At 43.0% G+C, this 115,343-nt stretch carries 110 protein-coding genes, 3 pseudogenes and 1 riboswitch (1 of these 114 running past the window's edge); of the genes and pseudogenes, 14 read left to right on the top strand and 99 right to left on the bottom strand.

Going from position 1 to position 115,343, the window contains the following annotated elements; all coding sequences use genetic code 11:
- Positions 1-1,109, bottom strand: partial view of a putative polysaccharide biosynthesis protein gene (locus tag I2E70_RS06640; protein WP_195424118.1) — the 5' portion only. Its footprint begins 520 nt before the window's first position; only the first 1,109 of its 1,629 coding nucleotides appear in the window; its start codon is at positions 1,107-1,109; the stop codon falls past the left edge of the window.
- Between the two features lie 87 nt (positions 1,110-1,196).
- On the opposite strand from I2E70_RS06640, the gene I2E70_RS06635 reads away from it, so the two are divergent.
- A complete protein-coding gene (locus tag I2E70_RS06635) occupies positions 1,197-2,642 on the top strand; it encodes a UDP-N-acetylmuramoyl-L-alanyl-D-glutamate--L-lysine ligase (RefSeq protein WP_195424115.1) in 1,446 nt (481 codons plus the stop codon).
- Between the two features lie 38 nt (positions 2,643-2,680).
- Here the strand turns inward: I2E70_RS06635 and I2E70_RS06630 are convergent, their stop codons facing one another.
- The 6 genes and pseudogenes from I2E70_RS06630 to I2E70_RS06605 all read right to left on the bottom strand — a co-directional run.
- Positions 2,681-3,331 carry a DUF1803 domain-containing protein gene (locus I2E70_RS06630; protein WP_195424113.1) on the bottom strand — a complete coding sequence of 217 codons (651 nt, stop codon included), beginning with the start codon at positions 3,329-3,331 and terminating at the stop codon, positions 2,681-2,683.
- Positions 3,315-3,827, bottom strand: a complete 513-nt coding sequence (locus tag I2E70_RS06625; RefSeq protein WP_195424111.1) for a YiiX/YebB-like N1pC/P60 family cysteine hydrolase — start codon at positions 3,825-3,827, stop codon at positions 3,315-3,317. Before I2E70_RS06625 ends, I2E70_RS06630 begins: the two co-directional genes overlap by 17 nt.
- Before the next feature lie 62 nt (positions 3,828-3,889).
- Positions 3,890-4,825, bottom strand: coding sequence for a manganese-dependent inorganic pyrophosphatase (locus tag I2E70_RS06620; protein ID WP_003005572.1), 936 nt, complete (start codon positions 4,823-4,825; stop codon positions 3,890-3,892).
- 124 nt (positions 4,826-4,949) lie between these two features.
- Complete coding sequence (gene pflA, locus I2E70_RS06615) at positions 4,950-5,744, bottom strand: pyruvate formate-lyase-activating protein (protein ID WP_003005017.1); 795 nt, start codon at positions 5,742-5,744, stop codon at positions 4,950-4,952.
- 213 nt (positions 5,745-5,957) lie between these two features.
- A complete protein-coding gene (locus tag I2E70_RS06610; protein WP_195424109.1) occupies positions 5,958-8,270 on the bottom strand; it encodes an endonuclease/exonuclease/phosphatase family protein in 2,313 nt (770 codons plus the stop codon).
- A 129-nt stretch (positions 8,271-8,399) separates the two neighbouring features.
- Positions 8,400-9,164, bottom strand: a pseudogene (locus I2E70_RS06605) (alpha-amylase family glycosyl hydrolase); the annotation flags it as partial.
- Between I2E70_RS06605 and treR the strand changes: the two are divergent.
- Positions 9,138-9,716, top strand: a pseudogene (gene treR / locus I2E70_RS06600) (trehalose operon repressor); the annotation flags it as partial. The pseudogenes I2E70_RS06605 and treR overlap by 27 nt on opposite strands.
- A gap of 186 nt (positions 9,717-9,902) precedes the next feature.
- Here the strand turns inward: treR and I2E70_RS06595 are convergent.
- The 6 genes from I2E70_RS06595 to I2E70_RS06570 form a co-directional block, all read right to left on the bottom strand.
- Positions 9,903-10,706, bottom strand: a complete 804-nt coding sequence (locus I2E70_RS06595; RefSeq protein ID WP_195424107.1) for an ABC transporter ATP-binding protein — start codon at positions 10,704-10,706, stop codon at positions 9,903-9,905.
- Positions 10,707-10,715: 9 nt separating this feature from the next.
- On the bottom strand, positions 10,716-11,609 hold the full coding sequence (locus tag I2E70_RS06590) for an ABC transporter permease (protein WP_195424105.1): 894 nt from the start codon (positions 11,607-11,609) through the stop codon (positions 10,716-10,718).
- A gap of 10 nt (positions 11,610-11,619) precedes the next feature.
- Positions 11,620-12,597 carry an ABC transporter substrate-binding protein gene (locus I2E70_RS06585; protein ID WP_195424103.1) on the bottom strand — a complete coding sequence of 326 codons (978 nt, stop codon included), beginning with the start codon at positions 12,595-12,597 and terminating at the stop codon, positions 11,620-11,622.
- A 408-nt stretch (positions 12,598-13,005) separates the two neighbouring features.
- Positions 13,006-14,355 (bottom strand): hemolysin family protein, encoded by a 1,350-nt coding sequence (locus tag I2E70_RS06580; protein WP_070449287.1) that lies wholly within the window; start codon positions 14,353-14,355, stop codon positions 13,006-13,008.
- Between the two features lie 115 nt (positions 14,356-14,470).
- Complete coding sequence (locus I2E70_RS06575; protein ID WP_195424101.1) at positions 14,471-15,952, bottom strand: M protein trans-acting positive regulator PRD domain-containing protein; 1,482 nt, start codon at positions 15,950-15,952, stop codon at positions 14,471-14,473.
- A 137-nt stretch (positions 15,953-16,089) separates the two neighbouring features.
- Complete coding sequence (locus tag I2E70_RS06570) at positions 16,090-17,217, bottom strand: AI-2E family transporter (protein ID WP_195424099.1); 1,128 nt, start codon at positions 17,215-17,217, stop codon at positions 16,090-16,092.
- A gap of 74 nt (positions 17,218-17,291) precedes the next feature.
- Here I2E70_RS06570 and I2E70_RS06565 point away from each other — a divergent pair, with 74 nt between their 5' ends.
- Positions 17,292-18,083, top strand: a complete 792-nt coding sequence (locus tag I2E70_RS06565; RefSeq protein WP_195424097.1) for an ABC transporter ATP-binding protein — start codon at positions 17,292-17,294, stop codon at positions 18,081-18,083.
- A 211-nt stretch (positions 18,084-18,294) separates the two neighbouring features.
- Here the strand turns inward: I2E70_RS06565 and I2E70_RS06560 are convergent, their stop codons facing one another.
- The 7 genes from I2E70_RS06560 to trmL form a co-directional block, all read right to left on the bottom strand.
- Positions 18,295-20,349, bottom strand: a complete 2,055-nt coding sequence (locus tag I2E70_RS06560) for a cation:proton antiporter (protein ID WP_195424095.1) — start codon at positions 20,347-20,349, stop codon at positions 18,295-18,297.
- Between the two features lie 12 nt (positions 20,350-20,361).
- Positions 20,362-20,616, bottom strand: coding sequence for a hypothetical protein (locus tag I2E70_RS06555; RefSeq protein WP_118227903.1), 255 nt, complete (start codon positions 20,614-20,616; stop codon positions 20,362-20,364).
- Complete coding sequence (locus tag I2E70_RS06550) at positions 20,609-21,166, bottom strand: tRNA (mnm(5)s(2)U34)-methyltransferase (protein WP_070675084.1); 558 nt, start codon at positions 21,164-21,166, stop codon at positions 20,609-20,611. Before I2E70_RS06550 ends, I2E70_RS06555 begins: the two co-directional genes overlap by 8 nt.
- Complete coding sequence (locus I2E70_RS06545; protein WP_023918876.1) at positions 21,150-22,109, bottom strand: TIGR01212 family radical SAM protein; 960 nt, start codon at positions 22,107-22,109, stop codon at positions 21,150-21,152. Before I2E70_RS06545 ends, I2E70_RS06550 begins: the two co-directional genes overlap by 17 nt.
- A gap of 53 nt (positions 22,110-22,162) precedes the next feature.
- Positions 22,163-22,813: a phosphatase PAP2 family protein gene (locus I2E70_RS06540; protein ID WP_195424092.1), complete on the bottom strand. Its 651-nt coding sequence runs from the start codon at positions 22,811-22,813 to the stop codon at positions 22,163-22,165.
- Positions 22,803-23,360, bottom strand: a complete 558-nt coding sequence (locus I2E70_RS06535; protein ID WP_195424089.1) for an ECF transporter S component — start codon at positions 23,358-23,360, stop codon at positions 22,803-22,805. Before I2E70_RS06535 ends, I2E70_RS06540 begins: the two co-directional genes overlap by 11 nt.
- Positions 23,361-23,576: 216 nt before the next feature.
- A riboswitch (FMN riboswitch) is annotated at positions 23,577-23,811 on the bottom strand.
- An 80-nt stretch (positions 23,812-23,891) separates the two neighbouring features.
- Positions 23,892-24,434, bottom strand: a complete 543-nt coding sequence (gene trmL, locus I2E70_RS06530; RefSeq protein ID WP_155198804.1) for a tRNA (uridine(34)/cytosine(34)/5-carboxymethylaminomethyluridine(34)-2'-O)-methyltransferase TrmL — start codon at positions 24,432-24,434, stop codon at positions 23,892-23,894.
- A gap of 333 nt (positions 24,435-24,767) precedes the next feature.
- Between trmL and trkA the strand changes: the two genes are divergently transcribed.
- A complete protein-coding gene (trkA, locus tag I2E70_RS06525; RefSeq protein ID WP_013904011.1) occupies positions 24,768-26,123 on the top strand; it encodes a Trk system potassium transporter TrkA in 1,356 nt (451 codons plus the stop codon).
- Positions 26,124-26,128: 5 nt separating this feature from the next.
- On the top strand, positions 26,129-27,568 hold the full coding sequence (locus I2E70_RS06520; RefSeq protein WP_195424086.1) for a TrkH family potassium uptake protein: 1,440 nt from the start codon (positions 26,129-26,131) through the stop codon (positions 27,566-27,568).
- 223 nt (positions 27,569-27,791) lie between these two features.
- Here I2E70_RS06520 and yidD read toward each other — a convergent pair whose 3' ends face one another.
- From yidD to I2E70_RS06450, 14 genes are all read right to left on the bottom strand, one after another.
- Positions 27,792-28,034: a membrane protein insertion efficiency factor YidD gene (gene yidD, locus I2E70_RS06515; RefSeq protein WP_195424084.1), complete on the bottom strand. Its 243-nt coding sequence runs from the start codon at positions 28,032-28,034 to the stop codon at positions 27,792-27,794.
- A complete protein-coding gene (locus I2E70_RS06510) occupies positions 28,031-28,762 on the bottom strand; it encodes a pseudouridine synthase (protein ID WP_013904014.1) in 732 nt (243 codons plus the stop codon). Before I2E70_RS06510 ends, yidD begins: the two co-directional genes overlap by 4 nt.
- The gene (scpB, locus tag I2E70_RS06505) at positions 28,752-29,321 is read right to left on the bottom strand and encodes an SMC-Scp complex subunit ScpB (RefSeq protein WP_003017403.1); all 570 of its coding nucleotides are present in this window, start codon (positions 29,319-29,321) and stop codon (positions 28,752-28,754) included. The genes I2E70_RS06510 and scpB overlap by 11 nt, the downstream gene beginning before the upstream one ends.
- The gene (locus tag I2E70_RS06500) at positions 29,305-30,024 is read right to left on the bottom strand and encodes a segregation/condensation protein A (protein ID WP_195424082.1); all 720 of its coding nucleotides are present in this window, start codon (positions 30,022-30,024) and stop codon (positions 29,305-29,307) included. The genes scpB and I2E70_RS06500 overlap by 17 nt, the downstream gene beginning before the upstream one ends.
- Positions 30,024-30,755 carry a site-specific tyrosine recombinase XerD gene (gene xerD, locus I2E70_RS06495; RefSeq protein WP_003017353.1) on the bottom strand — a complete coding sequence of 244 codons (732 nt, stop codon included), beginning with the start codon at positions 30,753-30,755 and terminating at the stop codon, positions 30,024-30,026. Before xerD ends, I2E70_RS06500 begins: the two co-directional genes overlap by 1 nt.
- Positions 30,752-31,213: a cyclic-di-AMP-binding protein CbpB gene (gene cbpB, locus I2E70_RS06490; protein WP_118396615.1), complete on the bottom strand. Its 462-nt coding sequence runs from the start codon at positions 31,211-31,213 to the stop codon at positions 30,752-30,754. Before cbpB ends, xerD begins: the two co-directional genes overlap by 4 nt.
- Positions 31,210-31,731, bottom strand: a complete 522-nt coding sequence (locus I2E70_RS06485) for a metallophosphoesterase (protein WP_003008356.1) — start codon at positions 31,729-31,731, stop codon at positions 31,210-31,212. The genes cbpB and I2E70_RS06485 overlap by 4 nt, the downstream gene beginning before the upstream one ends.
- Positions 31,704-32,684: a nucleoside-triphosphate diphosphatase gene (locus I2E70_RS06480; protein ID WP_003005496.1), complete on the bottom strand. Its 981-nt coding sequence runs from the start codon at positions 32,682-32,684 to the stop codon at positions 31,704-31,706. Before I2E70_RS06480 ends, I2E70_RS06485 begins: the two co-directional genes overlap by 28 nt.
- On the bottom strand, positions 32,681-33,475 hold the full coding sequence (gene racE, locus I2E70_RS06475; RefSeq protein WP_118396613.1) for a glutamate racemase: 795 nt from the start codon (positions 33,473-33,475) through the stop codon (positions 32,681-32,683). The genes I2E70_RS06480 and racE overlap by 4 nt, the downstream gene beginning before the upstream one ends.
- 77 nt (positions 33,476-33,552) lie before the next feature.
- A complete protein-coding gene (locus tag I2E70_RS06470) occupies positions 33,553-33,798 on the bottom strand; it encodes a YneF family protein (protein ID WP_049492475.1) in 246 nt (81 codons plus the stop codon).
- Positions 33,799-33,853: 55 nt separating this feature from the next.
- Positions 33,854-35,104, bottom strand: a complete 1,251-nt coding sequence (locus tag I2E70_RS06465; protein ID WP_195424079.1) for a diaminopimelate decarboxylase — start codon at positions 35,102-35,104, stop codon at positions 33,854-33,856.
- A 95-nt stretch (positions 35,105-35,199) separates the two neighbouring features.
- Positions 35,200-35,886 carry a Bax inhibitor-1/YccA family protein gene (locus I2E70_RS06460; protein WP_003008369.1) on the bottom strand — a complete coding sequence of 229 codons (687 nt, stop codon included), beginning with the start codon at positions 35,884-35,886 and terminating at the stop codon, positions 35,200-35,202.
- A gap of 28 nt (positions 35,887-35,914) precedes the next feature.
- Entirely contained in the window at positions 35,915-36,406 is a 492-nt protein-coding gene (locus I2E70_RS06455; protein WP_195424071.1) for an HDIG domain-containing metalloprotein, read from the bottom strand.
- A gap of 82 nt (positions 36,407-36,488) precedes the next feature.
- The gene (locus tag I2E70_RS06450) at positions 36,489-37,235 is read right to left on the bottom strand and encodes a TrmH family RNA methyltransferase (RefSeq protein ID WP_195424068.1); all 747 of its coding nucleotides are present in this window, start codon (positions 37,233-37,235) and stop codon (positions 36,489-36,491) included.
- Between the two features lie 73 nt (positions 37,236-37,308).
- Between I2E70_RS06450 and I2E70_RS06445 the strand changes: the two genes are divergently transcribed.
- Entirely contained in the window at positions 37,309-37,587 is a 279-nt protein-coding gene (locus I2E70_RS06445) for an acylphosphatase (RefSeq protein ID WP_023918900.1), read from the top strand.
- Between the two features lie 77 nt (positions 37,588-37,664).
- Entirely contained in the window at positions 37,665-38,582 is a 918-nt protein-coding gene (yidC, locus tag I2E70_RS06440) for a membrane protein insertase YidC (protein WP_003008377.1), read from the top strand.
- A 154-nt stretch (positions 38,583-38,736) separates the two neighbouring features.
- Here the strand turns inward: yidC and greA are convergent, their stop codons facing one another.
- The 18 genes from greA to I2E70_RS06350 form a co-directional block, all read right to left on the bottom strand.
- Positions 38,737-39,219, bottom strand: a complete 483-nt coding sequence (gene greA, locus I2E70_RS06435; RefSeq protein ID WP_003005389.1) for a transcription elongation factor GreA — start codon at positions 39,217-39,219, stop codon at positions 38,737-38,739.
- Positions 39,220-39,276: 57 nt separating this feature from the next.
- The gene (gene mltG / locus I2E70_RS06430) at positions 39,277-40,791 is read right to left on the bottom strand and encodes an endolytic transglycosylase MltG (RefSeq protein ID WP_195424065.1); all 1,515 of its coding nucleotides are present in this window, start codon (positions 40,789-40,791) and stop codon (positions 39,277-39,279) included.
- 71 nt (positions 40,792-40,862) lie between these two features.
- Positions 40,863-41,372 carry a GNAT family N-acetyltransferase gene (locus I2E70_RS06425; RefSeq protein ID WP_182448473.1) on the bottom strand — a complete coding sequence of 170 codons (510 nt, stop codon included), beginning with the start codon at positions 41,370-41,372 and terminating at the stop codon, positions 40,863-40,865.
- Between the two features lie 12 nt (positions 41,373-41,384).
- Positions 41,385-41,801, bottom strand: a complete 417-nt coding sequence (locus I2E70_RS06420) for a GNAT family N-acetyltransferase (protein ID WP_118396606.1) — start codon at positions 41,799-41,801, stop codon at positions 41,385-41,387.
- A gap of 82 nt (positions 41,802-41,883) precedes the next feature.
- Positions 41,884-43,218, bottom strand: a complete 1,335-nt coding sequence (gene murC, locus I2E70_RS06415) for a UDP-N-acetylmuramate--L-alanine ligase (protein ID WP_024054775.1) — start codon at positions 43,216-43,218, stop codon at positions 41,884-41,886.
- Between the two features lie 9 nt (positions 43,219-43,227).
- Positions 43,228-43,878 (bottom strand): hypothetical protein, encoded by a 651-nt coding sequence (locus tag I2E70_RS06410; protein WP_003017389.1) that lies wholly within the window; start codon positions 43,876-43,878, stop codon positions 43,228-43,230.
- 55 nt (positions 43,879-43,933) lie between these two features.
- Positions 43,934-47,032: a DEAD/DEAH box helicase gene (locus I2E70_RS06405; RefSeq protein WP_195424061.1), complete on the bottom strand. Its 3,099-nt coding sequence runs from the start codon at positions 47,030-47,032 to the stop codon at positions 43,934-43,936.
- A gap of 531 nt (positions 47,033-47,563) precedes the next feature.
- On the bottom strand, positions 47,564-48,874 hold the full coding sequence (gene der / locus I2E70_RS06400; RefSeq protein ID WP_031575509.1) for a ribosome biogenesis GTPase Der: 1,311 nt from the start codon (positions 48,872-48,874) through the stop codon (positions 47,564-47,566).
- 57 nt (positions 48,875-48,931) lie between these two features.
- Positions 48,932-49,645 carry a nitroreductase family protein gene (locus I2E70_RS06395; RefSeq protein WP_070466415.1) on the bottom strand — a complete coding sequence of 238 codons (714 nt, stop codon included), beginning with the start codon at positions 49,643-49,645 and terminating at the stop codon, positions 48,932-48,934.
- Positions 49,642-50,541, bottom strand: a complete 900-nt coding sequence (dnaI, locus tag I2E70_RS06390) for a primosomal protein DnaI (protein ID WP_195424058.1) — start codon at positions 50,539-50,541, stop codon at positions 49,642-49,644. The genes I2E70_RS06395 and dnaI overlap by 4 nt, the downstream gene beginning before the upstream one ends.
- Positions 50,542-51,720, bottom strand: a complete 1,179-nt coding sequence (locus I2E70_RS06385; RefSeq protein ID WP_195424055.1) for a DnaD domain protein — start codon at positions 51,718-51,720, stop codon at positions 50,542-50,544.
- Positions 51,721-52,194, bottom strand: coding sequence for a transcriptional regulator NrdR (nrdR, locus tag I2E70_RS06380; protein WP_003005476.1), 474 nt, complete (start codon positions 52,192-52,194; stop codon positions 51,721-51,723).
- Positions 52,195-52,361: 167 nt separating this feature from the next.
- Positions 52,362-53,174: an endonuclease/exonuclease/phosphatase family protein gene (locus tag I2E70_RS06375; protein ID WP_195424051.1), complete on the bottom strand. Its 813-nt coding sequence runs from the start codon at positions 53,172-53,174 to the stop codon at positions 52,362-52,364.
- Between the two features lie 85 nt (positions 53,175-53,259).
- Positions 53,260-55,452: a PTS transporter subunit IIBC gene (locus I2E70_RS06370; RefSeq protein ID WP_195424180.1), complete on the bottom strand. Its 2,193-nt coding sequence runs from the start codon at positions 55,450-55,452 to the stop codon at positions 53,260-53,262.
- A gap of 235 nt (positions 55,453-55,687) precedes the next feature.
- Positions 55,688-56,386 carry a response regulator transcription factor gene (locus I2E70_RS06365; protein WP_195424048.1) on the bottom strand — a complete coding sequence of 233 codons (699 nt, stop codon included), beginning with the start codon at positions 56,384-56,386 and terminating at the stop codon, positions 55,688-55,690.
- Between the two features lie 9 nt (positions 56,387-56,395).
- Positions 56,396-57,820: an NADP-dependent phosphogluconate dehydrogenase gene (gndA, locus tag I2E70_RS06360; RefSeq protein ID WP_195424046.1), complete on the bottom strand. Its 1,425-nt coding sequence runs from the start codon at positions 57,818-57,820 to the stop codon at positions 56,396-56,398.
- 169 nt (positions 57,821-57,989) lie between these two features.
- The gene (locus I2E70_RS06355; protein ID WP_003017392.1) at positions 57,990-59,468 is read right to left on the bottom strand and encodes a flotillin family protein; all 1,479 of its coding nucleotides are present in this window, start codon (positions 59,466-59,468) and stop codon (positions 57,990-57,992) included.
- Between the two features lie 124 nt (positions 59,469-59,592).
- The gene (locus I2E70_RS06350; RefSeq protein ID WP_195424043.1) at positions 59,593-60,132 is read right to left on the bottom strand and encodes a YceD family protein; all 540 of its coding nucleotides are present in this window, start codon (positions 60,130-60,132) and stop codon (positions 59,593-59,595) included.
- A 204-nt stretch (positions 60,133-60,336) separates the two neighbouring features.
- Between I2E70_RS06350 and I2E70_RS06345 the strand changes: the two genes are divergently transcribed.
- The 3 genes from I2E70_RS06345 (at position 60,337) to I2E70_RS06335 (ending at position 62,699) form a co-directional block, all read left to right on the top strand.
- Entirely contained in the window at positions 60,337-61,197 is an 861-nt protein-coding gene (locus I2E70_RS06345; RefSeq protein ID WP_195424040.1) for a helix-turn-helix domain-containing protein, read from the top strand.
- A gap of 111 nt (positions 61,198-61,308) precedes the next feature.
- Positions 61,309-61,485 carry a hypothetical protein gene (locus I2E70_RS06340; RefSeq protein ID WP_195424038.1) on the top strand — a complete coding sequence of 59 codons (177 nt, stop codon included), beginning with the start codon at positions 61,309-61,311 and terminating at the stop codon, positions 61,483-61,485.
- On the top strand, positions 61,482-62,699 hold the full coding sequence (locus tag I2E70_RS06335) for an MFS transporter (protein ID WP_195424036.1): 1,218 nt from the start codon (positions 61,482-61,484) through the stop codon (positions 62,697-62,699). Before I2E70_RS06340 ends, I2E70_RS06335 begins: the two co-directional genes overlap by 4 nt.
- A gap of 26 nt (positions 62,700-62,725) precedes the next feature.
- Here I2E70_RS06335 and htpX read toward each other — a convergent pair whose 3' ends face one another.
- Positions 62,726-63,622, bottom strand: coding sequence for a zinc metalloprotease HtpX (gene htpX / locus I2E70_RS06330; RefSeq protein ID WP_195424034.1), 897 nt, complete (start codon positions 63,620-63,622; stop codon positions 62,726-62,728).
- Between the two features lies 1 nt (position 63,623).
- Entirely contained in the window at positions 63,624-64,184 is a 561-nt protein-coding gene (locus I2E70_RS06325) for a LemA family protein (protein WP_061564262.1), read from the bottom strand.
- 70 nt (positions 64,185-64,254) lie between these two features.
- Between I2E70_RS06325 and rsmG the strand changes: the two genes are divergently transcribed.
- Positions 64,255-64,968 (top strand): 16S rRNA (guanine(527)-N(7))-methyltransferase RsmG, encoded by a 714-nt coding sequence (gene rsmG / locus I2E70_RS06320; protein WP_195424033.1) that lies wholly within the window; start codon positions 64,255-64,257, stop codon positions 64,966-64,968.
- 214 nt (positions 64,969-65,182) lie between these two features.
- Here rsmG and I2E70_RS06315 read toward each other — a convergent pair whose 3' ends face one another.
- The 33 genes and pseudogenes from I2E70_RS06315 to I2E70_RS06155 all read right to left on the bottom strand — a co-directional run bounded on the left by I2E70_RS06315 (position 65,183) and on the right by I2E70_RS06155 (position 97,198).
- Positions 65,183-66,085, bottom strand: a complete 903-nt coding sequence (locus I2E70_RS06315; protein WP_195424032.1) for a carbohydrate kinase family protein — start codon at positions 66,083-66,085, stop codon at positions 65,183-65,185.
- An 83-nt stretch (positions 66,086-66,168) separates the two neighbouring features.
- Complete coding sequence (locus I2E70_RS06310) at positions 66,169-66,921, bottom strand: SDR family oxidoreductase (RefSeq protein WP_195424031.1); 753 nt, start codon at positions 66,919-66,921, stop codon at positions 66,169-66,171.
- A gap of 4 nt (positions 66,922-66,925) precedes the next feature.
- Positions 66,926-67,756, bottom strand: a complete 831-nt coding sequence (locus tag I2E70_RS06305) for an energy-coupling factor transporter transmembrane component T family protein (protein ID WP_195424030.1) — start codon at positions 67,754-67,756, stop codon at positions 66,926-66,928.
- Positions 67,728-69,431 (bottom strand): ABC transporter ATP-binding protein, encoded by a 1,704-nt coding sequence (locus tag I2E70_RS06300; RefSeq protein ID WP_195424029.1) that lies wholly within the window; start codon positions 69,429-69,431, stop codon positions 67,728-67,730. Before I2E70_RS06300 ends, I2E70_RS06305 begins: the two co-directional genes overlap by 29 nt.
- The gene (locus I2E70_RS06295) at positions 69,432-70,205 is read right to left on the bottom strand and encodes a nucleoside phosphorylase (RefSeq protein ID WP_195424028.1); all 774 of its coding nucleotides are present in this window, start codon (positions 70,203-70,205) and stop codon (positions 69,432-69,434) included. It lies immediately after the preceding gene.
- Between the two features lie 157 nt (positions 70,206-70,362).
- On the bottom strand, positions 70,363-71,268 hold the full coding sequence (locus I2E70_RS06290; protein WP_021153739.1) for a DUF4299 family protein: 906 nt from the start codon (positions 71,266-71,268) through the stop codon (positions 70,363-70,365).
- 99 nt (positions 71,269-71,367) lie between these two features.
- The gene (locus I2E70_RS06285; protein WP_195424026.1) at positions 71,368-72,351 is read right to left on the bottom strand and encodes a rhodanese-related sulfurtransferase; all 984 of its coding nucleotides are present in this window, start codon (positions 72,349-72,351) and stop codon (positions 71,368-71,370) included.
- A gap of 151 nt (positions 72,352-72,502) precedes the next feature.
- On the bottom strand, positions 72,503-72,994 hold the full coding sequence (locus tag I2E70_RS06280) for a DUF6773 family protein (protein ID WP_195424024.1): 492 nt from the start codon (positions 72,992-72,994) through the stop codon (positions 72,503-72,505).
- A 10-nt stretch (positions 72,995-73,004) separates the two neighbouring features.
- Positions 73,005-73,487: a DUF6773 family protein gene (locus tag I2E70_RS06275; RefSeq protein ID WP_195424021.1), complete on the bottom strand. Its 483-nt coding sequence runs from the start codon at positions 73,485-73,487 to the stop codon at positions 73,005-73,007.
- 28 nt (positions 73,488-73,515) lie between these two features.
- Positions 73,516-73,710, bottom strand: coding sequence for a helix-turn-helix transcriptional regulator (locus I2E70_RS06270; protein ID WP_003005328.1), 195 nt, complete (start codon positions 73,708-73,710; stop codon positions 73,516-73,518).
- Positions 73,711-73,849: 139 nt separating this feature from the next.
- Positions 73,850-74,401 carry an ECF-type riboflavin transporter substrate-binding protein gene (locus I2E70_RS06265; protein ID WP_195424018.1) on the bottom strand — a complete coding sequence of 184 codons (552 nt, stop codon included), beginning with the start codon at positions 74,399-74,401 and terminating at the stop codon, positions 73,850-73,852.
- Positions 74,402-74,414: 13 nt separating this feature from the next.
- On the bottom strand, positions 74,415-75,263 hold the full coding sequence (locus I2E70_RS06260) for an SAM hydrolase/SAM-dependent halogenase family protein (protein ID WP_195424015.1): 849 nt from the start codon (positions 75,261-75,263) through the stop codon (positions 74,415-74,417).
- A 17-nt stretch (positions 75,264-75,280) separates the two neighbouring features.
- Positions 75,281-75,859, bottom strand: coding sequence for an MptD family putative ECF transporter S component (locus tag I2E70_RS06255; RefSeq protein WP_195424012.1), 579 nt, complete (start codon positions 75,857-75,859; stop codon positions 75,281-75,283).
- Positions 75,860-75,874: 15 nt separating this feature from the next.
- Positions 75,875-76,567, bottom strand: coding sequence for a methionine ABC transporter permease (locus tag I2E70_RS06250; protein ID WP_129299796.1), 693 nt, complete (start codon positions 76,565-76,567; stop codon positions 75,875-75,877).
- Positions 76,564-77,631, bottom strand: coding sequence for a methionine ABC transporter ATP-binding protein (locus I2E70_RS06245; protein WP_195424009.1), 1,068 nt, complete (start codon positions 77,629-77,631; stop codon positions 76,564-76,566). Before I2E70_RS06245 ends, I2E70_RS06250 begins: the two co-directional genes overlap by 4 nt.
- Positions 77,624-78,997, bottom strand: a complete 1,374-nt coding sequence (locus I2E70_RS06240; protein WP_009731554.1) for a M20/M25/M40 family metallo-hydrolase — start codon at positions 78,995-78,997, stop codon at positions 77,624-77,626. Before I2E70_RS06240 ends, I2E70_RS06245 begins: the two co-directional genes overlap by 8 nt.
- Positions 78,998-79,069: 72 nt before the next feature.
- On the bottom strand, positions 79,070-79,927 hold the full coding sequence (locus I2E70_RS06235; RefSeq protein WP_195424006.1) for a MetQ/NlpA family ABC transporter substrate-binding protein: 858 nt from the start codon (positions 79,925-79,927) through the stop codon (positions 79,070-79,072).
- Positions 79,928-79,951: 24 nt separating this feature from the next.
- Positions 79,952-80,779, bottom strand: coding sequence for an amino acid ABC transporter substrate-binding protein (locus I2E70_RS06230; protein ID WP_195424003.1), 828 nt, complete (start codon positions 80,777-80,779; stop codon positions 79,952-79,954).
- Between the two features lie 121 nt (positions 80,780-80,900).
- Positions 80,901-82,046: an amidohydrolase gene (locus tag I2E70_RS06225; RefSeq protein WP_195424000.1), complete on the bottom strand. Its 1,146-nt coding sequence runs from the start codon at positions 82,044-82,046 to the stop codon at positions 80,901-80,903.
- Positions 82,047-82,192: 146 nt separating this feature from the next.
- Positions 82,193-83,281 (bottom strand): DUF4352 domain-containing protein, encoded by a 1,089-nt coding sequence (locus I2E70_RS06220; RefSeq protein ID WP_195423999.1) that lies wholly within the window; start codon positions 83,279-83,281, stop codon positions 82,193-82,195.
- 143 nt (positions 83,282-83,424) lie between these two features.
- Positions 83,425-84,336, bottom strand: a complete 912-nt coding sequence (locus tag I2E70_RS06215) for a DMT family transporter (RefSeq protein WP_195423997.1) — start codon at positions 84,334-84,336, stop codon at positions 83,425-83,427.
- 94 nt (positions 84,337-84,430) lie between these two features.
- Complete coding sequence (locus I2E70_RS06210; RefSeq protein ID WP_195423995.1) at positions 84,431-85,474, bottom strand: 2,3-butanediol dehydrogenase; 1,044 nt, start codon at positions 85,472-85,474, stop codon at positions 84,431-84,433.
- A gap of 133 nt (positions 85,475-85,607) precedes the next feature.
- The gene (locus I2E70_RS06205; protein ID WP_003005450.1) at positions 85,608-85,991 is read right to left on the bottom strand and encodes a hypothetical protein; all 384 of its coding nucleotides are present in this window, start codon (positions 85,989-85,991) and stop codon (positions 85,608-85,610) included.
- A gap of 99 nt (positions 85,992-86,090) precedes the next feature.
- The gene (gene gatB / locus I2E70_RS06200) at positions 86,091-87,533 is read right to left on the bottom strand and encodes an Asp-tRNA(Asn)/Glu-tRNA(Gln) amidotransferase subunit GatB (RefSeq protein WP_003005611.1); all 1,443 of its coding nucleotides are present in this window, start codon (positions 87,531-87,533) and stop codon (positions 86,091-86,093) included.
- On the bottom strand, positions 87,533-88,999 hold the full coding sequence (gene gatA / locus I2E70_RS06195; protein WP_031572932.1) for an Asp-tRNA(Asn)/Glu-tRNA(Gln) amidotransferase subunit GatA: 1,467 nt from the start codon (positions 88,997-88,999) through the stop codon (positions 87,533-87,535). The genes gatB and gatA overlap by 1 nt, the downstream gene beginning before the upstream one ends.
- Positions 88,999-89,301, bottom strand: a complete 303-nt coding sequence (gatC, locus tag I2E70_RS06190; protein ID WP_002884769.1) for an Asp-tRNA(Asn)/Glu-tRNA(Gln) amidotransferase subunit GatC — start codon at positions 89,299-89,301, stop codon at positions 88,999-89,001. Before gatC ends, gatA begins: the two co-directional genes overlap by 1 nt.
- A gap of 119 nt (positions 89,302-89,420) precedes the next feature.
- Entirely contained in the window at positions 89,421-90,914 is a 1,494-nt protein-coding gene (locus tag I2E70_RS06185) for a glycosyltransferase (RefSeq protein WP_155124675.1), read from the bottom strand.
- Positions 90,911-92,194 carry an accessory Sec system glycosyltransferase GtfB gene (locus tag I2E70_RS06180; protein ID WP_195423993.1) on the bottom strand — a complete coding sequence of 428 codons (1,284 nt, stop codon included), beginning with the start codon at positions 92,192-92,194 and terminating at the stop codon, positions 90,911-90,913. Before I2E70_RS06180 ends, I2E70_RS06185 begins: the two co-directional genes overlap by 4 nt.
- A 26-nt stretch (positions 92,195-92,220) precedes the next feature.
- Positions 92,221-93,107 (bottom strand): annotated as a pseudogene (locus tag I2E70_RS06175) (glycosyltransferase family 2 protein).
- Entirely contained in the window at positions 93,094-94,317 is a 1,224-nt protein-coding gene (locus I2E70_RS06170; RefSeq protein ID WP_195423991.1) for a glycosyltransferase, read from the bottom strand. The pseudogene I2E70_RS06175 and the gene I2E70_RS06170 overlap by 14 nt, the downstream one beginning before the upstream one ends.
- Before the next feature lie 111 nt (positions 94,318-94,428).
- Positions 94,429-95,007 carry a cysteine hydrolase family protein gene (locus I2E70_RS06165; protein WP_155124671.1) on the bottom strand — a complete coding sequence of 193 codons (579 nt, stop codon included), beginning with the start codon at positions 95,005-95,007 and terminating at the stop codon, positions 94,429-94,431.
- Positions 95,007-95,795, bottom strand: coding sequence for a GTP-sensing pleiotropic transcriptional regulator CodY (gene codY, locus I2E70_RS06160; RefSeq protein WP_021153765.1), 789 nt, complete (start codon positions 95,793-95,795; stop codon positions 95,007-95,009). Before codY ends, I2E70_RS06165 begins: the two co-directional genes overlap by 1 nt.
- Before the next feature lie 188 nt (positions 95,796-95,983).
- A complete protein-coding gene (locus tag I2E70_RS06155) occupies positions 95,984-97,198 on the bottom strand; it encodes a pyridoxal phosphate-dependent aminotransferase (RefSeq protein ID WP_021153766.1) in 1,215 nt (404 codons plus the stop codon).
- 208 nt (positions 97,199-97,406) lie between these two features.
- Between I2E70_RS06155 and I2E70_RS06150 the strand changes: the two genes are divergently transcribed.
- Positions 97,407-97,859 carry a universal stress protein gene (locus I2E70_RS06150; protein WP_003008541.1) on the top strand — a complete coding sequence of 151 codons (453 nt, stop codon included), beginning with the start codon at positions 97,407-97,409 and terminating at the stop codon, positions 97,857-97,859.
- Positions 97,860-97,895: 36 nt separating this feature from the next.
- Here the strand turns inward: I2E70_RS06150 and I2E70_RS06145 are convergent, their stop codons facing one another.
- On the bottom strand, positions 97,896-99,296 hold the full coding sequence (locus I2E70_RS06145; protein WP_049473128.1) for a Cof-type HAD-IIB family hydrolase: 1,401 nt from the start codon (positions 99,294-99,296) through the stop codon (positions 97,896-97,898).
- A gap of 62 nt (positions 99,297-99,358) precedes the next feature.
- On the opposite strand from I2E70_RS06145, the gene I2E70_RS06140 reads away from it, so the two are divergent.
- On the top strand, positions 99,359-100,321 hold the full coding sequence (locus tag I2E70_RS06140; RefSeq protein WP_049473127.1) for an asparaginase: 963 nt from the start codon (positions 99,359-99,361) through the stop codon (positions 100,319-100,321).
- A 198-nt stretch (positions 100,322-100,519) separates the two neighbouring features.
- On the opposite strand, the gene recG is transcribed toward I2E70_RS06140, so the two are convergent.
- The 8 genes from recG to manA form a co-directional block, all read right to left on the bottom strand.
- Positions 100,520-102,535: an ATP-dependent DNA helicase RecG gene (gene recG / locus I2E70_RS06135; protein ID WP_195423988.1), complete on the bottom strand. Its 2,016-nt coding sequence runs from the start codon at positions 102,533-102,535 to the stop codon at positions 100,520-100,522.
- Between the two features lie 60 nt (positions 102,536-102,595).
- Positions 102,596-103,708, bottom strand: a complete 1,113-nt coding sequence (gene alr, locus I2E70_RS06130) for an alanine racemase (RefSeq protein WP_155170148.1) — start codon at positions 103,706-103,708, stop codon at positions 102,596-102,598.
- A complete protein-coding gene (gene acpS / locus I2E70_RS06125) occupies positions 103,695-104,060 on the bottom strand; it encodes a holo-ACP synthase (RefSeq protein WP_031572889.1) in 366 nt (121 codons plus the stop codon). Before acpS ends, alr begins: the two co-directional genes overlap by 14 nt.
- Before the next feature lie 86 nt (positions 104,061-104,146).
- Positions 104,147-105,175 (bottom strand): 3-deoxy-7-phosphoheptulonate synthase, encoded by a 1,029-nt coding sequence (locus I2E70_RS06120; protein ID WP_003014498.1) that lies wholly within the window; start codon positions 105,173-105,175, stop codon positions 104,147-104,149.
- 52 nt (positions 105,176-105,227) lie between these two features.
- Positions 105,228-107,747, bottom strand: a complete 2,520-nt coding sequence (gene secA, locus I2E70_RS06115) for a preprotein translocase subunit SecA (RefSeq protein WP_155170150.1) — start codon at positions 107,745-107,747, stop codon at positions 105,228-105,230.
- Between the two features lie 174 nt (positions 107,748-107,921).
- Positions 107,922-109,766, bottom strand: coding sequence for an APC family permease (locus I2E70_RS06110; RefSeq protein WP_155170152.1), 1,845 nt, complete (start codon positions 109,764-109,766; stop codon positions 107,922-107,924).
- 372 nt (positions 109,767-110,138) lie between these two features.
- Positions 110,139-110,879, bottom strand: a complete 741-nt coding sequence (locus I2E70_RS06105; RefSeq protein ID WP_195423985.1) for a MerR family transcriptional regulator — start codon at positions 110,877-110,879, stop codon at positions 110,139-110,141.
- A gap of 278 nt (positions 110,880-111,157) precedes the next feature.
- Positions 111,158-112,102 (bottom strand): mannose-6-phosphate isomerase, class I, encoded by a 945-nt coding sequence (gene manA, locus I2E70_RS06100; RefSeq protein ID WP_003005297.1) that lies wholly within the window; start codon positions 112,100-112,102, stop codon positions 111,158-111,160.
- Between the two features lie 115 nt (positions 112,103-112,217).
- Here manA and queG point away from each other — a divergent pair, with 115 nt between their 5' ends.
- Positions 112,218-113,357, top strand: a complete 1,140-nt coding sequence (queG, locus tag I2E70_RS06095; RefSeq protein ID WP_195423983.1) for a tRNA epoxyqueuosine(34) reductase QueG — start codon at positions 112,218-112,220, stop codon at positions 113,355-113,357.
- 21 nt (positions 113,358-113,378) lie between these two features.
- Here queG and I2E70_RS06090 read toward each other — a convergent pair whose 3' ends face one another.
- The 3 genes from I2E70_RS06090 to I2E70_RS06080 all read right to left on the bottom strand — a co-directional run bounded on the left by I2E70_RS06090 (position 113,379) and on the right by I2E70_RS06080 (position 115,234).
- A complete protein-coding gene (locus tag I2E70_RS06090; RefSeq protein ID WP_195423981.1) occupies positions 113,379-114,005 on the bottom strand; it encodes a GNAT family N-acetyltransferase in 627 nt (208 codons plus the stop codon).
- Between the two features lie 83 nt (positions 114,006-114,088).
- Complete coding sequence (locus I2E70_RS06085) at positions 114,089-114,604, bottom strand: phosphatase PAP2 family protein (protein ID WP_195423979.1); 516 nt, start codon at positions 114,602-114,604, stop codon at positions 114,089-114,091.
- 219 nt (positions 114,605-114,823) lie between these two features.
- Positions 114,824-115,234, bottom strand: coding sequence for a peptide deformylase (locus I2E70_RS06080; RefSeq protein ID WP_070505238.1), 411 nt, complete (start codon positions 115,232-115,234; stop codon positions 114,824-114,826).
- Positions 115,235-115,343: the final 109 nt, after the last annotated feature.

Below are 115,343 nucleotides of genomic sequence, written 5' to 3'. Positions count from 1 at the left end.
CCATCTGGTTGCCCATAGAAAACCGTATAAAGTGGTTTTGCGACTGCTACTGCACCAAAGGTGGCTGGAAGCAAGAAAGCTAGCAACATGGTCAAGTTATCCTGTACGAGCTTCCCAGCTGCTTTTAGGTCCCCCTTGACATAATTCTCTGTCAACAGAGGAATCCCAACTCCCCCAATCGAAGTCGCTACTGCAATCAAGATCATGGTGATTTTGTTTGGATTAGCAGAGAAATAACTAAACATGACCAATAGCTGCTTTTGACTATAATCTGTGAACCAAGACATGACATTGATAAAGGTCATCTGGTCAACAATTTGGAAGAGCTGAATGGCGGAACCTGTGATGATAAAAGGAATGGCCTCCCGAATCGTATCGATCAAGAGAGCCCGAGTGTCAATTCCTTCACTTCTCTCTTGCTTTCTAAAAATAGAAGAGAGCAAGCCTGTCTTTGCAAGGTAATAAAAGAGCACCAGAAGGCTCGCTCCCATACCGATAAAGGCCGCAAAGGTCGACTGCGTCACAGCTTGCACATAGTCTCCTGAGCCAATCTTCATAATGAAGAAGGTCGTGAGCAACATCCAGATGACCCGGATCACTTGTTCTGCAATCTGGCTTATAGCGTAAGGCTTCATGTTGTTAAAACCTTGGAAAAATCCCCGAATGACACTCATCGAAGGAAAGATCAAGACAGCCCAAGAAAGGCTCTGCATGATCGGAATCAACTCTTTTCCCCCACCTGAAAGACTCGCAAAGACAGGAGACAAAAGATACATGAGAATGGCAAATCCAAGGCCTAGAATTCCCATAAATTTCAAGAAGCCCCGAATCAAAGCAAAGCTATGATCCGCTTGGTCCCGGGTATTGTATTTGGCTACTTGCTTAGCAACAGCTACAGGTACTCCGGCTGTCGAAATCAAGAGAAACCAAGCATAGATATTGTAGCCCATTGTAAAAAGACCATTGGCTTGTGGCCCATATTTCCCCATCCAAATATACCAAGGAATAATATAAGCGGCTCCTAGCAAACGGCTGATAAAGTTGCTGGCTGTCATCCAGGCAGTCCCGCGTAGCATCTGGGCTTGCTGGTCATTTTGTTCGTGACTCATTGGTGTCCTCTTTCGTTTCTTCTTCTCTTCATTATAAACTTTTCCATGACACTTGTAAAATAGGGACTTTAGGTTTACAATAGTTTTATGATTACAATTGAACAAACCCTCAACATTTTAAAACATGACCAAAATTTCCGAGAAGTTCTAGTAAATGGTGAATACTACTACCATCTAGAAGGAACAAGTTTTGATGCCATTAGCTATGATAGCCGTAAGGTTTCTGCTAGTACCCTCTTTTTTGTCAAAGGGGCGAGTTTCAAAAAAGAATACCTGGAACAGGCTATTTCTAATGGACTCGGCTTTTATGTCTCTGAAAAAGATTATGAAGTTGGTATTCCTGCCATTCTTGTCAATGATATCAAGCAGGCCATGAGCTTAATTGCTATGGAGTTTTATGGGCACCCTGAGAAACAATTAAAACTATTGGCCTTCACAGGGACTAAGGGAAAGACAACCGCGGCCTATTTTGCTTACCATATTTTGGAACAAAGTCACCGACCAGCTATGCTGTCGACTATGAATACGACGCTGGATGGTAAAAACTTCTTTAAATCGACCCTGACAACGCCAGAGAGTTTGGATCTTTTTGCCATGATGGCTCAGGCAGTAGCCAATGATCGGACCCACCTTATTATGGAAGTCTCCAGTCAAGCTTATCTGGTGAAGCGGGTTTACGGTCTGACCTTTGACGTCGGTGTTTTTCTCAACATCAGTCCAGACCATATTGGACCGATTGAACACCCAACTTTTGAGGATTATTTCTACCACAAACGTCTCCTCATGAAGAATAGCCAAACCGTTGTCATCAATAGCGATATGGATCATTTCCAAGTTTTAGCGGATCAAGTAGCGAACCAAGACCACGATTTTTATGGAAGCCAGTCTGAGAATCAAATTGAAAACTCTAAGGCCTTCAGCTTCTCAGCCACTGGTAAGCTAGCAGGCGACTACGATATCCAACTGATTGGCCATTTTAACCAAGAAAATGCTGTAGCAGCAGGTCTTGCCTGTCTTCACCTAGGTGCGAGCCTCGAGGATATCCAAAAAGGGATTGCTAAGACGCGCGTTCCTGGCCGAATGGAAGTCTTGACTCAGCAAAATGGAGCCAAGGTTTTCATCGACTATGCCCATAATGGAGATAGCTTGAAAAAACTGCTATCAGTTGTTGAAACCCATCAAACGGGGACCATTTCACTAGTTCTCGGATCAACTGGGAATAAAGGAGAGAGCCGCCGAAAGGACTTTGGCTTACTCTTAGAAGAGCATCCTGAGATCCAAGTCTTCCTCACAGCTGATGATCCCAACTATGAAGATCCTTTGGCTATCGCTGAAGAGATTAGTAGTTTTATCACGCGCCCTGTCGAGAAAATCGCAGATCGCGAAGAAGCCATTCAAGTGGCTATGGCAACAACCAGCAAGCCTGAAGATGCCATCATTATCGCCGGAAAAGGAGCGGATTGCTACCAAATCGTCAATGGCGTAAAAGAAGAGTATCCAGGTGACGCCGCCATTGCTGAACGTTATCTATAATCAAACGAAACAAGGCTAGGAAATTTTCCTAGCCTTTTCTATTGCTTCATAAACATCAGTCTTTCCTTATCCAAGTCCACTGCTAATTCATATTTTCCTTCATCATTTTTGTGGATATAACCTAAGACTTCTAAACTATCGACAAAGATATCTCTGCGCTTTTGCTGGACTTCTTCTTTTTTGAGAAATTTGAGCAAAAAGCTGGTCATATACTTGAGAGCATACTCAGGATTGACATCTCCCAAGATAGCATAGAGCTTTTCTTGCTCCTCTGTCAATGGATATTGGTGAGCAACCTTGTAGAAGTAATTGGAAAGGGTCTGTGCATGTCGCGCAAAGTCCGTCTCCTCTCTGAGAATCGCTGCATTGGTCGTATTGCGGAGTTCCGTTTGGAAGACCTTGGCTTTTAATTCTTGATAAACTGCACTGTCCTCTCGGACAAAGACCTCTTGATCCAGGTCCACTCGATCAGCTGACTCCAAGAAGGGCAGGTTGAGGGTGTAGCGTTTATTTTCTCGAAGGATGAAGCCCACTTTGATATATTCCTCCATCAGCTTATCCACTGGTTGATCTGGAAATTGGGCCTTGATTTGCCGCAGGATCACATCGTCGTGCTGATCCAAAAAGTTGATCAAGTCCTTGAAAAATGGCTGACGTGTCAAACGTGTGGGATTAATGATTGTAATCATCCAAATACCTTTCTTTAAACTGTAGCTGTAGTGATTGGGCTAACTGACTAGGATTGGTCCCGGGCTGATCTAAAGGAACCGCTAGACCGAGCCCTCTGTAGTAATCTTCCCAAAACGGACTAATCTCCTGTTCCTCATCTCCGAACTTCATGGGAATGGTTTCAAAAATAGGGAGTAGTTCTGCGATGAACTGGGAACAGTAATAACCATCTCCATCCGGATAAAAGGAAGCATTGTAGGGAGCCCCTAAAAGGTTTTCTGCTCGCTTTTTGACTTCTTCGTGATCAATCTGCACATAGCGATAAAGGTCATATGCTTTCCCGTCTTCAAAGAAATCTTCGGGTGACTGGGAAAGAACACCACCTTCCACCGTGGCATGATAAATGGAGCCGTCCAAAAAGATGGCCACATGGCTATAATGACCAGTAGATGTCTGGATAGCCTGCCCCATTTCTGTATTTTCACTGACAAAAATCAAATCGCCCGTCTCTAACATGATCTTCTCCTAGCAAAAAAGGAGCCGAAACTCCTTTTAACGATGGTTTTCCCCATTTATCATTAAGCATTAAAGCTTTCTGTCAATTGTGGTACCACTTGTTTCTTACGTGAAACAGCACCTGGAAGGAAAGCGTGGTTGTTTTCAAGTTTGAAGTTGAAAGCTGCTTCTACCTTGTCCATGTTGGCACCAAGGGCCAAAATTTCTGAGTTTGAGTTGACGATGTCTGTAATCATCAAAACAAAGTCAGAGTATCCGTTAGCTGCATTTGCTGCTTGGATGGCTGCTTCGATTTCAGCTTGGCGTTCCAAGACTTCCGCAATATCAACTGTGTTCACTTGAGCCACACGAACATTGTTTCCGTTCAATTCAAAAGTCTTGGCATCGATGTCGATCAATTCTTCTGCTGATTTGCTTGCCAAGTTGGTACCAGCCTTGAGCATGGCAAGACCGTATTCTTCTAAGTTGACACCAGCCAATTCAGCCAATTCAGGCGCAATCACCTTATCAGATGGGTGTGTTGTTGGAGATTTCAAAAGAAGAGTATCTGAAATCAAACCTGAAAGCATCAAACCTGCCAATTCTTTTGGCACTGCTACACCGTGTTCTTTGAACATGCGGTAAACGATAGAAGATGCTGATCCAACTGGTTCCAAACGCATGTAAAGTGGGCTAGCAGTTTCGAAGTTAGCCACACGGTGGTGATCCACCACACCATATACTTCTACTTCAGCGATATCTGAAACAGATTGTTGGAATTCATTGTGGTCCGTCAAGATGACTTGCTCTGCACCTTCTGCTTTAGCAGATGTGATGACGCGTGGTGCTTCCACACCAAAATAGTCCAATACGAAAGCTGTTTCTTCATTTGGAGTTCCAAGAGCCACTGCTTCTGTATCCAAACCATAAGCTTCTTTTGCAAGATAAGCAAAAGCTACAGATGAGCCGATAGCATCTGAGTCAGGATTTTGGTGACCAAAAACGAGAATTTTTGACATGTTTCTACCTCTTTATTTCATTTATAGATTCACTCTATTTTAGCACGTTTTGCCATTTAAAGAAAGGGAATAGTTGTGCATTTCAATAGAAAAGACAGCTGGAGTGACCAACTGTCTATACGTTTTATCCTTTGACCCGTTTCAGGTAATCTTGGTAACTTTCTGTTTCCATCAAATCTTTTGCATTTTGGACCCGTTCTTTTGTCGGTGGTTTCACACCCTCCAATTTGTACGGAATTCCCAATTCACGCCATTTGAATTCCCCCATAGTATGGTAAGGAAGGATCTCAAATTTATCGACATTTTTAAGGGTTTTAACAAATTTTCCAAGCTCGATCAAATCATCATCTCGGTCTGTAAGCCCAGGCACCAAGACGTGGCGAATCCAAACGGGTTTTCCAATATCAGACAAGTACTTGGCACAGGCTAAAATCGTTTTATTGGTATGGCTGGTCACAATTTTGTGCCGTTCATCATTGATTTCCTTGATATCCAGAAGTACCAAGTCAGTCACTGCCATCAAGCGGTCAAATTTTTCCAAATAACGAGGCGTATTCCGGAAAGGAAGAGCACAGGTATCCAAAGTACAATGAATGCCCAACTCTTGAGCCTTGGTAAAAAGTGCAATCAAAAAGTCAATCTGCAAGAGGGCTTCTCCACCACTGACAGTGATTCCCCCTTTTTCGCCCCAAAATCCACGATAACGGAGGGCTTCTTCTAAGACATCATCCACCGTCCGCTCACGGGACTTGTTGGTTTCCATTGCCCAAGTATCTGGATTGTGGCAGTATTGACACCGCATTTGACAGCCTTGAAGGAAGACAATAAAGCGGATCCCAGGCCCGTCTACTGCACCAAAACTTTCTGTTGAGTGTACCATTCCTGTTACTTTTCCATAGTCAACTGTTTCATTTTCCATTGAGGAACCTCTTCTCTTGAAAACGTTTTATGATTTTATTATAACACGATTCCATCTATTTTAAAGAGTTTAAGCTTCTTTTTGAAAAGAAACTGTTCTTTTCAGTAGTTTTCATTGTCCTAGTACAGTTTCCAATATGGGACTATCTGTCCTGTATTTTAGGAGAAAAAAGGAGCCAGCGACTCCTTTTTTAGATCTTTCTTATAAAACACGTTAGTGAGTCATCCTTTTCTTCTTGTACCAGACAAGACTCATCGTAGCTATTGCCACTCCAAAAAGAGCTAGATAGCTTGTTTCTTGTCCAGTAGATGGAAGGATTTTCCGCTTGCCTGGTGTCTTGGTTTCTGTTGTGGCCTCTTCCTTGTCGTCTTGCTTCTCATCTTCGTTCTTGCCCTTCTCTTTGCTTTCAGATGTTGAACTCTTTTGTTCATTGGCTTGGGTCTGATGAGAGACAAGTTGAGATCCTGTATTCGATGAAGAAGAGCTGGTTTGATCCGTTGGTTGTCCTGTATTTCCTTGTTGATCATCCGTCGGCATTCCTGGAGTTTGTGCTCCACTAAAGTCGATTTGGACTAAGACAGGATCATGGTCTGATGCACGACCATGTTCCTTCATAAAGGAAGCATTGATATGGACTGGTTCAAACCTTGCTTTAGCTGCCATGTTGTTTGAGATAAAAATGTTATCCAAAACTTGATTGCTTCCACGGTAGAAATAAGAATAGCGATCGCCTACATCATGTTGAGCCATTAAGTTGGTTAGTTCACTACCCGCAAGGATCTGTGCCGTGGTTGAGAAATCGTAGTCATTAAAATCACCCGTCAAAACAAAGGTGGTCTTCGGATTTTGCTTCAAGCCTTCTTGGACGAATTGATGGATGACACTGGCTTGTGCTTCACGAGTTGGCAAGGTATGTTCCACTGCTGGTTGGCTTGCCCCATAAATAGCATCATCTCCAATTTTTGATTTCAAGTGATTGGCAATCACCACAACTGGTTGACCTTTGAATTCAAATTCAACGGCTAAGGACTTGCGAGTATGATCAAACGATGGGTCATTAGGGGCAATCCGAGCTGGATTTTTAACCAGGTGTCCCTTGTCAAATTGCGCTGCCTCGTTGCTAGTTGCTGCCTCTTTTTTGGCTAAGCTCACGCGTTCTGGATTGTAGAGGATTCCCAAACGAATATTGGAACCAGGCTTTCCTCCGTCAGCGCCATCTACTGGAGCAACCTCCGTATACTCATAGCTCTTACCCCCCAATTCCTTGATCCGATTGGCTAGTTTGCGTCCACTTTCAACACCTCTGGTCGTTCCGTCATCCACACTACCATTATTGTCCTGCACTTCGATCAAAGTAATGATGTCTGGATTGTGAATTTCATGGATAAAGGAATTGGCAATCAGCGTCACCTTATCCTCTGGGGTTTCATTTTTGGCATTGTTGGCCGAGAAATTTTCAATATTGTAGGAAGCGATGGTCAGCTTGTCCTCACTTGGTTGCGTTTGAGCTGCTTGACGCTGCAAGCCACCATCTTGGACCGTCAACTGTTGAGTGGGCTCTAATTTATAGAAGCTATTTCGATACGTTACCACTCCTGTCACATCTTCTGTAAAGTAATCCTTAGCTTTTGCGACAAACTGATTCCCAACATAAATCGGGATCGTCTCTGTATTTTGCGCATGTGGCCGTAGATTCAGACCTCCAATATTGTTTAAAGGAAGACCTGTGAAATCTTCTCCCAAGACATAGATATCTCCTTTGTACTGGGGACCAAGGACATGCGGTTTCTTCACCACCGTGAGCATTCCTTCCAGGCTTTCCCAATAATCGAGGGCATCGGTTTCTGGAGCATAAGCAGTCGGATTAGGCTTCACATCTGCTGGCATGCCCGCAGTGATATTCACAGCTTCTGGAAGAGGGGCTGTCCCATCTTTTGTGATCCAAGCATCGACCAGCATGGTCACTGTTAAACTATTCGTTGGTTCCTTAAAGGTCTTCCCTGCTCCCAAGGTAACCTCTTCCATATAGCCTTCCTTGACGGTACCGGTGATTTTCACCTTGTCGCCGACTTTCACCTTGTATTTGGAAACAACATAAATCCCATCTGAAGTCCGACTATTGCCATCCGATTCAATATCTTGGGCATAAAAACCATAGCGGTCTGTCTTGGTCACCACTGCATTTTGGATGGCCACTTTTTGGCCTTCCAGTGGAGAGCGTTGCGCTTCCCCTTGAATGTCCCCGATCTTAACCGTTTTCTCCTCAGTATCGTCTGAGGAACTGCTAGATGTCTCTTCTTTATCACTTGAAGCTCTCGTCGTAGCTTCTGTAGTTGTTGTTGTAGCGGAAGTCGAATGATTTGTCGAGCCTTCCTCGCTACTAGTGTTCGTCACAAGCGCTGGCTCTGAAGTCGAAGCTGTGGTCTCGTCTGCAACTACCGTGAGGGCACTGCTAAAGACCCCCAACTGACTAGCCAATAAGGTGGCTACTCCCAGTAGGCGAATCTTTTTACCGTTTTTTCTCATGCGTTTCTCCATCCCTAAAAAGTTTTCCTCTTTTATTATAAGGGAATGACTTTGCATTTTCAAGCGCTTTCAAAAATATTTTTCAAAAAGAAAAACACTTCGACCCAAAAAGATCGAAGTGTCAAGAACTTAAGCTAAAATTGCCAGTGTCTGATACGGTTTCAGAATTACTTTTTCAGAAAGCTTTACATTCTCATAGTTGGACAAGAGCACGCGCCATGCTTGGTAGTCTTCTGGAATCGCTACTTCAACTTCACTTCCATAGAAATGATTGAGTACCAAGAGTTTTTGACCGTCTAAGTGGCGTTCAAAAGCATAGACTTCTTGACTATCTTCCAGTGCTGGCTGGTAGCTTCCTTCTGAAATGATCCGCATTTCTTTGCGCAAGCGAATCAATTCTTTATAGAAGGTAAAGATTGGTCCATCCATCTCCTTTTCAACGTTGAAGTCTTTATAGGACTTCCCAACTTTCAACCATGGCGTGCCTGTTGAAAAACCGGCATTTAGAGAAGCATCCCATTGCATGGGCGTACGTGAATTATCACGTGACTTAGCTTGGATAATCTTGAAGGCTTGCTCAGGTGACTTGCCTTGGTCCAAGAGCATTTGGTAAGCATTGATGGACTCCACATCCACGTAATCTGCCATCGAATCATAGTCTGGATCAATCATGCCGATTTCTTCCCCCATATAGATATAAGGGGTCCCACGTGACAAGTGAATGCTAGCTGCGAGCATGGTCGCTCCTTCATTGCGGAAGTTCTTGATATCTACAAAGCGATTCAAAGCACGAGGTTGGTCATGGTTATTCCAGAAAAGGGCACTCCAACCACCACGTTCACTCATTTCCTTGCCCCAAGTATGATAGAGACGTTTGAGCTCTTGCAGGAAGAAGGCTTTATCGAGACTGTTCAAGGGATGGGGTCGCAAATTTGTAGGCAAGCACACTTTGACTTCCCCGTTTCCCAATTAACCAGCTATCAAGAAATCGTCAAAGCTTCTGGTCTTCGCTCAGAAACCAATGTCATTCGTTTGGAACAAATCAGTATCGATGAAAAAGGAGCTAAAAAGACAGGTTTCCCTCTTCACCGTTTGGTTTGGAAAGTAACCCGGCAACGGGTGGTGGATGGTGTCGCTTCTGTCTTAGATATTGATTACCTAGACAGAGAGCTGATCCCTGGCCTGACCAAGGAAATTGCCCAGCACTCTATCTACCAATATATAGAAGAAGACTTGAAATTGCAGATTGGCTATGCCAAAAAAGAAATCTTGATTTCACCAATCGATAATCGTGACAAAATCTTACTGGATCTTGGAAAAGACAAACACGTGGTAACTGTCCGTTCCCAAGTTCACCTAGCAGACGGACGCCAATTCCAATTCACCGAAAGCCGACACAAATTAGACAAGTTTCATTTTGTCGACTATGCAGAGCGGAGGAAATAAAAAGGAGGCTGGGACAAAAGTCCTAGCCTCTCAGTTATCTTTGGATTGTCGAGCAAGACGCAGTGGTTGAGTGGGCTCTACTACGCTGATTTCATCAGCTTTTACAGCCCTACTCAACTGTGCGGAGGTGGGACGACGAAATCGAATTCTAACGAATGACCGATTTCTGTCCCACTCTCTTTTATTTTATCCTAATACCAATTCATCACTAACCAGGGTTTCACCACTGTTTTGTTGGAAGAGGCGCATCAAATCTTCAACCGTTAGGTTTTTCTTTTCTTCTCCTTTGACGTCGACAACGATCTTGCCTTGGTAGAGCATGATCAAGCGGTTGCCGTATTCGATAGCATGGTTCATATCATGCGTAATCATCAAGGTTGTCAAATCATGGCTTTCCACGATCTTTTGTGTCAATTCCATGACCATTTCACTGGTCTTGGGATCAAGCGCTGCGGTATGTTCATCCAGAAGCAAGAGTTTGGGTTTAACCAAGGCTGCCATGACCAAAGTCAAAGCTTGACGTTGCCCACCAGATAGATATTGAGTATCGACTTTGAGACGGTTCTCTAAACCAATGTTCAATTCCTTCAAGGCTTCACGGAAACATTCGCGATCCTTCTCCCGAACTCCCCAGCCCAACCCACGAGATTTTCCACGACGTTGGGCAATGGCCATATTTTCTTCAATGGTCAAACGAGAAGCTGTCCCCATTTTAGGATCTTGGAAGACACGCGCAATATCTTTCGCACGCTTACGAACACTCGTATTTTTGATGGAGTTACCCTCTAGCAAGATATCCCCTTCATCCACGACTAGATTTCCTGCCAAGATGTTCATCAAGGTTGATTTCCCAGCTCCATTTCCACCGATGACCGAAATGAAGTCCCCTTCTTCTACTTGGAGATCCAATCCTTTTAAGACGTGGTTTTCATTAACCGTTCCTGCTTCAAATGTCTTATGAATGCCTTCAATTGATAATAATGTTGCCATACTTTTCTCCTACTTATTTCCTAACTTCAATCCGCGAACACGAAGCCGTTTTTGCGCCTCAGGAGCGAACAAGACAATTGCGAGCAAGATCGCATTGAAGAGACGAACCATATTTTGATCGAGATTTGGGATCTCGTATATATTTAAGATAATCAAACGATAAACAATGGCTCCAACCCCGATTGAAAGCAAGCGCCAACCAATGGTCAATTCGTGGATCAAAACCTCAGCGATAATCACCGCACTCAAGCCAACCACGATCGTCCCTGTCCCAGAAGTCACATCTGAGAAACCATCATTTTGAGCAAACATAGCGCCACAAAGGGCAATCAAGCCATTTGAAATCATGTAGCCCAACATCTTCATGTTGTCCACATTGACCCCATTAGCCTCACTCATCGGAATGTTATCACCTGTCGAGCGCAGAACCAAGCCAAGTTGCGTCTTCATTAAGAGGGTCAACAAGATACATACGATGATCAAGCAGGAAATACTAATCAAAAAGACAGCTTCTTCATTAGAAAGTCCAAATTTCATGACACTCTTGAAAATGGTACCTGCATCTCCAATAGAAAGGTTAGGAACCCCTCCCATAATTTTGATATTGATAGAGTAGAGCCCCGTCAAAGTGACAATCCCTGTCAAGAGGGCTGGAATTTTCATTTTTGTATGGAGAACCCCAGAAACCAAGCCTGCAATCATCCCTGCTAAAAAGCCCAACAAGGTTGCAACCCAAGGGTTTCTTCCCGCTTGAATTTGTGAGGCTACAACTGCTGCCCCAAGTGGAAAGGCTCCTTCTGCCGTCATATCGGCAATATCTAAAATTCGAAATGTTAAGTAAACACCGATCGCCATGATCGACCACAATAAACCTTCTGATAAACTTGATAAAACGAAATTCATCTCAAACCTCCTATTTTTCTACCTTCAACGAGCTAATATCAATTCCAAGCTCTTTAGCCATCTCTTTATTGGTATGCAATTCTAATTTTTCAGGTGTTTCAACTGCGACTTTTCCAGTTTTCTCACCCTTCATGATGCGAACAGCCATCCGAGCAGCTTGTCTTCCCAATTCCTCATAATCGGTACCAAAGTTGTACAAACCACCAGTAGCCACCATCTCAGCAGACCCACCAAAAACTGGCACCTTATGGCTGATAGAAACCTGTTTGACAGTGTCCATTGTAGAAGAGATAATATTGTCCGTCGGAACAAAGACGATATCTGCCTCTGACATGATACTGTCTGCTGCAGCTTTCACATTGTTACTATCAAGAATTGTTTTTTCAACCACTTGATAGCCTTTAGCTTCTAAGATCTTCTTCGCATTGTCTTTTTGGACGACGGAGTTAGGCTCACTTTGCGTATAGAGAATCCCAACTGTTTTCGCCGTTGGAAGCACTTGCTTAATCATGTCTACCTGTGTAGCGATCGCATCTTCTGACTGGTCACTTGTCCCTGTGATATTGCCACCTGGTTCTTTCAAGTTTTTCACCAATTTCGCTGCCAATGGGTCGGTCACAGCTGAGAAGACAATAGGTGTTGATTTAGTGGTATTAGCCAAACTTTGTGCAGAAGGAGTTGCAATCGCAAAGACTAGATCACTTTCTTCTGCCAATTGTTTAGAAATATTTTTCAGATTTCGTTGCTCCCCTTGAGCATTTTGGAAATCGATCTGAATATTTTTCCCATCTACATAGCCCTCTTTCTTCAACTCCTCGATAAAGCCTTTTCGTGTCGCATCGAGCGACTTATGGGTGATGTACTGGGAAATCCCAATTCGAAAGACATTGTCTTTTTTAGTATCTTTTAGGTTATGTAAGGTCACCAATGATGTTAACAGAAGTCCTACAACCAGGACAGGTGCTAGCAATTTTTTCACTACTTTCATTTATTGACTCCTTTTCTGCAAAATAAACAAAAAATCCGCTTAGATGATACTCTAAACGGATGCTTGAAATTCTCCAACAAGTTACAAAACCTCGGTCCATTTAGATACTAGCTCTATGGACCATCATCAAAAATCTTAGCCACATAGATACAAACAAATTGCTTGGGTTGTTTGCATCCATGAGATCATGTCTACAAACACTATCTAAAGTAGCTAAAGTAAAATTTTTGAGTTGAAATGGCTTGTTGCTTCATGTTTATTTTCTGCTTTCTTTTTTTATGGGTATTATCTTACCTTAATTTTTTTTGGCTGTCAAGACTATTTCAGAAATTTTTGAAATTTTTTGAAAATTCAACTGTTCCTGACAAGAAAAAAACAGAGGCTGGAACACGTCCAAGCCTCTATTTTTTAATCTTCTTTTGATTTTGTTTCTTCATCTTCCTCGACGATTTCAGAAATTTCAACTTTCACCTTGGTCACACGACCATTTTTTACTTTGTCATTTGTCAAAATGAGGTGTTTCTTTTGACTATCGACTTCACAGCTGAGTCGCTCTTTCAAGGTTGGAATTCGCCCAACCTCTGTCAGATAATACCCTGCAATGGTATCCACATCATCACTTTGCAACTCAACATCAAAATATTCGTTAAAGTCATTTAGTGACATGGCTCCTTGTACGACATAGGTATTGTCCGCAATTTCAAAGACATCAATTTCTGCTTTGTCAGTCTCATCGTCAATTTCACCGACGATTTCTTCCAAGAGGTCTTCAAGAGTAACCAAACCAGACATCCCACCATATTCATCAAGCAGAATAGCCATTTGATTTTGGGTATTGCGCAATTCCTTCAAAAGATCATCCACAAAAATAGTCTCTGGAACAAACAAAGGTTCTTGTAAAATCTTTCTTAAGACAATATTATCAAAGCCATTGATAAATCCTTCGTTCAAGAGACGTTTGGTATGGATGAGACCGATGACATTGTCCTTGTCATCATCATAGACAGGAATCCGTGAAAAGTTTTGCTTAAGGATACTTTCAATGATTTCTTTGGTATCATCATTGATATCAACCATGAAGGCATCCGTCCGTGGCACCATGACTTCACGCGCTACCATTTCATCTAATGAAAAGATCCCTTGGAGCATCTCAATCTCGTCCGCATCTAGTGTTGCTTCACTATTGGTCAGCATATACTCGATTTCATCCCGCGTCATCTTTTCATCCGGATCATCGAATTCCATTGGCGTGATACGGCTCAAAAGGTTGGTCGACGCTGAAAGCAACCAAACAAAGGGGCTAACAATTTTTCCTAATAAAATGACAATCGGAGCCGTTCGAACAGCTAACTCATCTTTCAGGTTCATAGCGATTCGTTTCGGATAGAGTTCCCCAAATACGATCGAAATATAAGTCAAAAACGCTAGAGATAAAAAGCTTCCAGCTGCAACAGCCGTTTTAGTATTGCCCATCCATCCAGCAATGACATGACCAAGGCTATCTGCAAGACTCGCCCCAGATAAGATGGTAATCAAGGTGATCCCCACCTGAATAGTGGATAAAAAATGGTTGGGCTGTTCCAAAACGCTAAGAAGACGAATGTATTTTTTATCCCCTTCTTCTGCTTTTTGCACTACACGAGAACGATTCAACGATACCATTGACATTTCGGTTGCCGAGAAAAAGGCGTTCAATAATGTCAAAACAATCAATAAAATAAATTCCAATAAAATTTCCTGACTGCCAGGGTCTTCCATGGATACTTTCCTCCAGTATATAATATTGTATATTATACCACAAAATATGAGAGCCTGCATTCTTCTATGTCATTTTCTTTTTTCACCATCAAAAAATCAGGACCAGGTCCTGATTTTAGTGCTCTGCACTGGTAAAATCATAAAAGAAGGCATTGAGTTTTTCAACCAGCTCTAGCGATGAGAGACTACTTGTACAGATAAAAGGTTTTTTCTTTAATTCCGGCATCATAAAGTTGGCCACCACGACATCTGCATCTGAAGCTTCGATATCCTCTACTGTTAGATTATACTTGATCATCTGAGTAAATTCAAAGTTATCCGTACAGTAGAAATCTAGAAAATCGATCATGGATTTAGCATGGTGGTCATCAAAACGACTGATAATCAAGACCTTAATGGACTTCCGGCGGCGCAATAATTGTGGTAAGAGACGTTCCCAGTGAGTGTAGACCGTGTAGATCATGTGCTTGATAATTTCTTCATTCAGATTATGCTTCATGGTCTTCATATAAGTGATGATATGGTCTCTCAAATCATCATAGAAGGCTGGGAAGATGCTCATAAAATCTTCGTTGGTATTGGTCTTGGTATCAAATAAGAGGAACTCCGAGAACAATTCCTTCCGACCTAAGTGAGCTGTATTATGAACGTGCATCAACATCTCATCAAGATTTTCGATATCTAAATCATAGGTATAGCATAGATCTTTGAACATATCTTTAATGAGTCTAGTGGATTCTTTTGCATAAGGATCTGTTTCTGCGGCCTCAATCAAGCTTTCTGGGCTGAAATAGAAATTTTCTTGAATAAAGATGATGAAGAACTGCTCCAGCACTTTTTCATTTAACTCGACACCCAACTGCAAGCTAAAGTAGCGCAACATCTCCTCAACATTGGTCACCCCTTGATATTGATCTTTATAGGCTTCAAAGGTCGTTGGAATGTTGATGAAATAGCCTTGCTTAATACGTGATAAGTACACTGTCAAGAGAACTTTGTAAGACTTAATGACAGAGAAGGTCAATGGATAGCCATAGAGCTTGAAGAAGAAGGTGATCAAATCGGTCACGGCCTCTTCCTTAAATTCTGGGAAAGGCCACTCCATATAGTAATAACGTTCCGCAAAATACTGGGCATAGAAGAAACGAACATCCACTTCATCCCCGACAAGATTCAAGGGTTTCAAATCAATCTTTACATTGTATTTTGTTTGAAGCTTCTGATTAATCGTCCGAATCAAGCGGTAGAAAGACTGGTAACTCAGATCAAACTTTCTGCAAATATATTCATTGGAAACATCCTTGTGGAAGAAGAGGTATTCAATCAAGGCGAAGGCTTGTGATTCTTTAAAAAAGTGATGGTAAATCACCTCAAGCCCAACCGAATCCTCATAACTGATCTTGATCCCATTGGTAGAGGATTCAATTAAAAAGTCATCAAATGTACTACGAAGATTAGACAAATCTTCTTTTAACGAACGTTCTGTACAATCCAAACGCTTGGCCAACTCTTTCAAGTGGAACCATCTTTTTTCCTTAATCAAGATTTCCAACAATTGCAATTGACGTCTTTGTTTTTTCGATAAGAGCAGTCTCATCTTTCCCTACCTAATTTCATATTTTCTTTCAAAATCACTTATATTTTAACACATTTCATAGCACTTGTTGACTTTTTTCCAGCATTTTTCAAAAAAATGTACAAAAAAGACTCCAAGGCCCATATAGGCGCTAGAGTCTAAGATTTATTAATGATGCCAAATTCTTCTTTTTTCTTCTGTTCCTTAGCAGCACGATGGTTATCATAAAGATTCACCAAGAATTTTACAATTTCTTTTCCAATCGAATAGACTGGAATCGCGACGACCATTCCGATAATTCCGTAAATATTACTTGAGAGCAATAAGAGAACCATAATGGTAATCGGGTGAACCTTCATCACGCCTCCAACGATACGCGGATAAAGAATATTGCCATCGATCTGCTGGATAATCAACATGTAAATGACTGCTTTGATCATCATATCCATATCGGTAAAAGCATAAGTGATGATCATCGGAATCAAACCGATGGTTGGTCCTACATAGGGAATCAAGTTAGCCAGCCCAGAAAAGATGGCAAAGACCAAAGCGTACTTCAATCCAATAAAACTATAGCCAATGTAGGCTAGTGTCCCAATGATCAAGGCATCGATTGAAATACCACTAATATAGCGGGAGACCGTTTCATTCAAACTAATCAAGAGGCTTGAGATATGGAGTTTGTCATTGCGTAAAATGGTCCGCTCTAGCATGGGCAATAACTTCTTCCCATCGATCAAGAAATAAACCAAGAAGACGGGGGTCATGATCAAAATAAAGACCGTATTGACAATGGTGTTAACCACACTTCCCAAACTGTTGGTCACACTATTTAAGAGATTTTGTAGGATATCCATATAAGAGAGATTCAACTGTTGAATCGTAGATTGGATATTTACATTCTGGAACAAAGGATTGGCCGAAAGTTTTCGAACCAAACTTTGGACTTCCCAGTATAGTCCTTGAGTTGAATTAATCAAGCTGGTTAACTGATTGATTAAGATTGGGAGCAGATAAAAGATCCCTAGACCAATGATCCCAAACAATAGTACTAAGGTGATCAAAATCCCAAACACACGCTTGATTTTTAAGTGTTTTTCTAACAATTCAACAATCGGGTTGGTGATATAGTATAAAAAACCTGCAATTAAAAATGGTAAGAGGATGGTATTCAGAACAGATACAAATGGAGAAATTAAAGTCCCCATTGATTTCCAAATATAGAAAATCACCGTCAATAATAAAATTTCACATGTCCAGAATAACAATTTACTATTTCGAAACATTCCTTACCTCCTGTTTTCTATTCTACCATATTTTATGATAGAATAAAGGAGATTTTAATCAAAAGGATGAAGTTATGAATAATTTGATTGAACTACAAGACGTCAATTTGATCCGCAATGGAAAAGCCCTTTTAAAAGAGATTAACTGGCAAGTGAAAGAAAATGAATGCTGGGCGATTTTAGGCCTCAATGGAGCAGGAAAATCGACCCTCCTCAAACTGTTGATGTCTGAATACTGGGCTAGTTCAGGACAGGTTACGGTCCTTGGAACTCGCTTTGGAGAAGGTGGGATTCCTGAGTTACGGAAGCGTATTGGGATCGTTAGCTCCTTTATTTCAGAAAGACTACCAGAACATCTTTTGACAGAACAAATTGTCCTAACCGGTCAATACAAGAGTAGTATTTTATATGCTGCATACGGGGAGGAAGAACTAAACTGGGCACGGGATATGCTGACTTCGATTGGAGCTAGCTCTTTGATCGGTCGCAAATACCGGGAGCTCTCCCAGGGAGAAAAGCAGACGGTCCTCATTGCACGAAGCCTCATGGACCAGCCAGATCTGATCATCTTTGACGAAGCTTCAAGTGGATTGGATCTCTTTGCCAGAGAAAAGCTCCTCCGTCAGATCCATCACATCAAACAACTGGATCACGCGCCAACCATGATCTACGTCACCCACCATGCAGAAGAAATTACAAAAGATATGACCCATGTGCTCCTGCTCAAACATGGCCAAGTGGTCGAACAAGGGCCAAAGGAAAACATCCTAACTCCTCATGTCCTTAGCCAGTTTTACGAAGCACCAGTATCCCTTATTGATCTAGGCGATGAGCGACTCTTTGTCAAACCAGAAATCGCACACTGAAAAGAAAATGAATAAAGCAAAAAGAGAGTGGGACAGAAATCGGTAATTCGTTAGAATTCGATTTCGTCGTCCCACCTCCGCACAGTTGAGTAGGGCTATAAAAGCTGATGAAATCAGCGTAGTAGAGCCCACTCAACCACTGCGTCTTGATCGACAATCCAAAAATAATTGAGAGGCTAGGACTTTTGTCCCAGCCTCTTTTACTCTTATCTCAACGATTCCGTGCATACTCGATCATATCGTATGGAAGAGTGTTGGCACTTTCTCTTAGGGAGTAGCTTTCTAATTCATTGACATTTTGACGCATGCGACGCGCTTGCTTGGCGGTAATCAGGTATTGCGCTTCGTATTCAAAAATAATCTTACGCTCCAAATAATAGCCTCTCAACATTTCATCGATATTATTTGGTTTTACCCGGTTAATAACCCGCTCCACAAAGGCTCCACTAGTAATAATAGCCGTCTCTCTCAGACGAGATTCTTGCAGGTAAGAGATCAAACTGCTCCGATAAACCCCTTTGAGGTCTTCCAAACTTTCAATGATGATTTCCGTATTGGCCAAATAAAGGGCCGCAATCTGGTCATAATCAATGGCTTCTAACTTTCTATCTTCTCGGTTCCACCAAGTTCGAAAGCCAGAACCTAGTGTTAGGATTTCATGGACCAGCAAACGCAAGATGCGGAAAGAAACCAAGAGGTAGTATGTTAGACGAGACGAAAGGTTGCGATTGACCCGTTGCTCCATATTACGAAGATAGCGTTGGTAGACACGGTAGCCCCGCTCGCGCATCTTTCCTTCTTCGTAGGCTTGTTCCAAGCCGTCACTTTCAATACTCAAAATCAAGAGCTTCAGCTGTTCCCAGTCCTTTTGAATGAGCTTATTTTCTTGGCTTAGAATCAAATTTTCAATCCGACCATGATAGTTATCAATCGCCGCATACAAGGGCCCCTTGTGCTTACTATTCTTTAGGTCTGCTTCTAATTCCATGACGACATCATTTAAAATCGCGATCTGCATCAGGTAGTTATTGGTTTCTTCCTTATCTTCTGATAATTTTGGAAGCACCACTAAGCCAGCAATAAAGCTGACAAGGGTAACTCCTGCCACTAAAAAGAGTAGGACGGGGTATTCTTTTTCGATTTTGGTTGGAATCAAAAGGATCGTCGCAATCGAAACTGTTCCCTTCACACCCGAAAAGGTCAGCAATAAGGCATCTTTCAGATAATTTCTCAATGATTTTTTTAGTCGAACCGTTCGGAACCAATAAAAGAGGTAAACCATGACAAAACGAATTAAAAAGAGCAAGGTAGTCAAAAGAAAGACAGAAAGAACTAAAAGAAGATTGTTGTAAATGGGACTACTTAAGATGGGCTTGGCGATCATTTCTAGTTCCATTCCCAAAATCACAAAGACCGACCCATTTAAGATAAAGTTGACCGTATTCCAGACGGTATGGCTCACAGTATCCACCCGGGCTTCAAGAAGGGTAATGTGCTTAAAGCGACTAGCTTTTAGGATCCCTGACACGACCACAGCGATGATACCAGACACATGGAGTTCTTCTGCTAAGAAAAAAGTCAATAACGGGAGACTCAATTCTAATAACAATTCACTGGCAATATCACTAGCGCGAACACTCAAGAGTAAGGTTTGTAGCCAACGGTTCACAAAGGCCGTCAAGATCCCCACCGCAAATCCTCCAATGATGGAGATTCCTAAGGAAATCCCTGCTTCTCCAAGGGAGAAACTTCCGGTCGCAAGGGCTGCCAAGGCTACTCGAAAGGCAACTAGACCAGAGGCATCATTTAGTAATCCTTCGCCTTTTAAGATATTCGAAACCCGCTTTGGAAAGCTAAAGCGCTCAGACAGGGAGGCAAAGGCTACTAAGTCGGTAGGCCCAAGGGCTGCCCCCACGGCCATACAGGCTGCTAATGGAAGGCTCAGCCACAAGGAGTGAGCTGCCCAGCCCAAACTAATGGTTGAGATAAAAATCACTGGGAAAATCAAATAGAGGATGACCCGCCAGTGCTTTAAGACGGAAGTAATATCTGCTTCTTCTGCTTCTCGAAATAAGAGAGGGCCAATGACCAAGGCCAGAAAGAGCTCGGTATCCAGATGAAAATTTTCTTCTGGCACAAAGAGAGCCCAACCAATCCCTAGTAAAATTTGAATCAAGGGTAGAGGAAGACTCGGCACAAGTTTATTCGTGGCATTTGAGATGATCAAAATCATCGAAAAGATCACTGCATAAAGGAGTAGTTCCATATCACTCCCTCCCTAGCGTTCTTGGCAGTAGGTCTCAAATTGCTGTTTTAACTCCGCAATCTTTTGGTCTGTCTTGGTTACATCCTTGTGCTCAATCTTCTTTTGGGACCGTTCCATCTCAAGCGAAACCAATTTCTTTTTTATTTTGAGCATCTTTTTGGTCATATGAGCTTCATCATAAAAACCCATTGCACGCTCGTGGATGGTTGATTCGACAAAATGATGTCTCAATCCTTCAATTTTATTCTTTAAATATTCTTTATCCATGACGGTAGCTTTCTAATTTTTCGATCATGACCAAAAACGGTGGCTGATTCACTTGATTCAGTGTCCGGTAGATGGTCGCTGTATAGTCTTTTTGAGGGAGCTGACTGACAAAGTCCAGCACTGCATCACGCTCGATGTCTCCTCCCTCATGACCATAATAGATCATAATAGCCATTCGCCCACCTTTTTCTAGGCGAACACAAATTTTCTCCATCGCTTCAATCGTGGTAGCTGGAAGAGTAATGACCGATTTATCCGCAGATGGCAGATAACCCAGATTAAAAATAGCTGCTTTGATGGTCTCCACATATTGGTCCACATGCTGGTGGCCATCCAAAATCAACCGGACATGTTGAAGTCCCAACTTTTCCAATCTTTCTTGGGTATTGACAAGTGCCTGCTCTTGAATATCAAAGGCATAGACCTGGCCTGCTAGTTGGGCTAAAAAGGCCGTATCATGTCCATTTCCCATGGTCGCATCCACCACCACATCTTCTTTGGTGATGACTTCTGCTAAAAATTGATGGGCCATTTCAAGTGGTCGAAGCATCAGCAGTCTCCTTTTCTTCTAGCTTACATCCTTGGGTACTTCCACGCCGACGCATTTCAGTTTCAATGGCGTTTAGGACTTCCCATTTGTTGAGGCTCCACATAGGGCCAATCAACATATCCCGTGGCGCGTCCCCTGTAATCCGGTGGATGACAATGTGTTTGGGGATGATCTCCAACTGGTCACAGATGACCTTGACATACTCCTCCTGGCTCATGAGTTGAAGTCGTCCTTCATGATAGTCCCGTTGCATCCGTGTATTGGTCATCAAATGCAAGAGGTGTAACTTGATGCCATCAATTTCATTATCGGTCACACAACGGCGAACATTTTCCACCATCATCTCATGCGTCTCCCCAGGAAGGCCATTGATCAAATGGGAGACGATCTCTGCCTTGGGCACCTGTTTGCGAATCCGCTTGACTGTTTCAACGTAGAGGTCATAACTATGGGCCCGATTGATCAATTCAGAAGTCGCTTCATAAGTCGTCTGAAGACCCAACTCAATTGTCACATGCATGCGCTCTGTCAGCTCTGCTAGGTAGGCCAAGGTCTCATCTGGTAAACAGTCCGGACGCGTACCAATGTTGATTCCTACCACTCCTGGTTCATTGATGGCCTGTTCATACCGCTCTCGAATGACTTCCACTTTATCGTGGGTATTGGTGAAATTTTGAAAATAGACCAGGTACTTCTTCACATCTGGCCATTTCCGATGCATAAAATCAATCTCTTTGTAAAACTGTTCTCGAATCGGAGCTTCTGGGGCCACAATGGCATCTCCTGAACCCGAGACCGTACAAAAAGTACAGCCACCGTGGGCGACTGTTCCGTCACGATTAGGACAATCAAAGCCTGCATCAATAGGGACTTTAAAGGTCTTTTCTCCAAATAAGGTTCGATAATAATCATTCAAGGTATTGTAGGATTTCATACCCTTCATTATAGCAAAAAAAGAGTCGAACTCAAAACACGAGTCCAACTCCTAGTTGTTAGTTATTTTTGCTTCCCTGTAAAGCGCCATTGAAACCGCAAGCGATCGTACAAGGGGTACTCAAATTGCAAGACAGCAAGACCCAAAATCATACTGCCAAGAACGTCTGATGGGTAGTGGACCCCGACATAAATACGGGAGATCACAATGGTCACAATTCCCAGAATCAGAAGCCCCTGAAGACAATAGCGGGCCACTTTGTTTTTTATATGCTGGCCAACAATGATGATCAAGCTTCCCAAAACAAGGGTAGACGCCAGTGAATGACCACTTGGAAAAGAAAAGCCTTTTTCCTCTACTAGATGAAGAATACTTGGTCTCGGTCTCTGGTAGATATTCTTTAGAAGAAGAACCAAAAGACCAGTCAATACAAGATTGCTCCCCAGAAAGAGGGCTTCGCTGTACCATTTCTTACAGGCAAAGACAGCTAGCAAAAGACCCACCCAGATGACAATGATCTTGGTATCCATGACATGGGTTACCTTGGTAAAGAAGGCTGTCAGTGGTGCAGGCAGATCGCCTCGAATAGTAGATTGAAGCGCGCTGTCAAAGCCCGTTAATTGTTGCGGGTAGAAACGAATCACATACCCGAGAATGACAAAAATGAGAAGGGCGAAGCTTGCCTTCGCCCAATGTTGTTGTTTATTTTTCATATTTTTTCAAAATCGGTTGCAAAAGAGTGTAGATCAATCCAAATGCGATGGCCCAAATCACCCCTTCGATCAGGTTAAACGGTGCAACCATTGCGGCTAAATAGTGGACAAGCCCTAGTGTTTTCGAAATATCATAGTTCATAAAGCGAGCATACAAAGGGATTGCATAGATATAGTTCACCAATACCATCGTGATACTCAAGCTGATCGTTCCAATAATCGTAGCTAGGACAAATCGGCCATGGGTCCGTTCCTTGTTCCAAATCCATGCAAAAGCAAGAACAAAAACAAGAACTCCAATGATATTGATTGGTAGTCCGATCAAGGTTTCAAGCCCCTTATTATTAAGAGCTAATTTAAGAACAGATCGGATCAAGGTCACCCAAACAGCACTTTTAAAATCCAACAAGACCAAAGCCAACAAAATGGCGATGATACTCAAATCAATTTTGAAGAAATCTATCAAGAAAGAAAATTGATAGAACATCAAAATAAAAGATAATGCGGATAAAACAGCCACTAGGGTCAGTTTACGTGTATTTGTCATAACAGGTTCCTCCAATTTTTTAAAAATTAGAGAAGCTGGAAAGACGTCTACCCCATCATTCTACTCTAAACTATTTAAACAAAGCTTAAACTAGAGAACATTCTAGTCACTTTAGCTGGTCCCCATTGAAAATACCGCTAGTCAATCATAGCACCTAACGTCTTATTCCTATGCATCAGCTCTAAACAGATCAGAATAGCTGTCAGTCTATTCGTCTCTCGTCTTCTCCCATCCAGACTATACTGTCGGTTGTGGAGTCACACCACATCAGCTTGCGCTCGCGGACTTCTTTTAGAGTATGGAAATGGAGATTTTTCTTTTAAACGATACGACAAGCTGTGGTCATAACTTCTCGTTAAGCAAAGCTTGGCAACAAAGTATAAAAGGAAAAGAACATTTCCTAGTAAAAGTCACCGCCGGTCGGGAATCTCACCCTGCCCTGAAGACTTCTTAATCATAACAAAAAAAACTTGCCAAGGCAAGTTTTTGTAACTTGATAGATTACACCGTTCGTCTTTTAATTTTTCGTTCTTATTTGAGCTTGTCATGCTCATAACGATGGCTCAACTCCAGCCCCTTAAAACCTTGCTGGCGGAGCGCCTCATAAACAATCATGCAGACGGTATTGGAGACATTTAAACTACGAACATGCTCGTCATTCATCGGAATGCGAATAGTCTTCTCCTCGTGCTGACGCATAAAATCTTCCGGCAATCCTTTGTCCTCGCGTCCAAACAAGAAATAATGGGATTTCCCATCCTGATAAGAAACGTCCGAATAAGTCTGATTTGCAAACTTAGACACCAAGTGCACCTGACCGTCACGCGCTGCTTCCATAAACTCTTCTAAGCTATCATAGAAACGGACATCCAGCTTGTCCCAGTAATCGAGTCCTGCTCGCTTCATCTTGCGATCATCGATCGGAAAAGCCATGGGACGAATAATATGTAAGGGAGAATTGGTTGCCGCACAGGTCCGTGCAATATTGCCCGTATTTTGTGGAATCTGAGGTTGGAACAAGACGATGTGGTTTTGAGCTGCTGACTCTTGGTAGTCCAGTTCTTCAATATTCATACTCGATCTCTTTCTGATAAAAAAATAGCCACACTGCCCGGAGTCAAGCTCAGCAAACAGCGTGGTTACAGCTTCATTAACTTAACTCACAACAGGTTTGAGGTAAATCAACGAAGGTACTTTTTAAGTATATCACTTTTGAAGCTCCTGTCAATAGTTTTTTTAGATTTTTTTAAGAAACTTTATCAAAGTTTTCGATCCCTCCTCATTCTTCTATATTGACAATTTTTCCCACTTGTTCTTAGCTTGGTAAGATTCCTCCAGAAAGTCCTTAAAATAGATGAATTTTTCTTGAAAATAGAGTATGATAGAAGCATACTCTGGAGGTAATCTATGAAAATTATTGTTGTTGGTGGAGGAAAGGTCGGAACGGCCCTTTGTCGTTCTCTCGTTGCTGAAAACCACGATGTTATTTTGATCGAAAAAGACGAATCCGTTCTCAACCATATTACCAAACGGTTTGATATCATTGGGATTTTAGGAAATGGCGCAAACTTCAAGGTCTTGGAGCAAGCAGATGTTGAAGACTGCGATATCTTCATTTCCATGACCGAGTACGACGAAGTGAATATGGTTTCTGCTGTTTTAGCTAAAAAAATGGGAGCCAAAGAAACCATCGTTCGGGTGCGGAATCCGGAATATTCCAATTCCTACTTCAAGGAAAAAAATATCTTGGGCTTCTCCCTGGTTGTCAATCCTGAATTGCTGACAGCTCGTTATATTGCTAATATCATTGACTTCCCAAATGCCCTTTCTGTGGAGCATTTTGCAAACGGCCGTGTTGCCTTGATGGAATTTAAGATCAAGCCAGATAGCAATCTCTGCGATATGAGCCTATCCCAATTCCGAAAGAAATACGGAAATGTCATTGTTTGTGCGATCGAGCGTGGCAATGAACTCACGATTCCAAATGGAGACTTTGTTTTGCAGCCCCAAGACAAGATTTTCGTGACAGGAAATAGGATCGAGATCGTTCTCTTCCACAACAATGTCCGACCTCAAGTCATTAAGAGCATGATGATGATTGGTGCCGGAAAAATTGCCTACTATCTGCTCAATATTCTCCAGGATGTGCGCCGCAAAATCGATCTCAAGGTCATCGAGGTCAATCGCGAACGAGCTGAATTCTTTAGCCAAGAATTCCCTGACCTCTATGTCGTCCATGGAGACGGAACCGCTAAAGACATTCTTTTAGAAGAGAGTGCCAATAATTTTGATGCTGTGGCTACTTTGACAGGGGTCGATGAAGAAAACATCATCACCTCCATGTTCTTGGATTCTGTCGGAGTCAAAAAGAACATTACCAAAGTCAACCGAACCAGTCTGTTGGAGATCATTGGCGATCAGGATATGACCAGTATTGTCACTCCAAAACGCATCGCTGTAGACACCATTATGCACTTTATTCGCGGGCGCTACAATGCACAGTTCTCAAACCTAGAAGCCTTGCACCATGTCGCAAACGGCCGGATTGAAACCTTGCAGTTCCAAATCAAGGAAGACAATAAACTAACCCAATATCCCCTCTCTGAATTGAAATTGAAGAAGGGCGTTTTGATCGCTGCCATTATTCGAAACGGCAAGGCTATTTTCCCGAATGGGGATGACCGTTTGATGGTAGGGGATCGGATTATCGTGACCACCTTGATTCAAAATGTCACTAAAATCTACGATCTACTTGAGAGGTAAGCCTGATGAATAGAAGCATGATTCGTTACCTCTTATCCAAACTCCTCTTAATCGAGGCAGGTCTCCTAATCGTTCCCCTAGTGGTCGCTGCAATCTATCGGGAACCTGCCAAGGTCTTTATCTCTATTGGGGCAACCATGGCCATCTTACTTGGACTTGGACTTCTTGGGAGTTTTCAAAAACCCAAAGACTTTCATATCTATGCCAAGGAAGGAGTCCTAATTGTGGCCCTCTGTTGGATCTTATGGTCCTTCTTTGGTGCCCTTCCCTTTGTTTTTTCCGGACAAATCCCAAACATCATCGATGCCTTCTTTGAAATTAGCTCGGGCTTTACAACAACAGGGGCAACGATTTTAGACGATGTCAGTGTCCTTAGTCACTCCCTTCTCTTTTGGCGCAGTTTTACCCACTTAATCGGAGGGATGGGAGTATTGGTTTTTGCTCTGGCTATTATGGACAACAACAAGAACAGCCACCTGGAAGTCATGAAGGCAGAGGTTCCTGGTCCAGTGTTTGGCAAGGTCGTTTCCAAATTAAAAAACACGGCTCAAATTCTCTACTTCTTGTACTTGGGTTTGTTCTTCCTCTTTGTGGTTCTTTATTTCCTTGCCGGCATGCCCCTTTATGATAGTTTTGTCATCGCCATGGGGACAGCTGGTACTGGGGGTTTTACCGTCTTTAATGATGGGATCGCTCACTACAATAGTAGTTTGATCACCTATTTGGTCAGTATCGGGGTCTTGGTCTTTGGGGTTAACTTTAACCTCTACTACTTCCTTATGATCCGAAAATTCAAGGCCTTCTTTAAAGATGAGGAATTGCGGACCTACATCACTATTGTAATCCTATCTAGCGTATTGATTGCCTACAATTGCCTTCATCTCTATGCTAATGTTGCGAAGAGCTTTGAGATTTCCTTCTTCCAAGTGTCCAATATCATCACCACCACCGGTTTTGGTTATGGAACGACGGAAAAATGGCCTCTCTTTTCTCAGTTCATCCTCTTGATGCTGATGGTCATCGGTGGGTCTGCTGGCTCGACCGCTGGGGGGTTAAAAGTCATTCGGTGCTTGACCTTGTGGCGAATCGCAAAAAATCAGGTTCTTTCGACCTTGTCTCCAAATCGCGTTTTGACCTTGCATGTCAACGATACGATACTCGATAAGGATACCCAACATCAGATCCTCAAGTACTTTACAATATACAGTTTTATTACGATTGGCTTACTCTTTGTAGTGAGTCTAGACAACAATAACTTCATGACGGTTGTCAGTGCTGTCTTTAGTTGTTTCAACAATATTGGACCTATGATTGGTACGGGTCAAACCTTCTCCATCTTTAGTCCGATTTCAAAACTGTTACTTTCCTTAGCCATGATTGCCGGACGGCTTGAAATCTATCCAATGATTCTGCTCTTCCTGCCTAAAACATGGTCTAAACGTTGATAAAACGAGAGTGTTATAAAAAAATGAGGCTGGGACAAAAGTCCTAGCCTCTTAATTGTTTTTGGATTGTCGAGCAAGACGCAGTGGTTGAGTGGGCTCTACAACGCTGATTTCATCAGCTTTTACAGCCCTACTCAACTGTGCGGAGGTGGGACAACGAAATCGAATTCTAACGAATTACCGATTTCTGTCCCACTCTCATTTCTGTTTATTTGTGATCGTCCTACTTTGATTCTTCATTTCGTCTCAGACTAAAGTGGTCTGGCAGAGGGTCTGGTCCCGCTTGGGTACCAGGATGGCATCGCAAGATTCTCGCAACCCCCATCAAGACACCTTTCACACCAAAGCGTTCAATCGCTTGGATCATATAATTGGAACAGGTCGGTTGAAAGCGACAAGAAGGCGGAAATATGGGAGAGATCCATTTTTGATAGCCTCTGACCATAACAATCAGGATTTTTTTCATGATTTTTTAGATTTAGTCACTGCTAGATTGTGCAACTGGCTAATTTCTTTTTTGTTCAAGCGACGGTATTCACCCGGACGAAGTCCTGAGACGTCTAGGTTTCCAAACTGGGTTCGGGAGAGTTTGTCCACTAAAAGTCCTACAGCTTCAAACATCTTTTTGACCTGGTGGTTGCGCCCTTCATGAATGGTCAACTGAACCACTGAACGGTTCTTTTCAACATCCACTTTTAAGATCTCGTAAGTCGCTGGCTTGGTTTTCTTGCCATCAATGGTCACCCCTCGTGTTAAGGGACGCAAATTTTCCTTATTGGCAATCCCTTTGACACGCGCCACATAGACTTTATCAATTTCATTTCGCGGGTGAATCATCTCATCTGTAAAATCGCCATCATTGGTCAAAATCAAGACACCAGATGTATCCCAGTCCAAACGTCCTACTGGGTAGATGCGCTCTGGTACTTGAGATAAAAGGTCAACGACTGTTGTCCGTCCTTTATCATCCGATACACTAGAGATGACACCACGTGGCTTATTTAAAAGATAGTAGACCTTTTCTTCGTTATAGATTGGAGTCCCTTCTACTTCAACCTGATCACCGGTTTTAATGATAGTCGCTAATTCACGCACAACTTGGCCATTGACCGTCACCAAGCCTTGCTTGATCAGTTCTTCGGCCTTGCGACGACTAGCCACTCCTGCATGGGCAATATATTTATTAATTCTCATCTAGTTCCTCTGTTCTCTCTGAAAATAATTGACCTTCCTCTGGATCGATGTCCACTTCCTCAACCTTTGGCAATTCCTCCAAATGATTGATCCCCATATAATCCAAAAAATACTCCGTCGTGACATACAAATTAGGACGCCCGAGGACTTCTTTTTTTCCATCTTCGCGGATCAGATCAAATGACAGTAGTTTGGTAATGGCACCACTGGAATTAACGCCTCGAATATCATCGACCTCCACGCGGGTGATCGGTTGCTTATATGCAATGATTGACAAGGTTTCAAGGGCAGCCCGAGACAAGCTTTGGTTCATAGGCGTTCTAGAATAGTCTCGTAAAACCGAAGCGTAGTCTGCCTTTGTCACCAATTTATAACGGGAAGCTGTCTCCATCAAACACAGACTGGTATCTGTGTCCTCCTGGTATTTTTGGGCCAATTTTTCTAAACTTTGCACCACACCTGTTGGGGGTAAAGAGAGAAGATCTGCGATTTGTCTGGCAGTAATTCCTTCTTCACCCGCTACAAATAAGAGTGCTTCAATTTCAGCTAATTTGCTCATGTTCAATCCTATTTAAGTAAATTTCTCCAAAAGCCGTATCCTGTACCACTGTGACCTCTTGAATCTTGATTAATTCAAGGGTTGCAAGAAATAGGGTAATGATCTCTTGGAGATCCGCTGCTTCTAGAAACAAGTCCTGCAAGAGAACTTGTGAGCGATCGTGGAATCGGTGACGCAGCTGGTCCATCAGATCCTCAATCTTGTATTCATCCTTGACAATGGTTGTATGGTTCTGACGGAATTCTTCCTTTTTCTTGGTCAATAGTTTTGAGAAAGCCAAGAAGAGATCCACCGTGGTGCGATCATGAAGTAATTCGGTATCGTCATAGACCAATTCCATCTTCGGTTTCGAATAATAGAGGGCGCGCTCCTCGTGCTGCGAGGCCATCAACTCTCCTAATTGCTTGTAAGTACGGTACTCTTCCAATTGAGAAAGGAGGTCCTGCTCGAGATCCTCTGCTTCATCCATCTCCTCTGCGACCTTAGGAAGAAGTCTACGACTCTTGATCAGGGTTAGTTGACTAGCCATCAGCATGTATTCCCCTGCTACCTCTAATTTCATAGCCTGGAGAGTCGCCAGATAAGCCAGATACTGTTCGATCACCTCAATCAAGGGGACCTCATAGATATCCATCTGGTATTTAGAGACCAAGTGGAGCAAGAGGTCCAAAGGCCCTTCAAAATCTTTAATTTTAATATCCATTATTTATATTTTTCTAATGTCACCATGGTTTTTAGGCCCAATTCACGTGCAATACTAAAGAGATCCACACCGAGTTCACGTTGTTTCAAAATATACTGCTCACGAATCGATTGTGCCGAAAGGTCTTGGTTGCCTTTTTCGATCAAGAAGGCTTCTAATTGTCGGAATCCCCACTGACGAGAGTATGATTTTCCTTTATTATCAAAGAGATAGACACCATCGAGGAAGAGTTGCAACTCATCTAGTAAAGGCTCTGGAACTTTTAAAACCCGTTTTTGGCCATCTTTGCCCACTCGAATGACATGAAAGTCCAGCTGAATATCTTCTACCTTGACTTGGAGGATCTCACTTGGCAATAAGCCCATCTCCAGAATCAACAAGGCCATCAAGCGTCCCTGTGGGTTAGTTGATTCTTCCCAAAAATGGGTCAGATCCAACAATTCACGATCATGGGTCTTGGCCGGTTGAATTTTAGGCAAGACCAAACGATGGTATTCAGAAATAAAGCGTTCTTGATACAAATAATATAAAAATTGGTTAACAGCGGATAATTTTCGTTTTTGAACCGCCGGTTTAAAATCTTTAATCGAAGCTTGGTAAATTCTCAAATTCGTCGGTGTCACTTTTCCATGAATTGATTCAACAAATTGGTCCAAATCATAGAAATAGGCTGACTGAGAATTTTCACTTAGTTCTTTTTGATCAATAAAACTTGCAATAAATTCTTTCATTTTGGAATCATCTCGTATTCATTTGAAAAATTATGCATTAGCGAATTGATGGCTTTGAGGATCGATTTCCGCGTAATAATCCCTTGGAAATAACCTTCTTCATCCACCACTGATAAGAAGGAGTCATCCACCAACTTGTGAAGGACTTCTGTCAAATTGAAGTCTAAGCCGATGACCCCGACCTCCTTCTTTGCAACGTCTACGATATCCATCGAAGCAAAAGTCTCCTCAGGAATATCGTGTTTCAATTGATAAGATAGAATATCCGTTAGGGAGATCGTCCCCACAAACTTGCGTTCATCCGTCACTACCGGGATGCGACTATAGCTAATCTGGCTCAACAGCAAAACCGCATGGTCTACATTGTGGGTATCAATCAAGACCGCTAAATTTTTGGCAGGAGTTAAGAACGTCTCTTCCTGCTCCAGCAAGAAACGTTCAAATTCCTTTGCTATCATCTGCTAAACTCCTTTGTCAATTCAGGGTACAATTCATGATCTCGCGTATAATACTCTACCTTGAAGTTCGAATCGGTAATCTCTATCTTGGCATACAAACACTCGCGAATCAGACCACGAGGTTGGCTAACGGATCCAGGATTCACAAAGAGGGTTCTTCCTTCCTTCCAAGCATCTGGGATATGAAGGTGGCCGTATAGACAGATATCTGCTTCCTCCTCTTGGGCCCACAAATCCAATTTTTGAAAACTAAAATTGATCTGGAAAAGATGTCCGTGGGTCTGGATGATCCGTGTTGGCCCTAGTTGGGTCACCAAGCGTTCCGGATAGCCATCATAAAAATCCATATTTCCTTGGACAACGTGGATCCCTTCCCAGACAGGATCATCACTTTTTAGTTCAGAATCCCCATTGTGAAAGATCCCATCGACCTGGCCTAGGTATTTTTCTTTAATAGCTTCAACAATGGAGCGGTCTCCATGCGAGTCACTCATAACGATGATTGTTTGCTTTGCCATGATGGAAATACCTCCAATAACTTTTTAACAGCTAAAGCACGATGTGATTGTGTATTTTTTTCTTCTAGCGTTAATTCAGCAGCAGCACGGCCGGTTTCCCCAACTAAGAAGAGAGGGTCATAGCCAAAACCGTGTTCCCCTTTGGGCTCAAAATTAATATATCCTGGCCAATCTGCTTCCACCACTAGGCTTTCCTTGCCTGGTCTTGCAACCACCAAGGTCGTATGGAACTGAGCTGAACGATCTTTCAAATCAAAGACCATGGCCAATTCGTGCAACAATTTCGCATTGTTTTCCGCATCTGTCGCACCGACTCCCGCAAAACGAGCTGACCAAACTCCTGGTAAGCCTCCCAAGATATCTACCTTCAAACCTGAATCATCCGCTAAGACTGTTTTCCCAGTTAGCTCTGCAATCGTTTCAGCTTTTAGGCGGGCATTCTCTTCAAAGGTCAGACCTGTCTCTTCGACTTCTGGAAGCTCTGGGTATTGATTGAGATTTTCCACTTCAAAGCCCAGCTTTTCAAACATATTACGGAATTCTTTGGTTTTTCCCTCATTTCGAGTCGCAATGAGAATCGTATCTTTGACCTTGTCTTGACCCAAGAAGGCTTCCAAATCCACCCCGTCACTTGGCAAATGCAAATAGAGCAATTTCCCTTTTTCAACCAAGAGCAAGGCTCCTTGACGCTGTACGATTTCAAAAGCTCTTCCCTTGACTTCATTCAAGATTTCGGTCAAAAAGGTCAGAAAACGAAAGGCTGAACCATAGCGCATCACCGATAGATTGAGAGGGAATCCTTCAGGATCCTTGGCAAAGAGAAGTTCCAGCTGATCTAACAGAGTGGAAGCTTCCGCAGGCACTTGACTAAATTGGTTGTAGTCTGCATCTTCTCCCCATTGGGCAATATACCAATCTTGGGGATCTTTGTATTCAAATAGTTTGTCACTCATAAATTTACATGCTCCACATTCACTGAACGTTCTAGCCATTTTTCGGCAATCGCTGCAAAGCTATTGGCATTTGCAGTGGTATAAAAGCGGTGGGTCTGCTCTAAGAGTTCGCGACTCTTATTGAGCTCAAAATAGTTTAATAAAACGGAAACATCCCGAACACACTCTGCCCCACTATCAATCAATTTAACATCCGGTCCCATCACATTTTGAATGATCGGTTTTAAAAGGGGATAATGGGTGCATCCCAAGACTAAGGTATCAACCTTTCCAACTAGTGGTTTTAGGGTTTCGTAAACTACCTTTTTGGTCACACTGGATGCCAACTCGTTTGATTCCACTAGAGGAACAAACTTGGGACAAGCTAAACTGCTGACTTCCATGTCTGGTGCCAGACTTTGAATCTTCTCTTTATAAATTCCAGAAGAAACCGTCATTGGTGTCCCAATGACCCCAATTTTTTGATGGGTCGTCGATTTAATGGCTGCAGAAGCTCCGGGCAAGATCACTCCCAAAACGGGAATATCAAGTTTCTCCTTGACTTCTTCCCAAACAACTGCCGTCGCTGTATTACAGGCTAAGACAATCATCTTGACATTTTTGGTCAGAAGAAAGTTCACCATCTGCCAAGTATACTCGCGAATTTGGTCTGCTGGTCTAGGACCATAAGGTGCACGCGCTGAATCTCCAATATAGACGACATCTTCGTGAGGAAGCTGACGGAGCAATTCGCGGACAACAGTTAGGCCCCCTACGCCAGAATCTAAAAAACCAATCGGTCGGTTATCCATATCTCTTCCTTCCAAAAGGAGGGACTAAGAAATTCCTCCAAGCCCCTCTCATTTATTATCGTGAGATTGCCCCACTCTTATTTTTTCTTGCTTTTCGCCATTGCTGATTTTTGTTGGTTCACAATTTGGCGATAGACTTGTTGAACTTTTGCTTCGCTTGGACGTTGGCCGCTCGCACCTAAAAGCGTACGGACTGCTTCAACATTCAAACGTGGGTTTGATGCAAATTCTTTTTCAAATTGACGACGAAGCAAGAACATTCCTGCAACCATCCCACCAAAGAAAGCTAAAATAATCAACAAAATTCCTAAAAAGAGATTCATACAATTTTCTCCGATCCATTATTTTTACATAACTATCATTATATCAGACAATCGCTTATTTTTCAATGTCAAAGCCGTAGAGTGTCGCAAGATAATCTTCTGGTTTTTCTGCTCGACGAATCAAACGGGCCTGCCCATCTTCTTGAAGCAAAACTTCTGCCGAACGCAACTTGGCATTGTACTGATAGCCCATTGAAAATCCATGGGCTCCAGTGTCATGAATCACGAGCAAATCTCCAATCTCCGTCACGGGTAGTTCTCGTTGTTTGGCAAATTTATCGTTATTTTCACAAAGACTTCCCACGACATCGACCACTTCAGTCGGTTCCTCTGGACGATCCATATTGGTAATATGGTGATAAGCACCGTACATAGCCGGTCTAAGAAGGTTCACAGCTGAAGCATCAACCCCGACATAAGTCCGGTAAGTTTTCTTTTTATGCGTCACTCTGGTTACCAAGAGACCGTGTGAAGCTAGCATAAAGCGACCAAGCTCCGTATAGATTTTCACATGACCAAGTCCTGCCGGTTTGAGAATCGCATCAAAGACGCGGTGTACGCCCTCCCCAATAATGGCAATATCATTTGGTTCCTGCTCTGGCTTGTAATTGACCCCAACTCCACCAGAGAGGTTGATGAAGCCCAAGTGAACACCTGTTTTCTCGACGACTTCCACTGCCAATTCAAAAAGTTGACGCGCCAGCTCTGGATAGTAGTCGTTGGATACTGTATTAGAAGCTAACAAGGCGTGAATGCCAAGCTCTTCCACACCTAGTTCTTTCAACTCGATAAAAGCTTGGATCAATTGTTCCTTGGTCATGCCAAACTTAGCTTCTTCAGGATTGTCCATAATATCGGTTCCCAGTTCAAAAACTCCACCAGGATTATAGCGGCAAGAAATGACCTTGGGAATGCTAGTCACAGACTTCAAGAAAGCAATGTCTTCATAGGCGTCCAGATTGATCGTTGCCCCTAATTCTCTAGCATAGACAAATTCATCTGCTGGCGTATTGTTAGAAGAAAACATGATCTCTTTTCCACTAAAGCCCAGTTTATCCGCCATTAACAATTCGACATAGCTGGCAGTGTCGACACCACAGCCCTCTTCTTGCAAAATTTTTAGGATCGATGGGTTAGGAGTTGCCTTGATGGCAAAGTATTCCTTAAATCCTTCATTCCAAGCAAAAGCCTGATGGAGGGCACGAGCCGTTTCACGAATTCCTGCTTCATCATAGAGATGGAAAGGAGTAGGAAATTCTTGGGTCAGACTTTCTAATTGTTCACGGGTTACAAAAGGTGTTTTCATAAGCGCTCATTTCTATTCTTTAGTCACTATTAGTATAGCACAAGTCGGAAGACAAAAAAAGCCGAGGCAACTGCCCCAGCTCAATTACTCTTTGATTAGTCGTTTCTTCCGAAGATACGAAGAAGGCTGATAAAGAGGTTGATAAAATCAAGATAAAGTTCCAAAGCCATCGCTACTGCCCAGCCTGTAGCAGGTTGACCATTTGTTTGATCATAGACATAGCGAATCTTTTGGTTATCCCAAGCTGTCAATCCTGCAAAGAGGAAGACAGAGATAATACTCAAGATATAGTCCATTCCAGAACTTCTCAAGAACATGTTCACAACAGAAGCGATGATCACACCGATCAAGACTCCCATCAAGGCACGTCCCATTCCAGACAAGTCTTTTTTCACGACGCGTCCGATAGCTCCCATGACAATAAACATCAAGGCACTGACCAAGAAAGCTTTATAGACAGTCGCTTGCATGTAGCGAGCAATGATAAAGCTCAAGGTAAAGCCATTCAAAGCTGAGTAGATCAAGAAGATCGGAAGAGCAGACGGGCTATTTTTAACAGCCTTCCCACTTGCAACAAAGACCAAGATCAATTCTACAACCACTGCTGCGTAGTAAACCATTGGTGCGGTTGTCAAGATTTGTACGAAGAAGTCTTGAAAGACTGTCATCATCAGGCCAGAGACAAGGGCTGAAATCCCAACACCGATCCCAACTAATGAGTAGATTTTGTTATAAAAAGCATTCAATCCACTTTGTTCTTGGATTACTGAATCATTATACATATTAACAAGTTCCTTTCAAATTTGTTTACTACGATTTTAACATTTTTCGATGAAAAAATCTCCTTTTAGCCATCTTTTTACGCCATGGTTCTGAAGCTTCTTTAACAGCCCAAGTATTATCCACCATGGTCACTACGAAGGATTCTTTGTAGCGAGGCGGAGCAAGGGTAGCTCCCCACATGTGTTTAATAATGATGTCTTCTTCCTTGGCATTGAGATCTGTGATCTTTCGTGCATTTCTCACGGCAATGCGGGGATGGATCCAGGCGTGACTTTTCGTAAACTTGGTCTCGCGCCAATCATAGTAAAAGAGGTCATGCAAGAGGCCACCCCGAGCCGTACTTTTGGCATCCCAACCAAATTTTTTAGCCAGTTTATAACTGGTATAGCTCACATGAATGGAATGCTCCAAACGATTGGAATGAATATGGTGGGGAATGTCGGCTAATTTTTGAACCTTAGGATGCTGGATCAGATGGCCTACATAGGTCATGTATTCTTTGTCACGATGATATTGCATAAGATAACCACCTTTCGTTGATAAGCTCTCCCAATAAGATCTCCATCAACTTCTTCTTACAGGTTAAGTATACTTCTTTTTCTCAAAATTTCCTTAAAGAAAACATCAAAATTCCTGCTGCCACTGCAACATTTAAACTCTCTGCCCGACCTGGCATGGGAATATGAACCAGCTGGTCTGCTTGTGCCGCCATTTCCTGGCTGATGCCATTTCCTTCATTCCCCATAACCAGGATAAACTGATCGGTCTGAGAAAGCTGACGGTAGTCAATGGAAGCTTCTGAAAGCGTCGTTGCGAGAACTGCTAGATGAGAGTGCGCAGCTCGTTCCAATAGTTCTTCTCGATCCAGTTTCCAGATAGGAATATGGAAATGACTGCCCTGCATGGATCGAAGGGTCTTGAGACTGTATAGATCAGCGGAGGCTTTCGAAAGCATGACGCCATCAAAACCTGCTGCATCTGCTGTTCGAATCATCGTCCCTACATTGCCAGGATCCTGTACATCCTCCAAATAGAGGAATCGCCCTTGTAGCTGATCCGGAAGCTCTGGCTGCTCTAGAAGAATCTCTGCGACAATCCCTTGAGGAGTCTTCGAATCTGCCAAGAGGCTTAAGATCTCCGGAGTCACGATAGTGACTTTTTGGATGTCCTCTACCCGGTCTAAATAGGCTTCTAAAACAAAGACCTGTTGAATCTTCGCTTGATTTTCTACTGCCTCTTCAAACAGATGCCAGCCTTCAATGAGATAAGAATCTGTCCGGTATTTTTTTTGATGTAATTTTTTTGCATTTTTGATTACATTATTGGATTTAGACGTTATAATATTCATAGAACTATTATAGCACAAAGAAAAAGAAGAAATCATACCTCAGATAGATTTCTTCGAGTCAAGGAGGTCGCACATGCAAAAGGTAAAAATGATTGCCCAAGGACGGGTTCAAGGGGTTGGCTTTCGCTGGGGAGTCTACAGTCTTGCTTTAGAGATCGGTGGGATCACTGGCCGTGTCTGGAATAATGACGACGGAACAGTTGGCATTCTGGCCCAGGCAGAGTCTAGTAGCCAAATGGCCAAATTCATCCAAGAAATTCGCAAAGGTCCTACGCCTTTTGCGCATGTGACTTATTTAGATGTTACGCTCGCAAACTTTGAAAACTATACAGACTTCAAAATTGCAAATTAAGACTAGAGAACTATTGTGTATTTTCAAAAAAAACAGTAGAATAGAAAGGTAACATTAAAAAAAAGAAGGAACTATTTGTGAAAAAAAATAAACTTGCATTACTTGCATCGATGGGACTAGCTTCGCTTGTCTTCTTATCAGGATGCGTGAGTGTCGATCGGAAAACTGGAAATCCGACTGGATTGATCTGGAATCTTCTTGGCCGTCCAATGGGCGAAGCCATCAAATTCTTTGCCAACAACCTTGGCTTAGGCTTTGGGATCGGGATTATTATCGTCACCTTGATCGTACGGTTAATCATCTTGCCACTTGGTTTGTACCAATCATGGAAGGCAACCTACCAATCTGAAAAGATGAACTACTTAAAACCTATCCTTGGGCCAATCCAAGAGCGCATGAAGAACGCTAGCACACAAGAAGAAAAGCTATTGGCGCAACAGGAATTAATGGCTGCTCAACGTGAAAATGGAGTTAGCATGTTTGGTGGAGTTGGGTGTTTGCCACTCTTGATCCAAATGCCATTCTTCTCAGCTCTCTTCTTTGCAGCTCAGCACACCAAAGGGGTAGCAGATAGTAGCTTCCTTGGCATTGCTCTCGGCAAACCAAGCTTGCTCTTGACAGCGATCGTAGCAGTTCTTTACTATATCCAAAGTATGCTTTCTCTTCATGGAATTGAAGATGAAACCCAAAAGGAAAGCATGCGCAAAGCATCACTGATGAGTCCGATTATGATCGGTGTCTTCTCATTGATCTCCTCAGCCGGAGTGACTCTTTACTGGGTAGTCGGTGGGGTGATCCAAATTATCCAACAATTTGTCATCAACTACTTGATTCGTCCAAATCTTCGCAAACGAGTCGCTGAGGAATACAAAAACAATCCTCCTAAAGCGACTAGTCACCGCGTGAAAAAAGATGTCACACCTACTGCAACGACACAAATCCAACACAAACCAAAAAACAACCGCAATGCAGGAAAACAACGCAATAGAAAGTAGTACAAACTACTAATTCTAGCGGTATACAGTAGCACTTGAACCCAAGGTTCAAGTGCTTTTTTTGATATCGTTCAGTCAGCAAAGAATTTTCACTCTCACAAAAAGATTAAGAGCACAAAAAAACAAGCCCTCTTGGAGGGCTTGCGTTTTATAGTTACGCTGTTTTTTCTACGTTCAAAATTTTCACTTGGTAGCTCCCAGCTGGTGTCTCAACCGTGACAACGTCACCTGTCTTCTTACCAATCAAAGCGTGACCGATTGGGCTTTCGTTAGAAATCTTTCCTGCAAAGGCATCTGCCCCTGCTGAACCAACGATGCTGTATACTTCTTCATCTGTTTCGCCAACTTCTTGAACTGTAACGGTTTTTCCGATCGCTACTTCGTCTACTGCAACAGCGTCACTATCGACGATTTCTGCATAACGGATTTTTGTTTCCAAGCTAGAGATTTGACCTTCCACAAAAGCTTGTTCATCTTTTGCCGCTTCATACTCAGAGTTTTCTGAGAGGTCACCATATGAACGAGCGATCTTAATCCGTTCCACCACTTCAGGTCGACGGACCAATTTCAATTCTTCTAATTCTTGTTCCAATTTTTCTTTTTCTGCTAGGGTCATTGGGTATGTTTTTTCTGCCATTATTCTTCTCTTTCTATTATTTGAATGAAAAAGCTGTGGACGCGCCACATGCTTTTTCTAGTTTGAACTTGCTTGTGTCAATTTACTATTGACGTGTTCTTCAACATTTTTATTGTGTTCTTCGTATGTCTTAGCGAAGAAAACTTCACCATTTTCGACATTTGCGACAAAATACAAGTAATCGGTCTTACTTGGGTTCACCGCCGCTTCGATCGCTGATACTCCAGGGTTATCCACTGGGCCAGGCATCAAGCCGGTATTCTTATAAATATTATAAGGTGAATCCAGCTCTGTATTGATCGTTGCATCTTCTTTTAAGGTCGTCTTTTGACCAAGTTTCCCTTCTGCATAAAGAATTGCAATATTACTTTGCAAAGGCATGTCTTGGTTCAAACGGTTATAGAAGACACTCGCGATATCTTTGCGGTCCTGATCCGTCGCCCCTTCTTTTTCAACCAAGGAAGCAAGAGTCAATACTTCGTTTACATTGATATTCTTGCTCTCAAGTGTTTCATAGTATGGGCTTAAGTTTTGATCCATTGCCGCAAGCATCTGATCGATCATCTCTTTCACTGTGGTATCTTTCCCATAGTTATAAGTAGCTGGGAAGAGATAACCTTCTAAACGGTAGCGAACACCAGAATCCTTACTTGGCAGATTCGCCAAGAGCTTAGGATATTTGGCCACCATCTTCTCAATAAAGGCATCGTCTTGGACAGCCTTCAAGAAATCTTCTTTCTTAAATGGAGTCTTGCCGGCCTTCTTTGTGGAGACATCGGTGGTGATAGCCGTCGCAATCTGATCGATCGTATAACCTTCTGGAATCGTCACCTTCCCAAGAACTGGAGCCTGAGGAGTTTTGGTACCCTCTTCTTGCAGTTTTTGGATGATGGTTTCTAGATCCATGCTCTTTTGCAAATTGAAGTAACCGGATTTGAAATTGCTATAGTTCTTGAACTTGGTATAGTAGTTAAAGAACTGACCATTTTTCACGAGTCCTTTTTTCTCAAGGATCGCGCCAATCTCACGATTACTTGAACCTGCTGGAATCTCAACCGTCACGAATTCTGTTGCATTTTTATCCATTGGCTTGACAGCTGAATGGATATAGGTCGCTGCAAAGATCCCTGTAGCCACGATCACAATCAGCAAAAGGCTGACCACTGTCCGCACAATTCGTTTAGCGATTTTATTTTGTTTCTTTTGTTTTTGTTGGCGCTGGTTACGAGAAGAGCGCGATAAGCTTTCCTCTACCGGTTCCTGACTTGGTTCTTTTATAAAAGGCTTTGTGGACTCACTCTTTTCTTCTACAATAGGAGTCGCCTTTTCTGGCTCCACTGGTATTTCTGTGGAAGCCACAACAGCTTCTTCTTTTGGAGGTGGTGTTGCTTCTTCCTCCTCTTTCAGTGAAGAAGGGGTTTCAATGCTTCGATCAGGTAGATCATACTCTTTTTCGATCTTTAGAAGTTGCTCATTTGCCTCTTCTAAGTCTCTGAGGATCTGCTCTTTGAAGCTTAATAACTTCTCACTGTCTTGTGATTTATCAGTCAAATAATTGACCTCCCTCATCATAATCCTTAATATTATATCTTAAAAGATTTAGAAAAGCAATACAAATCGCCCTTCTTCTTCAAAATACCTATTTAATCAAGGTTTTCATTTTCCCAGACCAGATTATACCAAACTTCACCCGCATATTGGGATTTCGAAAGACCTTCATTGGTGAATCCTTGCTTCTCGTAATAGGGAATCAAATAATCATGACAGGTTAGATTGATCCCTTGACGATGATCTTTCACCGCAATCTCTTTGAGCGCATCAAGCAAGAGGGTTCCAACCCCTAGCCCTTGGGCTTCTTTGGCAATGGATAGACTCGTAATGGAAATAAAACCCTGTTCTAGATGGCTTAGATCTTCAACCTTTGAAAAAGAGGAATCGATCAAATAGCGCTCCGGTCTAACAGGTCCTTCTAAGTACCCTAAAATCTGACCTTGGCACTCTGCTACAAGAAAAGTCGCTTGAATCTTTTCAATGTGATCTTTTAAAATCTCACGCGCAATTGCTTCTTCTTCTGAGAAATTCTCAAGCTCAATGTGCTCGATGGCATCCAAATCCTGCAGCTCTGCTTGTCTAATGTGAATTTTTTTTTTCATCATTTACTCTTTCTACCGTTTCCAAACCATATGGACACCTTGATCAGACTCAGCATTATCTCGAAATCCTTGCTGGGCAAAGTAAGAAAGTAAATCTTCTGAACAATCGATCCAAATGACTTCCTTTTCCTTTTGAACAGCTACATCTTTTAAAGCAGCGATCAGAATCGCACCATATCCTTGACCTTGAAAGGCAGGCCTCACTGCTAATCGCAATACGATGAGGTCCCCCTTTAAATGATGGTCTTCTGTCGCCAACAAGTAAGCCACAGTATCGCCACCCTGCTCTGCAAGCAAAGAAATGGCTTCCTTCGAACCTAGCGCTTCCTCAAGAGTAGCCCTGTGCTCCTTTCCTTCATTGTCATGAAGTTCTTCTTCTAGCAATAACAGCTGTTCTTGATCAGCCAAGGTGATTTGTCGAATCATCATCCTGCTCTCCTCATTTCATGATTCTTCAGCGGACAGATAAATTTGAGTCCGGAACCAATCGATTCCAGACTCAATCATCTCTTTATTGGACACTATGTGTCAAACTAGATAATAAACGCTCAAATGAGTATTCATAGGTTTGAATATCTCCAGCTCCCATAAAGACATAGACCGCATTGTCATGGTCAAGAAGAGGAGAAACATTCTCAGCTGTAATAATAGCTGAACGTTTGACAATTTTTGCTTCCAAATCTTCAACCTTCACATCTCCGTGATCGACTTCCCGTGCAGAACCATAGATCTGTGCCAAGTAAACAGCATCTGCTTGATTCAAAGCTTCAGCAAATTCATCTAAGAGGGCAATGGTCCGTGTAAAGGTGTGTGGTTGGAAAATGGCCACAATCTCTTTACTTGGGTATTTTTGACGGGCCGCATCCAAGGTTGCAATAATTTCCGTTGGATGGTGCGCAAAGTCATCGATGATCACTGTTCCATTGACTACTTTTTCAGTAAAGCGACGTTTCACTCCAGCAAAGGTCTTCAAATGCTCGCGGACTAAATCTAAATCAAATCCTGCAATGTAAAGCAAACCAATGACTGCTGTAGCATTCATGATGTTGTGACGACCAAATGTTGGGATATGGAATTGCCCCAAATCTTCTCCACGGAAATGAACGTTGAAGGTTGAACCTGTCGTTGAGCGAAGCAAGTTGCTTGCCACAAAATCGTTCGTCTCCTTATCAAAACCATAGTAATAAATTGGTGCTGATGAGGTAATCCGACGCAATTCTTTGTCTTCTCCGTAGATGAAGAGGCCCTTACTGATTTGTTTGGCATAATCGTTAAAAGCATTAAAGACATCTTCCAAGCTCGTGAAATAGTCTGGATGGTCGAAGTCAATATTGGTGATGATGCTGTATTCAGGATGGTAAGGCATAAAGTGGCGTTCATACTCATCTGATTCAAAGACAAAGTATTTGGCTGCTGCAGAGCCACGACCTGTCCCGTCACCAATCAAATAACTGGTGTCAGTGATATTTGATAAGACGTGAGAAAGCATCCCTGTTGTCGAGGTTTTTCCGTGTGCTCCGGCAACCCCCATGCTGACGAAGTCACGCATAAATTCACCAAGGAATTCATGGTAGCGTTTATAAGTTAGGCCATGCTCATCTGCATAAGCAATTTCCACATTGTTATCTGGACGGAAAGCATTCCCGGCAATGAGGATCTTGTCGCCTTCCAAATTTTTCACATCAAATGGATAAATTTGAATTCCTACTTGTTCCAAGCCACGTTGCGTAAAGTAATACTTCTCAACATCTGACCCTTGAACCGTATGTCCCATTTGGTGAAGCATGAGGGCTAAAGCACTCATCCCTGCTCCTTTAATTCCAATAAAATGGTATGTATTAGACATGTTTTCTCCTTATTCTTGATCTAGATGGGTTAAATCCAATTCTTGTTTGATTGGCTGTGGTTTCAACTTGTGCTGATCTTTATTGTATATTTGGCTAGTCTTTAAGAAATCATAATTGTTTTTCTTTTCAGTCGGTTCTGCCACTTCTGGTTCTCCTGCAGATTCGAACTCTGCAAGGATCAACTGATCTTGTCGTAATCGTTTGCTATATTTCAATAATTCACCCGGATTTTCCTTTTGGAAGGGAGCCGTTGGCTGACCAGGTTTTCGTTCAGAAATAAATGGTTTTTTCCGTTTACTTGTAGTAGCTGCTGGATCCGTTGTCAGATAGGGAGCTGTGCGTTTCTTTTTCAGATCTTCACGAGCGCGCTCTCTCGCTTCCTCTGCATAACGATTGGCTGGGCTTTTTTTATCAATCGGCTCTTTAAAATCAGGTTTTCTTACTGGCCGTCTTTTCGGTAGGGGCTCTTCTAATGGTTGGTGGTAAGGATGCTTAGGTTTGGTATTTTCAGCAATCGGTTGCCATTCCAAATAATTTTTATCCACATAGTCGCCTGTAATGTTACTAATCAAGTCTGTTTCATCATACAGGTTCATGTGGGGCATCTCTGTTAACATCAACTCATTATCCCCTACTTGAGGAAAATATTTTTCTGTCATGCTTTCTTCCTTTCGACACTCCATTAATTATAAACTATTCACAGAATTTTTCAAGCTATTCTGACTGAATTCCAAGAATCTCACGAATTTCCTCAACCGATAAACTAGATCGTGTTTCCGTTCCGTCTAAAATCGTTGAGACCAAGTGTCTTTTGGAAGCTTGTAGTTCTTGGATTTTTTCTTCGATCGTACCACGAGTAATCATGCGGTAAACTTCAACATTTTGTTCCTGTCCCATTCGATGGGCACGTCCAATAGCCTGGTCTTCCACTGCAGGATTCCACCACAAATCGACTAAGATGACCGTATCGGCACCAGTGAGGTTCAATCCAACCCCTCCAGCCTTCAGAGAAATGAGAAAAGCATGGCGCTCACCTGCATTAAAAGCATTGGTCATTTCTTGTCGATCTTTAGCGGGAGTAGAACCTGTGATTTTAAAGGAGGTCATGCCAAGCTGGTCAATCTCCTGCTCTAGGATATCCAGCATGCCTCTAAATTGAGAGAAGATCAAAACCCGGTGTTCGCCATCCTTGATTTGACCCAAAAGATCTCGAAGGCTCTCCAATTTCCCACTATCTCCCTGATAGTCTTCCATAAAGAGGGCGGGGGTATCACAGATTTGGCGAAGGCGCATGAGACCCGAGAGAATTTCCACCTTACTCCGATTTAGTTCTTCCTCGCTAGAGCTTCGAACCCGATCTTGAATTTGTTTTAATTGAGCCAAATAGATCGTTTTTTGGCTTTCATCCAACTCATTGTGGTAGGTTGTTTCAATCAAGTCCGGTAATTCTTGGAGCACTTCATCTTTTTTCCGTCTCATGACAAAAGGTTTGACAAATCGTGCAATGGTCTCAGGACTCAATTTTTGAAATTCTCTTTTAGCTGGGAAGAGCCCTGGAAGGACAATTTGGAAAATGGACCAGAGTTCACCCACATGATTTTCAATCGGTGTCCCAGATAGGGCAAACACATGCGGAACCTCAAAGCCACGTAAGTGTTGGGCAATCTTGGTTTGGGCATTTTTCATGACCTGGGCTTCATCTAGAATCAAGTACTCATACTGATTCTTCTGGTATTCCTCCACATCTTGACGAAAAGACGCGTAACTAGTGATAACTACCTGTGGATTGGTTGCGATGAGTTCATCTCGGTGCTGCTTGAGACCATAGACGACTGCCACTTCCATCTGAGGAGCGAATTTTGAAAATTCTTGTTTCCAATTGTAGATGAGACTAGATGGAGCTAGAATCAAGATTTTAGTTTCTTTTTTTGCGACACTGGTCAAGAAGGAAATAGTCTGCAGGGTTTTCCCAAGCCCCATATCATCCGCTAAAATACCACCAAAACCATAATGATTTAACATGGAGAACCATTTAACCCCTGTTTCTTGGTAATCCCTTAGGGTCGCTTGGATTGTCATCTGAGGGAGTTGGAAGTCTTCTGGATGAGTCAAATCATGAGCTAAATTTCGAAAGTCTTCTGAAAAATGAACATTGTCTTGATCTGCCAACAAATCAGATAGCTGATAAGCGGCAATCCGGCGGGCTTGTAGTTTCCCACCCTTGCTCATTTTCGCCCGCAGATCTGCTAAGGCTCGACTGATCTTCTTGGTTTCTTCATCAAAGACAAGAACTTTCCCTGTATGGCTGACAAAATAGTCTTTTTGCCCTACTAGAGCTTTGAGGACCTGGTCCACTTCGGCTGGATCCACACTTTCAAAGTCAAAACCGATCTCCAGTAGACTGCCATTGGTTTTAACATCAATTTTTGGACGCTCCACTTGATAAAGATCTAAAAGGCTATCAGAGAGGGTAACCTCTCCTAAGGCTTCAAAAGTCGGGATCTGTTGGTGAAAGAATGGATAGATTTGCTCACTTGATAAAGGACTTCTTTGGGAAGAAAAATCATCCGTAAAACCTGCTGCTAGCATGGTTGAAAAGACTTCTTGCTCCTTATCGAAATCACTAGAATAAGGAAGATTGAGAAGTTCCTCACGCGTGGTCACCACACGATCCTGGTATTGAAAGACAACATCCAGTAATACAGTCTGATCCTGTGCTAGATCAAAATGAAATTCCGGAGTGAAATCGTGGATTAAAAAGCTGGTCGGGGCTGTTATTTGTCCCAGTTTTTTGAACTCTTTTAGACTATAGGAAAGTTTGGTCTGATCCGTTGGATCAAAATGCAGGCGTTTTTTGCGATCCTGATCCATTGGAAGATCTTGGATGGCCTTCCATAGGGTTCGCTGTTGGGGCGTCAGGTGATAGAAGACACCATTTCGAAACAGGTAAACAGCCGACTCGACAACCTTCACTTGTGGCTCCGTAATGATCAATTCGTAAAAATCACCATGGTCTTCCACCTGAAAATGAAAGAGATCTTCCTCCCCATGGACATCCTGAAAATAGACTTCAGAAAAATCATACAAGCTGTATTGCAAGAGGAAAGAATCCAAATTCATCAGTAATTCTACAGCTTCTTCAAAGAGAGTCGGTGGAAAATAAAGATGGCGCCCAGCATTGGGAAAGAAATCTTGCTCTTTCGAGCCACTATCTGTGACCAAGCCTTGTAGGAAATTGATCACATCCTGACTAGGCCCATCAAATTCTAAATAAGAAATGGGTTCATAGTAACTTTTGCCAATTGCAAAGTGGCCTTCTTTTTGAAGGGTCTGCAAAAAAGCTAGCACATCTCTGATCACATAAGAACGCTCGTCTGGCAAGCGACGAATGCGAAGGGTCCACAAGAATTGACCAGAGTATTCATCCTCTTGCCCGACTGCTGATAAGACATAACGTGTTGCTTTCTTTTCGATTTTTGGAAGAACCTGGTCTAAAAACAAACTTCCAAAAGAGACCTTCTCCTGCGTTTCTTCAGTCGCCGTGGCGTCTTCTTCAAGACTTGCAAGAGCTGCTTTCCCACTGTCATCATTCTTCAAAAAAGCTTCCACAGCTGCCAGATGCGTACAGAATTTTTTCTTTTGAAAGAAAGCACAGCTACAAAAAACAGCATCGTCGTCCAAACTGTACCGCAAGCTTTCTTCTTCCACCCGAAAATATAGGTATTTTTCTTTTACTTCCTGAAGGGAAACCTTCCCAGCTTCATAGAGAAGGCTCCCTTGTGAACGAACCTTCCCAGGAATTAATTTTGCCATGTTTACCACCTTAGATTAATCCCTTTATTATACCATATTTCAAAGTATAGTTAAAATTAATTCGATAAAACTGATTAAAATAGGCGTTTTCGGGCAATCTACTATTCAATTATCCCCAAATGATTAGAATGAGGGAGGCCCCATAAAGGATGGCCTACCCCAAAAAGACCAAAGTATTTTTTAAGAATTTCCTCATGATACGCACAAGTGCCAATAAGCATAACAAAGAAATAAACAGTAGGCATTCTATATTAGACATGGTTACCTTCCTTTTCTATCCATTAAAGCACATCAGGCTTTTTCTTTGAATTAGTTAATCTTTCAGATGTTCATATAAAAAAGGACTCTTCTTGTCTCTCGCGGTCGACAAAGAGTCCTATTTAGTTCTTTTTTATAGTTAGAATGATCCATTCATCTCCTTTTTCAAAGGACTGACAAGATCTTCTTGGCACCTTGACTACCTAACTGTTAAGTGAAGGATGGCAAGACCAGCAAATAGTCTACTAGTATTAGTTTCCTGAGGCACTCAGGCTACTTCCGTTTTCGCGCGATCAAATGGATCGGGGTTCCTTCAAAGACAAAGGCTTTTCGAATCTGGTTTTCCAAGAAACGAAGATAAGAGAAGTGCATGAGCTCTTCTTCATTGACAAAGACCACAAAAGTTGGCGGCTTGGTTGCCACTTGTGTCGCATAGAAGATCTTGAGGCGTTTTCCTTTGTCGGTCGGCGTTGGATTAATGGCAATGGCATCCATAATCACATCGTTCAAGACAGCTGAAGGAATCCGCGTATTTTGACTCTCACTGATCTGTTTAATCATCTCTGGCAACTTGTGCAAGCGTTGTTTAGTTAGGGCAGAAACAAAGACAATCGGCGCATAAGAAAGGTATTGGAATTGATCGCGAATGTCATCTTCCCACTGCTTCATGGTATGGTTGTCTTTTTCAATAGTATCCCATTTATTGACAACAATGATCATACCTTTACCAGCCTCATGAGCAAAGCCAGCGATCCGCTTGTCGTACTCCCGAATCCCTTCTTCGGCATTAATGACCATCAAAACCACATCTGAACGGTCGATGGCACGCATGGCACGCATGACAGAATATTTCTCAGTGTTTTCATAGATTTTACCAGATTTGCGCATACCAGCTGTATCAATCATGGTAAATTCTTGGCCATCTGCATCGGTAAAATGGGTATCGATGGCATCCCGTGTGGTTCCAGCAACAGGGCTTGCGATGACCCGGTCTTCTCCAAGGATCGCATTGATCAAGCTTGATTTTCCAACATTTGGACGACCAATCAAGCTAAATTTTATGATATCTGGATTTTCTTCTTCTGTGTCATTCGGAAGATTTTCGATGATGGCATCGAGAACATCCCCAGTTCCGATCCCGTGGACAGAGGATACCGGTAGTGGCTCGCCCAGTCCTAAGGCATAAAAGTCATAGATATCATTGCGCATCTCTGGGTTATCCACCTTGTTGACTGCAAGAATGACCGGTTTATGGGTCTTATACAAGATACGAGTGACATATTCATCCGCATCCGTGATCCCTTCTTTTCCAGAAACAACAAAGACGATCACATCTGCTTCGTCCATGGCAATTTCTGCCTGATGCTTGATTTGCTCCATAAATGGGGCATCTACGTCATCAATCCCCCCTGTATCAATGATACTAAATTTTCGATTTAACCACTCAGCTGTTGCATAAATGCGGTCACGAGTGACTCCTTCTACATCCTCAACGATGGAAATCCGCTCACCGGCAATCCGGTTAAAGAGTGTAGATTTTCCGACATTGGGACGGCCTACAATCGCAATAGTTGGTAGGGCCATGATTTCCTCTTTTCTAATGAAAGGCGAGATTTCGGTTCAAGAACGCCTCTCTTCATTTCATAATAGTTTGTGTTTTTCTAGTAGTTTTTTGGTCTCTTCTTGTTCAGGTTGACCAAATTGAGCTGCAAGGCGCTCGCTCCAGCTATCTGTTGCACGCGCTCCAGCATAATCTGCCTGAACCTTGTCATAGGCAGTCACAACTGATAGGTCTTGTTCTTGGTATTCTTCTTCAAAAGCAACCTGCTCCAATGGCAAACGTGGTTTCACTGCATGCTGCTGATTAGGTACTCCGAGAGCAATCCCAAAAACAGGATAGGTATAGTCTGGCAGACGGAAGAGTTCTGCGACTTCTTCTGAACAGTAGCGCAACATGCCGATAATCACTCCACCATAGCCGAGACTTTCAGCTGCCAATAGCGTATTTTGAGCTGCTAGAGCCGCATCCACTGAGGTGATCAGTAAGTTGTCCACCCCTTCAGGATGGAAATCCTGCTCATGAAGTTTGACAGCTTTTTCAGCACGGTTTAAATCCCCAACAAAGAGGAGAAAGACGGCTGATTGGCGAATTGCTTCTTGAGGAAGCAAGTCGTATAGAGCTTCTTTCTTTTCCTTGCTTTTGACCACAATCACAGAATAAGACTGAAAGTTTTTCCAACTTGATGCCATCTGCCCAGCTGATAAAATTTCCTTGAGGTCAGCTTCTTTGATGGCTTCTTCCTTAAAACGGCGAACAGAAAAATGAGATTTCATTAAACGGATGGTTTCATTCATCGACGATTGACTCCTTCCAGATGGATTTCCTTGGCTAAAAATTTCACGCGCTCCATGACCCGTTTGGCCTGCCAGGTTTCATCTCCATTGCGCGAAGCCGCAAAATGACGTTCCAACTCTTCAAAATTAAAGTTAGAAGTAAAGAAGGTTGGGAGATTTTCCTGCATTCGGTGCTGCAAAATCACCTGTAAGATTTCATCTCGCACCCAGGCTGACATCTGTTCCGCACCGATATCATCGAGAATTAAAATTTCGGCTTTTTTCACCTGATCGACGGTTTCTTTGACCAAGCCTGAACTGATGGCATTTTTAACATCGATCGCAAAACTTGGAAAATGAAGTAGGGTAGTAGAGGCCTGGCGTTTTTCGGATAAATCATGAGCCAAGGCTGCCATCATGTAGCTCTTTCCTACTCCGAAATCACCATAGAGGTAGATCCCCTTTTGATATTCAGGATAGTTGGCCACAAAATTAGCTAATTCTTCAAAGGCCTCAAATCGCCCCTTATCATCGAGTTCCACCTTGGCTAGACTCGCTTCTTTCAAGGTTGAAGGGAGATTGATCAAGTTGAGACGTTGGTTGATCGCAGCTCGTTTTTGGGCTTCGATTAACTCTGGCGTTTCCTCATAAGCGACATCCGCATAGCCTTCATTCATGGTGAGGATGGGCTTATAACCTTTGGCAATATAATCCGGATCTCCCAATAAGAAACGGTTGCGTTCACTAATGTATTGATTAAATTTTGAAATACTCCGTCGAATTTCTTGTTCAGACAAAGACTGGTCCTTGATAAAGGCAGCCACTTCTTGGTCTGCCAAGATCTGTACGACCAAATCCTCATAGTTAAATTGACGCGCACGGTTCATGTGAGACATGGTTTGACCTACACTTTCCATCTACTCACCTCCTTGATTCAGTTTTTCTAACAGACGTTGTTTCTCTTTAGCAAGATCCACCTTTTCTGCTTGGCTGGTTTGATTTTGATAATTTGGTTGACTCCACTTGGGAACATTGCTGTGCTTGCCCTTGGCTGATGTAGGACTCGTCCCCTTGTTTCCTTGACCCTTAGCTTGTTCCTGGCGTTCTCGAACTTTTAAAATCGCCAGTTCTGCACTGTTGACCCCTTGATAAGAAAAATCATTTCCTACCTTCAAAGCATACTTTTCATTGAGATTAGCAGACTGGGTCTTATTAAAGGTCAACAATAAGATGATATTGATCACCTCATCTAGTAAGCCTAGATCAGCTAACTTGGATAAAGTCTTGCGTTCGCTCTGCGTAATGGTCGCATTGCGCGCCTTCTTAATCTCCGCTAGAAATTGTAGGCTGGATTTTGCCTTAGCTTCCCTCAGAATAGTTTCTTCCTGACGGCTATAGGACATGCGTGGTTGCTCTTGGCTAGCCTGAGCCAACTTTTGCTTCATTCTCTTTGGAGAGACAATCCGGTCTACAGCCGTTTCTTTTGCTAGGAGATAGGTTTCATACCAGGTCCATTGTTGCTCTTCTGCGATGGCAAAGAGGGCTAGGGTTGCCTCTCCTTCATCCGCAAAACGAAGCCCATCACGCCCCATCATTCGCTTAAACATCTCCATATCAAACTGCTGTTTCTTGCTTGGAAGAACTGTCGCCTCCCCAGCATCTAGTCCAAAGACTTGCGAGAAGGAAACTTGCCGTCTAGTCCCTAAAGAGTGTGCTGGGAGCAGATCCTCCACGGCCTTTTCCCCAATCTTTTTTTCAAGCAAGCGTTTAAAAACAGCATTTGAAAAAAATTCTTCTGAGGCAAGAGGGGCATGTAACTGGATGGTGATCCCAACTTCTTCCTCATAGAGATCGAGCAAACCCATGGCAATTAAACGATCAAAGGCTAGTAGCAATTGTGGAAATCCTATATTCAAGTGATTGAGGATTTGAGCAAGTATATATTGTTTTTCACCCTGATCATAAGAGGCCAGCAGATAACGATAAACTGCTACTGTTTCCGTCTCCAAAATAGGCAGGTAATACTGCTCCAATGCAGCCCCTGCCGGTGGAAGAAGATTATTTTTTAAAAATGCGAAAGGCGTATTGGGCTTCATCTATTTTTCCTTTTTCTTCTTGGTTCCCTTCGTAATTTGTTTCAAGAGGGTCTCTAACTCACCGACATCCTTGAAACTCCGGTAAACACTAGCAAAACGGACATAGGTGATCTCATCTAGATCTGCTAACTCATCCATGACCAATGAACCAATATACTCACTGTTGATTTCATTATCACTTTGGCTGCGAACCTTTTGTTCAATCCGGTTTACAATTTCTTCGATTTCGTCACTAGAAACAGGCCGTTTTTGAGCTGAGCGGATAATACCATTAAAGATTTTATCACGAGAAAATTGCTCGCGTGTCCCATCCTTTTTGACAACTACTAGTGTCCGTTCTTCTACACGTTCGTAGGTAGTAAAGCGATAATGGCATTCTTCGCATTCCCTGCGACGACGGATGGTATTCCCATCTTCAGCTTGTCGACTATCCACCACACTAGACTTACTTCCACCACATTTTGGACAACGCATTTGCTACCTCCTTAAACTGTTTTAACACTTCATTTTACCATAAATTGAATCGTAAAGAAAGCAGAAGAACAGGAGAAGCCCCCTATGCGTGCTCCTCTTTGATACATAAAAAAAGAGTCGAAGGATGATTTGAAAAAAATCGTTTTCCTTTCGACTCTCCGTTTATATTAAAGTGATAATTCAGCTTCTAAGCCATAGTGGTCACTGACATTGGGTTTATTTTCCCCATCAAAGATGACATAAAGACGTTGGATGTCCCATTCTGGACTTGCAAAGACGTAATCAATCCGCAATGGAATTTGATTGTCCGTCCAGCCATCAATTTCAGGACCTACAGTATAGGTACCCTTTGTTTCTTTAGCTTCAATAAAGCTATCTTGAAGTTCAAGTGAACTTGATAGAATCGTTTCATAGCCTTCTTGACCAGCAGGATTATTGAAATCACCCGCTAGAATAAAGGGTTTCCCTACTTGGCTGAAGTAGTTCTCAATGCGTGGCCACTCAAATTGGAAACCTTTGTCCCACCAAGAAAGATGGACGCTGGCAACAGCAATCTCTTTGCCATCTACACTTGTATGGGCAACGGCTACTCGACGAGTATGGTAGTCCGTTGGATCATCCATATTGGATACCAAAATCTCATCTGCCTTCAAGGGTTGACGCGAAAGAACGGCCACACCCTCATTGAGGTGATCATAGCCAATATGGTTGTAGGCCCAAGTCCAATAATAGTGGAGTCCATGAGCAGCTAACTCTTCTACCAATACGCGAACAAAGTGGTCCTTGTGAATCGCTACAGATGATGGCAAAGCTTGATAATACTCATCTGTTTCGACTGTTTCTGAGGCCATTTCTTGATTGACCTCTTGGAAACAGATCACATCATATTGCGCTTCTAAAATTTGTTCCTTGAGGGTTTCAAATTTTTGCTGAGCATTCTCTTCCATCCAACTATGGGAATTTAATGTTAAAAATTTCATCCCCTGATTTCTCCTTCTCTCCAAATCAAGAAACGGCAAGAGGCCGGGTGCACTGTCCCAACCTCATTTTCTTTGCCGATGTCTTTTATAATTCTACTGTTGCAACTGGTGCATTTGCTGCCAATTTACCAGTATGTTCGACCTTAACGGATTTAATCGCATCTGCATTTGTGAAGACAACAATTGTTGAAGTTTCACGACCAGCTGCACGGATTGCATCAAGGTCTGCTTCTACCAAGAGGTCTCCAGCAGCCACTGTTTGACCTTCAGAAACTTTAACCTCAAATGGTTTTCCTTCAAGACTAACAGTATCTAGACCGATGTGAACCAAGACTTCCAAACCATTATCTGTTACCAAACCAAGGGCATGTTTGGTTGGGAAGACGCTAGTAACTTTACCAGCAACTGGTGAAACGATGTGGCCATTTTCAGGCTCAACTGCAAATCCGTCACCCATCATTTTTTGTGAGAATACAGGATCTTTCACATCTTCGATGTTGATCACTTCACCATCTGCAACAGAGTGAACTTCATCAGTTACCCCTTTAAAGGTTGCTTCAGCCTTTTGAACTGCTGTCATTTGGCTAGGAAGTGTTTCAGGAATGACTTCACCTGAATCAAGAACGTCTTGGATATCAGATTTCAATACGTCAGCTTTAGGTCCGTAGATGGCTTGGACACCTTGTCCTTTCATGACAAGACCCATAGCGCCTTCAGCTTTCCATTGTTCTTCTGTTCCGACTTTTTCAGCGTCCTTAACGGTTACACGAAGACGAGTCATACATGCGTCAACGTCTACGATATTGGCACGTCCACCAAGAAGGTTGATGATGTTAATGACTTGTGAGCTTGCTGAGCTTGTAGCAGCACCTGCTGCTGCACCATCTCCTGCAGGGGCATCATCATTTTGTTCATAGTTACCGTTACGTCCTGGAGTCGCATAATTGAATTTCTTAATCATGAAGTTGGCAATGAAGTACATGATAAATCCAAAGAGGACTGTTACCCATACAAAGTTAAAGATATCTAATGCCAAACCAGCGTTGATGGCCATTGGAGTACGTGTCAAGAATTCGATTGAACCGAATGAGTGAACACGAAGGTGAACCAAGTCAGCCATTGCAAAGGCAGCACCTTGAACAAAGGCGTAGATCAAGTACAATGGTGTTGCAATGAACATGAACATGTATTCAATTGGTTCTGTAACACCTGTCAAGAAGGTTGCAAGAGCAGTTGCAAAAAGCATCCCTTTGTATTTTTCTTTTTTATCTGGATCCACATTGCGGTAGATAGCAACCACAATCCCCATCAAAATACCAAATGATCCGATCATTTGACCAACTTTGAAACGAGCTGGTGTGTAAGCATGAAGCAAGTGTTGGTATTGGCTAGGATCAGCTTTCTTCAAGTTAACAAGGTCTGTTACCCAAGCCAACCAAAGTGGATCTTGTCCAAATACAGTTGTTCCTTTGGCAGCACCTGTAAGAACTTGGTAGCTACCACCCAATTGAGTATAGTTGATTGGAATGGTCAACATGTGGTGAAGACCAAATGGCAAGAGAAGACGTTCCAAGGTACCAAACAAGAATGGTGCCAATACTGGAGCTGTTGATTGTGAGTTGGCGATCCAAACACCAAATCCATTAATTCCTGATTGAACTACTGGCCACAAGGCTGACAAAACCAAGGCTGTGAGTGCTGAACGAACGATAACAACGAATGGTACAAAGCGTTTCCCGTTGAAGAAAGAAAGGGCTTCTGGGAGTTTACGGTAGTTGTAGTATTTATTGAAGGCAGTTGCTCCAACGAAACCTGAGATAATCCCTACAAATACCCCCATATTAAGAGCTGGAGCTTCAAGAACACTGATAAAGTAGTCCGCAACTTTAATTGATCCACCGAAGATTGTGTGAACCGTAGCAGCCTTATCAGCTAACATTGCAGATGTCACTCCGAAAACTGCACCGGTAATACGGTTAATCAAGATGAAAGAGAGACCAGCTGCAAAGGCACCCCCTGCACGTTCTTTGGCCCAGCTACCACCGATAGCAAGGGCAAAGAGGATGTGAAGGTTTCCGATAACCCCCCAACCGATTTGTTCGAGAATTCCACCTGTAATAACAAGTGGAGATAAATTCGGGTTGATCATAGGGATTGATTTCCCGATTGAAATCATCAACCCAGCCGCTGGCATGACAGCGATAACGACCATCAAGGCCTTACCAAACTTCTGCCAGAATTCAAAGCTAAATAAACTTTTGAATGATCCTTTATTCATCATTCAACCTCCTTATATTGTTTAAGGCTTTTGTTTTTAAGAAAACGTTTGCGCTTAATTTGCTTCTAGTATACCACATTTTAAAAATTTGTAAAGCCTTACATTCATTTTTTCTCCAAATTTTATCATTTTTTATCTTTTTTAAGCCAAATCCTTTTTAAAACCCATCCTTTCCAAACGCAAACGTTTCCCTTGGAGTATAAAAATATTCGAACCCTCTAAGGGTTCGAATATTTTATTCTAATGCATCTTGCATGGCATAGCCAATCCCACGAACGGTCTTAATATAGCTTTTTTGACCTGGTAGATCAATTTTCCCACGGAGATAACGGATATAGACGTCCACAATATTAGTCTCACCTGTACTCTCGTACTTCCAGACACTCTCCAATAACTGATCTCGTGTCACCACTCCTTTGCTTCCCATCAGGGTCGCTAAGAGATCATACTCTCTGCGGGTTAAACTAATCATGTCTTTCCCACGATAGACGGTATGGTGTTCCACATCAATGCGCAAATTGCGGTATGATGTTGGGATTTTCATCTGGCTACAATGTTGGTCAATATAATCACGTCCTCTAAAAATGGCTGTGATCTTATCTACCAAATCGCTGATAATAAAGGGTTTGACCATATAGGAAACAGCAAAGTGCTGAATACTCTCTTTGTGCTCAGCAATTTTTTCGCGGCTATCCAAAACAATCAAAACAGAAGCTGGGCGAATCTGACTGATTTCCTCTGCGAATGTTTCACCAGACATATCTGACAAATCGTAATTAAACAAGATCAGATCATATTTGGTCGCAGCAATCAAGGCCAGACCCGCTTTCCCATCTTCGACCACATCAACTTGATACCCCTCTTTTTGAAGTTCCAAATCAATGAAGCGAGCGATTTGCTTCTCATTTTCTACTAGTAGAACTCGTTTGACCATAGAGCAAGATTATTTTTCGTCGTACCAAGAATAGTGGAAGGTACCTTCTTTGTCTTTACGTTTGTATGTGTGAGCACCAAAGTAGTCACGTTGTGCTTGGATCAAGTTCGCTGGAAGATCCGCTGAACGGTAGCTATCGAAGTAAGTGATGGCTGCTGAGAAGGTTGGTACAGGTACACCTGCTTGAACAGCAAGAGCTACAATGTCACGAACTGATTGTTGGTACTTAGCAGTGACATCCAAGAAGTACTCATCCAATAGAAGGTTAGCAAGATCTGCATCGCGGTTGTAAGCATCTGTGATCTTTTGCAAGAAACGAGAACGGATGATACATCCATCGCGCCAGATAGATGCGATGTCCGCAAATGGTAAGTTCCAGTTGTTTTCTTTAGAAGCAACACGCAATTGCGCAAAACCTTGTGCGTAAGAGATGATTTTTGAGAAGTAAAGGGCTTGACGAATTTTTTCGATCAACTCAGCCTTGTCTCCTTCAAATTTGAATGCAGCTGGTTTTGGAAGAACCTTGCTAGCGTGTACACGTTCTTCTTTGTAGGCAGAGATGTAACGAGCAAATACTGACTCAGTGATGAGTGACAATGGCACACCAAGGTCAAGCGCTGATTGGCTCGTCCATTTACCAGTTCCTTTGTTTCCTGCAGCGTCCAAGATGTAGTCTACGATTGGTCCATCTTGACCTTCATCGTCTTTGCGTTTCAAGATATCAGCTGTGATTTCAATCAAGTAGCTGTCCAACTCACCCTTGTTCCATTCAGTGAAGATTTCAGCCATGTCTTCTGCAGAAAGGCCAAGCAAGTGTTGCATGAGGTCATAGCTTTCTGCGATCAATTGCATATCCCCGTACTCGATCCCGTTGTGGACCATTTTCACATAGTGGCCAGCTCCATCAGGACCGATGTATGTCACACATGGTTTGCCATCTTCTGGTGCTTTTGCAGAGATTTCTTCAAGAACATCTGCTACCAATTCATAGGCTTCTTTTTGTCCACCAGGCATGATAGAAGGACCTTCAAGGGCACCTTTTTCACCACCAGAAACCCCTGTACCGATAAAGTTGATACCAGAGTTTGCCAACTCTTCGTTCCGACGGATGGTATCTTTGTAGAAAGTATTTCCTCCGTCAATCAAGATATCGCCTTTATCCAAATGTGGAAGAAGGGCTTGGATGGTTGCATCTGTACCAGGTCCTGCTTGAACCATGAGCATGATACGGCGTGGTTTTTCGATAGAGTTTACGAAGCTTTCGATATCATAGCTTGGCACAAAGTTCTTATCAGGATGGCAAGCAACAACATCTTCTGTTTTTTCTTTACTACGGTTAAAAATGGCAACTGTGTAGCCACGAGATTCGATATTAAGGGCAAGGTTACGACCCATTACGGCCATACCAACAACACCAAAGTTTGCTTTAGTCATGTGACACTCCTCTTTATAGTTTGCCTATATTCTACCATTTTTTGACATCAAATGAAAGCAGAAAATAGCTTCCCGCCTTCTCTAAGAGGGAGAAGATCATGCAAGTCATTTGATCTTAAAAACAAAAGTGCCCGAGAAACAGTTCTCAGACACTTCCTGATGAATGACATTAATCTTCTTTTGAAGCTAACTCCTCTGCTTCAATGACCGGTTGTTCTCCTTCTTTGAGTTTATTGACCGTCATATTGACCCCAAGGGCTCCTGCTAGCAATTGACGAATATCAAATCCGGCTCCTTGAGAGACTTGGTCGATACTTTGCATAATATCGCCCACCATCTTAGAAGCATTGCCTTCCCCGTACATGGTGATCTTATCAACCTTGGTTAATGGTTCTGCGACAGCACGCGCAATTTCAGGCAACTTGTCAACGACCATTTCAGTAATGGCTGCTTCTTGCATTTTCTTCATCGCTTCGGCCTTTTGGTCCAAACCTTTGGCTTCGGCTTCCAGTTTCAAGCGAATAGCTTCAGCCTCGGCACGACCTTTGGCTTCAATAGCTTCGGCCTCTTGCAATTGGGCAAATTTCTCAGCTTCGGCTTGGGCTTTCCGAGCTTCGGCTTCTTTTTGTGTTTCGAAGAGTTCAGCTTCGGCCTTGCGTTGGCGTTCGATCAATTCTGCTTCTGCAGCTTGTTGACGCGCATATTTTTCAGCTTCAGCTTGTTTGCGGATGTTGGCATCCAATTCTTGCTCACGAACCTTAACTTCGCGCTCTTTGACTTCCGCTTCTTTTTCCTGTTTCATGATATTGGCTTCGGCTGCCACGCGCTCTTGTTCACGACGTTGCACTTCTGCCTCAATTCCTTTAGCGGCATCTGCTTTTGCTTGGGCAATGTCTGCTTCTTGCTTGAGGGCTGCTTGTTTGAGTTTCAGTTCATTTTGTTTTTGCGCAATTTCAAGATCGGCAGCGACGCGTTTGTCGTTAGCCAATTTATCTTGTTCTGCTTCGACTTCCTTGCGTTCACGTTCTGCTTTGGCTTTGGCAATCAAGGCATCTTTCTTAATGGTTTCAACATTTTCAATCCCAAGGTTATCGATGACTCCCCCTTCATCAGAGAAGGATTGAACCGTAAAGGCGATGACTTCTAGACCCATTTTAGCCAAGTCTGGCGCTACGTTGTCCTGCACTTTTGAGGCAAACTCTTGACGGTCATTGACCATCTTACGGAGCTCCATCTGACCGATCACTTCCCGCAAGTTTCCTTCCAAGACATCTTGGACAGAGTTGGAAATATCTGTCGTATTCCAGTTCAAGAAGTTTTCTGCAGCCCGGGCAATCATTTCATCGGTAGTACCAATTTTTAATTTAACAGCTGCATCGGCACGGACGTTAATGAAGTCCAGTGTTGGGACTGCTTCTGACGTCCGAACATCTGTCGAGAATTGCTCAATATCAAGATAAGAGCGTTGTTCGACAAAGGGAATCATAAAGCCAGCTTTCCCACGCAAGTGACGTTGTTTCCGAAGACCGGTAATGACCACGACTTCGTTGGGTTTAGCATTGACATACCCTTTGACCAACAAGATCAATACAAGAATGGCTACGATTACAAAAGTAATCAACCAACCTGGAATAAATAAAGTATCCATACTTTTTCTCCTTTTTTAGAGGTCTCCCCTCTGTTGTTTATTAATCCTAGTATATCAAAAGAAGGCCTTTCCTCAAAGAAAAGACCTGTATTTATGTCTAAATTTATCAAATGCAATCTCTAGCTTATTCTTCGTCAAACAAGCCATTTAGACCAGCGAAAGGACTGTTTTCTTCTTTCTTGATCGCTTGAGCGGCTTGGTATTCTTCTTCGGACAGGATTTTCCAATCATTGCCTTCGATAAAACCTTGTCCAGCCTCTTCTTCTGGAGTGAGAACCTTGAGAGGAATATTGAGCAGAATATTATCCGCTACACTCTCACTCAGGTCAATCTTCCCACCTTCGATTGGAAGGATCAAGTCTTCCTCTAGGGCCTCGATATCTGCGTCAGACTGTACATCCTCCGCAAACACCTCTGTTACAGGATAGTACTCTTGAAGCTCAACAGGCTCCATGCTTCGGCTAGATGCCAAAACGATGGTGTAGGTCAACTGGTAATCCAAGACATAGAGGCCTGTATCATAGGCTACTCGTCCTGTCGCTGTCACATTCTTTAAATCAAGAATTTCTGGATTACGCTTTTGCAGATCCTTTAACAAATCCAACTCTTGATCAAAGGCTAGTCCTTCAGGATTTTTACGGATTTCTTGTGTAAATAGGTTCATTCTTTTGTCCTCAAATCTTCTAGATACTACTAGTATATCATGAAGCTGCCCCTCAACCAAGAAGTCTCCTCAAAAATTTGTTATAATCATGAAAAAAGATACAGTAACTAGGCCAATTGGTGTTGTACACAAGGTCCCACCATCTCTTGGACAAAAGAGGGTCACTGGCTAGGGCATTGAGCAATGTTAGATAGAGGAGAATTCATGAAAGAAATCGGAGCTGTTTTTCGGCAAATACGTGAAAGTCGCCACATCTCTTTAGAGGAAGCTACGGGTGGCGAATTTTCGCGCTCCATGCTATCTCGATTTGAAAGAGGGGAAAATGACCTGACCACGCAACGTTTTTTTCAGGCCCTTCAACAGATCAAAACGAGCCTCAGTGAGTTTTCCCATCTAGCTGGAATCGATCAGCACTCTTTTATTCCCAAATTGTTGAAAGAGCACTATGAAAACATGAGCTTGGAACACGATCAAGCCTTGTACCAAAACTACCAGCTAGCCTATCAGAAAGATCACAAAAAAGAAGACTTCTTAGCCAGCATTATTCTCAAGGCCAAAATGCTTGGCTTCTATCCTGAGGTAGAGTTGGCTGCTAGCCAAGAGGAACTGGATTTCCTCCATGATTATCTCTTCTCTGTCATGATCTGGGGAAATTTTGAATTGAACCTGTTCTCTCTGACCTCTCCACTTTTCTCTAGTCGCCTCTATCGACAATACACAGAGGAGTTGGTCCAAAGGGAGGATTTCAAGCTTCTCCTAGATTCCTCTCGTCCTGCCCTTAACTCTATTTTTCTTAATGGCTTCTTTCTGGCCATTAGTTCAAATGAATTTGAAGATGCAACCTATTTTGATCAGTTGATCAAGGACCACTTTTACTCCGAAAATGAAGCCTACCATCGGACGGTTTATCTCTACGCCAAAGGAGAATTTCTCTATCGAAAGGGAGAGAAAGAAATTGGTCTTGAAAAGATGGAGCAGGCCATTCAGGTCCTCTCCATTCTTGATTGCAAGGACAGTGCCCGCTACTACAGGCAGGGCATGCAGGAACTCATCAAAGAAACCTAAGAAACTCACAGATCTGTTCCGTGAGTTTTTGTTGAAAATATGCAACATTAATTTTTTCTTACTTTTTAGGTTTACAATAGGACTATCAAGTAAAGAAAGAAGGTTCTTCCCATGATAACCAAACTAAAAAGCCGCTTCCTCCGCTTTCTTCTCTCACATACCAGCGTCTATCTGAAGGATCAGGAACTAGCTCTCTCTGAAAAGGAGAAGTTGGATCTCTTCAAACAGATCTTTCGATCCATCAAACAAGTCCTACCAACTGATCACGTGAAGGAGGAAGGCTTATGAAACTCTTAGCTCGTAATAAAATTTTTGCCTTACTCAGCCTTTCTCGCTTTTTAAATACCCTTGGCGCTGCCATCTACAATCTGGTCTTTGTGGTCTTTGCTGCCAGTATGCCGCAACCGAGCCTAGCAGTTGGCATTGCCAATCTCATTGTATTTATTCCTAGCCTCTTTACCATTTTTGTCGGGATGAAGGCTGACCGCACGAAGAAAAAAGCTAACTGGTTGATCCGCATTGGCTATCTTCAAGCCATCCTCTTCATCCTTATTGCTCTCATGACCAAGATTCCGGGTTACCTAGCCTTTTCGATTGTTTGCTTCTTAAACATAGTTTCAGATTGTTTGAGTGATTATCGCGGAGGCTTGCAACTCCCCATCATGAAAAAGAACATCCCCGACGAGGATTTGATGGAGGCCTATTCTTTCAACCAACTACTTAGTATGGTCTGCTCGATTACTGGACAAGCTCTAGGAGTTTGGCTGCTAGCCATCAGCCATCAAAATTTTGCCCTGGTCGCTTCAATCAATGCACTGGCTTTTCTCCTGTCTTCCACTTGTCTCCTGATGAGAAAAAAGCAGCTGACACATGATCCCGTCATTGAGCCCAAAAGCAAGAATTCTTTGATACACGAATGCCAAGAGATGTACCAGAACGCTAAAAGTATTTTTGCAGATGAGGAGGTCCACCACTTTGGTAAGTTGCTCTTCTCATTGGTTCTCATCAATGCCTTAGGTGGATCCATCTCTGGTATCTACAATTTGCAACTGCTTCACTCTCCCTTCTTTCAGTTGAGCTTTAGCCAATCCCTCTTGATCCTAGAGGCTGTGACTATTTTAAGTATGGTCTGGGCTAGTCTGACACCCCACGATTATTTTTCCAAGCAATCGCTCCACCATACCCTCCTGTGGATCGCAGGTGGACTGACCATGCTTGGGCTTACAAACATCCTGATGCACTGGAACATTCTTTCCCTTCTACTCATCACTTTCCTTGGTTATCTTGTAGCAAAAATCAACCCAAAAGTTTCCAGCCTTTTAATGAGCAAATTACCCGCTGAAAAATTAGCTTCTACCTCTAGCTTTTTGGGACTGATGGTCAGCTTTGCCATGCCACTTGGGACAGCTCTCTTTTCTAGTCTAGCTATCTGGAGCCTTCCCCTAGCTTGGGGGATCTTTGCCATCCTTGGTTTCACTACCCTCCTCTTAACAACCAAATAAAAAATCCACCGTTGGGTGGATTTACTTTACATTTTTCTTAGGCGAGCGACCCGTTCAGCAATGGGTGGGTGGGTATAAAAGAGCTTTTGAAAACCGGATTCCTTTTTGGGATCGTTGATAAAGAGAGCACTACTGGCACTATCAACTTCTCGCTGCATGGGTGCACTATGATCCAGTTTCAAAAGAGCATTGATCATCCCTTGAGGATTCCGTGTCAATTCGACACTTGAAGCATCCGCTAGAAACTCCCGTTGACGAGAAATGGCTAACTGTACCAAGGTCGCCGCTAACGGAGCTAATACGATGGCAATCAAGGAAAGGATCAGAATAATAATTTCTAAACCACTGCCTCCTTCTCGATCATCATCCCGTCTACGGCCACCGCCCCACCACATCATCCGGCCACCAATGCTTGATAGCATCGTGATGGCGCTGGCAAGAGCAACTGCAATAGTGGAGATGCGGATATCGTAATTGCGAATATGGCTAACTTCGTGTCCAATAACTCCCTCCAATTCCTCACGATTCATCACAGCTAGAAGACCTGTCGTTGCTGCAACAGCCGCATTTTGAGGATTGGACCCTGTCGCAAATGCATTCATGGACGGATCGTCTACAATATAGACACGGGGCATAGGAATCTGAGCCACCATGGCCATGTCTTGGACAACATGGTAAAGTTGAGGAGCTTGATCTTCTGTCACCTCGCGTGCACCATTCATTCGCATCACAACTTCCGTTGATTGAAAAATCATGCTAAAGGCATAGATGCCACCAATAATCAAAGCAAGGATGACGCCACCAAGAGAGGAGCCTAACCAGAGGTAGCCGACGGCTGCTCCGATGAGGGCCAAGAGTATGAAAAAAGCAATAAGGAGAATCCAGGTTCTCCTTTTATTGCTTGCAATTTGGTCAAACAGCATATTAGTCTCCTAATCCGCTAAAGTCCACCTTTGGTACTGCTTTTTCTTCTTCAGGCACTTGAAGGAATTCGGCTTGTTTGAAGCCAAACATTCCAGCAATTACATTTGTTGGGAAAGTTTCCAATTTCACATTGTAGTTGCTTGTCACACTGTTGTATAATTGACGGGCATAAGAAATTTTATTTTCTGTATTGGTCAATTCTTCTTGCAATTGCATGAAGTTGGTGTTAGCCTTCAAATCTGGGTAGTTTTCAGCAACCGCAAAGATGCCTGCAACTTGACGTGAAAGAGCATCACTGGCTGCCATTGCTTCTGCAGGTGAAGATGCTTGAGCTACTTGTTGGCGAAGTTGAGTGACCTTAGCAAGTGTATCTCCTTCGTACTTGGCATACCCTTTAACCGTTTCGATCAAGTTTGGAATCAAGTCATTCCGACGTTTCAATTGTACATCGATTTGACTCCAAGCTTCGCGAGTTTGCATCCGACTTTTCACTAAACCGTTGTAAACTCCTACTACCATCAACACAAGGACCACAAGGATCCCAAGAATAATCCAAATCATTTTATTGAATTCCTTTCATTTCTTTCTACCAGTATATCAAATTTCTCTTATTTTGTGGTAAAATTATCTTATGAAACCAGAAGAATTTTATACCCATTTAGCCGATTTCGGCTTCCCATTAACTGATCGACAAAAAGAACAATACGAACGCTATTTCGAGCTCCTCGTGGAATGGAATGAGAAAATTAATCTCACCGCTATCACCGAAAAAGACGAGGTCTATATCAAGCATTTCTATGATTCAATCGCCCCCATCTTGCAGGGGTTGATCGAAAACCAACCCATCCGTCTTTTGGATATCGGAGCTGGTGCAGGCTTTCCAAGTCTTCCAATGAAGATCCTTTTCCCTGAGTTGGATGTGACCATCATTGATTCCCTCAATAAGCGGATCAACTTTCTCCACTTACTAGCTGAAGAGTTAGGCTTGAGCGGAGTTCATTTCTACCATGGACGAGCTGAAGACTTTGCGCAAGACAAGGCCTTCCGTGCTCAATTTGACCTCGTAACTGCGCGCGCCGTTGCTCGGATGCAGGTCCTTTCTGAGCTGACCATTCCTTATTTGAAAGTAGGGGGGCGCCTCCTCGCACTTAAAGCTAGCAATGCTCCAGAAGAGTTGGAGGAAGCCAAAAACGCCCTCAACCTGCTATTTAGTAAGGTTGAAGACAATCTACAGTATGAATTGCCAAATGGGGATCCTCGCTACATCACTATTGTGGAGAAGAAAAAAGAAACACCCAACAAATACCCAAGAAAAGCAGGCTTGCCCAATAAGCGGCCTTTGTAATAAGATACAAAGGGCCAAGCGGATAAAGTCAAAAAAGAGGCTGGGACAAAAGTCCTAGCCTCTCAATTGTCTTTGGATTGTCGAGCAAGACGCAGTGGTTTAGTGGGCTCTACTACGCTGATTTCATCAGCTTTTACAGCCCTACTCAACTGTGCGGAGGTGGGGCGACGAAATCGAATTCTAACGAATTACCGATTTCTGTCCCACTCTCTTTTTAGTTTTGTGCGAGTTCTGCTCTTAGTACTTGGTACTGTTCCTGAGTCAGATGAACTCCCTTACTTGCAACAATCTGACTAGAGACTTTATTGGCAAAGCTTAAGGCTTGCGCGATATCTAAGCCTTCTAATCGGGCTGACAGAAAAGCTCCGACATGGCTATCCCCAGCACCTACTGTATCAACGACTTCTGCTGGGAAACCGTCCGCCTCATACCAGTTGCCATCATAGGCAACCGCTCCTTTTTCCCCCAAGGTGACAATGACTAATTGCCCCGTTCTCTGATACAAACGTTCGATGGCTGGCTGGATCTCTCTACACCCAGAAAAAGCCAGTGCTTCAGCCTCATTAACATGGAGAATCGGATGCAGATCATAAATTGCTTCCAGTCGATCTTTGGGAATCATAAGTCCGCGTGGTCCTGGTGCGAAAATCACCTGGCCTTCTAATTGCGAAACAGACTGCACCAATGCAAGACCGGTTGGCTCCTCGACTTCAAGGCCACACAAGTAGATGTAATCAAACGGATCTGTCTTGATCTCTTTTAGCCACTCTGCTCGGAAGCTATACTCCACTCCGTGATCTGATAAGAAGGTCCTCTCACCATCAGACTCTACAAAGCAATAACAGCACCCATTGGCCCCTTCTAATGAGATGGAGGAGGAAATCCCTAATTGTTTCAGCTCTCTCCGAATAAAATCACCATACATCCCAGAACCAACAGGCGAGACAAACTGGTAGGGTTGCGACAAAAAATGAAGAATATTGACGACATTAAATGCACAACCTCCCACAGACCATTGCTGGTGATCAATATGAGCATCTCCTTCACGACTCGGCAACCGATCCAAGTAGATCATCACATCACAAACGGTAGAACCAATAATTAACGCAGCTGTCATCTTTTTCTCCTTACTTTGCCTTCTATTATACCAGAGGAAACATAAAAAACAACCAATGCCTTGTGGATTGGTTGTTTCTCTTTTCAATCTCGATAAACAGGTTGAGGGCCAAAGGTTTGGGAAACCGGCATGATTTCAATCCGGTTGACATTGACATGCTTGGGCTGTTGAATAAGCCAAGACACCGTGTTGGCTATATCTTCAGGCTGAATGGCATGGGCATCTCGATAGAGAGCTTCTACTCGTTTTTCATCTCCTTTAAAGCGAACCGTCGAGAATTCAGTCCCTTCACAGAGACCAGGTTCAATATTGGTCACCCGAATCTGCTTTCCAGCTAGGTCAGCGCGCAGATTTAATGAGAACTGTTTAACGAAGGCCTTGGAAGCACCATAAACATTAGCTCCTGGATAGGGCACTGTCCCAGCAGTTGACCCCATATTGATGACATAACCGTCATTTCTTTCCACCATCTGGGGGAGGATTTGCCGGGTCAAATAGGTCAGACCGATAATGTTGGTCTGAATCATGGTCAACCAATCTACGATCTCTGCTTCATGAGCTGGAGCGAGGCCTAGGGCCAAGCCAGCATTATTCACCAAGACATCAATTCTCTCCCAAGCTTTTGGCAAACTAGCAAGGGCATGATCTACCTGAGAAGGTTCCATCACATCCATTTGCAAGGGATAAAAAGCTTCTCCCAGCTCTTCTTGAAGAGCCTGTAATTTTTCAATGCGTCTAGCTGATCCGATCACACGGTATCCATCTACTACTAAGCGACGGCAAATCGCTTGACCAAAACCAGCTGAAGCTCCTGTTACTAAAATCGTTTCTGACATGTCATTACCTCCATGGATTGTAAAAACGTCCCTGATTGAGAAAGATCAGGACGATACTCAAAACCAGAACAGCCAAGGCTGATAGAATCATCCCATAATCTTTCATTTCCATGGCTTGATGAGAATACCAGGTCCGCTTTTTATTTTTACCAAAGCGACGTAATTCCATGGCTGTAGAAATACTATCAATCCGCTCAAGTGAGCTAAAGATTAAGGGAGAGATGATTTGTAAATTGCCTTTGATCCGCTTGATCAGCTTGGCCTTTTTGGACAATTCCACCCCTCTGGCTTCCTGAGACAATTTAATCGTTTGATATTCTTCTTGTACGTCAGGAATGTAACGCAGAGTCAAGCTGACAGAATAGGCAATCTTGTAAGATACGCCAATTTGGTTGAGGCTTGAAGCAAACTGACTAGGATGGGTCGTCATCAAAAAAATCAAGGCTAGAGGTATGGTACAGACATACTTAAGAGCTAGATTAAAAAGATAAAAGAGTTCCTGCGAGGTGATACTATAGGAACCCCACCCCTTCATCAGTATAGTCTTTGCCCCGTAGATCTCTACACCATACTGGGGGGCAAAGAGATAGACCATGACAACATTTAACAGTGCAAAAACAAGAGCAAATGCAAGTACAAATGAAATATCCCGAAATCGAATACGAGCTGTAGAGAATAAAAGCAAGGCGCCTACACCAATTCCTAGAAGGAGCCGGGTATCATAACTCAACATGGCCGCAAGAGATACAAAAAGAAGAAAGAGTAACTTACTCGCACCTGAAAGGCGATGAAGAAAACTCGTCCCCTCATGGTAGCCGACTAATCGATGCTTCATGACCTACTCCTTTCTGTTGCATATAAAACTGCGTTAGCGCCAAGGGATCCATTCCTAATCGATTGGCTAAGGCAAAAATCGAAGTCTCTTTGAGATTAGCCTCTTGTAAAATATCCGGATGAGTGAACAGCTCTGCAGGTGAGAGATCAGCTAGAATTTGTCCGTCTGATACCACAAGTGCACGATCAGAATAATCCAACATCAGTTGCATATCATGGGTAATCATGACAATGGTATGGCCTTTTTCTTGCAAGCTATCTAGAAATTCCATGATTTCAGTGTAATTGCGTTGGTCCTGACCTGCTGTCGGCTCGTCCAAGACCAAAATTTCTGGTCCTAAAACTAGTATAGAGGCGATGGTCACCCGTTTCTTTTGCCCATATGAGAGAGCAGAAATCGGCCATTTACGAAACTCATAGAGACCACAAGTTTTCAGTGCTTGATAGACACGCTCTTTGATGTCTTCTTCAGCGACACCCCGCAAGCGCAAACCTAGAGCAACTTCGTCAAAAATCATATTGGTCGAAATCATTTGATTGGGGTTTTGCAGGACATAGCCGACTCGCTCTGCCCGTTCCTTGACACTCTCCTGCTTGATATCTTCACCTCTAGAGGTGTATTGTCCTTCTGTTGCAATGAAGCCACAGATGGCTTTCGCAAGAGTTGATTTCCCTGCTCCATTCTTCCCGACAATCGCTAAGAGCTGCCCCTTAGGTATACTGAGGGATATATCTTTTAAGATCGGATGATTTTCTTGATAGGCAAAGGAAATCTGCTCCAACTTCAATAGTTCTTCTGCTTCTCCAGTTTTTGTAAAGGTCGCTTCTGGAATGGAACGATTCACACCAGTAAGCTCGATATCTTCTAGACGATCTAGATGCTCCAATTGATCGATATCCTGCCCTAGCTGGCGAAGAGTTGTTAAATACAGAGGTTCACGAATCCCATTTTCAGCCAGCAGTGTCGTCCTCAACAACTCATCTGGGCTCCCATTAAAGAGGATTTGCCCTTGATTGATCAAGATGACCCGATCGATCGGACGATAGAGCACATCCTCCAAACGGTGTTCGATGATAATAGTTGTTGTCCCTTGCTCTTCATGAATCTGATCAATCAGATCTATGATATCCTGACCCGATTTGGGATCTAGATTAGCCAGTGGCTCATCAAAGAGCAGGATCGGACTTTCGTCAATCAGGACACCTGCTAAGCTCACTCGCTGTTTTTGCCCACCGGACAAATCTTGTGGCCGATGATCCAAGAGCTTCATCAAATCTAAGCGTTCTGCCCAACTCTGCACACGCTCTTTCATCGTTCTCAGATCCACCATGTCATTTTCAAGGGCAAAAGCCAAGTCTTCTGCGACACTCAAACCTATAAACTGGCCATCTGTATCTTGCAAAACCGTACTGACCAAATGAGATTTCTCATAAATACTGAGATCAAAGACTTCTTTCCCCTGAATGAGGAATTTTCCACTACTGGTTCCCTTATAGATATTGGGGATAATCCCATTTAGACACTGGCCAATCGTTGATTTTCCAGAACCAGATGGCCCAACAATCAGAACCTTTTCCCCCTTATAAATGGTTAAGTTGAGATTTTTTAAAGTTGGCTCAGACTGTGCCTTGTATTGGAAGGAAAAATCCTTCAGTTCAATCATTGCTTCTTTCATTTAGTTTGCCTTTTCCCAAAAGAGCGCAAATTGGATGGCTAACTCCGCGATGCGATCCTTGCTATCTAAATCCTCATGACTAGATAAGGTTCGGATATCCCATTTTTCTTCCGAGAGGTGGTCAGCTGCATAGAAGAAATGGCAGAGCTCAAAGCCCCTATAAGCTGCTAAGGCTGCCACTGCCGAACATTCCATATCCACACAGATGGCTCCTGCTTCCTTTCGTCGCTTCATCTTGTCGATGGTTTCCCGGTAGGGTGCATCTGTCGTCCACACTTTTCCTGACTGATAAGAAACCTTGTGACTGTCCAGAAAGGCTTGGAAGAGAGGGAGGGTTTTCTTGTTTACTTCCACTTCATCACTAGCCGGAAGATAGTGGTAACTGGTCCCCTCGTCGCGAAGAGCAGCCGTTGGAATGATGATGGAGGTTGCTTCGATATCCCTGTCCAAAACCCCACAGGTTCCAAAGAGCACCAGTTTTTCCATCCCAAATTGAATCAGGTCCTCTATAATCCCCACACAGGAAGCAGCCCCAACTGGTGCATTAAAGGCACCAATCTGTTGGTCTCCAATAGTGATCCCATAGACCAGGACTTCAAAATTGGCCATGGAGGTTCTTGCAATGACCTCATGTTCATAATTTTCAAGGAGGCGAGCAAAAGTTACTCTTGAAAAGCAAGAAATGACTACTTTGGGAAATCCTTCAATTGGTTGGTGTAAGTCTTGTGGATTGATAATCGCCTGTCGATTGGCATCAAATTCTTCTAACAGCATTTCGTGCACCTCTTTCATTCTACTTCTAGGTCCCTATTATACCACAATTAGCCTAGTCATTGGTTTTTGATCAAAGGAAGGAGTATAAAAAAGAACTGCTCCCAGACGTTAGATTTTTAGGATCAAACGTCGAAGGGACAGTTCACTGCGATATTTTTTACTTGTTTTCCAACTGCGCTAATTCTAGCAAGCGTTCTTTGGACAATTTTTTGATTTCAATTTGACTAGCATCTAGCAGCTGGTATTCATCTGGCTCTAGCGCTTCTATAAGGTTCTTCAGAGCAAGAGACCCAATTGGATGGTAATTCTCTGGCTTATCCGGATCTCCATCGATCGCAACCAATAGAACTCGCCAATCAATGATACCCGCTAAGCCCACAATTTCTACATATTCTGCAGGAACATGTGGCACGCTTGGCAAGACCGTATCCGTATCTTCTGTCAAGCTATAGCTGGCTAAGAAGGCTCCTGTCTCCTCCTGTTGATAAAAACGGACTTGACTGAAATATGCTGCACTATATTGAATCTTCTTGATAAAGGCAGAGTAGGCTTCTAGTGGATGGACATGGTTCAAGACTTCCTGCACTGTATCCCGATCCAAATAGACTGGATGAGCGAAGCCTTGTACTTCAAACTCTTTTAGATCTTTTTCTTTCGTCACATTACCCAGCGTTTCTAGGATGACGACTTCATAATCAAAATGGAAAACAGAATCTGGAGTATAGCTCACGCCGTCACTGGCCACAATCTCCGTTCCTAATACTTCTGCGAGGCGACTAAGCCATCGAAGGGCCAACTGCCAATCTTCTTCTATCGCAAAAGAGGGCACCTGAATCTGATAAGACTCTTCCTCATCAAAATAGCGTAACTGCAGAGGAAGACCGCTCTTACCAAATACGATACAGTTCAAGCCTTCAAAATCATTTAAGGGACGATGAAGGGTGGCAGGATCATAGTTGTAAGTTGTTAACCCTTCAACTAATTTAAGAACTTCCTGTGCTGCGAGTACTTTCTGATAGCCAAATAAGCTCTTTTTATTTTTGATTGAAAACACGATACTCATTTGTTTTCTCCTTTGTGAAATCGCTTACCTAAAGTATAGCACAATTTTCAATCAATTTCCATATAAAAACAGCCTGAGCTTTCAGACTGTTTGTTTCCATTATGCAGGTGCTCCATCAAGCGTCTCACCGATAACGGCCAAACGCTCAGCAACCTCTGCTTGTGACAAGTTGTGTTCTTCAACATAACGATTGCGAGGGTGAACCCGGCACTCATGTGAGCAGCCACGGAGGTACTTGTCTTCGTTTTCTTCTGAGGTCAAGATGCGACGGTTACAGAAAGGATTTCCACAGTTGACATAGCGTTCGCATGGTGTTCCATCAAACCAGTCTTTTCCGACAACGCTTGGATCGACATGGTTGACATCGACTGCAATCCGCTCGTCAAAGACGTACATTTTCCCATCCCACAGTTCGCCTTGAACTTCTGGGTCTTTCCCGTAAGTGGCGATTCCGCCATGCAATTGACCGACATCTTTGTAGCCCTCACGCACCATCCATCCTGAGAATTTCTCACAACGGACTCCACCAGTACAGTATACGACGACACGCTTGTCCATGAATTTTTCCTTGTTATCACGGACCCATTGTGGCAACTCACGGAAATTGCGGATATCTGGACGAATAGCCCCACGGAAGTGTCCAAGGTCGTACTCGTAGTCGTTACGAGTATCAAGGACAACTGTATCTTCGTCTAGAAGAGCTTCTTTAAATTCTTTTGGCGACAAGTAAGCACCTGTTGTTTCAAGAGGATTGATGTCGTTATCGAAGTTATCATCCTCTAATCCAAGGTGGACGATCTCTTTCTTATAGCGGACGAACATCTTCTTGAAAGCTTGTTCTTCTTCCTCATCCATCTTGAACCAAAGGTCTTCCATACCCGGAAGGCTGTGAACGTAGTCCATGTATTTTTGCGTCGTTTCGTAGTCACCAGAAACAGTTCCATTGATTCCTTCGTCAGCCACTAGGATACGCCCTTTGAGGCCAATCGACTTACAGAAAGCCAAGTGGTCAGCCGCAAATTGTTCTGCATTTTCGATGGGAACATATTTATAGTAAAGTAAAACACGAATAGGTTTTGCCATAAGATTCTCTTTTCTAAGATTAAATTATCAGAATTTTTCATTCAACCATTCTAGTATACTCTGCCTCCATACGGGATGCAATTAATTTGACTGAAAAATAAAAGCCTGGGGTTCCAGACTTTTTTTTCGACGAAAATAAGGTTCCAACTAACTACTCTTCTTTTTCCAACTGATCCAGATAGGCTTCATAGCGTTTTTTCTCTACTTTTGCAAGCAGCATTACAACAGCATTCACACCCCCTACAATTGGGAAATTCAGTAAAAAGGTAATAGGAAGTACCAGCAAGAATTTTGAATGAAAAGGATTATGGTGATAGACAGCTTGGTTTAATTGATAATTCTGAGCCCAGATGAATAAGGAAAGAATAGAGGTCACTACTACCATACCAGTTAGATTGAGGTAGCTATAGCTGATAAACCGTACACCCAATCGTTGACAACGAACCGAATAATACAATCCTGAGACGATGAGTAAGGCTACCACCATGATTGGACTTAACGCCACCTTAGACGTAAAAATGGATCCCACACTAAAAACAGTTAAGGTAAGGAACAGAAAACCAGACGTCTCAGCTCCAGCCTTATTAGCTAAGCTTTCTTCTCGTTCATCTATGATTTGTTTGTTCAGCAATTGTAATCTCATTGCTTTCTCCTTATTCTTCATCCTCTAACTCTGCCTCTATCTTCTCTTGTTTTTTCCGATTGATAAGAGCAAGTGGTTTTTCAAGCAGATAAGTCAAGATGGCAAAGACGACGATTTCTAATAAAATTTTGACCAGATACTTGGGACTCAAGATAAAGCTCGTTGCCTCTCGCTTTCCAATCACATCCATGGCTATCAACAGCACAGCAAAGACTAGACCTGACCCAAGGCGGCTCAACCAGCTATCTCTTTCGAACATATCTCGAACATCAATCCCTGAACTGATCCTTCTCACAAAGGCATAAGCTCCCATGACAATCAAGAGAATGAGCTCTGGAATATAGGCTATTAGGTCCAAGTCCAGGATACTAGCTTTCACAAAGGCAGAGACTGCAATAAAGCAGGTCATTCCTAGAACAAGTTCCCCTGCAATTTTTCCATCAAGCAGCATGGTCCGCTCATCTTTTACAATTGGTTCTTTCTTTTGTTTCATTTATTTCCTCTTTCTATTGTTAAAACTGTTATTCCCAGAACAGTTGATCCAGCGTCTTATCCAAGGTCTTACAAATTGCTAGGCAGAGGCTGAGGGTCGGATTGTACTTTCCCGCCTCAATCAGACCAATGGTCTGACGCGTCACCCCGATGGCATCTGCAAGATCCCCCTGGGTCATATCATGCTCGACCCGGGCCATTTTTAATTTGAGATTTTTCGCCACATGTTTTTCCTTTCTTGTTTTTATAGCTCTATTATACACTATATTTTCTATTTTGCAATATATATATTACATTTTGTAAAAAATATTTTTGATAAACAAAAAAAGCCTGGTTTCTCAGGCTTTCTCTTCTTATTTATGATTAATCTTTAGACAAACTTCCGTCTTTTGTTTGGGTACGAGCATAGGCAATCAAGAGAAGAGAACCTGCAATAGCTACAACTAAAGCATTGACAGAACCTGCTACAACACCCTGAAGGAAGACCTTGTTGGCACTTTCTTTGTAGATCATCACATCCCCAATCGGTGCAATCAATCCCCAAATAAGCAAGTTGGCAATGACTTGCACAACGTTAAAGACGATCAATTCTTTCTTCGTCACTTCCCCTTTAAGTTCACCGATTTGCTTACGGAAGAAACCAACAAAGAGTCCAAACAAACCACTTGAAATGATCCAAGTCCACCATAGACCACCTGACATAGCATCCTTAATGGCATGACCAATTAAGCCCATTAAGAAACCAACAATTGGTCCAAAAACTACACTGAAGAGGGCCTGAAGGGCATATTGCAACTGAATACTCGTATTCGGTGCAGGTGCCGGAATTGGAATCATCGCAATGACCACAAAGAGGGCTGCTCCAACCCCAATGGCTACAACATCCTTAATTGAAAAAGCTTGTTTTTGTTTCATATTTTATCTCCTATTAATTTTCCATTTTTCTAATTTCGATATGCCAAGAAGCTCCAACTCCTACATTATAGGCCTTGGCAAAGGATCCCTGGTTGATGGCAAGACCAACACGGTAGAGGGAATTGATATAAAGGATTGGCTGTCCAATCCGCACATCAGCGAAAGACTTGCCATAGGTCACTTGGTTTTGGTAAACCAGCATGTCATTGTTATAGATGGTCACTTCAAAGCGTTCCCCAAATTCGGGTTCCAAATGATTAAACTCTTCCCGAGTAATCGAAGTCCACAGAGAACCAAAGCGCACATCGAGAATATCGACTGCTCCTTTAACTAAGTTCTCTTCAAAGATGGTCTCCACCACTGGAATTTCTACAATGTGTTCAACACTGAGTTCTGGACCCACTTCCTCAAAGCTGATATGGCCACTGGCTAACTTAGCTCCTGTATAGGCATAGACATCGCGCCCATGGAAGGTATAAGAAAACTCTGTATTGGCCCGGCGGTTCTTCACCTCTGAAATCTCACGAATGGCAACAATCCCTACATGTTTCTTGATGAAAGAGAGGGTCCCATTATCTGGTGTGACAATGTATTGATTTTTGGCCGTTTTGGCTACGACGCTCTTTCGTTTAGAGCCGACACCCGGATCGACGACCGAAACAAAGGTTGTCCCCTCAGGCCAGTAATCCACTGTCTGAAAGAGGCGGTAACTTCCCTCAAAGATATTATAAGGTGTAATGTCATGGGTCAAGTGGTGTATCTTGAGGGTTGGTGATTCCTCTAAGGCAACCCCGATCATAGCAGAGACAGCCCCATCCACCAGACCAAAGTCTGACTGAAGGACTAGTAAATTATTGTGCATATTTCTTCTCCATCATATCATTTTCTATCTAGCTTTTGATAGACCAATTGTCCAAGAAGATAACCTAGTAGAGCTCCAAGAAGAAGGGTCAGTATAAACCAGCTCACCGTTCCCATATTCGACGGTACCATAACGCGTTCAATATAATCCATCGACTTCCCACGGGCTAGTAAAGAAGCACGGTAACTAGCCGGTTGGATCCACATCATAAGAATGGGCCCTGTCGTCGTAAAGGAAAAGAGGAGGAAGGAAAGCGCATTGCCTAGCTTCGACTGATAGTGGCCACGGGCTGCGACCAATTCAGCCAAGAGGCCTCCAACAAGAGCAGGAAGAAAAGCTCCGGCCCCATGACGAGTGAAAAGGAAAAAAGCACCAATCACAAGAGCAACGACTAGAATGGCTCCTGTTCGTTGAATTTTTTCAACATAGACTCGATAGATGGCTCCACCAACTAGAGCAGAGAAGGCTGGAGCATAAAACATGTTGCCTCGATGATCAACCAGACTTCCAAGCAGGACGCCTAAGCAAATAGCAAGAAAATACAAGCCTGCAAAGGCCGCAACCTGCTTAAACTGATGTTTCTGTATTATTTTCATGTATCTATCCCATCATTACCGGTGGCTAATTTTCTTAGATAGGAAATCGCCCATAAATTGGACCAGAACGATCAGAATGAGAATCAACAAGGTCGCTACAAAGATGACATCATTGTTAAACATGTTTTTCCCGTAGTTGATGGCTAAGGTTCCTAGTCCTCCTGCCCCAACGGCACCAGCCATGGCGGTTTCCCCGATCAAGGAAATGATGGTCACGGTTGTTACACGGATCAAATCTGGAAGCCCTTCACGAAGGTAGACACCGACAATATCCCAGAAGGTTGCCCCACTGGCTTGGGCCGCTTCAATCACACCACCATCCAATTCGGACAAGACCACTTGGACTTGGCGAGCAAAGAATGGAAAGACAGCTAGGGACAATGGAACAAGGGCTGCTGTAGGTCCGATGGTATTTTTCAAGAGCAAGTAAGTCAATGGATTAATAAAGGCCAACAAGATAATGAAGGGAATGGCGCGGAACAAAGAAGTAATCTTGTCCAAAATTTGAAAAACGATTCTATTTTCGATGACGCCACCTGGACGGGTCAAGACTAATAAAAGCCCTGTCACCAAACCTAAAAATCCACCAATAATGAAGGAAATAACGGTCATATAAAGGGTCAGGTAAATAGCGGTTCCCCAACCATACTGGCCAGACCACCCTAATTTATAGACATTTGGTAAATATGTTTGAATTAACTGGATCATGCTTTTCTCCCATCTTTCACAATAGTCACGGAAACTCCTGCATTTTCTAACTCAGCTTTGGCCGTTTCCAGATTTTGAGTTTCACCTGATAAGATGACCACCAACTCTCCAACAGGCGTGTTATCAAGGATCTCGATATTCCCAAATAAAATGTTGGCAGATACTTGGTACTGCTTGTAAATATCATTGATGATCGCTGTATCTGTTACAGAACCTGCATACTTGAGATGCGCTAAAATCGAATCATCTGGCAAGTTCTTAACAATCGCTTGTTGGTTGATTTTCACCATGGCTTCATCGATTCCTGTTGCAACAGTGATAAAGTCTTGGGTCAAGGCATTTTTCGGATTCGAGAAGATATCTAAAACAGATCCTTCTTCGATCAATTCGCCATTTTGCATCACGGCTACGCGATTGGCAATGTCTTTGACAATTTGCATCTCATGGGTGATCAAGACAATGGTTAAGCCTAGTTTTTTATTCAATTCTTGCAATAAAGCTAGAATTTGTTTGGTCGTCTTCGGATCCAGGGCTGAAGTTGACTCATCTGAGATCAAGATTTTTGGATCGTTGGCAAGGGCACGCGCAATCGCTACCCGTTGCTTTTGACCACCAGACAATTGGGCTGGGTAATTTTCTGCACGGTCAGCTAGACCGACTAGTTCCAACAATTTCGCCACTTTCTCATTCTTTTGTTCTTTGTTCAATTTAGAATGTTTAAGAGCGAAGGTAACATTTTCTGCGACAGTCATTTGAGCCATCAAGTTGAAGTGTTGGAAGATCATCCCGATATCCCGACGTTTCTCTCTTAGGGCAGCTGGTTTCAAAGTTACTTGATTTTGGTAGATCACATCTCCATCCACAGTGATGGTTCCGGTGCTAGGCACTTGCAAGAGATTGATCACCCGAACCAAGGTAGATTTTCCGGCTCCGGAATAACCTACAATCCCATAGATATCGCCTTCATTGATCTGAATGGTCACATCTTTGACAGCTTGAATCTGACGTTTCTTTTGCTGGAAGGTCACATCAATGTGGTCCAGCTGAATCATTGCTTTACTCATAACTTGCTATTAACTCCTTTATCAATTCAATATGGGTGTAATAATCGGCGATTTTCACATTTTCATCGCCCCCATGGTCACGGCTATTGGCATTACCAATTCCGAAGGCTGCCATAGGTACCTGCAAAGCCTCAAATACTGTATGCATTGGTCCTGTTCCCGCTGTTGTTGGAAGAACTGAAACCCCTTCTCTATAGAAATCTTTGGCTAGCCGAATGACATTTAAAATCGAAGGGGCACTCATATCACTTCGGTAACTCATTTCACCGAGAGTGTAGACCAATTCGACCTGATCATAGCCATTTTTCTTCAATTGTTGCTTGATCTTTTCTAAGACATCTTTGGGATCTAGTCCTGGAACCAAGCGCACCTCCATCTTGGCACGCGCCTCTGCTGGAAGAATCGTTTTGACACCTTGACCTTGGTAACCAGAACCAAAACCTTCAATATTCAAGGCTGGTTCAAAATAGAAACGGCGCAAGAATTCTTTCCGGTCTTCCTTCAAGACGGGGAGAGTAAGACCATAGGTTTCTGCAACATCTTCTGGGCCTTTGTTGGCATATTGTTCAATCAAAGCGAGCTCGCGTTCATTGGGTTCTTGAATCTGATCGTAAATCCCATCCACCAAGATTCGACCTTCTTTGTCACGTAGACTTGCAATGGCATTTAACAAATACCAGGAAGCAGAGTCTACGACACCACCATAGCTGGAATGGATATCCACTTCTGCACTCTTCACCACCATATCAAAGGTGACGATCCCTTTGCTACCACCAGAAATTTCCAACTGACCCTGATGATTTCGGGTACCTTGTTCCCACACTAAGAGGTCTGCCCCACGCAAGTGTTTTTTATGTTTAGCTAAGTATTTATCCAAGTCAGTCGATGCAGACTCCTCTGCCCCTTCGATGATAAAGGTGATATTGACTGGCAAATCGCCACTTTCACGAATGTATTTTCGAAGAGCTGTGAGACGAGCTGTGATATGTCCCTTGTCATCATCAACCCCTCGACCGTACATGGTCCCGTAATGAACCGATAAGGTAAAAGGATCTCCCGTCCAAGGTTGGTCTCCATCCGCTGGTACTGTATCATAGTGGTTATAAAAGATGATGGTTTTTGCGTCTGGATTTGGGGAGAAAAATTTGGCAATCACAAAAGGGGCTGTGTAGCTATCATCAACTTCGACTTTGGCTCCTGCAGCTGTAAAAATTTCCCCCAAATAGTTGGCCACTTCCTTGAGACCTACTTGTTGGGCAAAGATGGATTTTTTTGAAATCAAGGTTCGCAACACTTCAAAATAATGTTGTGCGACCTCATCATTTTCAAATTTACGGATTTGTTCCGCTTCTGTTGCAAAAGGCATGCATTCCTCCTAATACACGATAAGAGGTAGAGAATTGCTTCTCCACCTCCTTCATACACTTGAGATCAAATCTTAGAAGACTGGTTGGTCCATTCCTTCTGAAGATTCTTCGATCACTTTCTTCACATTGTCTTTGTGATAGGCTTTGATGATTTCTTTGATTGCTTTTGCTTTATCAGATTTTTCCCAATCTTTCTTAGCAGCGATCACGTTGTACCATTGTTTTGAGTTGTTGTCTTTCTTTTCAACATAGATAGCTTTTTTGAAATCAACGCCTGCTTCACGAACGAAGGTATTGTTGATGACTGCAGCATCTACTGATGGAAGAGCAGATGGTGTTTGTGAAGCATCCAATTCAGAAATCTTCAAATCTTTTGGATTTTCTTTAATGTTTGACACGTTTGCCAATTGACCATCTTTGGTATCCAATTTAATCAAACCTGCTGATTGCAAGACATACAAGGCACGGCTTTCATTTGTTGGGTCATTTGGTACGGCAATGGTTCCACCTTTTGGAATTTCTTTGATAGAAGTGTATTTATTTTTACCGTTTTCTGTACCAGAGTAGAGACGGATTGGAGCAATGTAAGTATCCGCTACAGAGACAAGCGCATCATCATTTTTAGAATTCCAGTTATCCAAGAAGTTGTGGTGTTGGAAAGCATTGATATCTACACTACCATCTTTTACAGCCACGTTTGGTTGTGAGTAATCTGTAAATTGGGTGAATTCCAATTTGATGCCTTTTCCTTTGAGGTTTTCTTCGACTGCATCCCAACGAGCTTTTTCAGTGTCGCTCAAAGTCATAACACCCACTTTTACAGTTGTTTCACCATCTTTGCTAGATGATTTTGAAGAACCACATGCTGCAAGAGCAAATGTTGCAATAGCTGCAAGAGCTGTTAAACCAAGAATTTTTTTCAATTTCATTTTGAAGTCTCCTTTAATTAAATATTATTCTTTAATATCTTTTGCTTCTGGTAGATAAACTCCACCAAAGTATTTTTTAGACAGTTTTTCAAGGGTTCCATTGTCATAGAGTTCCTTAATACGTTTGTTAACGAATTTTTGAAGCTCTTTATCCTCTTTTGCAATGATTGGATAAACATAAGGCTGTTGGTCACTTGGAAGCTCGATCACTTTCAAGTTGTCATAGCCTTGATCTCGAATGATGGTATCTACAGAAATACGTTCGAAGATCTTGTAATCGGTCCGTCCATCAGCTAGATTGGCCATGATGGTTTGAATCGTTCCATCTGTGTATTGCAAGTCAGTTGGATTATCTGAATGTTTTTTATTGAAATCTTCTAATTGTTTAGCAGTAGAGGTTCCTTGAACCACTTCTGTTTTCTTGCCACCAATGTCATCCAAAGATTTAATAGAAGAATCTTTTGGTACGACCAATACTAATGGATTGCGAGCATATGGATTTGGATAGAGGTATTTTTCTTCCCGCTCTTTTGAGTAACTAATGTTGTTGGCACCGATTTGGAAACGGTCACTATCTAAGCCAGCAAAGACTGAAGACCACTCTGTTTTGTTAAAGTTTACTTCATATTTGTCTGAACCTTTGAAGATTTCACGCAAAACTTCGATTTCATAACCTGTTAGCTTGCCGTCTTTTTCTTCGTAAGAGAATGGTTTTGTTGTTCCAACAGTCCCAATTTCAATGGTTTTCTTCCCACTGGCTGATTTACCAGATGAACATGCTACTAAAGCACTGGTTGCAAGGACTGCAACTAATCCTAAAGCAGAGTATTTAATGATTTTTTTTAGATTCATAGGATCTCCTTATTCGTTTCAGGCACATAAAACACCATTCTAAAAGTATTTTTTTTATTTTATCAAAAAAGCATTTACTTGCCTAATATATATTTTTTATGGAGGTGATAGTTTTTCTTTATCACACTTCTTTGGCTTTAAAATACCGCAATAAAGCTTGCGCATTTTCAACATAATAGGGAACCGATACCTCAAAGGCTGCATCATCGATGGTCATGTGATCATGATGGAGGTCTGGCGCATCCGGCTCTCCATTTGAACCGATAAAGGCAAAGACTCCAGGAATTCGTTCTTGGTAAAAGGCAAAGTCTTCTCCAGCTGTAGAAGGATTTGCTGGAATCACTTCAGCCAAGCCTTGTGAAGCTTCCCAAACCACTTTCGTCAATTCCTCATCATTAAAGGTAACGGGCGGTGTCACACCCCACTCAAAAGCCACATCTACTTCCAGACTTTCTGCAATGTGTCGAATGATGGAAATAAAATGTGCCTTCAAGTCTCTTTGCACACTTGGATTAAAGGAACGAATGGTCCCTTCAAAATAGCCTGATTTTGGGAGCACATTCCAAGTTGAGCCCACATCCAGGTGCGTAATGGACAAAACAGCTGTTTCAAAGGGAGAAACGGTCCGTGAAATTAATAATTGTACATTCTGAACCATGGTTGTGACGGCCGTTACAGTGTCAACTCCCAAATCTGGTCTTGCAGCATGGCTACTAACCCCTGTCACAGTAACCTTGAATTTCTCAACCCCTGCCATCATAGCTCCAGCATTCAAGGCAAGTTGCCCTGCTTTTAGCTGAGGAATGTTGTGAAAACCAATAATTCCTTGAACATCCTCCAACAGTCCTGTTGCCAAAACGTCAGAAGCACCTTCTGAAATTTCTTCTGCCGGTTGAAAGATCAAGCGTATTGTTCCTTCCAGCTGGTCTTCTTTTTCCTTGAGAAGAGCTGCTGCTCCTAGAAGACTGGTTTGATGAAAATCGTGACCACAAGCATGCATGACACCTGGATGTTGACTTTGGTAGGGCAGATTTGTTTGTTCCAAAATTGGAAGGGCATCGATATCTGCACGTAGCGCCACCACTGGTTTACCAGATCCAATTTCTGCAATCAGACCAGTTTTTAATCCACTCTCTAAAATACGAATCCCCAACTCTTCCAAACGTTCCCTTAGAAAGGCGGTTGTCTGGTATTCTTGACCAGACAATTCAGGGTGTTGGTGGATATAGTGGCGAATCTCTGCTAACTCTTCATAAGAAAAAGACACGAGCCTTCATCTCCTTTCAAACTTAAAATTATTTTATCACTAATAGGTGTTTCCGTCTAATTCTTGTTTCTTGGGTTTTGATATAGTTTCAAACTATAGACAAAAAACACTCCTAGATTTCTGTCCTAGGAGTGTCTTCTTCATGATTAAGAAAGATTTCCCTCGAATTTTTCCATAAAGCTATCACTATTATAGGCTTTTTCCACTTCCCATTTGCCATCTTTCTTAACAAATGTCAACTGGTAGTCGTATCGATCCGGCGTCGTCAAGGGGCGATCCGCAAGAGAAGCCATCATTTCCTCTCTATAGGCTTTGTTTTGAGCCTGATTGGCCTCAATGATACTCGAATAATCTTTCCGATGTTCTTGATAGAAGGTCTGCATGTGGTTTAAAATCGTCTTTTCCATGCTGACAGTCTCAGGATTTAGACTAATGACCACCTTGTCCGGGAGATATTGTTTAACCTTATAGGTTAATTTAGCGCGCTTTGCATTTTCCTTTTCATAAGCATCGATAAACTGGGTCACTTCTTCTTCTGGGAATTGGTAATCGTGTAGTTTACGAGTAAAATCAGCCGCAAATTTCGCACGGAAATCACTGGCTTCCTTTTTCAAATCAGTTCCCAAAACAAAAGCATCATCCTTTTTGACCTTTCGTTGGCCACTAAAGTAAACTTGATTGATGTATTCATCAGCTAGAAGGGTGGAATCTTCCACCTTGTCCTCATACTGAGAAGAATCCACCGCAAATTTTAGAGGCTTCGTTTTTTTATCAGAGCTATAGGTTTTTCGTTCATACTGCACTTCGTATTTTTTGCCTTTTTCGACTGGGAAGACAATATAGCCGGTTAATTTTTTATCCTGGGCCAACTGATCACTCTTGAGCAATTGGAAGGCTTCCGTTTGGTCATAAATTCCTGACTGCAATTTGACCTTGTTATTCTCCGCATCGTAAATGGTGATATCTGAATCTGACACGTTAATAGATTCTTTAGCAACATTCTTAAATTCTAATTGAAGGGCCAAATAAGTGCCGTCTTCTGAGTCATTGAGGACAGGCGGTTTGATGTATTGCCCTCCTTTTAGGCTCAGCTCTACTTGACCGTCAGATGCTGAGCTTTTTGCTGCTTTTCCCGTCTTTGATTGCTGCGAATTTGTCTTTTGAGCAGTGGTGCCACAAGCTACTAGACTCAAAGTCGCCACAGCAAATAGGGTCCATTTAAAAATCTTTTTCATCCTTATCTCCTTAAAAAAGTTTTGTTCTATTTTAACATCTTTTTCTATTTATGTATACGCTATATAGTGATAACTCTTCCCTGTCATAAAAAGGCTAAGACCTTCGTCTCAACCTTTTAACTAAAATATGATTGGTCTTGATTTTACAAGATGCCTTTTTCTTTTTGAATCATGAAATCCTTGAGGGAAATCAAGAGAACTGCAAGGAGGATCATGGCCATCCCAATCACATCAACCATAAAAAAATGCTCCTTCATAATGACAAAGGCAAAGAAAACTGCCGAAACAGGCTCAAAGGACGCCAGCAAGCTTCCTTTAACGGCTCCTACCAAAGAGGTTCCTTTCAGAAAGGCTGTATAGGCAAAAATCGTCCCAATAACCACCAAGCCAAAAAGGGCCATCCAGGTATCGAATCTGTAGTTTTCAGAAGAAGAGAGAAGACCACTAAAAGGGAGCATTAGGATTCCTGGAATAGCCATCCCAACTCCAATCACCAGCATGCTTCCCCATTTTTGAATTAAGTTCAGAGGTAGAATGATGTAAAGGGCATAGGCAAAGGCTGACACCACTCCCCAAGCCAAACCTTTGGGATTGATGGCCAATTGATTGAGTTGACCATGGGTTGCTATTAAGAATGTGCCACCAATCGCTAGAAGCATCGAAACCACTTCTGCTAGTGTAGGGGCCACCCTATCCATGATACAGGTATAGGCTAAAATTCCCACTGGACAGAGATACTGTAACACCGTAGCAGTCCCAGCATTGGTTTCAGCAATCGCCTCTAAATAGGTCAGCTGAGTCAATAACAATCCTAAAAAGGCAAAAACAAGGAGGGGGAGGTAGGAAGATTTATCTTTGACAAAGGCCAAAAACTTCTCCTTATCTGCAACGTAGGAAAGAAGAATAAGGACAATTCCAGAAAAAAGCAAACGGAGATTTGTTAACTCAATAGCCGAAAATCCATGAACCATTAAATATTGCCCGCTAACTCCGGATAGTCCCCAAGCGATCCCAGCAATCAAGGTCATGAGTGTTCCTTTCATCGTCTTTGACATAGTCCCCTCCCAAATCTGTTCCTTACTTTTATTGTATCATAAAAGGCCGAAACGAAACGTTTCAGCCTCATATATTTCATATAAATTTATTCGCTTATTCAGGTTGAACCAAGATCTTGATTTGAGATTTATCTTGTGTTAATTCAATAAATCCTTCTTCAACGATATTTTCCAATTTAATTTTCTTGGTAACCAATTTTTCAGCAGAGAAGTAGCCTTGTTCCATCAATTCCAACACTTTAGGGAAGATATGACGGTAGGCAATAATTCCTTTGAGAGATTTTTCTTGGATAGCGAATTCATTTGGATTGATGCTAGCTTCACGTTCCCAGATAGATACGACCATACATTCCCCAGCTTTATGAACAGCTGCCAAGGCTTGACCTAAAACAACTGGAACCCCAGTCACTTCATAAGAAACATCTGCTCCACCACCTGTTAAACGATGGATGGCTTCGACGATTGTTTCTCCTTCTTCTGGGCGAACAACGATTGCTCCCAATTCTTCCGCTTTCGCTTGGCGTTCAGGAGATAATTCAACCGCATAGATTTTTGATGCTCCTGCTGCACGAAGGGCTTCAACAATCAAAAGACCGATTGGACCCAAGCCAAAGATAACGGCTGTATCCCCAGTTTTCAATGCAGATTGACGAACGGCATAAACAGCCACAGCTGCAGGTTCTGTAAGCGCAGCTTGTTCATAGCTCAAGCCATCTGGAATCACATGAACCAAATCCCCATCAAGGACACAATATTTGGCAAAACCACCATCTGCAGCAAGGCCGACAAAGTTCAAGTTTGGATCAAGGTTATAATCACCAATCAAATTGTGCTCTGCAAGAATTGGTTCGATAGTGACACGATCGCCAACTTTGACACGAGTCACATCACTTCCGACTTCTACAATTTCACCAGAGAATTCATGTCCCAAAGTGACCGGTGCTTTTTGACCAGAATACACATGTTCTTCAGTTGGGATGAAGATCGGTCCATCCAAATATTCATGCAAGTCCGTACCACAGATCCCTGTGAACTTAACTGCCACTTTTACTTGATGTGGTTGTACTTCAGGTACTTCCACTTCTTCGATACGAACGTCTTTTGCTGCATGCCAGCGAGCTGCTTTCATAGTAGCCATATGATGATCTCCTTGTTTTCACCTTTTTTGTTTTCTTTTCAGGAAACTTTATATTTAAAATTGTAAACGTTTTCCTTTTGTTTGTCAAGGAAAAACTGAAGATGAAAAAGAGCAGCCCTTTGACTGCTCCTTCTTATTTCTTCTTGATCCGAGAAGATTCCAATCTCCACCCAACAATCCAACCAAGGACTAGGAGATAATTTTCAAGCGCACCGATCCCATTGACCGGCAGATGATAGTGAAAATAACTGAAGAGATGATTAGTACCGATCCCAAGCCCACCTAGGATCAAAGCCAATAGAACCGTTCGAAGATAAAACCAATCGTATTTGAGATTGACAGCAATCAGGATCACAAGGACCGCCACATTCCAAATCCCAATCTCCCGTTGCCAACCGACAGAAATACCATATCCCGAATGACTTCCCATATAGGATGGAAAGAATAGCTGGAAGATAATCGCTCCAGTCATGGCGATGATAACCAGGACAAATAAGACTCTTAAAAATTTGTTCATGTAACTCCTCCTAATGCCAGTTGATATGTAATGGTCTTTCCTATTCTAACACAATTTTATGGATAGTAAAAACCAACCTCTCGGCTGGTTTTTTCTCTATTACTCTTCTTTCAACTTCGCCAATTCTTGAGCAAGTAACTTGAGGGCTACTTGTGGGTTGGCTTGACCTTTGGTTGCTTTCATGAGGAAGCCTGTAAAGGCCTTGTCCGCATTCCGTTTCCCTGACTTGAAGTCAGCTACGGCTGCTTCATTGTCTGCAAAGACTTGGTGGATGATTGGTATCAAGACTTCAGGATCTGAAATCTGTACCAGACCAGCTTTTTCGACGTATTCACGCGCGCCGCCACCGTTTTTCGCCAAGTGAACGAAGACTTTCTTGGCAATCTTAGATGAAATGGTTCCATCTTCGATAATGGCAATCATTTCAACCAAGTTTTCTGGTGTCAATTGGATTTCTTCCAGCGTTTTGCCTTCTGCGTTCAAGAATTGTGCGACTTCACCTTGGAGCCAGTTAGACACTTGTTTGGCATCGCCACCAAGGGCTACAGCTGCTTCAAAGAAGTCAGAAGTGACTTTCGTCGCTGTCAATTGGTTGGCATCATAGTCAGACAAGCCAAGCTCTGCCACATAGCGAGCCCGACGGTCTTTTGGAAACTCTGGCAACTCCGTACGCATTTCCTCAATCCACTCATCTGAGATTTCAAAGAGTGGTAGGTCTGGTTCTGGGAAGTAACGATAGTCCGCTGCCCCTTCTTTAACACGCATAAGAATCGTACTCTTATTAGCTTCATCATAACGGCGTGTTTCTTGACGAATGACCCCACCTGAACGCAAGATTTTCGCTTGGCGCTCCACTTCGTATTCAAGACCTTTACGGACGTTTGAGAAGGAGTTCAAGTTTTTCAACTCCGTCTTGGTACCAAATTCCTCTTGGCCGTATGGGCGAAGGGAAATGTTGGCATCCACCCGCATCGATCCTTCTTCCATCTTGACGTCTGAAATACCAGTGTATTGGATAACTTCTTTGAGGGCTGTCAAATAGGCGTAGGCTTCTTCAGGAGAACGCATATCTGCTTCAGAAACGATTTCGATCAACGGCACTCCCTGACGGTTGAGGTCTACATAAGAGAAACCGTCTGTTCCGTGGGTGTTCTTACCAGCATCTTCTTCCAAGTGGGCCCGTTCAATCCCAATTTTCTTAGTTGAGCCGTCTTCCAATTGCACTTCAATCCAACCGTTGTAACCGATTGGCTCGTCAAATTGCGAAATTTGGTAGGCCTTTGGATTATCAGGGTAGAAATAGTTCTTCCGGTCAAAGTGCATGTGCTGATGGATATCCATATTCAGCGCCAAAGCAGCCTTGATACCAGCATCCACAACACCCTTGTTCAAGACAGGAAGCACCCCTGGGAAAGACCAGTCAATCACATTGGTATTGGCATTTTGCTCGTTCCCAAAGTGAGCAGAGGTTGGTGAGAAAATTTTTGAGTTTGTATTCAATTCAACGTGGACTTCAAGTCCGATGACTGTTTCAAAGTTCATTAATTGTCACCTCCGAAAATAAGGGGTTGTTGCTTGTGGTAATCCGTCGTAGCTTCAAAGGCAGCTGCAGCTTGGTAGATGGTTTCTTCAGAATACTTAGGACCAATCAACTGCAAACCAACTGGAAGACCTTGCGCAAAACCTGCAGGAATCGAAATCCCTGGAAGGCCTGCCAAGTTGACTGGAATGGTCAAGAGGTCAGCCAAGTACATGGCTACCGGATCATGGTTGAGCGAATCCAAATCAAAGGCTACGCTAGGAGCTGTTGGACCAAGGATAAGGTCGTAATCCGCAAAGACTTTTTCGAAGTCTTGGATAATAAGGGTACGGACTTGACCAGCTTTCTTGTAGTAAGCATCGTAGTAACCAGATGACAAACTAAAGGTACCCAGCATGATACGGCGTTTGACCTCATCACCAAAGCCTTGGCTACGAGTGTTCACGTAGATATCATCCAAGTTTTTAGCATCTTCTGCACGGAAACCATAGCGAATCCCATCGAAACGTTGCAAGTTTGAAGAAGCTTCAGATGAAGCGATGATGTAGTATACGGCAACTCCGTATTTAGAATGAGGCAAGCTGACTTCTTCGACAGTTGCTCCCAATTTTTCAAAGTGTTTGGCCGCTTTAAGGATAGTTTCTTTGACTTCTGGGTCAATCCCTTCCCCAAGGTATTCCTTCGGAAGGGCAATCTTCATGCCTTTAATGTCTTGACCAATCTTAGAAGTATAGTCTGCTACGCGCACTGGCGCTGAAGTTGAATCTTTATCATCTTCACTGGCAATAACATTAAGCAAGAGCGCATTTTCCTTAACCGTTGGTGCAAACGGCCCAATTTGGTCGAGTGAGCTACCAAAAGCAATGAGACCAAAACGGGAAACTGTTCCATAAGTTGGTTTGAGACCAACAATCCCATTAAAAGCAGCCGGTTGACGGATAGAACCACCTGTATCTGAACCAAGGGACAAACGGACTTGACCTGAAGCGACAGAAGCTGCTGAACCACTAGAAGATCCACCAGGCACCTTGCTGTGGTCCCATGCATTCTTGGTTGGTCCATAGTAAGAAGTTTCACCAGATCCACCCATGGCAAATTCATCCATGTTGGTCTTTCCGATGACAATCATATCTTTGGCTTTGGCATTGGCAACCGCTGTCGCATCAAAGATTGGCTCGTAGTTATAGAGCATTTTTGAAGCCGCAGTTGTCAAGATACCATCTGTTGAGATATTGTCTTTGACAGCGAGTGGAATCCCTGACAGGAGGTTGTCTGCATCGATTCCTTTTTCATCAATGGCCTTGGCTTGTGCAAGAGCTGCTTCTTCGGCCACCGTTACAAAGGCATTAACCGCTTCTTCACGCGCCTTGATATCGTCCAGCGTTGCTTGTGTCAATTCGGTTGCCGAAATTTCCTTAGAGACAAGGAGGTCGTGCAACTCTTCAATGGTTTTATGGTTGAATGACATTAGGCATCTCCTCCATCTTCTAGGATAGCTGGTACCTTGATGTAGTAGTTATCTTTTTCAGGTACATTTTTAAACAAGCGGTCTCGGTCAGTCCCTTTTTCAGCAACATCCGGACGCAATACAGTCTTACGATCCGCCATGGTCGTTGTTGGAGCAACGCCTGTTGTGTCCACTTCTTCCAACAATTCCACCATGTCGACAATTTTAGACAAGGTTGTCGCAAACTCAGCTGTCTCTTCTGGAGAGAATTTCAATTTTGAAAGATTGGCAACGTGGGTTACCTCTTCTTGCGTTATTTTCATCTTGCTTCCTTTCGTGAAATGATGATTTTTCAATACCCTCTATTTTACCATAATTTAGCCCAATTTGCTTGCCTTAGAAAAAATCTGTAGGACTTTTTTGTCGCTACAGATTCTTCATTTTATATTTCTTTTCCGCCTAATTGCCCCATCTCCATTAGAGTCTCTTTCCAGACTTCCTGGACCTTAGAAGCGAGGTAAGAAGAGGCCAACTCATAAGAAGCCTGATGGAATGGAGCGAGGTCGCTTTCAAAGAGCTGGACCAGCTTGTCTGCCAACTCTTTCACCAACTCTTCTTCTGGCACTGTCTCGCTATAAGGTACCAAAAAGCCATTTTCACCCTCTTTTATAAAAGTTGGATTACCATAACGGGCATCAAAGCCCAGCAAGGCCAAACCTGCTCCAGCCGCCTCCATCAAAGTCAAACCAAAGGTCTCCCACTGAGAAGTGGTGAGGTAGGCTTGGTAGCAAGGATAGATCTGCTGAAGATCCGCATGACCGCGTAGGTGAATATAATCTTGTGCTGCAAGCTCCTGAATCAGGTGGCGCAAGTTGTCCGCTTCTCCACCCTTCCCATAAATATCAAACTGAAGGGCTGGGAGTTTTTCATGAGCTTGGGCCACTACTCGAATAGCCAAATCGATGCGTTTTCTTGGATCCAAACGGGAAGCTGTGAGCACACTAAAGGGAGGTCGATCTCCTTGTGATTCTGTCAATTCTTCTAGATGCCCAACCGGAATGCTATAGATTGGAATTCCTTGGCATCCTTGTTTAGCAAGTGTCTGCTCCAAGACTTCTTTTTGAAGATCCGTTGCCGTGATGAAATAATCGAAGCGTTTAGCATACTTGAACACATAATAATATTCATAATTGAGATGGCCATTTTCAAATTCATGCTCCGAATGAAACACCATGGCGAGCTTTGAAGGGGCAGGTTTCTCCAACAAAGGGCGAGCAAAATCCATGCGCGAAGCCCGGTCAAGCAGAATCAGATCTTCTTCTTTTAGCGACAGCTGCGACAAAAAACGTCTCATCACTTCTGTATGGTTGGTCAAAATCTCAGACCCCAGTTTATAGAGCCAGCTTCCACCTAACCTCGATTCTTCAAAAGCGATAGTCCCATCTTGATGGTGATAGATCCGTCTGACAACACTACCATACTGAAAATACTCTGTGACAAGTTTACAAGCTCCATAATACTCTCGCTTGATCCTATTTCCAGCCAAAAGATAGTCTACATAGCGGACACAGTTTGGATGATAGGGATCCAAATGAAAGCTCAAGGCGTTTCCATCCGCAAATTGGTAGCGAATGACTCTTTCCGTTTTTTCAACAACATCCAGACGAGTCAGTTGAAACTCCATTTGCAAGGCCCCTACCGACTTTTGAGGGACCGTAGTCTGTTGATCCGTAAAAGTTAAATGGGCAAAAAGCAGTTCCTCATCCCGGTGCCCCAATGAGAGGTAATAGGCCAATTTTTCTGGAGTGGGCCAAGTGGTAAAGACAAACTTCGCTGCCACTCCTAGTCTCCGGAGCATCTTTGCCCGAGAGGCTTGTGCAACATCAACCCCATTAGGTTCGAATCCCACTAATAGATTAAAGGTATAAATGGTCATGCGGTTCCTCCCTCTAATCGCTTAAACAGCTCTTCCAAAGCTTCTTTTTCAGGCAATTTCAAGATTCGTGCCTGCTCTCTTACCAATTCTTTGTGGGTCTCTGGATGCTGGAGCAAGGTATCTAGTTGCTGTTTCATTTCTTCGACTGTATCTGTGATTGTGCTCAAGTTTTTATAGGCTTCCTGATGAACCGTGCTCTTCAAACCAAATAAGACTTGCCCATTTTCAAGAGCATGAAGACTACTACTCCACACTTCTTCTCCCTGGTTGCAATCCAGATAAATAGAGCAGCTAGATAACAAGTCCTCATATTTGTCCAGCGAAATCCCTGGATAGAGGCGCACATTGGAGCGAGTCGCTAAGTCTGTTAATTTCGGCCCCATAGCCGTCAAAGCAGCAATGTGAAAGGTGACTTGTGGGAATTGATGGACCAGGCTAGATAGGCCTTCGACCTCTTGAGAAGCCGTCATAACCATGGCTTCTGGTTGAAAACTTTCCTGCTCCACATCTACCAGCCCTGACAAGACTGTGATTCCGTCTATTTTCTCACTCAACAGACCATCTTCTACCAACAAAATCTGACTGACTTGTTCTTTGTTCTCGTCTAGATCATGCGCGTCACTGGCACAGTAGGCGAGTCTTTCCTTTGGTTTCTCTTTCACAACATCTAGCAATGCCTTGTCCATCAAAAGAACGGCTTCATCTTCCGGCAAGACTTGTTCTAGGACAGCTCTTTGCAGCTCTTTCTTATTGGCATACAGGCGATCCCGTCCCTTAGGAGTTTGAAGCAAAAAGGTTCCTTGCAAGACAAAATGAAGCAAGACTTCTTCTTGTTGACGGTTCAAATAGATGTCTAAATATGGTTGGCCAGATTCCGTAAGGAGACTTTGCTTGCTTCTCCAGCCATAGCGGTTGTAGACATCAATGGATACGATCTCTTCTCCCTGACCAAACCATTCCACTCTGTCAACTGTTCGAGACAAGATATCCTCTCGCAAAACCACGTTGGCACGACGTTCCTCACCATCAAAAAGATAGGTCGTAATCCCCAAGGTCCAACATTCCCATAAATCTGGAACTTCTAGATCATTGAAAAATAATGGTTGCCCAACTTTTGATGCCGGGTCTTTTTGGGTAAAAAAGGTCGCCAGACTATCTGTCTGTTGATCCAAATCTGTTTCCAGATTGGTCACAAACACACGGTAGGGCTGGCCAAGTTTGTCCAATAATTTTCGCAAACGTTCCAGCTCTCTGGTCTGCTCTGATGCAATAATGAACATGCTGATCCTTTCTCATCAATAAGTTCTTAGTCCATGGTTTCAACGAAACTGAGGTTGATCACCACGCGCTCATAGGTTTCTGACTCTTGTAAGCCAGCTTCTTCTAGTTTTCAAGAGCCCGTTTCAACCGCGTTTTATAGATATAGCGGTGCCAGGTCAGATCATAGCCCAACATCCCAAGAAGAGCCAATTTTTCTTGCTTGGCTTCCATCTCATCCAGTACCCGCTTTTCTGTCCAAACCTGGGACAGAGTATCTGAACGACCCACGCGATACCAATAAATACATTTCTCCGTATGGACCACCCGATTGGCTTTTAAGAAGAGCTTGTACATGAGAAAGTTATCTTCAACATTTTTTCCGACCGGAAAACGAAGTCCTTCAAATAAATCACGCTTATAGAGCTTCATCATGGCACAAGCCCAGGCCATATCTCTGGTCTCCTGGATGGCATCGTGGTCCATGATCTCTCTCCCCTCATAAAGGGTCTCTGAATAATCGTCGTCCGTTACCTTGATCAAGTATTTGCTACTACTGTCATCATAGAGGTTATAGTTGGCTACGGAAACATCCGCATTATATTTTTGAAGTTGGCGATAGAGCACTTCTACATAGTCTTCCGTCACCCAGTCATCTGGATCAATAAAGGTGATGTAATCACCAGTCGCTAACTCAATCCCTGTATTCCGAGCAGCAGATAAGCCACCATTTTCTTGGCGAACGTAGCGGATGCGTGCATCCTTCCTAAAAAATTCTTTACAGATCTCTTCTGACTGGTCTGGCGAACCATCATTGACCAGGATAATTTCAAGGTGAGGGTAAGTCTGATGGATAACCGTTTCCAAACATTGTCTCAAATAAGCTTCTACATTATAGATGGGAATGATGATACTCACTACTTCATTTGTTTCCATGCTTCTTCTCATTTCTCTTTAAATAATCGCGAATCGCTGCCACCATCTCCTGCACCTGATCATCCGCAAACACTTGGTTCACACCATTCTCTACATGATTGGTTCCTTCAAAAGAGAAAATCGGCAAGCCCAATTGATGGATCGTTTGCGTCATCTGATCCACCTCATCATAAGGATTGATATCCAGGTAAAAATCCAATTTCTCTAAGACCTTTCGACTGGTCAAAGGATCAAAAGAGGGATAAAGAAAGAGGTTGGGGTAGCGTTCCAATTGCACCAAGTTAAAACCAAAATGGCTATGGGCAAGGACATGAATCGCTACGTCTGGCAACTCTTTTAACAAGGTCTCCAACTCGTGGATATCTGCTGTATGGGTATAAATAGCCGCATGATAAGGAAAATCTCCCACTAGATCTTGATAGGTTTGCTTCAAAATCGGTTTTCGAAGCAAACTTTCCTCCCAAGAGAGGGCATAATAAAACCACCATAATTCACGAAAACGATTGAAGCGTTTGGAGGTCCATGGTTTATTATGAGAGGTATAGTGAACGACTGCTGGGATCCCTTGGAAGGCATCATACCAGTCCAAATCACCATAGAGATATTGATCCTTATCAGACCCTACTTGTAGATTATAGGTCCAAGGTAATGGATACCAAGCATCTTTGAAATACAGATTCAAAATTCCTTGATCTCCGTAAACATGCTGATGGTGCTCGCGAGTGAGGTCAAAAAGAGCCTCTGTCACTTGGTGCTCTTGCCACCAAGCCTTATCAATCACCAAAAGTCCAGCATTAAAACCATCTGTAGTCGTCGGCTTATCTACCACTGCACCCAGTCCATAACCTTTTAGATCGACCTCAAATAAAGGCGATAAATCCTGTGTAAAGATCATATCACAATCCAGATAGAGGATTCGCTCTTCTTCCACCATCTCTGGAATAGCGTAACGGAAATAGGTTGCATAGTGAATATGGTCACTCGGAAGCGAAAAGGACTGGAATTGCTCGGGAGACATCCGACAATTGATCACTTCTGAATCCAACTTGCGCAAGCGCTGATTCATGATAGTAAACCACTCAGTTGGTAGATCTTCATTTAAAACATAAATTTTCAACTGGTCCTGATGGGCACACAGTGACTTCATAGCGGTTTCCAACTTCTCCATATAAGACAGATTGGCTGAAAACACGACAGCTTTTTTACTCATAACTTCCCCTTTTTTCTTTCATTAGAATACCATTTTCAAGAGAGGAAAACAATTTCTAAGCCCAAAAAAGAGGCCTAGACAAGTGTCTATGACCTCTTTTACATCGGTTTCTTATTTTGGGTCTAATTCAGCTAGTGTATCGTCTACCAAACTTGCCCCTAAGACATGCTTGAAGTGATTCAAAGCAAACTGGTGATTTTCAGGAGTGAGCGATGCCACTGCAGGTTCCACAACTTCGATCTGATAACCCAGATTGTAGGCATCAACCGCTGTATGAAGGACACAGATATCGGTCAAGACACCCGTCAAAATAACAGTATCCACATGACGTTCCCGAAGGCGGATATCTAGATCCGTCCCTGAAAAAGCAGAATAATGACGCTTGTCCATCCAAAAGACACGTGAATCCGCTTTATGTTCTCGATAAAAATCTGCTAAAGGGCCGTACAAATCGCGTCCACTAGTCCCAATGATATTATGGGGTGGGAAGAGCTTGCTTTCAGGATGAAAAGGATCGTCTACATCATGCGCATCAATGGCAAAAAAGACATAGGCTCCTTGATCAAAGGCCAATTGGGTCACCTGAGCAATGCTCTCAGAAATGGCTTGTGCAGGAGCACCTGCCGTAAGCTTACCATCATCCGCCACAAAATCGACAGTATAGTCAATTGAAATCAAAGCTTTGGTCATTAGTAATCTCTTTTCTTAATTTCTTCAAAAATATCTGGTATCAACACTTTAAGATAAGTTCCCTTCATTCCAAGAGAACGGCTTTCAATAATGCCGGCCGACTCCAATTTCCGAAGTGCATTGACAATCACAGAGCGAGTGATGCCAATCCGATCCGCGATGATAGAAGCAGTCAACTGCCCCTCATTTCCTTTCAATTCACTAAGAATGGCAGAAACAGCCCGCAATTCAGAGTAAGACAAGGTATTGACAGCCATATTCACCGCTGTGCGGCGACGAATATTTTTTTCGTCTTCTTCGCGTTGGAAATTCAACATTTGAATCCCCACCACGGTGCTCGCAATCTCAACCAAGATCAAATCATCATCCGCAAACTGTTTATCATTGCGCCAAATGATCAAGGAACCCAACCGAATCCCAGAAACATGGATAGGCGCAATGGTGGTCAAGCCATCAGGAAATTCAGACTTGGTTTCGACCGGAAAGATACTCAAATCATGGTCCACATCTAAATTAGCTTCTGTATCGTAGACCAAACTAGCCGCCTTGGCATAATCTTCTGGTAATTTTTTATTTTGAAAGAAAGCTTCTACCCGGTCATTGTTGGTCTTGTAACGCATGAAATAACCAAGAAGGGTTCCCTTGCTATTAATGATACAGGCATTACAGTGGATAATATCCGCTAATTGCTGGGCAATATCATTATAAGGCATCTCGACCTGCAACTGTTCATCAGTCCGTTTCAAGATGGATGTAATTTTACGTGTCTTTTCTAATAAGTTTGCCATAATAAACCTCGCATATAGTCAGCTCAAGTATATCATATAAGTGTGGGAATTTCAATCAAATTATCTGAAAATTATTTATTTTTTCTACAATTATGCGCAATTCAGAAAAATGTCGTTTCGATGACATGGATTTTATAAAATGAATCAAAAAAAAGATTGAAGACTTTCCTCTTCAATCCTTTATCTAATTAACGTTTGTATTGCTTCAAGAAACGAGTCATTTTTTCTTGAATTTGAGCTAACTCATCGACACGTGGAAGGTAAACGATCCGGAAGTGATCTGGATCTTTCCAGTTAAAGCCACGGCCATGAACCAAGAGAATTTTTTCTTGCTTCAAGAACTCTAAAACAAATTGCTCGTCATCATCCACGCGGTACATGTCCCGATCAATCTTAGGGAAGATATAGAGACCAGCCTTTGGCTTAACAGCTGAGAGGCCTGGAATATCATTGATGGCTTTGTAGATAAAGTTCCGTTGTTCATAAATTCGACCACCTGGAAGTAAAAGTTCATCCACGGATTGGTAGCCTCCAAGAGAGGTTTGCACAACATGTTGAGACAAGACATTTGAACAAAGACGCATATTGGACAACATGTTCAAGCCTTCGATATAGCCCTTCACGTGATGCTTTGGTCCGGACAGAACCATCCAACCAACACGGAAACCGGCAATCCGGTGAGATTTTGACAAGCCATTCATACTCACACAGAAGAGATCAGGCGCTAAACTTGCGATAGCCGTGTGTTTTTCACCATCCATGACCAAGCGATCGTAAATTTCATCCGCAAAGATGATCAAGTTATTTTGACGAGCGATCTCTACAATCTCAAGCAGGATCTCATCTGGATAGAGGGCACCTGTTGGGTTATTCGGGTTGATGACAACGATAGCCTTGGTATTTGAGGTGATTTTCGACTTGATATCTTCAATATCTGGATACCAGTTTGCTTCTTCATCACAAAGATAGTGAACCGCATTCCCACCAGCTAGGCTGACGGCTGCTGTCCAAAGAGGATAGTCCGGCATGGGAACCAAGACCTCATCCCCGTTGTCGAGCAGTCCTTGCATGGACATGACGATCAGCTCACTCACTCCATTTCCAAGGTAAATATCATCAATATCCACATTTGGAATTTTTTTCAACTGGCAGTACTGCATGATGGCTTTGCGGGCTGAAAAGATCCCTTTTGAGTCTGAATAACCTTCACTATCACGCGCATTCATGATCAAATCATGGATAACTTCATCTGGAGCTGTAAAGCCAAATTCAGCAGGATTCCCTGTATTCAAACGTAGAATTTTTTCTCCATTTGCTCGCATGCGCATGGCTTCTTCCAAGACTGGACCACGAATATCGTAAGCGACATGTTCGAGTTTGCTTGATTTATTATATTCCTTCATATTCTGCCTCGATTCACGAAATTATCTCTATTATACCACTAGTTCAAATAGAGTACAAACCGAGGACTTTAAAAATTCTGCAAAAATATAGCAGAAAAGCGAGACTTTACCTTTACATTCTAGCTCAAAAGAGATAAAATATAAGTGTATAAAGAATAGGATTCCCTTCTATTCTATCCATGTTTTCAAGCTATAAGGAGGTAGGATTATGTCTCAAAAATACGAAAACATTATGGTCGCTGTCGACGGTTCTCATGAAGCAGAATTAGCCTTTGAAAAAGGGGTTAACGTTTCTCTTCGCAACGGCTCTAAATTGACTATTGCCCACGTCATCGATACCCGTGCCCTTCAAAGCGTCTCAACTTTTGATGCTGAGGTCTACGAAGAATTGCAAGAAGAAGCTAACGAATTGCTCAAGGGCTACAAGGAACGTGCTGAAAAAGTCGGCGTTCAAAATGTTGTGACTGTTGTAGAAATGGGAAATCCAAAAGTCCTCTTAGCCAATGATATCCCAAGTAAGGAAGGGGTTGACCTTATTATGGTCGGGGCTACCGGACTCAATGCCTTCGAACGGTTAATGGTCGGATCCTCCTCAGAATATATCCTTCGCCACGCCAAAGTAGACTTACTAGTGGTACGTGATAAGGATAAAACCATGTAAGAAAGAAAAAGTTTGGAACAAAGGTTCCAAACTTTTTTAGTTGTCTTTTTTTGCTTCTTTTTGTTTTGCATGTTTTTCGTAGGCCTTGAGCTGGCGATCGAGTTCTTTTTTGATAGCTGGTTCCGGGGCGTATTTTTCTTCCCAATCATCTGGCTTCAGAATTTTGTGGGTTACTGGATCAAAGTGCGCCTTTCCATCTGGGAAAATCTTGCCCATATTGGCCCGGTGAACAATCTCAAAGACCTCTTCAGGATCAACTCCCATTAGTACAAAGCTACCATAAGTCAGATAGAGGGTATCAATTAAGGCATCAACCTGCCCTACCATGGAGATCTCAGCTGGATGCTTGCTCCGAACCTTATCTGCAGCCTTATCCAAGGCTTCGTGAAGAGCTGCTACCGAGCGGTCAAATTCTTCCTCACTTGTGCTAGCTGCTCGGACAAATTCAACCAACTCCTCTTGCTTGAACATGGTTCGATAAAGGGCGTCTTGAGGCTGCCAAACAACTGGTTTCTCCTGGGTTTCCCCATCCATCACACCATGGAAGGTTTTGACCTTATTGAAGTGATCATCCTTAGAAAGAAAGAGTTCTTTCTCTGAGAGAATACCAAAGTGTTGCAGGGCCTTTTGGATGCCATCCTTGCCATTACTAGTCGTGGTATGCTTGGCAATTGCCTTGACACTGGTCGTCCCATTTCCCATCGCAATAGACAAGCCAACACCTGACAGCATCTCTAAGTCATTATCAGAATCTCCAAAAGCCATCACTTCATCGATGTCAAAGCCAAATTCCTGACCAACGATGCGGATCCCTTCTAACTTGGAAATGCCTGGGTTGAGGACATCTGCTGCAAAAGGACTAGACCGTGTGAATTTCAGATCCGGAAACTCTTTTTCAATTTTTGCAGTCTCCTCTGGACTCGATAAGATCAACACTTGGTAGATTGGTTCTTGCGCTAGTGCATAGAGGGTATCCTGATCTTGTGGGACGACCTTGCTGACCACTTTGTTAAATCCACGACTGACTGTACGGGCCATTTTGCGGGGCACAAAGCGACTGGACCAGGTTGAAATAGGACTCATCCCAAAACTCATGATCCGAGAACCGAATACCCCATCCTTGGTACCGAGAGCAATTTCCTTGCGGTGTTCTCGAGCATAGTCAATTAGTTGGTGCAGACTCTTTTTATCGATTGGACTGGTAAATAGCACGCGGTCCTTGGTCAAAATATACTGACCATTATAGGTCACGGCAAAATCAAAGCCATAGCGTTCCATAAACGGTTTGACAAAGGCCGGTCCCCGCCCTGTCGCAAGGCCTACATAGATCCCTTCTTCCTTTAAAGACTGAATAGCTTTTTCTGTTGATTTGAGGACCGCTCGACTATCATTCACCAAGGTTCCATCGATATCAAAAAAGACTGCTTTTATTTCCATGTCTACTGTTTCTTTCTTTTTATGATAAAATAAATTATATCACATATTCCAAGGAGCTTCACATGTTTAAGAAAATTTTAGCACTACATACCGGAGGGACCATTTCGATGGCGGCAGATGACTCTGGGGCAGTGATTACCAATGAAGTCAATCCCATGACCCAAGTTACTTCACCAATTGAAGGGATTGCAGTCACCTCAGAGGACTTCTTCAACCTTCCCAGCCCTCAAATGACTCCTCGTCACATGTTAGCCCTGTATCAAAAAATCAAAGAGGAAGCTCACAACTATGATGGCATCGTTATTACCCACGGAACAGATACGCTGGAAGAAACGGCTTATTTCTTGGATACCATGGAGTTACCAGAGATCGCTGTGGTCATTACAGGAGCTATGCGAAGCTCCAATGAGCTAGGAAGCGATGGCGTCTATAATTTTCTGACAGCCCTTCGAGTGGCTGCCGATCCAAAAGCACGTGATAAAGGGGTCTTAGTCGTCATGAACGATGAAATTCATGCGGCTAAGTACGTCACCAAAACCCACACCACCAATGTCAGCACCTTCCAGACACCAACCCACGGACCACTAGGTTTGGTCATGAAAAAGGAAATCCTCTTCTTTAAAACAGCCGAGCCAAGGGTGCGCTTTGATCTCGATACCATCGATGGTTTCGTTCCGATCATTGCTACCTATGCAGGGATGAAAACCGATCTGCTGGATATGCTGGATCTTTCAAAGCTCGACGGCCTCATTATCCAAGCCTTTGGAGCAGGAAACATCCCTAAAGAAACGGCACATAAACTCCAAGAATTCATGGATGCAGGCCTTCCAATCGCTTTAGTATCCCGTTGCTTCAATGGAATCGCTGAACCCGTCTACGCATATGAAGGAGGAGGCGTCCAACTCCATCAAGCAGGTGTCTTTTTCATCAAAGAATTAAATGCCCCCAAAGCGCGCATCAAACTCCTCATCGCCCTCAATGCCGGCCTAAAAGGACAAGAACTCAAAGACTATATCGAAGGGTAAAATAAGATACAAAGGGCGTAGCGGATACAGTCAAAATAGGGAATACGACGAAGAATCCAAAAGATTCTAGGAGGATTCATCTTTTTGACACAATCCGCAGCCCGTGTTCAATTAATAAGATACAAAGCCCGTAAAATACAATCTTAAAGGGAGTAGAGTGGAATCCAAAGAATTTCCACTCTACTCCCTTTTTATATTTTAGTCTAAATGTTCTTTCTTTTCTAAGTAAAGCGAGAGCAAATGCCAATCGGGGTGTTCACGCCAATTTGGCGTGGCTACAATCTGGCTGGCGACTTTCCGCGCTTCTTCCAGAATGGGATAATCTTCTACCAAATCAGCCACTTGAAATTCTGGAATCCCAGATTGACGGGTTCCAAAGATTTCACCTGAACCCCGCATTTTCAAATCTTCTTCCGCTAGAACAAACCCATTGGTCGTCTCTGTCATGATTTTCATGCGCTGCTTGCCACTATCTGTCTTAGGATTGGCTACTAGAATAGCATAGGATTGCTTGCTTCCCCGACCAACCCGGCCTCGAAGCTGGTGAAGTTGGCTAAGACCAAACCGATCTGCATCCATAATGACCATAACGGTCGCATTGGGCACGTTGACTCCTACTTCAATAACGGTCGTAGACACCAAAACATCGACTTGGTGCTCTTTAAAGGACTGCATGATAGCATCTTTTTCTTCACTTTTCATCTTCCCATGAAGAAGAGAAACGCGTGCTCGCTGTCCAAAGAAGGTCTCTAGCTCTTCTTTGAGGGCAAGGGCGTTTTTCAAATCTAGCGCCTCTGACTCCTCAATCAATGGAGAAATAAAGTAGGCTTGAGAACCTTTGCCAAGTTCTTTGACTAACCAGTCGAGGACCACTTCTAACTGCTCATGCTTGACCCAACGTGTGATGATTTCCTTGCGTCCCGCAGGCATCTGATCAATGATGGACACATCCATATCTCCAAAGGCTGTAATAGCCAAGGTCCGGGGAATAGGGGTAGCCGTCATCATCAGGACGTCTGGATTTTGTCCCTTTTCTCGAAGAATACGACGTTGGGAAACCCCAAAGCGATGCTGTTCATCAATAATGACCAAGCCTAGATCTTGGTAGTGAACTCCCTCTTGAATCAAGGCATGTGTCCCCACAATCAATTGGGCTTTTCCTGAGGCGATCTCTTCTAAGACTTCTCGTTTCTCAGCCGCCTTTAATCCTCCTGTTAGAAGGGCAATTGGCAAATCTGGAAAAAGATTTTGCAAGCTTTCCTTGTGTTGCTCTGCCAAAATCTCCGTTGGAACCATCAAGGCAGCTTGCTTACCAGCACTAATAGCTGCATACATAGCAAGACCGGCCACGACTGTCTTCCCGCTTCCCACATCCCCTTGTAAGAGGCGGTTCATATGATAAGGAGAAGCCATATCTGTCAAGATTTCATTCAAGCTGTTTTCTTGAGCTTGCGTTAGCTCAAAAGGGAGCTGTTTTTTTCGTTCTGCTAATTTTTCTGGATCCCAGGCCAAGGAAATCCCTTGGCTTGCATCGTGATTTTCTTCTTTTAGCACTTGGAGTTGCAGCTGGAAAAAGAGGAGCTCTTCAAATTTTACCCGGCGAAGGGCTTGCTTGTACTCTGCCAGATCCTTAGGGAAATGCATAGCTTGCACTGCTTGGGAACGGGACATGAGTTGATAACGCTCTCGTAAGATTTGGGGTACATTCTCTTCTAAAAGCTGGTCCAAGCCCTGGTCGAATGCTATTTTGATCAATTTCACCAGACTGTTTTGGCTGACTCCTTGCGTCACTCGATAGACCGGCTGCAAATCATCTTCCACTTGAGCCAGGAGCTTCATTCCTGTCAAACTGCCTTTGGCCTTGTCCCATTTCCCAAAAATCGCCACTGTCTGCTGAACCTCAATTTTGTCTGCTAGATAGGGTTGGTTGAAAAAATTAACCGCAATGACCTGGTCTCCCTGTTTGATCGAAAAACGCAAGCGATTTCGTTTGTAGCCATAATATTGGACATTGGCTGGTGTTGCTACCACCCCAGAGATGACGGCTTTTTCACCATCTTCCAACTCTAAAACATTGCGCGTTTTGAAGTCTTCATAGCGAAAGGGGAAATACAAGAGCAGATCTTCTAAGGTTTCAATCCCTAACTTTTTAAATTTTTCCGCCGATTTTGGACCGACTCCAGGAAGTACGGATAAGGGTTGGTGTAGATTCATTTTTCCTCCTTTCTTTTATAAAAAAGCAGGCCCATCCGGGAAAATCCCACCTGCTTCTTCTTATTCTTCACCTGTATAGTCACGAGGAATCCGATCACTCAAGAGACAGACCACTTCATAATTAATGGTCCCACGGTAATCTGCAACCTCTGTTGCCGTAATTTCTTTTTCTCCATCTCGGCCAATTAGGGTAACCTTGGTCCCCAGAGGCAATTCTTCTGGAAGGCGAACAGTAATCTGGTCCATCGAAACGCGACCAACAATGGGACAATAGTCCCCCTTAATCAGCACATGAAAGTTTTGCATCTCTCGGATCCAACCATCCGCATAGCCGATAGGAATCGTTCCAATCCATTGGGGTTCTTCCGTCGTATAGGTTGCCCCGTAACCAATATCTTGACCAGCTTCTAACTGTTTCACATGAACTAATTCGCTCACCAAACTCAAGGCTGGCTTGATTTCATAAGGCAAGTCTAACACAGAACCACTGGGATTCAAACCGTACATGACATCTCCCAAGCGCACAGCTGTGAAAATCGTATCCGCATGCCACAAAGAGGTGGCAGAATTACTCGCATGGACAATGGGAGGAAGGGTTTCAAGAGCAGCCAATACTTCTTTGAAAAACTGGTATTGCGCTTGAAATTTTCGATCATCTGCCTCATCTGCTGTCGCAAAATGAGTAAAGATCCCTTCAATTTCAGCTCCAGCTGCTAAGAGAAGGCGTTCAGCTTCTTTGATCTCTTCGATCCTTCGGAATCCAATCCGCCCCATTCCTGAATCCACCTTGATATGGACCTTCAATCCTGAAAGATCTGCTTCTTGTCCAAGCAATTGGTCCAACCAAGCAAGACTAGCCACCGTTAAGCGGATGTCATGCTCTTTGGCTAGATTCACTGTTTCACTCGGCACAACTCCCAAAATCAAAAGAGGGTGTTGCAAACCTTCTTCACGAATTTCAAGGGCTTCATCCATATTGGAAACACAAAAACCATCTACCTGAGGTGCCAATTTTTTGGTCACCGCAACGACCCCATGACCATAGGCGTTGGCCTTGACGACTGCATATTTCAAGGCTTGACTTGGAATATGCTCACTGACTTGTTGCACATTAAAGGCAATGGCATCCAAATCGACTCTTGCAACCGTTGGTCTATGTTTACTTGCTTTCATTTTCTTCCTCCAAAATGACACTGGTCGACACTAGGTCTCCCTTATGACTGATCGAAATCCATACCTTCCCAGAAAAAGGAGACTTGGAAAAATAGGGAGCTCCGTGGGCATCATTTAAAATTTCTAACTCTTGAAAACCAACCGGTCCAATCCCTGTTCCCATTGCCTTTGAAAAGGCTTCTTTGGCGGACCATCGGCCCGTTAAGTATTCCATTTTCCGTTTTCCAGACAATTCCTCAAAGCGCTCTCGCTCAGCCTCGGTTAAGACTTTTTCAGCGAATCGGGTATTCTTCTGATAGGCTTTTTCAATCGCAGCGATCGATTCGATATCGATGCCATGTCCTTTGATCATCTTGTTTTATCCTTATTTATCGTTTCAGTATCGTTTTACTGACAAAAGAGAAGAGGCTAAAGAATCACTCCTTCCGCCCCTGCCTTTTACTTATTCATCGTTGCAATTTCTTTGACCAAGGCCTGTGTTTTTTCCCAACCCAGGCAAGGGTCTGTGATGGATTGACCATAAACCACTGGTTCATTTTGACGGCCATCTTCTAGATAGGATTCAATCATGAAACCACGAACTAAAGTTGCCAAATCCTTGTTCCAAGCACGGTTCATCATGGTTTCTCTCACGATGCGTACTTGCTCTTCGAATTGTTTGCCAGAATTGTCATGGTTGGTATCCACCAGGATGAAGGGATGTTGCAAGCCCATTTCGCTATAGCGTTTTGCTGCCGCTAGCAAATCTTCATAATGGTAGTTTGGAATATTCTTACCACTTGCATCCAAGCCTCCACGAAGGATCGCATGAGCTAAAGGATTTCCTGATGTTTCCACTGCTTGGGCATTGAACAAAAAGTTTTGGGGATGTTGGGCTGCATAAATCGCATTGAACATGACAGAAAGATTTCCAGAAGTTGGATTCTTCATGCCTGTCGGAGCAGAGATCCCACTAGATACAAAGCGGTGCTCCTGGTCTTCAACTGAACGCGCTCCAATGGCATGATAAGAAATCAAATCCTCAACATACGGAAGACTTGCTGGATAAAGCAACTCATCCGCAGTTGTCAAACCAGTTTCTGTAATCACACGGTAGTGGAGATGTCGGACTGCTTTCAAACCGTCCACAAAGCTTGGTGCTGCATGTGTATCTGGTTGGTGCATCAAGCCTTTATAGCCATCCCCATTGGTCCGAGGTTTAGCCGTATAGACCCGCATCACAATGAAAATCTGATCTTTGACTTGCTCTTGCAAGTCTGCCAAACGACGGGCATAGTCCATCACAGCTTCTTCATTATCAGAAGAGCAAGGCCCGATCACAAGAAGGATCCGTTGGTCTTCTCCTTTGATAATAGCTTCCAATTCTCGATCACGCGCTTCTTTGCGCTCCAAGGCTGGACCTTCCAAGCGGTAAAGCGAAGTGATCTCTTGCTCATCAATCTTATTGCTCTTCGTAATGAATACCATACGGCCTCCTTATGCTAGCTAGACCCATCCTCTTTCTATTTCAGAGGAGCTCTTAAAATTTACGTCCGTGACAGTTTTTAAATTTCTTGCCTGAACCACAAGGGCACAAATCGTTGCGTTTCACTTGTGACAAGTCAATATCTGCTGGAATATCTTGTTGTTGCGCTGCAATGTTACGAGTCGCAGTTGTTGAAATACTGTGTTCCGTACGTGGACGTTCTTGTTCGTGAATTTGGGCTTTCATCATAAGACGAGTCACATCAAATTCAATCGATCCGATCATATCGTTAAACATACGGAAACTTTCTGATTGGTATTCCACTACTGGGTTATTTTGCGCATACCCACGGAGTCCAACGGCATTTCGCAATTGATCCAAAGCATCGATGTGGTCTGTCCACTTGCTGTCCACCACGCGAAGGATCAAGACTTTTTGGAACTCTTGTACAGACTCTTCGTCACGCAATTTCGCTACCTGACTGGCATAGATTTCTTCTGCTCGTCCATACAAGTAATCGATAACTTCCTTGTCAGATTTTCCTTCAATATCGCTTTCAGAAATCGTATCTTCTGGAACCAAATTGTATTTGGCAAAGTTCAGAATCGCTTCAACGCGTTCTTCCTTACTTGAGTGGCTGGCTCCTTCAACAATCCGTTTGATGGTCCGTTTGATCATGGCCTTGATCTCAGGTGCCAAGTCACGGTTAGCTGTGATAACATCATAGCGTTCAGCATAGATAATTTCCCGTTGTTCCCGCATCACGTCATCGTATTGAAGGACTTGTTTACGGGTATCGTAGTTGTTTCCTTCAACCCGTTTTTGTGCACCCTCTACTTGACGGGTGAACATATTTGAACGGATCACCGATTCTTCTTCGCTCAACTTGAAGCGATCAAGCACTGCTTTGATCCGTTCAGAACCGAAACGGCGCATCAATTCATCTTCAAGAGACAAGTAGAATTGAGATTCACCTGGATCCCCTTGACGTCCTGAACGTCCACGAAGCTGGTTATCGATCCGACGACTTTCGTGACGTTCTGTCCCGATAACACATAGTCCACCGAGTTCGCGAACACCTTCACCAAGCTTGATATCGGTACCACGTCCGGCCATGTTAGTCGCGATAGTAACAGCACCACGTTGACCAGCGTTCATGATGATTTGCGCTTCTTTGTAGTGGTTTTTCGCATTCAAAACTTCGTGAGGGACACCTGCTTGAACCAACAATTGAGAAAGGTAATCACTGGTTTCAACGGCAACGGTACCTACTAGGACTGGTTGACCTTTTTCATGACGAGACTTGACATCTTCCACAACAGCTTTGAATTTTGATTTCAAGCTTGGGTAGAGAAGGTCTGGATGGTCAATACGGGCAATCGGACGGTTTGTTGGAATTGGAATCACGCGAATGTTATAAATTTCACGGAATTCTTCTTCTTCGGTTTTCCCTGTCCCTGTCATCCCTGACAACTTCTTGTACATACGGAAGAGGTTTTGGTAAGTAATCGACGCAGATGTTTTGGTTTCTTCTTGAACTGGAACACCTTCTTTGGCTTCAATCGCTTGGTGAAGTCCATCAGAATAGCGACGTCCTTCCATGGTCCGACCAGTAAATTGGTCGACGATCAAGATTTCTTGATCTTCGCTGACCACATAGTCGATATCCAAAATCATGATGTAGTTGGCACGAAGGGCATTGTCGATAAAGTGAGTCAAAGCTACGTTTTCAATATCGTACAAGTTTTCAAGATTAAAGTAGCTTTCTGCCTTATCGATTCCTGAATCAGACAAACCGATGGTTTTAGATGGGACATCGATAATGTAATCGTCCTCTGTCAAGGTCTTCACATAAGCATCCGCCATGTGATAGAGCTGGCTCGTATCAGAAGCTGTCTGACCAGAAACGATCAACGGAGTACGGGCTTCGTCAATCAAGATGGAGTCTACCTCATCGACCAAGGCATAGTTCAATGGACGTTGAACCATGTTTTCTGCACGCACAACCATGTTGTCACGCAAGTAGTCAAAACCAATCTCTGAGTTGGTTGAGTAAGTGATATCACAGAGGTAAGCTTCTTTTTTCTCAGCTGGAGATTTTGCTGCAAGGTTGATCCCTACTGAAAGGCCAAGCCATGAGTATAGTTCTCCCATCTCTGTTGCATCCCGCTCGGTCAAGTATTCATTGACGGTGACAACGTGCACCCCTTTGCCAGACAAGGCATTCAAGTATACCGGCATGGTTGCTGTCAGGGTTTTTCCTTCCCCTGTACGCATCTCTGGAACGTCACCATGGTGAAGGACGATTCCCCCCATGACCTGAACCTTGTATGGGAACAAACCAAGAACCCGTTTTGCAGCTTCACGAACAACTGCAAAAGCTTCGTACAAGAGATCATCCAAAGACTCACCATCTTGGTAGCGTTGCTTAAACTCAACTGTTTTCGCTTTTAATTCGTCATCCGTCAAAGCTGCCATTTGGTCTTCATAAGAAAAGACCTTGTCAGCCATTTTTTCAAGGCGTTTGATTTCGCCTCGATCATTTTCAATAATTGTTTTTAATAAATTTGCCATTTTTTTCCTTACTTTGAATTTTTCAAAATCTAAAATGTTCTTTTTATTCTAGCATTTTTTAAACATTTTTTCAAGATCAAGGCTGTATCTTACAAGACTTTCGAGTGGTTTTTTTCGTGTAAGAAAATCCAAAAAGATGCCTGCTCAAGCAGACATCTTTTCTATATACGGTGTTTATTCAGACAAATGGTAAGAATAGCTTGCCACAACCACTTCTTCATGCCAACGAAGTGCATACTTCAATTTCAAACTCATTTGGTTGTGGAGAATATTTTGCCAATGTTTTTTAGGAATAAATTGAGGAACTAAGACTGTAACAGTGTTGCCTTTTTCCTTGGCTTCCTCAGCTACTTTTGAGACAAATTCAACTGTTGGCTGGATAATATCCCGGTAACTGGTCATGACATTTTCAAAGCGAATATGAGGGAAATAATGCTTAAATTCTTCCGCCACTTCCGCATCTTTAACCTTGGTTTCTTCCGTTGAGACGTGCATAGCTATAACATCGTTTCCTAGGCTATTTGCATAACTCATAGCTCCCACACTTACCTGAGTGACATTCCCAACAAGGACAATCACGGTATTGCCCGCATAACTTGTCTTTTCAATCTTACCTCCCAAGCGCAATTGAGCCGCAACTTTATCATAGTGATTACGGATACTCAAGAACATCCAAAGCAAGAGACCAATAATAGGGAAGAAGGGCCAGATCTCACGCAAACGGAATAATAAGAGGATCAAGACAATCCCATAACAGATGGCTGCCCCCAGGATATTGGCAAGCGAATACTTAAGAAATCCTTTTTGATATTGGCGTTTCCAGTGGATCACCATCCCTGTTTGAGAAAGGGCAAAAGGAATGAAGACCCCGATGGTATAAAGCGGAATCAAGCTTTCTGTTTGCCCATCAAAGATCAAGAGCAAAACGATGGCACCAATCGCCAAGGTCAAAATCCCATTAGAATAGCCCAGACGATCCCCTTTTTCCATATACATGTGTGGCATGTATTTATTTTTAGCCATGTTAAAGGCCAACATTGGAAAGGCTGAGAAACCGGTATTAGCCGCAACTGCCAAGATCAAGGCTGTTGATAATTGGAAGACGTAAAAGAAGGCTTGTCCGACTGGGGAATTCCCTAAGATGGCTTGGGCCATTTGGGCTAGAGTTGTTACCCCTTTTGCCGGAACGACACCCACCCAGTAATTGAGGAAGGTAATCCCTGCAAACATAATCCCCAAAATCAAAGCCATGATGGTCAAGGTAGAGGCTGCATTCTTTGCTTTTGGTTTCTTAAAGAAAGGAACCGAATTGGAGATGGCTTCAACCCCTGTTAGTGAAGCCGATCCACTCGTAAAGGCCCGCAATAAGAGAATGACACTAACCCCTGAAATGGTTTGACCCACATGAGCAGTTGCGTTATAGGCCAAGTGACCCGTCAAGATTTGGATCACACCATAGCCGATCAAGGCAATGGTACTGACAATGAACAGATAGACCGGAATCATCAAGGAAGTAGCCGATTCGCGCAGTCCCCGAAGGTTCATCAGCATCAAGATCAAGACCAATAAAATGGAAATGTGAAGATTATAAGGATGAAGAGATGGAATCGCTGACGTGATGGCATCTGCACCGGAAGAAACAGATACCGCTACCGTCAGCATGTAATCGACCAAGAGACTACCACCAGCAATCAAACCCGCTTTGGGAGACAAGTTCTCCGTAGTCACCATGTAGGCCCCTCCCCCTTGAGGGTAGGCATGAATGACCTGGCGATAAGAAATTGTTAAACTGGCTAGGAGAATCAGGACCACAATCCCAATTGGAATGGACCACCAAATGGCTCCTGCTGATACGGTCATCAAGACCAGGATAACTTGCTCTGGACCGTAGGCGATAGAAGAAAGTGCGTCACTAGAGAGCATGGCCAAAGCCTGCATTTTCCCTAGCAATCCGCCTTCACCTTCTGCACCAGATTTCAACGGACGGCCAATAAACCATTTTTTCAATGTTGAAAACATAAAAAACTCCTTGAAAAAAGATCATGAGGCCGGGAATTCCCTGCCTCTTTTCATAAAACAGGGGTTATTCTACTCCTTTTTTTCAAGACTGTCAACCAAAATTGTGAAATTCTCATAAAGTTTTCATTGTGTTCATCCATTCAAGCTCTCTTAGATCGGTCAGCTTCTTTTCAAATCGATCCAAGCAAAAACGAGGCTGGGACAAAAATCCTAGCCTCTCAATTATTTTTGGATTGTCGAGCAAGACGCAGTGGTTGAGTGGGCTCTACTACGCTGATTTCATCAGCTTTTACAGCCCTACTCAACTGTGCGGAGGTGGGACGACGAAATCGAATTCTAACGAATTCCGATTTCTGTCCCACTCTCACTTTTTTATTTTGCTTGATTTTCGACATAAAAGGCAATGATATTCGAAGTGTACTGGGCTGTGCCAGCTCCAAACTTGTCGATATTTTCCTTGAATTCTGGATTATAAACATAGCCTTTGCCGATATGGCCAAAAACCTCTATAGAGCAGTCAAATCCATACGTTCGAATCGCGTCTAAAAGTTTGGCGGCTTCTTCTTGGTTTTCCGATGCTGTTACTGGCAAACCTGCTTGGAGGTTTTTAGCCAAGGCTTGAAAGACTTGATTAAAGGCTCTTGTCGCCTCCTCTTCTCGACCTTTTTGGCGTTCAAGCGCTTGGTCCATGACTTCTTGACCATATTTCTCTACTGCTTCTTGGTGGTATTTTTGATTGTCTTGATAGCTAAATCCAGTGAATTTTTCCTCAATGGTCATGTTTCTTTCTCCTTTTTGTTCTTGAATGGTTTTTTGCAAGGTGGCAATCAAGGTATCCAGATGTTGTCTTTCTCGAGTTAGATAGTCCAACTGCCTGGTCAAATGGGGCAATAAGTTAGATTTTTCTTCGGCTAAGAGTTCTGCTATTTGGTCTAAGGAAAATCCTAGATACTTGTAGTAGAGAATCACCTGTAATCGTTCTAAATCTTCTTGACTGTATGTCCGATAGCCATTTTCAGATTTCACAGGGACGAGAAGTCCTATCTTGTCATAGTGGTGCAAGGTCTTGACAGAGACACCCGACAGCTCTGCAGCTTCTTTGATATGGTACATGATTTCCTCCTTATACTCAATGAAGATCAAAGAGCAAACTAGGAAGCTAGCCGCAGGTTGCTCAAAGCACTGCTTTGAGGTTGTAGATAGAACTGACGAAGTCAGTAACATATGTACGGCAAGGCGACGCTGACGTGGTTTGAATTTGATTTTCGAAGAGTATTACAAGGATAGTATAACCCCTACCCTTAGGTCAGAGTCAAGGCTTAACATAAAAAAGTTTTCAGATAAAAAAGGCTTGAGTTGTTTCACAACTTTTAACTCAAACCCTTTCTTTTTTATGGATGACTTACGATTAATTCTAAACCTTGTCCTTCCAAAGTCCAAGATTCAACATCGCTCGGTAAGATAAAGTGGCTTCCTTTTTGAATAGGATAATCCTTTCCATCTACCGTCAATTTCCCTTCTCCGGCTAAGACGCTCAACAAGCTGTAATCAGCGGTCTTTTCAAAATCAGCTTTTCCAGTCAGTTCCCACTTATAAACGGTGAAGAAATCACTGGCAACCAAGGTGGTCATTCGAAGATCATCGATTACAACTGTATCTGGATGGCTATTGGCAGGCTCACCGATGTTTAACACATCAATTGATTTTTCCAAGTGAAGTTCACGCAAGTTTCCTTGAGCATCCTTACGGTCAAAATCATAAACCCGGTAGGTGGTGTCACTCGACTGTTGGGTTTCAAGAATCAATATTCCAGATCCAATGGCGTGCATGGTCCCACTTGGCACATAGAAGAAATCTCCAGCCTTGACAGGAACTTTTGTCAGCAAGGCATCCCAGTTCTTGTCCTCAATTTGCTGGCGGAGTTCTTCTTTTGACTTGGCATTGTGCCCATAGATAATCTCAGATCCTTCATCAGCCGCAATCACATACCAACACTCAGTTTTTCCAAGTTCTCCTTCATGCTCCATTGCATAGGTATCATCTGGGTGCACCTGTACACTGAGCCAATCGTTGGCATCCAAAATCTTTGTTAATAAAGGAAAGACAGGTTCTTTACGATTACCGAATAATTCCCGATGCTCTTGATAGAGCTGATCCAATCCCATTCCTTCGTATGGACCATTGGCTACTTTAGAAACCCCATGTGGATGGGCTGAAATCGCCCAAAATTCACCGACATGGTCGCTCGGAATTTCGTAACCAAATTCTTCTTTCAGACGAGTTCCTCCCCAAATTTTTTCCTGCATGACTGAATGTAAAAATAATGGTTGTCCCATAATATCCTCCTCGCATTTCATGTTTCTATTATACAAAAAAAAGAAAGTTTTTGAAAGCCCTTTCCATCATTTTCCTCTCTCGCCAGAAACTTCATTTTTGTGTATAATGAAAGGGATGACACTAAAAGAAAACATTATCCAACTGGCGCATTCTATTGGGATTTCAAAAATTGGCTTTACAACCGCTGATGACTTCGCTTATTTGGAAAAATCGCTCCGCTTGGCCGTTGAGGAAGGACGGAATTCTGGATTCGAGCATAAGAATATTGAAGAGCGCATCCAACCCAAATTAAGTCTCTCCTCCGCTAAGACCATCATCTCAATCGCTGTCGCCTACCCCCACAAACTCAAGCAGCAACCTCAAAAAACAGCCTATAAAAGAGGAAAATTCACGCCCAACAGCTGGGGATTAGACTACCATTATGTCCTTCAAGACAAGCTCAACCGCTTAGCTGCTGGGATTGAAGAAATGACGCAAGATTTTGAATACAAGGGCATGGTCGATACTGGAGCACTGGTTGATACGGCTGTCGCCCAACGAGCTGGTATTGGCTTTATCGGAAAAAATGGCTTGGTCATTTCAAAAGAATACGGTTCTTACATGTTTCTGGGCGAATTGATTACCAACCTCGAAATCGAACCGGATCAGCCAGTCGACTATGGTTGTGGAGACTGTCGACGTTGTTTAGATGCATGCCCAACCTCCTGTTTAATCGGAGATGGCTCTATGAATGCCAAGCGTTGTTTGTCCTTCCCAACCCAAGACAAGGGCATGATGGACCTAGAATTTCGCAAGAAAATTAAAACGGTCATCTATGGATGTGACATCTGTCAGATTTGCTGCCCTTATAACAAAGGGCTAGATAATCCCTTAGCAACAGAAATCGATCCTGATCTGGCTCATCCAGAGTTGATTCCTTTTATCGAGCTGTCCAACGGACAATTTAAGGAAAAATTCGGACATGTTGCTGGAAGTTGGCGAGGCAAGAACATCCTCCAGCGCAATGCCATCATTGCATTAGCCAATGCCAATGACCGTTCGGCCATCCCTAAGCTCCTGAACATCATCGAAACTTCACAAAATCAGATTCATATTGCAACGGCTATCTGGTCCTTAGGGCAACTGCTTCGTGAAGTCACGCCGGACCTTGTTGAGCTCTTACGGAATATCAAACATCCGACCGATGCTATCATAGAAGAACGAACTGCTTTCTTTGAAAAATTCGGCATTCAAGCAGATTCACAGCTACAATGAAAAAACACTAAGGTTGTATCCTTAGTGTTTTTTTAGTTCCTTCAAGAAATACCAACTACCCATCTCTACTTGGTTAAAGCTAATCTCACTTGAATAGACTTCCTTGTAACCATTTTTCGTGTAAAAATAGACATTACCTTTGGTATTGGTATAAAAGGCTAGTTTTTCACCTTTGATCTCTTCCAAGAAAGGCTCAATTCCTTCTGTCATAAAGCGACTGCCATAGCCCTGCCGTTGGTGTTTAGGGGCGACTGCGAGAAGCATCAAATACCAATCAAAGTCTACATTTTGCTCCAATTCCTTATCCGTGTCCTCCATAAATTTAAAGTAGGACAACATATTCTTCAAGGAAATAAACTTGAGCAAACCGAATCCCCCATTTAAGAGATAGGCCCGAAAAGGAATCGGTCCCTTTTGCAACAAGGCAACTGCATAAATTTCATCATTTTTTTCTGCCACAAGGCAAATATGGTGCTTAAGAAAAACCTTTACCAGGATGCGCATCATTGCCTCAACAAAGGCAGGGTATTGCTTGGGATCACGCACCAAATCCTTGATAACTTTTAAAAATAGATAGTCCTCAAAAGCTGTACTGGCTACTCGAACCACCTGATCCAGATCTGCTTTTTTTGCTTTTCTGTACTTCATCTTCTCTCCTATTCTAAGTCCACTTTCCAGTATACACTATCCCTCGCTCTTAGACAAAGGTCAATTTTCAGCAATTTGTTCATTCAAGCCAGCAAAAAGAGTCCTCCCCAGACGAGTCCTAGCCCCCAAGCGACGAGGGCATCCTTGGGATAATGAACTCCTCCAAGAACTCGGACAAGGGCTAATAGAAGAGATAGGAGCATCGAGCACATTCCTAGCGGAAGAGACAACTGGCAGACACACATGGAGATAATGGTCGCCGAAAAAACATGTCGGCTAGGAAAGGAATGACCGGATGAATTTTTTTCTAATAATGGTTGAATCTCCCATTTTTCATAAGGTCTTGGAACATTGACCCAATGACGAAAGAGGCTAAACAAGACAAAACCCGAAGCAGGGATCCAGATAAAAGGCCAGATTCCTCCAAGCGAAGTTTTCTTTAAAAACAGCCAACAAAAAACCATTCCGTAGACGCCTGGCATCACAAGCGTCAAGATTCGATTCATCCGTTTAAGGACCTGTATCCGACTTGGTTTTTTCGTAAAAGGCAAGGTTAGCCAACGATAAAATTTTGGATAATCGTGAAGGTTACGCTTCATGTTGGCACTCCTGTCTTTCATCTCATTTTTGTACTACTAGTATACGCGATCCTAAGAAAACCTGTCAAGCAAGGCTTCTTTTTTATTGTTTCTTTCTTCTTTTTCTATACAACCGCTATTCCTTTTTTTGCTTTTATCAATTTTATGTCTCCAAGAATCGACTTTTCTATCACTTTTTCCTAGTAAAAAATGGAGTCGAATCGACTCCATCCTTCATCTTTAGATAATAATACCTTCTAGATGATCCATTTCGTGCTGACAGATCTGGGCTGGAAAACCTGACAACTGAATTGTTTTTGCTTTCCAATTCACATCTCGATAGGCCACTGAAATCTCCTCATAACGAGTGGTCGGCCGACTCCCCACCAAGGACAAGCATCCTTCTTCTGTTTGGTAAGGCTTTTTCTTTTCAAGGAGAACAGGATTAAACAGGACCAAATTTTCACTTCCCATTCGGATGATAATCGCCCGTTTTTTCACCCCGATCATATTAGCCGCTAAACCCACACACTCAAGGAGATGAGCATTTAAAGTGTCCTGCAAATCCAAAGCCAAGGTGCGATCCTCAGGTGTCGCTTCCTCTGACTTTTGACCCAAGAATAAGACATCTTTTACAATATTCTTTTTCATTCCTTCCTCACTTCTTGATAGGTAGACGAAAGAAGAGAGTGGGACAGAAATCGGTAATTCGTTAGAATTCGATTTCGTCGTCCCACCTCCGCACAGTTGAGTAGGGCTG

This window comes from Streptococcus parasanguinis, assembly GCF_015556095.1.
In the GTDB taxonomy this organism is placed as follows: Bacteria; Bacillota; Bacilli; order Lactobacillales; family Streptococcaceae; genus Streptococcus; species Streptococcus parasanguinis_Q.
The sequence above is the reverse complement of the archived record's forward strand: the minus strand, read 5'-3'. Positions and strand labels throughout refer to the sequence as shown.

Excerpts from the sequence above, each read along its gene's own strand:
- cbpB (WP_118396615.1), bottom strand. The coding sequence starts at position 31,213 with ATGATAGCAAAGGAATTTGAACGTTTCTTGCTGGAGCAGGAAGAGACG.
- I2E70_RS06310 (WP_195424031.1), bottom strand. The coding sequence starts at position 66,921 with ATGTCAGAAACGATTTTAGTAACAGGAGCTTCAGCTGGTTTTGGTCAA.
- codY (WP_021153765.1), bottom strand. The coding sequence starts at position 95,795 with ATGGCAAACTTATTAGAAAAGACACGTAAAATTACATCCATCTTGAAA.
- I2E70_RS06635 (WP_195424115.1), top strand. The coding sequence starts at position 1,197 with ATGATTACAATTGAACAAACCCTCAACATTTTAAAACATGACCAAAAT.
- I2E70_RS06585 (WP_195424103.1), bottom strand. The coding sequence starts at position 12,597 with ATGAAAGTAGTGAAAAAATTGCTAGCACCTGTCCTGGTTGTAGGACTT.
- I2E70_RS06425 (WP_182448473.1), bottom strand. The coding sequence starts at position 41,372 with ATGAAAAAAAAAATTCACATTAGACAAGCAGAGCTGCAGGATTTGGAT.
- I2E70_RS06630 (WP_195424113.1), bottom strand. The coding sequence starts at position 3,331 with ATGATTACAATCATTAATCCCACACGTTTGACACGTCAGCCATTTTTC.
- I2E70_RS06540 (WP_195424092.1), bottom strand. The coding sequence starts at position 22,813 with ATGAAAAATAAACAACAACATTGGGCGAAGGCAAGCTTCGCCCTTCTC.
- manA (WP_003005297.1), bottom strand. The coding sequence starts at position 112,102 with ATGGGACAACCATTATTTTTACATTCAGTCATGCAGGAAAAAATTTGG.
- I2E70_RS06545 (WP_023918876.1), bottom strand. The coding sequence starts at position 22,109 with ATGAAGGGTATGAAATCCTACAATACCTTGAATGATTATTATCGAACC.
- I2E70_RS06520 (WP_195424086.1), top strand. The coding sequence starts at position 26,129 with ATGAATAGAAGCATGATTCGTTACCTCTTATCCAAACTCCTCTTAATC.
- I2E70_RS06235 (WP_195424006.1), bottom strand. The coding sequence starts at position 79,927 with ATGAAATTGAAAAAAATTCTTGGTTTAACAGCTCTTGCAGCTATTGCA.
- I2E70_RS06280 (WP_195424024.1), bottom strand. The coding sequence starts at position 72,994 with ATGAGATTACAATTGCTGAACAAACAAATCATAGATGAACGAGAAGAA.
- yidD (WP_195424084.1), bottom strand. The coding sequence starts at position 28,034 with ATGAAAAAAATCCTGATTGTTATGGTCAGAGGCTATCAAAAATGGATC.
- I2E70_RS06265 (WP_195424018.1), bottom strand. The coding sequence starts at position 74,401 with ATGAAACAAAAACAAGCTTTTTCAATTAAGGATGTTGTAGCCATTGGG.
- I2E70_RS06365 (WP_195424048.1), bottom strand. The coding sequence starts at position 56,386 with ATGGTCAAACGAGTTCTACTAGTAGAAAATGAGAAGCAAATCGCTCGC.
- murC (WP_024054775.1), bottom strand. The coding sequence starts at position 43,218 with ATGTCTAATACATACCATTTTATTGGAATTAAAGGAGCAGGGATGAGT.
- I2E70_RS06340 (WP_195424038.1), top strand. The coding sequence starts at position 61,309 with ATGATAACCAAACTAAAAAGCCGCTTCCTCCGCTTTCTTCTCTCACAT.
- I2E70_RS06315 (WP_195424032.1), bottom strand. The coding sequence starts at position 66,085 with ATGACAGCTGCGTTAATTATTGGTTCTACCGTTTGTGATGTGATGATC.
- I2E70_RS06570 (WP_195424099.1), bottom strand. The coding sequence starts at position 17,217 with ATGTTTCGAAATAGTAAATTGTTATTCTGGACATGTGAAATTTTATTA.
- I2E70_RS06535 (WP_195424089.1), bottom strand. The coding sequence starts at position 23,360 with ATGACAAATACACGTAAACTGACCCTAGTGGCTGTTTTATCCGCATTA.
- trmL (WP_155198804.1), bottom strand. The coding sequence starts at position 24,434 with ATGAATATTGAAGAACTGGACTACCAAGAGTCAGCAGCTCAAAACCAC.
- I2E70_RS06470 (WP_049492475.1), bottom strand. The coding sequence starts at position 33,798 with ATGAATCTCTTTTTAGGAATTTTGTTGATTATTTTAGCTTTCTTTGGT.
- I2E70_RS06625 (WP_195424111.1), bottom strand. The coding sequence starts at position 3,827 with ATGTTAGAGACGGGCGATTTGATTTTTGTCAGTGAAAATACAGAAATG.
- I2E70_RS06240 (WP_009731554.1), bottom strand. The coding sequence starts at position 78,997 with ATGCCTTTTGCAACAGAAGCGGAACAAATCCGTAAATTTGAAAATGAT.
- I2E70_RS06460 (WP_003008369.1), bottom strand. The coding sequence starts at position 35,886 with ATGTATAATGATTCAGTAATCCAAGAACAAAGTGGATTGAATGCTTTT.
- I2E70_RS06285 (WP_195424026.1), bottom strand. The coding sequence starts at position 72,351 with ATGGCAAAACCTATTCGTGTTTTACTTTACTATAAATATGTTCCCATC.
- der (WP_031575509.1), bottom strand. The coding sequence starts at position 48,874 with ATGGCCCTACCAACTATTGCGATTGTAGGCCGTCCCAATGTCGGAAAA.
- alr (WP_155170148.1), bottom strand. The coding sequence starts at position 103,708 with ATGAAAGCAAGTAAACATAGACCAACGGTTGCAAGAGTCGATTTGGAT.
- I2E70_RS06620 (WP_003005572.1), bottom strand. The coding sequence starts at position 4,825 with ATGTCAAAAATTCTCGTTTTTGGTCACCAAAATCCTGACTCAGATGCT.
- I2E70_RS06245 (WP_195424009.1), bottom strand. The coding sequence starts at position 77,631 with ATGAGTAAAGCAATGATTCAGCTGGACCACATTGATGTGACCTTCCAG.
- rsmG (WP_195424033.1), top strand. The coding sequence starts at position 64,255 with ATGAAACCAGAAGAATTTTATACCCATTTAGCCGATTTCGGCTTCCCA.
- nrdR (WP_003005476.1), bottom strand. The coding sequence starts at position 52,194 with ATGCGTTGTCCAAAATGTGGTGGAAGTAAGTCTAGTGTGGTGGATAGT.
- greA (WP_003005389.1), bottom strand. The coding sequence starts at position 39,219 with ATGGCAGAAAAAACATACCCAATGACCCTAGCAGAAAAAGAAAAATTG.
- I2E70_RS06445 (WP_023918900.1), top strand. The coding sequence starts at position 37,309 with ATGCAAAAGGTAAAAATGATTGCCCAAGGACGGGTTCAAGGGGTTGGC.
- gatA (WP_031572932.1), bottom strand. The coding sequence starts at position 88,999 with ATGTCATTCAACCATAAAACCATTGAAGAGTTGCACGACCTCCTTGTC.
- I2E70_RS06210 (WP_195423995.1), bottom strand. The coding sequence starts at position 85,474 with ATGGCTACTATGAAAGCAGCTCGCTGGCATGCAGCAAAAGACGTTCGT.
- I2E70_RS06250 (WP_129299796.1), bottom strand. The coding sequence starts at position 76,567 with ATGATCCAGTTAATTCAAACATATTTACCAAATGTCTATAAATTAGGG.
- I2E70_RS06555 (WP_118227903.1), bottom strand. The coding sequence starts at position 20,616 with ATGGATAAAGAATATTTAAAGAATAAAATTGAAGGATTGAGACATCAT.
- I2E70_RS06180 (WP_195423993.1), bottom strand. The coding sequence starts at position 92,194 with ATGTTCATTATTGCATCAGAGCAGACCAGAGAGCTGGAACGTTTGCGA.
- I2E70_RS06395 (WP_070466415.1), bottom strand. The coding sequence starts at position 49,645 with ATGAATGAAACCATCCGTTTAATGAAATCTCATTTTTCTGTTCGCCGT.
- I2E70_RS06595 (WP_195424107.1), bottom strand. The coding sequence starts at position 10,706 with ATGGCAACATTATTATCAATTGAAGGCATTCATAAGACATTTGAAGCA.
- acpS (WP_031572889.1), bottom strand. The coding sequence starts at position 104,060 with ATGATCAAAGGACATGGCATCGATATCGAATCGATCGCTGCGATTGAA.
- gatB (WP_003005611.1), bottom strand. The coding sequence starts at position 87,533 with ATGAACTTTGAAACAGTCATCGGACTTGAAGTCCACGTTGAATTGAAT.
- I2E70_RS06155 (WP_021153766.1), bottom strand. The coding sequence starts at position 97,198 with ATGAAGGAATATAATAAATCAAGCAAACTCGAACATGTCGCTTACGAT.
- I2E70_RS06150 (WP_003008541.1), top strand. The coding sequence starts at position 97,407 with ATGTCTCAAAAATACGAAAACATTATGGTCGCTGTCGACGGTTCTCAT.
- I2E70_RS06230 (WP_195424003.1), bottom strand. The coding sequence starts at position 80,779 with ATGAATCTAAAAAAAATCATTAAATACTCTGCTTTAGGATTAGTTGCA.
- I2E70_RS06170 (WP_195423991.1), bottom strand. The coding sequence starts at position 94,317 with ATGAGTAAAAAAGCTGTCGTGTTTTCAGCCAATCTGTCTTATATGGAG.
- I2E70_RS06140 (WP_049473127.1), top strand. The coding sequence starts at position 99,359 with ATGTTTAAGAAAATTTTAGCACTACATACCGGAGGGACCATTTCGATG.
- I2E70_RS06345 (WP_195424040.1), top strand. The coding sequence starts at position 60,337 with ATGAAAGAAATCGGAGCTGTTTTTCGGCAAATACGTGAAAGTCGCCAC.
- I2E70_RS06405 (WP_195424061.1), bottom strand. The coding sequence starts at position 47,032 with ATGGCAAAATTAATTCCTGGGAAGGTTCGTTCACAAGGGAGCCTTCTC.
- pflA (WP_003005017.1), bottom strand. The coding sequence starts at position 5,744 with ATGGAAAATGAAACAGTTGACTATGGAAAAGTAACAGGAATGGTACAC.
- I2E70_RS06575 (WP_195424101.1), bottom strand. The coding sequence starts at position 15,952 with ATGAGACTGCTCTTATCGAAAAAACAAAGACGTCAATTGCAATTGTTG.
- I2E70_RS06610 (WP_195424109.1), bottom strand. The coding sequence starts at position 8,270 with ATGAGAAAAAACGGTAAAAAGATTCGCCTACTGGGAGTAGCCACCTTA.
- dnaI (WP_195424058.1), bottom strand. The coding sequence starts at position 50,541 with ATGGAAAGTGTAGGTCAAACCATGTCTCACATGAACCGTGCGCGTCAA.
- I2E70_RS06110 (WP_155170152.1), bottom strand. The coding sequence starts at position 109,766 with ATGTTTTCAACATTGAAAAAATGGTTTATTGGCCGTCCGTTGAAATCT.
- racE (WP_118396613.1), bottom strand. The coding sequence starts at position 33,475 with ATGGATAACCGACCGATTGGTTTTTTAGATTCTGGCGTAGGGGGCCTA.
- I2E70_RS06480 (WP_003005496.1), bottom strand. The coding sequence starts at position 32,684 with ATGAGTGACAAACTATTTGAATACAAAGATCCCCAAGATTGGTATATT.
- I2E70_RS06185 (WP_155124675.1), bottom strand. The coding sequence starts at position 90,914 with ATGACCATTTATACCTTTAATCTATTAGTGGGATTCGAACCTAATGGG.
- I2E70_RS06410 (WP_003017389.1), bottom strand. The coding sequence starts at position 43,878 with ATGACAGAAAAATATTTTCCTCAAGTAGGGGATAATGAGTTGATGTTA.
- I2E70_RS06105 (WP_195423985.1), bottom strand. The coding sequence starts at position 110,879 with ATGTACCATATCAAAGAAGCTGCAGAGCTGTCGGGTGTCTCTGTCAAG.
- I2E70_RS06215 (WP_195423997.1), bottom strand. The coding sequence starts at position 84,336 with ATGTCAAAGACGATGAAAGGAACACTCATGACCTTGATTGCTGGGATC.
- I2E70_RS06145 (WP_049473128.1), bottom strand. The coding sequence starts at position 99,296 with ATGGAAATAAAAGCAGTCTTTTTTGATATCGATGGAACCTTGGTGAAT.
- queG (WP_195423983.1), top strand. The coding sequence starts at position 112,218 with ATGACACTAAAAGAAAACATTATCCAACTGGCGCATTCTATTGGGATT.
- I2E70_RS06335 (WP_195424036.1), top strand. The coding sequence starts at position 61,482 with ATGAAACTCTTAGCTCGTAATAAAATTTTTGCCTTACTCAGCCTTTCT.
- gatC (WP_002884769.1), bottom strand. The coding sequence starts at position 89,301 with ATGAAAATAACGCAAGAAGAGGTAACCCACGTTGCCAATCTTTCAAAA.
- I2E70_RS06500 (WP_195424082.1), bottom strand. The coding sequence starts at position 30,024 with ATGGATATTAAAATTAAAGATTTTGAAGGGCCTTTGGACCTCTTGCTC.
- I2E70_RS06275 (WP_195424021.1), bottom strand. The coding sequence starts at position 73,487 with ATGAAACAAAAGAAAGAACCAATTGTAAAAGATGAGCGGACCATGCTG.
- I2E70_RS06450 (WP_195424068.1), bottom strand. The coding sequence starts at position 37,235 with ATGAATATTATAACGTCTAAATCCAATAATGTAATCAAAAATGCAAAA.
- I2E70_RS06550 (WP_070675084.1), bottom strand. The coding sequence starts at position 21,166 with ATGCTTCGACCACTTGAAATGGCCCATCAATTTTTAGCAGAAGTCATC.
- I2E70_RS06350 (WP_195424043.1), bottom strand. The coding sequence starts at position 60,132 with ATGAACCTATTTACACAAGAAATCCGTAAAAATCCTGAAGGACTAGCC.
- mltG (WP_195424065.1), bottom strand. The coding sequence starts at position 40,791 with ATGATGAGGGAGGTCAATTATTTGACTGATAAATCACAAGACAGTGAG.
- I2E70_RS06455 (WP_195424071.1), bottom strand. The coding sequence starts at position 36,406 with ATGCAATATCATCGTGACAAAGAATACATGACCTATGTAGGCCATCTG.
- I2E70_RS06375 (WP_195424051.1), bottom strand. The coding sequence starts at position 53,174 with ATGAAATTTTTAACATTAAATTCCCATAGTTGGATGGAAGAGAATGCT.
- htpX (WP_195424034.1), bottom strand. The coding sequence starts at position 63,622 with ATGCTGTTTGACCAAATTGCAAGCAATAAAAGGAGAACCTGGATTCTC.
- I2E70_RS06080 (WP_070505238.1), bottom strand. The coding sequence starts at position 115,234 with ATGAAAAAGAATATTGTAAAAGATGTCTTATTCTTGGGTCAAAAGTCA.
- I2E70_RS06165 (WP_155124671.1), bottom strand. The coding sequence starts at position 95,007 with ATGACCAAAGCTTTGATTTCAATTGACTATACTGTCGATTTTGTGGCG.
- I2E70_RS06120 (WP_003014498.1), bottom strand. The coding sequence starts at position 105,175 with ATGGTATTCATTACGAAGAGCAATAAGATTGATGAGCAAGAGATCACT.
- I2E70_RS06565 (WP_195424097.1), top strand. The coding sequence starts at position 17,292 with ATGAATAATTTGATTGAACTACAAGACGTCAATTTGATCCGCAATGGA.
- I2E70_RS06510 (WP_013904014.1), bottom strand. The coding sequence starts at position 28,762 with ATGAGAATTAATAAATATATTGCCCATGCAGGAGTGGCTAGTCGTCGC.
- I2E70_RS06205 (WP_003005450.1), bottom strand. The coding sequence starts at position 85,991 with ATGAACAAATTTTTAAGAGTCTTATTTGTCCTGGTTATCATCGCCATG.
- I2E70_RS06370 (WP_195424180.1), bottom strand. The coding sequence starts at position 55,452 with ATGAATAAAGGATCATTCAAAAGTTTATTTAGCTTTGAATTCTGGCAG.
- I2E70_RS06325 (WP_061564262.1), bottom strand. The coding sequence starts at position 64,184 with ATGATTTGGATTATTCTTGGGATCCTTGTGGTCCTTGTGTTGATGGTA.
- trkA (WP_013904011.1), top strand. The coding sequence starts at position 24,768 with ATGAAAATTATTGTTGTTGGTGGAGGAAAGGTCGGAACGGCCCTTTGT.
- I2E70_RS06355 (WP_003017392.1), bottom strand. The coding sequence starts at position 59,468 with ATGGATACTTTATTTATTCCAGGTTGGTTGATTACTTTTGTAATCGTA.
- I2E70_RS06090 (WP_195423981.1), bottom strand. The coding sequence starts at position 114,005 with ATGAAGTACAGAAAAGCAAAAAAAGCAGATCTGGATCAGGTGGTTCGA.
- I2E70_RS06295 (WP_195424028.1), bottom strand. The coding sequence starts at position 70,205 with ATGCTGTTAGAAGAATTTGATGCCAATCGACAGGCGATTATCAATCCA.
- I2E70_RS06300 (WP_195424029.1), bottom strand. The coding sequence starts at position 69,431 with ATGAAAGAAGCAATGATTGAACTGAAGGATTTTTCCTTCCAATACAAG.
- gndA (WP_195424046.1), bottom strand. The coding sequence starts at position 57,820 with ATGACTAAAGCAAACTTTGGTGTTGTTGGTATGGCCGTAATGGGTCGT.
- I2E70_RS06260 (WP_195424015.1), bottom strand. The coding sequence starts at position 75,263 with ATGCACAATAATTTACTAGTCCTTCAGTCAGACTTTGGTCTGGTGGAT.
- scpB (WP_003017403.1), bottom strand. The coding sequence starts at position 29,321 with ATGAGCAAATTAGCTGAAATTGAAGCACTCTTATTTGTAGCGGGTGAA.
- I2E70_RS06290 (WP_021153739.1), bottom strand. The coding sequence starts at position 71,268 with ATGAGTATCGTGTTTTCAATCAAAAATAAAAAGAGCTTATTTGGCTAT.
- I2E70_RS06465 (WP_195424079.1), bottom strand. The coding sequence starts at position 35,104 with ATGAAAACACCTTTTGTAACCCGTGAACAATTAGAAAGTCTGACCCAA.
- I2E70_RS06590 (WP_195424105.1), bottom strand. The coding sequence starts at position 11,609 with ATGAATTTCGTTTTATCAAGTTTATCAGAAGGTTTATTGTGGTCGATC.
- I2E70_RS06580 (WP_070449287.1), bottom strand. The coding sequence starts at position 14,355 with ATGGAAGACCCTGGCAGTCAGGAAATTTTATTGGAATTTATTTTATTG.
- secA (WP_155170150.1), bottom strand. The coding sequence starts at position 107,747 with ATGGCAAATTTATTAAAAACAATTATTGAAAATGATCGAGGCGAAATC.
- I2E70_RS06085 (WP_195423979.1), bottom strand. The coding sequence starts at position 114,604 with ATGAAGCGTAACCTTCACGATTATCCAAAATTTTATCGTTGGCTAACC.
- I2E70_RS06420 (WP_118396606.1), bottom strand. The coding sequence starts at position 41,801 with ATGATGATTCGACAAATCACCTTGGCTGATCAAGAACAGCTGTTATTG.
- I2E70_RS06485 (WP_003008356.1), bottom strand. The coding sequence starts at position 31,731 with ATGGCAAAGCAAACAATCATCGTTATGAGTGACTCGCATGGAGACCGC.
- I2E70_RS06305 (WP_195424030.1), bottom strand. The coding sequence starts at position 67,756 with ATGAAGCATCGATTAGTCGGCTACCATGAGGGGACGAGTTTTCTTCAT.
- I2E70_RS06560 (WP_195424095.1), bottom strand. The coding sequence starts at position 20,349 with ATGGAACTACTCCTTTATGCAGTGATCTTTTCGATGATTTTGATCATC.
- recG (WP_195423988.1), bottom strand. The coding sequence starts at position 102,535 with ATGAATCTACACCAACCCTTATCCGTACTTCCTGGAGTCGGTCCAAAA.
- I2E70_RS06220 (WP_195423999.1), bottom strand. The coding sequence starts at position 83,281 with ATGAAAAAGATTTTTAAATGGACCCTATTTGCTGTGGCGACTTTGAGT.
- xerD (WP_003017353.1), bottom strand. The coding sequence starts at position 30,755 with ATGAAAGAATTTATTGCAAGTTTTATTGATCAAAAAGAACTAAGTGAA.
- I2E70_RS06255 (WP_195424012.1), bottom strand. The coding sequence starts at position 75,859 with ATGAAAATAATACAGAAACATCAGTTTAAGCAGGTTGCGGCCTTTGCA.
- I2E70_RS06385 (WP_195424055.1), bottom strand. The coding sequence starts at position 51,720 with ATGAAGCCCAATACGCCTTTCGCATTTTTAAAAAATAATCTTCTTCCA.